Origin of the sequence: Vulcanococcus limneticus LL (assembly GCF_943369875.1) — a bacterium.
GTDB classification, from domain to species: domain Bacteria; phylum Cyanobacteriota; class Cyanobacteriia; order PCC-6307; family Cyanobiaceae; genus Vulcanococcus; species Vulcanococcus limneticus_A.
In genome coordinates this window covers 1-113377 of the sequence record NZ_CALROT020000009.1, presented here as the reverse complement: position 1 = coordinate 113377, position 113377 = coordinate 1, and the positions used below count along the sequence as shown (strand labels likewise).

The 113377-nt window shown below is 70.1% G+C and carries 99 protein-coding genes, 2 tRNA genes and 1 riboswitch; of the genes, 60 read left to right on the top strand and 41 right to left on the bottom strand.

Annotation, left to right across the window (positions count from 1 at the left end):
- Positions 1-38: 38 nt before the first annotated feature.
- Positions 39-1730, bottom strand: coding sequence for a hypothetical protein (locus tag ACLV7J_RS11355; protein ID WP_411869204.1), 1692 nt, complete (start codon positions 1728-1730; stop codon positions 39-41).
- A 580-nt stretch (positions 1731-2310) separates the two neighbouring features.
- Entirely contained in the window at positions 2311-2613 is a 303-nt protein-coding gene (locus ACLV7J_RS11350) for a hypothetical protein (protein WP_411869203.1), read from the bottom strand.
- 585 nt (positions 2614-3198) lie between these two features.
- On the opposite strand from ACLV7J_RS11350, the gene ACLV7J_RS11345 reads away from it, so the two are divergent.
- Both ACLV7J_RS11345 and ACLV7J_RS11340 read left to right on the top strand, forming a co-directional pair.
- On the top strand, positions 3199-3444 hold the full coding sequence (locus tag ACLV7J_RS11345) for a hypothetical protein (protein WP_411869202.1): 246 nt from the start codon (positions 3199-3201) through the stop codon (positions 3442-3444).
- Complete coding sequence (locus tag ACLV7J_RS11340; protein WP_411869201.1) at positions 3441-3707, top strand: hypothetical protein; 267 nt, start codon at positions 3441-3443, stop codon at positions 3705-3707. The genes ACLV7J_RS11345 and ACLV7J_RS11340 overlap by 4 nt, the downstream gene beginning before the upstream one ends.
- 495 nt (positions 3708-4202) lie before the next feature.
- Here ACLV7J_RS11340 and ACLV7J_RS11335 read toward each other — a convergent pair whose 3' ends face one another.
- Positions 4203-4703 carry an N-acetyltransferase family protein gene (locus ACLV7J_RS11335; RefSeq protein ID WP_411869264.1) on the bottom strand — a complete coding sequence of 167 codons (501 nt, stop codon included), beginning with the start codon at positions 4701-4703 and terminating at the stop codon, positions 4203-4205.
- Positions 4704-5130: 427 nt separating this feature from the next.
- On the opposite strand from ACLV7J_RS11335, the gene ACLV7J_RS11330 reads away from it, so the two are divergent.
- On the top strand, positions 5131-6432 hold the full coding sequence (locus ACLV7J_RS11330; protein WP_411869200.1) for a hypothetical protein: 1302 nt from the start codon (positions 5131-5133) through the stop codon (positions 6430-6432).
- Between the two features lie 36 nt (positions 6433-6468).
- Here the strand turns inward: ACLV7J_RS11330 and speD are convergent, their stop codons facing one another.
- From speD to kdpA, 11 genes are all read right to left on the bottom strand, one after another.
- Positions 6469-6933 (bottom strand): adenosylmethionine decarboxylase, encoded by a 465-nt coding sequence (gene speD / locus ACLV7J_RS11325; RefSeq protein WP_411869199.1) that lies wholly within the window; start codon positions 6931-6933, stop codon positions 6469-6471.
- 27 nt (positions 6934-6960) lie between these two features.
- A complete protein-coding gene (locus ACLV7J_RS11320; RefSeq protein ID WP_411869198.1) occupies positions 6961-8235 on the bottom strand; it encodes a PP2C family protein-serine/threonine phosphatase in 1275 nt (424 codons plus the stop codon).
- Positions 8217-8669, bottom strand: a complete 453-nt coding sequence (locus ACLV7J_RS11315) for an ATP-binding protein (protein ID WP_411869197.1) — start codon at positions 8667-8669, stop codon at positions 8217-8219. Before ACLV7J_RS11315 ends, ACLV7J_RS11320 begins: the two co-directional genes overlap by 19 nt.
- Before the next feature lie 4 nt (positions 8670-8673).
- Positions 8674-9036 (bottom strand): STAS domain-containing protein, encoded by a 363-nt coding sequence (locus ACLV7J_RS11310; RefSeq protein WP_411869196.1) that lies wholly within the window; start codon positions 9034-9036, stop codon positions 8674-8676.
- A 274-nt stretch (positions 9037-9310) separates the two neighbouring features.
- A complete protein-coding gene (locus tag ACLV7J_RS11305) occupies positions 9311-9982 on the bottom strand; it encodes a response regulator (protein WP_411869195.1) in 672 nt (223 codons plus the stop codon).
- Positions 9983-9984: 2 nt separating this feature from the next.
- The gene (locus ACLV7J_RS11300) at positions 9985-10992 is read right to left on the bottom strand and encodes a sensor histidine kinase (protein ID WP_411869194.1); all 1008 of its coding nucleotides are present in this window, start codon (positions 10990-10992) and stop codon (positions 9985-9987) included.
- On the bottom strand, positions 10989-12092 hold the full coding sequence (locus tag ACLV7J_RS11295) for a universal stress protein (RefSeq protein WP_411869193.1): 1104 nt from the start codon (positions 12090-12092) through the stop codon (positions 10989-10991). Before ACLV7J_RS11295 ends, ACLV7J_RS11300 begins: the two co-directional genes overlap by 4 nt.
- Positions 12089-12628 carry a potassium-transporting ATPase subunit C gene (locus tag ACLV7J_RS11290; protein ID WP_411869192.1) on the bottom strand — a complete coding sequence of 180 codons (540 nt, stop codon included), beginning with the start codon at positions 12626-12628 and terminating at the stop codon, positions 12089-12091. The genes ACLV7J_RS11295 and ACLV7J_RS11290 overlap by 4 nt, the downstream gene beginning before the upstream one ends.
- Positions 12628-12816 carry a potassium-transporting ATPase subunit F gene (locus tag ACLV7J_RS11285; RefSeq protein ID WP_094592021.1) on the bottom strand — a complete coding sequence of 63 codons (189 nt, stop codon included), beginning with the start codon at positions 12814-12816 and terminating at the stop codon, positions 12628-12630. Before ACLV7J_RS11285 ends, ACLV7J_RS11290 begins: the two co-directional genes overlap by 1 nt.
- Positions 12817-12841: 25 nt before the next feature.
- Entirely contained in the window at positions 12842-14938 is a 2097-nt protein-coding gene (kdpB, locus tag ACLV7J_RS11280; RefSeq protein WP_411869191.1) for a potassium-transporting ATPase subunit KdpB, read from the bottom strand.
- Between the two features lies 1 nt (position 14939).
- Positions 14940-16610 carry a potassium-transporting ATPase subunit KdpA gene (gene kdpA, locus ACLV7J_RS11275; RefSeq protein WP_411869190.1) on the bottom strand — a complete coding sequence of 557 codons (1671 nt, stop codon included), beginning with the start codon at positions 16608-16610 and terminating at the stop codon, positions 14940-14942.
- Between the two features lie 249 nt (positions 16611-16859).
- Here kdpA and ACLV7J_RS11270 point away from each other — a divergent pair, with 249 nt between their 5' ends.
- The 3 genes from ACLV7J_RS11270 (at position 16860) to ACLV7J_RS11260 (ending at position 23228) form a co-directional block, all read left to right on the top strand.
- Entirely contained in the window at positions 16860-17054 is a 195-nt protein-coding gene (locus ACLV7J_RS11270) for a hypothetical protein (protein ID WP_411869189.1), read from the top strand.
- A 61-nt stretch (positions 17055-17115) separates the two neighbouring features.
- Entirely contained in the window at positions 17116-18432 is a 1317-nt protein-coding gene (locus tag ACLV7J_RS11265; protein ID WP_411869188.1) for a chloride channel protein, read from the top strand.
- A 215-nt stretch (positions 18433-18647) separates the two neighbouring features.
- A complete protein-coding gene (locus tag ACLV7J_RS11260; protein ID WP_411869187.1) occupies positions 18648-23228 on the top strand; it encodes a diguanylate cyclase domain-containing protein in 4581 nt (1526 codons plus the stop codon).
- Here ACLV7J_RS11260 and ACLV7J_RS11255 read toward each other — a convergent pair.
- Positions 23215-26814, bottom strand: coding sequence for a diguanylate cyclase domain-containing protein (locus ACLV7J_RS11255; RefSeq protein ID WP_411869186.1), 3600 nt, complete (start codon positions 26812-26814; stop codon positions 23215-23217). The two genes, ACLV7J_RS11260 and ACLV7J_RS11255, sit on opposite strands and share 14 nt — an antisense overlap.
- 369 nt (positions 26815-27183) lie before the next feature.
- A riboswitch (cobalamin riboswitch) is annotated at positions 27184-27349 on the top strand.
- A 22-nt stretch (positions 27350-27371) separates the two neighbouring features.
- Here ACLV7J_RS11255 and ACLV7J_RS11250 point away from each other — a divergent pair.
- Entirely contained in the window at positions 27372-27980 is a 609-nt protein-coding gene (locus tag ACLV7J_RS11250; protein ID WP_411869185.1) for a HupE/UreJ family protein, read from the top strand.
- A gap of 60 nt (positions 27981-28040) precedes the next feature.
- Here the strand turns inward: ACLV7J_RS11250 and ACLV7J_RS11245 are convergent, their stop codons facing one another.
- From ACLV7J_RS11245 to ACLV7J_RS11225, 5 genes are all read right to left on the bottom strand, one after another.
- Positions 28041-28343 (bottom strand): hypothetical protein, encoded by a 303-nt coding sequence (locus ACLV7J_RS11245; RefSeq protein WP_411869184.1) that lies wholly within the window; start codon positions 28341-28343, stop codon positions 28041-28043.
- A gap of 90 nt (positions 28344-28433) precedes the next feature.
- Complete coding sequence (locus ACLV7J_RS11240; protein ID WP_411869183.1) at positions 28434-28658, bottom strand: indolepyruvate ferredoxin oxidoreductase subunit alpha; 225 nt, start codon at positions 28656-28658, stop codon at positions 28434-28436.
- 31 nt (positions 28659-28689) lie between these two features.
- Positions 28690-29913: an ATP phosphoribosyltransferase regulatory subunit gene (locus ACLV7J_RS11235; RefSeq protein ID WP_411869182.1), complete on the bottom strand. Its 1224-nt coding sequence runs from the start codon at positions 29911-29913 to the stop codon at positions 28690-28692.
- A gap of 78 nt (positions 29914-29991) precedes the next feature.
- Positions 29992-30906: an inositol monophosphatase family protein gene (locus ACLV7J_RS11230; RefSeq protein ID WP_411869181.1), complete on the bottom strand. Its 915-nt coding sequence runs from the start codon at positions 30904-30906 to the stop codon at positions 29992-29994.
- A complete protein-coding gene (locus ACLV7J_RS11225; protein WP_411869180.1) occupies positions 30903-31298 on the bottom strand; it encodes a 2Fe-2S iron-sulfur cluster-binding protein in 396 nt (131 codons plus the stop codon). The genes ACLV7J_RS11230 and ACLV7J_RS11225 overlap by 4 nt, the downstream gene beginning before the upstream one ends.
- 100 nt (positions 31299-31398) lie before the next feature.
- On the opposite strand from ACLV7J_RS11225, the gene ACLV7J_RS11220 reads away from it, so the two are divergent.
- The 5 genes from ACLV7J_RS11220 to murQ all read left to right on the top strand — a co-directional run bounded on the left by ACLV7J_RS11220 (position 31399) and on the right by murQ (position 36634).
- A tRNA-Ser gene (locus ACLV7J_RS11220) sits at positions 31399-31485 on the top strand.
- Positions 31486-31723: 238 nt separating this feature from the next.
- Positions 31724-34123, top strand: coding sequence for a molecular chaperone DnaK (dnaK, locus tag ACLV7J_RS11215; RefSeq protein ID WP_411869179.1), 2400 nt, complete (start codon positions 31724-31726; stop codon positions 34121-34123).
- On the top strand, positions 34123-35136 hold the full coding sequence (locus ACLV7J_RS11210) for a DnaJ domain-containing protein (protein ID WP_411869178.1): 1014 nt from the start codon (positions 34123-34125) through the stop codon (positions 35134-35136). Before dnaK ends, ACLV7J_RS11210 begins: the two co-directional genes overlap by 1 nt.
- 119 nt (positions 35137-35255) lie before the next feature.
- The gene (locus ACLV7J_RS11205) at positions 35256-35708 is read left to right on the top strand and encodes a DUF3110 domain-containing protein (RefSeq protein WP_411869177.1); all 453 of its coding nucleotides are present in this window, start codon (positions 35256-35258) and stop codon (positions 35706-35708) included.
- Positions 35705-36634 carry an N-acetylmuramic acid 6-phosphate etherase gene (gene murQ / locus ACLV7J_RS11200; protein ID WP_411869176.1) on the top strand — a complete coding sequence of 310 codons (930 nt, stop codon included), beginning with the start codon at positions 35705-35707 and terminating at the stop codon, positions 36632-36634. Before ACLV7J_RS11205 ends, murQ begins: the two co-directional genes overlap by 4 nt.
- 65 nt (positions 36635-36699) lie before the next feature.
- Here murQ and ACLV7J_RS11195 read toward each other — a convergent pair whose 3' ends face one another.
- Positions 36700-37608 (bottom strand): S-methyl-5'-thioadenosine phosphorylase, encoded by a 909-nt coding sequence (locus tag ACLV7J_RS11195; RefSeq protein WP_411869175.1) that lies wholly within the window; start codon positions 37606-37608, stop codon positions 36700-36702.
- Positions 37609-37771: 163 nt separating this feature from the next.
- Here ACLV7J_RS11195 and ACLV7J_RS11190 point away from each other — a divergent pair, with 163 nt between their 5' ends.
- Positions 37772-38212, top strand: a complete 441-nt coding sequence (locus ACLV7J_RS11190) for a peptidylprolyl isomerase (protein WP_411869174.1) — start codon at positions 37772-37774, stop codon at positions 38210-38212.
- Positions 38213-38385: 173 nt separating this feature from the next.
- Here the strand turns inward: ACLV7J_RS11190 and ribBA are convergent, their stop codons facing one another.
- Positions 38386-39990: a bifunctional 3,4-dihydroxy-2-butanone-4-phosphate synthase/GTP cyclohydrolase II gene (gene ribBA, locus ACLV7J_RS11185; protein WP_411869263.1), complete on the bottom strand. Its 1605-nt coding sequence runs from the start codon at positions 39988-39990 to the stop codon at positions 38386-38388.
- 220 nt (positions 39991-40210) lie between these two features.
- On the opposite strand from ribBA, the gene argC reads away from it, so the two are divergent.
- Positions 40211-41275, top strand: coding sequence for an N-acetyl-gamma-glutamyl-phosphate reductase (gene argC / locus ACLV7J_RS11180; RefSeq protein WP_411869173.1), 1065 nt, complete (start codon positions 40211-40213; stop codon positions 41273-41275).
- On the opposite strand, the gene purN is transcribed toward argC, so the two are convergent.
- Positions 41266-41982: a phosphoribosylglycinamide formyltransferase gene (purN, locus tag ACLV7J_RS11175; RefSeq protein ID WP_411869172.1), complete on the bottom strand. Its 717-nt coding sequence runs from the start codon at positions 41980-41982 to the stop codon at positions 41266-41268. The two genes, argC and purN, sit on opposite strands and share 10 nt — an antisense overlap.
- Before the next feature lie 7 nt (positions 41983-41989).
- Here purN and ACLV7J_RS11170 point away from each other — a divergent pair, with 7 nt between their 5' ends.
- Genes ACLV7J_RS11170 through ACLV7J_RS11160 form a run of 3 tightly spaced genes read left to right on the top strand, consistent with a single transcriptional unit; the run spans position 41990 to position 44960 of the window.
- Complete coding sequence (locus ACLV7J_RS11170) at positions 41990-42334, top strand: DUF1257 domain-containing protein (protein WP_411869171.1); 345 nt, start codon at positions 41990-41992, stop codon at positions 42332-42334.
- 11 nt (positions 42335-42345) lie between these two features.
- Complete coding sequence (locus tag ACLV7J_RS11165; RefSeq protein ID WP_411869170.1) at positions 42346-44067, top strand: M61 family metallopeptidase; 1722 nt, start codon at positions 42346-42348, stop codon at positions 44065-44067.
- The gene (locus ACLV7J_RS11160) at positions 44061-44960 is read left to right on the top strand and encodes an N-acetylmuramoyl-L-alanine amidase (RefSeq protein WP_411869169.1); all 900 of its coding nucleotides are present in this window, start codon (positions 44061-44063) and stop codon (positions 44958-44960) included. Before ACLV7J_RS11165 ends, ACLV7J_RS11160 begins: the two co-directional genes overlap by 7 nt.
- 11 nt (positions 44961-44971) lie before the next feature.
- Here ACLV7J_RS11160 and ACLV7J_RS11155 read toward each other — a convergent pair whose 3' ends face one another.
- Complete coding sequence (locus ACLV7J_RS11155; protein ID WP_411869262.1) at positions 44972-45667, bottom strand: helicase DnaB; 696 nt, start codon at positions 45665-45667, stop codon at positions 44972-44974.
- A 365-nt stretch (positions 45668-46032) separates the two neighbouring features.
- On the opposite strand from ACLV7J_RS11155, the gene ACLV7J_RS11150 reads away from it, so the two are divergent.
- Positions 46033-47634 carry a glucose-6-phosphate isomerase gene (locus tag ACLV7J_RS11150; RefSeq protein ID WP_411869168.1) on the top strand — a complete coding sequence of 534 codons (1602 nt, stop codon included), beginning with the start codon at positions 46033-46035 and terminating at the stop codon, positions 47632-47634.
- A 46-nt stretch (positions 47635-47680) separates the two neighbouring features.
- Here ACLV7J_RS11150 and leuS read toward each other — a convergent pair whose 3' ends face one another.
- Entirely contained in the window at positions 47681-50326 is a 2646-nt protein-coding gene (leuS, locus tag ACLV7J_RS11145) for a leucine--tRNA ligase (protein WP_411869167.1), read from the bottom strand.
- 76 nt (positions 50327-50402) lie between these two features.
- A complete protein-coding gene (locus ACLV7J_RS11140) occupies positions 50403-50645 on the bottom strand; it encodes an Hfq-related RNA-binding protein (RefSeq protein ID WP_411869166.1) in 243 nt (80 codons plus the stop codon).
- Positions 50646-50677: 32 nt separating this feature from the next.
- On the opposite strand from ACLV7J_RS11140, the gene dapF reads away from it, so the two are divergent.
- From dapF to ACLV7J_RS11115, 5 genes are all read left to right on the top strand, one after another.
- Positions 50678-51886 carry a diaminopimelate epimerase gene (gene dapF, locus ACLV7J_RS11135; protein ID WP_411869165.1) on the top strand — a complete coding sequence of 403 codons (1209 nt, stop codon included), beginning with the start codon at positions 50678-50680 and terminating at the stop codon, positions 51884-51886.
- Between the two features lie 4 nt (positions 51887-51890).
- Positions 51891-53102 (top strand): cysteine desulfurase family protein, encoded by a 1212-nt coding sequence (locus ACLV7J_RS11130; protein WP_411869164.1) that lies wholly within the window; start codon positions 51891-51893, stop codon positions 53100-53102.
- A 60-nt stretch (positions 53103-53162) separates the two neighbouring features.
- Positions 53163-53849, top strand: a complete 687-nt coding sequence (locus ACLV7J_RS11125; RefSeq protein WP_411869163.1) for a DUF1995 family protein — start codon at positions 53163-53165, stop codon at positions 53847-53849.
- Positions 53850-53925: 76 nt separating this feature from the next.
- Complete coding sequence (locus ACLV7J_RS11120; RefSeq protein WP_411869162.1) at positions 53926-54453, top strand: DUF4330 domain-containing protein; 528 nt, start codon at positions 53926-53928, stop codon at positions 54451-54453.
- A 73-nt stretch (positions 54454-54526) separates the two neighbouring features.
- Positions 54527-55822, top strand: a complete 1296-nt coding sequence (locus ACLV7J_RS11115; RefSeq protein WP_411869161.1) for a D-alanyl-D-alanine carboxypeptidase/D-alanyl-D-alanine-endopeptidase — start codon at positions 54527-54529, stop codon at positions 55820-55822.
- A 40-nt stretch (positions 55823-55862) separates the two neighbouring features.
- Here the strand turns inward: ACLV7J_RS11115 and ACLV7J_RS11110 are convergent, their stop codons facing one another.
- Both ACLV7J_RS11110 and coaD read right to left on the bottom strand, forming a co-directional pair.
- Complete coding sequence (locus ACLV7J_RS11110; protein ID WP_411869160.1) at positions 55863-56807, bottom strand: hypothetical protein; 945 nt, start codon at positions 56805-56807, stop codon at positions 55863-55865.
- Positions 56807-57301, bottom strand: a complete 495-nt coding sequence (gene coaD, locus ACLV7J_RS11105) for a pantetheine-phosphate adenylyltransferase (protein WP_411869159.1) — start codon at positions 57299-57301, stop codon at positions 56807-56809. The genes ACLV7J_RS11110 and coaD overlap by 1 nt, the downstream gene beginning before the upstream one ends.
- Before the next feature lie 62 nt (positions 57302-57363).
- Here coaD and ACLV7J_RS11100 point away from each other — a divergent pair, with 62 nt between their 5' ends.
- The 8 genes from ACLV7J_RS11100 (at position 57364) to ACLV7J_RS11065 (ending at position 64073) form a co-directional block, all read left to right on the top strand.
- Positions 57364-57849 carry a flavin reductase family protein gene (locus ACLV7J_RS11100; RefSeq protein WP_411869158.1) on the top strand — a complete coding sequence of 162 codons (486 nt, stop codon included), beginning with the start codon at positions 57364-57366 and terminating at the stop codon, positions 57847-57849.
- Positions 57850-57865: 16 nt separating this feature from the next.
- On the top strand, positions 57866-59977 hold the full coding sequence (gene uvrC / locus ACLV7J_RS11095; protein ID WP_411869157.1) for an excinuclease ABC subunit UvrC: 2112 nt from the start codon (positions 57866-57868) through the stop codon (positions 59975-59977).
- 83 nt (positions 59978-60060) lie between these two features.
- Entirely contained in the window at positions 60061-60351 is a 291-nt protein-coding gene (locus ACLV7J_RS11090; protein ID WP_411869261.1) for a hypothetical protein, read from the top strand.
- A gap of 49 nt (positions 60352-60400) precedes the next feature.
- Positions 60401-61951 (top strand): cryptochrome/photolyase family protein, encoded by a 1551-nt coding sequence (locus tag ACLV7J_RS11085; RefSeq protein WP_411869156.1) that lies wholly within the window; start codon positions 60401-60403, stop codon positions 61949-61951.
- Positions 61952-62004: 53 nt separating this feature from the next.
- Positions 62005-62238: a DUF2811 domain-containing protein gene (locus ACLV7J_RS11080; protein WP_411869155.1), complete on the top strand. Its 234-nt coding sequence runs from the start codon at positions 62005-62007 to the stop codon at positions 62236-62238.
- Positions 62238-62828 (top strand): protoporphyrinogen oxidase HemJ, encoded by a 591-nt coding sequence (hemJ, locus tag ACLV7J_RS11075; protein ID WP_411869154.1) that lies wholly within the window; start codon positions 62238-62240, stop codon positions 62826-62828. The genes ACLV7J_RS11080 and hemJ overlap by 1 nt, the downstream gene beginning before the upstream one ends.
- A gap of 7 nt (positions 62829-62835) precedes the next feature.
- A complete protein-coding gene (locus ACLV7J_RS11070; protein WP_411869153.1) occupies positions 62836-63513 on the top strand; it encodes a PHP domain-containing protein in 678 nt (225 codons plus the stop codon).
- Positions 63514-63542: 29 nt separating this feature from the next.
- Complete coding sequence (locus ACLV7J_RS11065; protein WP_411869152.1) at positions 63543-64073, top strand: hypothetical protein; 531 nt, start codon at positions 63543-63545, stop codon at positions 64071-64073.
- 3 nt (positions 64074-64076) lie between these two features.
- Here the strand turns inward: ACLV7J_RS11065 and cobN are convergent, their stop codons facing one another.
- On the bottom strand, positions 64077-67829 hold the full coding sequence (cobN, locus tag ACLV7J_RS11060) for a cobaltochelatase subunit CobN (RefSeq protein WP_411869151.1): 3753 nt from the start codon (positions 67827-67829) through the stop codon (positions 64077-64079).
- A 109-nt stretch (positions 67830-67938) separates the two neighbouring features.
- On the opposite strand from cobN, the gene ACLV7J_RS11055 reads away from it, so the two are divergent.
- The 3 genes from ACLV7J_RS11055 to ACLV7J_RS11045 all read left to right on the top strand — a co-directional run bounded on the left by ACLV7J_RS11055 (position 67939) and on the right by ACLV7J_RS11045 (position 72962).
- Positions 67939-68856: a branched-chain amino acid transaminase gene (locus tag ACLV7J_RS11055; protein WP_411869150.1), complete on the top strand. Its 918-nt coding sequence runs from the start codon at positions 67939-67941 to the stop codon at positions 68854-68856.
- A 113-nt stretch (positions 68857-68969) separates the two neighbouring features.
- The gene (metH, locus tag ACLV7J_RS11050; protein WP_411869260.1) at positions 68970-72623 is read left to right on the top strand and encodes a methionine synthase; all 3654 of its coding nucleotides are present in this window, start codon (positions 68970-68972) and stop codon (positions 72621-72623) included.
- 66 nt (positions 72624-72689) lie between these two features.
- Positions 72690-72962, top strand: coding sequence for a DUF4090 family protein (locus tag ACLV7J_RS11045; RefSeq protein ID WP_255125832.1), 273 nt, complete (start codon positions 72690-72692; stop codon positions 72960-72962).
- 103 nt (positions 72963-73065) lie between these two features.
- Here the strand turns inward: ACLV7J_RS11045 and ACLV7J_RS11040 are convergent, their stop codons facing one another.
- Entirely contained in the window at positions 73066-73293 is a 228-nt protein-coding gene (locus tag ACLV7J_RS11040) for a hypothetical protein (RefSeq protein WP_411869149.1), read from the bottom strand.
- 136 nt (positions 73294-73429) lie between these two features.
- Between ACLV7J_RS11040 and ACLV7J_RS11035 the strand changes: the two genes are divergently transcribed.
- The 6 genes from ACLV7J_RS11035 to ACLV7J_RS11010 all read left to right on the top strand — a co-directional run bounded on the left by ACLV7J_RS11035 (position 73430) and on the right by ACLV7J_RS11010 (position 78614).
- Positions 73430-73816, top strand: coding sequence for a DUF2237 family protein (locus ACLV7J_RS11035; RefSeq protein ID WP_411869148.1), 387 nt, complete (start codon positions 73430-73432; stop codon positions 73814-73816).
- A gap of 39 nt (positions 73817-73855) precedes the next feature.
- Entirely contained in the window at positions 73856-74872 is a 1017-nt protein-coding gene (locus tag ACLV7J_RS11030; protein ID WP_411869147.1) for an NAD(P)H-dependent glycerol-3-phosphate dehydrogenase, read from the top strand.
- Positions 74873-74925: 53 nt separating this feature from the next.
- Positions 74926-75867 (top strand): PhzF family phenazine biosynthesis protein, encoded by a 942-nt coding sequence (locus ACLV7J_RS11025; RefSeq protein ID WP_411869146.1) that lies wholly within the window; start codon positions 74926-74928, stop codon positions 75865-75867.
- Positions 75852-76874 carry a SpoIID/LytB domain-containing protein gene (locus tag ACLV7J_RS11020; RefSeq protein ID WP_411869145.1) on the top strand — a complete coding sequence of 341 codons (1023 nt, stop codon included), beginning with the start codon at positions 75852-75854 and terminating at the stop codon, positions 76872-76874. The genes ACLV7J_RS11025 and ACLV7J_RS11020 overlap by 16 nt, the downstream gene beginning before the upstream one ends.
- A 6-nt stretch (positions 76875-76880) precedes the next feature.
- Positions 76881-77744 (top strand): ATP adenylyltransferase, encoded by an 864-nt coding sequence (locus ACLV7J_RS11015; protein ID WP_411869144.1) that lies wholly within the window; start codon positions 76881-76883, stop codon positions 77742-77744.
- 114 nt (positions 77745-77858) lie between these two features.
- Positions 77859-78614, top strand: coding sequence for a sigma-70 family RNA polymerase sigma factor (locus ACLV7J_RS11010; protein WP_411869143.1), 756 nt, complete (start codon positions 77859-77861; stop codon positions 78612-78614).
- Here the strand turns inward: ACLV7J_RS11010 and ACLV7J_RS11005 are convergent.
- Positions 78571-78753 carry a sigma factor SigF gene (locus ACLV7J_RS11005; RefSeq protein ID WP_255125827.1) on the bottom strand — a complete coding sequence of 61 codons (183 nt, stop codon included), beginning with the start codon at positions 78751-78753 and terminating at the stop codon, positions 78571-78573. The genes ACLV7J_RS11010 and ACLV7J_RS11005 overlap by 44 nt on opposite strands.
- A gap of 295 nt (positions 78754-79048) precedes the next feature.
- Between ACLV7J_RS11005 and ACLV7J_RS11000 the strand changes: the two genes are divergently transcribed.
- Both ACLV7J_RS11000 and ACLV7J_RS10995 read left to right on the top strand, forming a co-directional pair.
- Positions 79049-80743: a DUF3370 family protein gene (locus ACLV7J_RS11000; RefSeq protein WP_411869259.1), complete on the top strand. Its 1695-nt coding sequence runs from the start codon at positions 79049-79051 to the stop codon at positions 80741-80743.
- Positions 80744-80765: 22 nt separating this feature from the next.
- On the top strand, positions 80766-81878 hold the full coding sequence (locus tag ACLV7J_RS10995) for a J domain-containing protein (protein ID WP_411869142.1): 1113 nt from the start codon (positions 80766-80768) through the stop codon (positions 81876-81878).
- A 1603-nt stretch (positions 81879-83481) separates the two neighbouring features.
- Here ACLV7J_RS10995 and ACLV7J_RS10990 read toward each other — a convergent pair.
- Complete coding sequence (locus ACLV7J_RS10990) at positions 83482-83976, bottom strand: allophycocyanin (protein WP_411869141.1); 495 nt, start codon at positions 83974-83976, stop codon at positions 83482-83484.
- Between the two features lie 113 nt (positions 83977-84089).
- Here ACLV7J_RS10990 and rlmD point away from each other — a divergent pair, with 113 nt between their 5' ends.
- Positions 84090-85451: a 23S rRNA (uracil(1939)-C(5))-methyltransferase RlmD gene (gene rlmD / locus ACLV7J_RS10985; protein WP_411869140.1), complete on the top strand. Its 1362-nt coding sequence runs from the start codon at positions 84090-84092 to the stop codon at positions 85449-85451.
- Positions 85452-85487: 36 nt separating this feature from the next.
- Here the strand turns inward: rlmD and pheT are convergent, their stop codons facing one another.
- Positions 85488-87956 carry a phenylalanine--tRNA ligase subunit beta gene (pheT, locus tag ACLV7J_RS10980; protein WP_411869139.1) on the bottom strand — a complete coding sequence of 823 codons (2469 nt, stop codon included), beginning with the start codon at positions 87954-87956 and terminating at the stop codon, positions 85488-85490.
- A gap of 120 nt (positions 87957-88076) precedes the next feature.
- On the opposite strand from pheT, the gene rpmG reads away from it, so the two are divergent.
- From rpmG to ACLV7J_RS10965, 3 genes are all read left to right on the top strand, one after another.
- Positions 88077-88271, top strand: a complete 195-nt coding sequence (gene rpmG, locus ACLV7J_RS10975; protein ID WP_094591577.1) for a 50S ribosomal protein L33 — start codon at positions 88077-88079, stop codon at positions 88269-88271.
- 64 nt (positions 88272-88335) lie between these two features.
- Positions 88336-88557, top strand: coding sequence for a 30S ribosomal protein S18 (gene rpsR / locus ACLV7J_RS10970; protein WP_006041316.1), 222 nt, complete (start codon positions 88336-88338; stop codon positions 88555-88557).
- Between the two features lie 16 nt (positions 88558-88573).
- On the top strand, positions 88574-90619 hold the full coding sequence (locus ACLV7J_RS10965) for a ribonuclease catalytic domain-containing protein (protein WP_411869138.1): 2046 nt from the start codon (positions 88574-88576) through the stop codon (positions 90617-90619).
- Here ACLV7J_RS10965 and ACLV7J_RS10960 read toward each other — a convergent pair.
- Positions 90602-92395, bottom strand: a complete 1794-nt coding sequence (locus ACLV7J_RS10960) for an FAD-dependent oxidoreductase (RefSeq protein WP_411869137.1) — start codon at positions 92393-92395, stop codon at positions 90602-90604. The genes ACLV7J_RS10965 and ACLV7J_RS10960 overlap by 18 nt on opposite strands.
- Positions 92396-92497: 102 nt before the next feature.
- Between ACLV7J_RS10960 and metG the strand changes: the two genes are divergently transcribed.
- The gene (gene metG, locus ACLV7J_RS10955; RefSeq protein ID WP_411869136.1) at positions 92498-94096 is read left to right on the top strand and encodes a methionine--tRNA ligase; all 1599 of its coding nucleotides are present in this window, start codon (positions 92498-92500) and stop codon (positions 94094-94096) included.
- Between the two features lie 56 nt (positions 94097-94152).
- A complete protein-coding gene (gene lptC, locus ACLV7J_RS10950) occupies positions 94153-95325 on the top strand; it encodes an LPS export ABC transporter periplasmic protein LptC (protein WP_411869135.1) in 1173 nt (390 codons plus the stop codon).
- Here lptC and ACLV7J_RS10945 read toward each other — a convergent pair.
- Complete coding sequence (locus ACLV7J_RS10945; RefSeq protein ID WP_411869134.1) at positions 95258-95920, bottom strand: cofactor assembly of complex C subunit B; 663 nt, start codon at positions 95918-95920, stop codon at positions 95258-95260. The two genes, lptC and ACLV7J_RS10945, sit on opposite strands and share 68 nt — an antisense overlap.
- A gap of 101 nt (positions 95921-96021) precedes the next feature.
- Between ACLV7J_RS10945 and ACLV7J_RS10940 the strand changes: the two genes are divergently transcribed.
- From ACLV7J_RS10940 to ACLV7J_RS10910, 7 genes are all read left to right on the top strand, one after another.
- Positions 96022-96495, top strand: a complete 474-nt coding sequence (locus tag ACLV7J_RS10940) for a tellurite resistance TerB family protein (RefSeq protein WP_411869133.1) — start codon at positions 96022-96024, stop codon at positions 96493-96495.
- Positions 96496-96598: 103 nt separating this feature from the next.
- Positions 96599-97315: a photosystem II repair protein Psb32 gene (gene psb32, locus ACLV7J_RS10935; RefSeq protein ID WP_411869132.1), complete on the top strand. Its 717-nt coding sequence runs from the start codon at positions 96599-96601 to the stop codon at positions 97313-97315.
- 7 nt (positions 97316-97322) lie between these two features.
- Positions 97323-98468 (top strand): proton extrusion protein PcxA, encoded by a 1146-nt coding sequence (gene pxcA, locus ACLV7J_RS10930; RefSeq protein WP_411869131.1) that lies wholly within the window; start codon positions 97323-97325, stop codon positions 98466-98468.
- Positions 98458-99054: a bifunctional adenosylcobinamide kinase/adenosylcobinamide-phosphate guanylyltransferase gene (gene cobU, locus ACLV7J_RS10925; RefSeq protein ID WP_411869130.1), complete on the top strand. Its 597-nt coding sequence runs from the start codon at positions 98458-98460 to the stop codon at positions 99052-99054. Before pxcA ends, cobU begins: the two co-directional genes overlap by 11 nt.
- Before the next feature lie 26 nt (positions 99055-99080).
- A complete protein-coding gene (locus ACLV7J_RS10920) occupies positions 99081-99581 on the top strand; it encodes a tRNA (cytidine(34)-2'-O)-methyltransferase (protein WP_411869129.1) in 501 nt (166 codons plus the stop codon).
- A gap of 240 nt (positions 99582-99821) precedes the next feature.
- Complete coding sequence (locus ACLV7J_RS10915; protein ID WP_411869128.1) at positions 99822-100913, top strand: peptidoglycan DD-metalloendopeptidase family protein; 1092 nt, start codon at positions 99822-99824, stop codon at positions 100911-100913.
- A 52-nt stretch (positions 100914-100965) separates the two neighbouring features.
- Positions 100966-101039: transfer RNA gene (locus ACLV7J_RS10910), tRNA-Met, on the top strand.
- Between the two features lie 794 nt (positions 101040-101833).
- Here the strand turns inward: ACLV7J_RS10910 and rppB are convergent.
- Entirely contained in the window at positions 101834-103162 is a 1329-nt protein-coding gene (gene rppB, locus ACLV7J_RS10905) for a two-component system sensor histidine kinase RppB (protein ID WP_411869127.1), read from the bottom strand.
- 29 nt (positions 103163-103191) lie between these two features.
- Positions 103192-103902 carry a two-component system response regulator RppA gene (gene rppA / locus ACLV7J_RS10900; protein WP_411869126.1) on the bottom strand — a complete coding sequence of 237 codons (711 nt, stop codon included), beginning with the start codon at positions 103900-103902 and terminating at the stop codon, positions 103192-103194.
- 103 nt (positions 103903-104005) lie between these two features.
- Here rppA and ACLV7J_RS10895 point away from each other — a divergent pair, with 103 nt between their 5' ends.
- The 4 genes from ACLV7J_RS10895 (at position 104006) to ACLV7J_RS10880 (ending at position 110292) form a co-directional block, all read left to right on the top strand.
- Positions 104006-104584: a hypothetical protein gene (locus tag ACLV7J_RS10895; protein WP_411869125.1), complete on the top strand. Its 579-nt coding sequence runs from the start codon at positions 104006-104008 to the stop codon at positions 104582-104584.
- Positions 104581-107712 (top strand): efflux RND transporter permease subunit, encoded by a 3132-nt coding sequence (locus ACLV7J_RS10890; protein ID WP_411869124.1) that lies wholly within the window; start codon positions 104581-104583, stop codon positions 107710-107712. Before ACLV7J_RS10895 ends, ACLV7J_RS10890 begins: the two co-directional genes overlap by 4 nt.
- 80 nt (positions 107713-107792) lie before the next feature.
- Entirely contained in the window at positions 107793-108866 is a 1074-nt protein-coding gene (locus tag ACLV7J_RS10885; protein ID WP_411869123.1) for an efflux RND transporter periplasmic adaptor subunit, read from the top strand.
- Between the two features lie 340 nt (positions 108867-109206).
- Positions 109207-110292 carry a DMT family transporter gene (locus ACLV7J_RS10880; RefSeq protein ID WP_411869122.1) on the top strand — a complete coding sequence of 362 codons (1086 nt, stop codon included), beginning with the start codon at positions 109207-109209 and terminating at the stop codon, positions 110290-110292.
- A 551-nt stretch (positions 110293-110843) separates the two neighbouring features.
- Here ACLV7J_RS10880 and ACLV7J_RS10875 read toward each other — a convergent pair.
- From ACLV7J_RS10875 to ACLV7J_RS10865, 3 genes are read right to left on the bottom strand one after another with little or no spacing between them, the layout of a single operon-like run.
- Positions 110844-111083: a hypothetical protein gene (locus ACLV7J_RS10875; RefSeq protein ID WP_411869121.1), complete on the bottom strand. Its 240-nt coding sequence runs from the start codon at positions 111081-111083 to the stop codon at positions 110844-110846.
- The gene (locus ACLV7J_RS10870; RefSeq protein ID WP_411869120.1) at positions 111074-111427 is read right to left on the bottom strand and encodes a DUF1651 domain-containing protein; all 354 of its coding nucleotides are present in this window, start codon (positions 111425-111427) and stop codon (positions 111074-111076) included. The genes ACLV7J_RS10875 and ACLV7J_RS10870 overlap by 10 nt, the downstream gene beginning before the upstream one ends.
- The gene (locus ACLV7J_RS10865) at positions 111424-111714 is read right to left on the bottom strand and encodes a galactose oxidase (RefSeq protein ID WP_411869119.1); all 291 of its coding nucleotides are present in this window, start codon (positions 111712-111714) and stop codon (positions 111424-111426) included. Before ACLV7J_RS10865 ends, ACLV7J_RS10870 begins: the two co-directional genes overlap by 4 nt.
- 533 nt (positions 111715-112247) lie before the next feature.
- On the opposite strand from ACLV7J_RS10865, the gene ACLV7J_RS10860 reads away from it, so the two are divergent.
- Positions 112248-112781: a M15 family metallopeptidase gene (locus tag ACLV7J_RS10860; RefSeq protein WP_411869118.1), complete on the top strand. Its 534-nt coding sequence runs from the start codon at positions 112248-112250 to the stop codon at positions 112779-112781.
- Between the two features lie 265 nt (positions 112782-113046).
- Here ACLV7J_RS10860 and ACLV7J_RS10855 read toward each other — a convergent pair.
- A partial coding sequence (locus ACLV7J_RS10855; RefSeq protein WP_411869117.1) for an integrase core domain-containing protein occupies positions 113047-113377 on the bottom strand: 331 nt, incomplete at its 5' end.

Genomic DNA, 113377 nt, shown 5'->3' with positions numbered 1-113377 from the left:
ATGGTCAGAAACCGACTTGCGTGAAGTCTATCATATGGTTAAGCTGGTTGATACGTCTTTTCAAGTTGGTTTGACATCCATTCATTTAGCTCGTCAATCTTCTCCTCGCCGATTGCCTTGACAACAAGCCTATACCTGAAATGAGGGTCATTTATCTCCTCTGAATACTGGCACTCGGCGCCATCAAGATAACGGAGAGCCTCATATGCCCGGTTAAACTGTGTAATGCTGATTTCGTAGCGCTCACAGGTCTCTTTGTATCCCATTAGCTCTTGATACGCAAAACTTGAAGCAAAGCCGGCAAGAAGTACAGGTACGACTGATCCGAGCCAATCGGCTTTAACTGGTAGTAGCTGCAGCGATGCTGTCATCAACGCAGCTACTGCCATGGTAAAGCCAACTCTTCTCCATCGAATCACGAGTTGTCGATAAAGCTTAATTCTCCGGCCCAGAAAGTCAATCTGGCCCTTTAGCCAGATTCGCGCTTTCGTCAGAGCATTCTCGAAATCTTGAGGGTGGCAACACTTATCTATACTGAGCTGAAATCCAACACTACGGAGGATTATTCGGATCCGATCCAGCTCTTCTTGACCTTGCGAAAGAAGTAAGTCTGCAACATCAATGTCGATGCCAACCGCTGACCAAATGTATTGAATAGTCAAGCTCTCGGCGAGGCACCTGTTTGTGAGAAACGGTTTTTGAAGCTTTTTCTGAATTCTTGGGAATAATGCGAATGCGACAAATACAAGACCCCAGCCCAGTGCCGACACTTGCCCAGATAGTTCTGCAGTTGCTACAAGTAAAAAACCTATCACGACAAGGACTACAGCCATACGTTCGTATCTCTGCTTGTTAACACCGGCAGCCTTGTCCACATAGCTCCAAAGCCTGGTAAAGTCGCCCTCAATGTCACTATATCTTGTCGGCGTGAATGACTGTGCTGCGATTGCACTATTAATCGATTCTAGAAACTTGCATGTCGCAGTGAGCGCTTCAGGAAGACTGCTCTTCTCGTCGTAGATCTGACTCGGCTTTGTCAATCCTTTTGAGGAAAGCCGCGGCGTCTTAATCGTGAAGGCAATGCCAGGCTCTCGGCTATTGAGAATCTCCTCGGTGGAGTGAAATAGAGGATGGATCTCTCCCTTGTGAATCGCAAGTGTTTGTGATGTACCGCCGAGCAGTCCTGTGTCCGTGCCATCGGAGAAGGCGACTAGAACATATGAGTACTTAGAGATAAAGCCGCCCTGCAATGCATAGCATTCGGGTTCGTTGGAGATGCTCCTGGAATCTGTTCTCAAATCAGGTGTGGTCTCAGGGCTAATCACCGAGTCAGCACGCTTGAGTAGCGTCTCAAACTTTGAGCGTGACTCGGTGCTTTCAAAGTCATTCGAGTATTCACGCTGAGTCTTCGGCAATACTGCGCAGAGCCTGTCGACGGGACTGCTTGCTGTCGGTGAGTCGCTATTCCTGGATTGCCTGGCTATGTCTAAGAAGACCTCGGCAGCGACAGTGTCCATTCCCGTTGCAAGTCCATTTAGCATCCAAATGGGTGTGTTCGGGCAGATGTTAATGATTGATGTAAGTAGCGACTTGAATCTTCTTGATATTGACGGAATGGCTTCCGGGCTTGGGTCACGATGTCCGACTATGCCCAATATTAGCGGTACGACACCAGGATCGGATTGGAGGCCTAGTGCTAGACCGCTCTCAATGCTGTTTGACTCCGACATGCGCAGTGAGTTGAGGTAAAGGTTGTCGGTCAGTGCTTTTAGGGCTGTGACTTAATTGTCCGGTTGAGCTCGTGGTTGACGCAATCGCTGAACGTCTCCCACATCTCGTCGAAAAACAACTCGTGTCCGCCCTCGCCAGTTCTTTGTTCGCAGGCTGCGACAGTCTTCTCTGGAACTCTTCCGAGGCCATCAATGTTAATCATGCGCGGGGTTTTCGCTACGACTATCGACGGACAGGTGGTGCACGCCGTTATGAGAGAGCAAATAGCCACCTGTGCTTGCCACTTGTATTGACGTCTCATTTGAGTGCTAATATATTCGTTGATTGTATGACCCCTGAAGCCGCTCTATAGATGTTCTGTCTCGGAGTTTGTTCGGCTGAGGCTGTAGGGCTTGAGGTGCGACCCATCATCCTAGACCTCGCTGTCCCATGCATAGCCATCCCAGTGCCCTTCTGACGTAGATGGGCCGTCTCCGCCTCGTGACCCAGAACCTGGAGCACGGCCGCAGCTTTACCGACCTCCCCGCAGAGAACGGCATCAGTCTCCGCTGCGCCTAGCGCAGGCTGGCCCGGTATCGATCAGGGGGGCCAACCTCTCTGGCTGATCGACGCAGCGTGCGCCGTACCCAGCAGCGGACGCTCGATCCGCAGCAGTTGCAGCAGGCCGTGGATCTTCGTCATCAGCGGCTGCACCTCCGGCATATTGCCCGGCTCCTGCGGGCTCCCTTCTCCACCGTCGCCAGGCCCCTCAGCCGTCTGGGTCTGGGTTGACTGAGGAACCTGGAGCCCAAGCCGCCAGTGCAGCGGTACGAGTTGGAGCCGCCTGGTGACCTGATTCACATCGACGTGATAACCCTGGCCCGCTTCCGCAAGGTGGGTCACCGGATCACAGGTAACCGGCAGCAGGGGAGCTCTACAGGCATCGGTACGACATGGTCCATGTCGCCGGCACCGGCCCGAAGAACGCCGCAGGCAGGCTGAGCTCAACCGCGAACGCCGGCGCCGCGGCATCGCTGGCAAGGGTGGCCCGGACATCAGCCACACGTCCTCGGGGGGCACCACCCTGGAGGACGCCTCCACCAACCGGGCCCGCAATGGCCACGGCGGCAAGCCCCGCCTCCGCCCTGCATGAAGGTGGCCCCCATTCCCCCCGAGGACGGCTGGATCAGGCTCCACTTCTGGCGCCTCAGTGGAGCTTCACATGTGGATGTCTCAATCTACCAGTCAAGTGACTAACTACATTTGCCTGCATCCTCAACTGCAGTCGAATGGCAAAGTAAGCGCTTGCAGGTCATTCGTGATGCGGATGGTCGCCGCATGGCGGCTGCATTACGGCACAGCTTATTGTTGCGATTTCGGGCCCCAAGGCTTTTCCATGTCTCTATGGAAGGCCGCAGCCTCTAAATCTGTCGACACTTCTCATTCCACGAGAGATTGAGACAGGGGATACCTTCTGCAATAGACTCCATGACCATCCCCTCCTGGCTGCCCGGCTGGATCCGCAAGGGCCTCATCCTTTCGGACTTCGATCCTGACTACAGGGACCTCCCCGCCACCGTTGCAGTTAGCGACCCTGAGACCATCCGCCAGTTCCGGGCGAACCGCGCCAGGGTGATGGCTGAGCGGGCCGCCAAGGCCGAGCAGCGCAAGGCCGAGCGCCGTGCCGCCCGGGCCGCAGCATCCGCTCCCCCCGAGGACGCCCCGACCCCGTGAACCTCCTGGAGCGCTACAACCAGCGCCTCCGCTCCCTCGAGGACGACGCCATCACCCGCCTGCACGGGGTGATGGACGCCAGCTTCAACCGCCTGGTGCGCCGGGCCCGCATCCTCACGCGAGCCCCCTACCGCGACCCCGCGGAGCGAGAGCTCGCCCTGCTCCAGGAGTTCCAGCAGCTGGTCCCCGCCTTCCGCCCGGACCAAGTGTTCCACGGCATGTATCCCAGGGTCATCCGTGTTCGGCTTGCCCGTTGCTGTTGATCTGAAGGCGGATGCCTGGCGTTGGCTTTGAAGCTTTGACAGGCATCCGATCTCAACGTGGTCAAGAAACGGTCAAGCGGCTTCGCGCCACATCGAGGAACCCAGTCCCAGTAAGGCTTCCTACGGTCTACTCCGTGGTCTTGAAAACCGGCGAAGGGAAACCTTCCGTGGGTTCGAATCCCACCCCCTCCGTTCCCAGCCCGAACCAGCCTCACTGGGCTGATCCCAGCGGGTCCCCGATCCCTGCTGATCCACCGCAGGGCAATGGGTTTCAGGCCTCGGTTGTCCTGGTGGATCTCGCTGACCCCAGGCAGGCAGCGGGAGGCTGAGGGACATGCTGGCTGTGAGGGGCTGGTGGACGGCGCAGAGGTGATTCCCGCGCGGCGGCGTCCCTTCCGCTGGATGGTCACCGACCGCGCCAGCGGCATCGGAAGCCCGTCGTCGCCAGCCATCGCTCCAGACCCTGCCTGAGATCCCATCGCACCAGCCGGGGCGTCACGGGGCCAGGGGCCCCTCCACCAGGCTCTGCACCATCACCAGGGCATCGACGTAGCCCAGCTGCCGGTGCCGGAACGCCCCGGGCAGGGTGCCGACGATCTGAAAGCCGTTCTGCCGCCAGCAGCGGATGCCGGCGGTGTTGGTGCTCACCACCAGGTTGAACTGCATCAGGCGGAAGCCCAGTTGGCGGGCCTCCTGCAGGGAGTGTTGGCAGAGGCGGCTGCCGATCCCCTGGCGGCGGGCCTGTTCGGCCACCACGTAGCCGGCATTGGCCACATGGGCACCAAGCGCCAGGGTATTGGGCTTCAGGTAATAGGTGCCCACCACGACGGCATCGGCGTCCACGGCCACCATCACCGCCTGGGTCTGCTCAATCCACAGCAGGCGGGCCTGGGCCTCCGTGATCGCCGGGTCGTGGGGAAACGTCTCACCGGCGCGGAACACCGGCTCCAACAGGACCCATACCGCCGGCCAGTCGGCGGGCTCGAAGGGGCGGATCAGCAGGGGCGGTGTCGGTGCGGTCAGGGCTGGGACGGGGGATCCAGGGGATGCTGATCCTGCTCCCCGATCGGGCGATTGCAGGCCGGGCCGTGGCCGACCTGGGGCCGAGGCGGTTCATCGCCGCGACATCAGAATGGCAATCCCGTCAGGCAGCCCAGCAGCAGCAGGACGGCCGCCCCGTGGACGCAGCGCACTGACGGCAGGGCTCCGCCTCCTGCCAGGGCGGACCGGAGGGGGACGACTGGATCGACATGGGGCCAGGCCGGCTGGTTATCTCCATCCTGGCCATGGCCAGCCCCAGGGGAGGGCAAGCGTTTTGCCCGGTGCGGCTGGCACGGGAAGGCAAGACCAGGGGAGGATGGGTCTGACGGCCTGAACCACGATGGCGATGTCCAGGGCATGGGAGGCAGCCGATCCCCTCACCGTGGCCTTCTTCGGGCTCGGTGCCGTGGGCTCGTCGATGTTGATCTGCCTGGCGGAGCTGGCCGAGCGCGACGGTGTCCCCATCCGCTTCGTGGTGGTTGTGCTGGAGCCGGAACTGGCCCGTGAGGCCCTGTTCCATGCGGAGTGGTTGTTTGACCGCATCGCGTTCGTTCAGGCTTCCGACTTCGAGGCCCTGTTGGCAGGATCGGAGGGCCAGCTGGCCCATCTGCAGGGTGCCGATGTTCTGGTCAATGCGGCCCATCCACGCTTCAACCAACCGCTGTTGAAGCTGGGGCTGCATCTCGGTGCCAACGTGCTGGATCTGGCCTCGGATATGTACGACGCTGAGACGGAGCGCACCCATACCTTTTCCCAATACGGCTTTGATCAGGCCTACCGCGAGCGTGGTTGTGCGGCCCTGATCAACTTCGGCATCTCTCCGGGAGTCACGAACTTCCTGATCGGTCTGCGGCTGCATCAGCTGCGCGCGGCGCGGCGCCGTGATCTCAAGATCGAGAGTGTTGACCTCTTCCTGCTGGAGGATATCGACGCCGATGAGATTGTGTTCTCCTGGTCTCCCCTGGTGGCCCTGGAGGAGCTGGCCGCACGCCCCAGGCTGTTGCGCGAAGGGCGCCTGCAGATCCTGGAGCCGTTCAGCGCGGCCCGTGATCACACCTTTCCGGGTGAGGTGTCGACAACGCGCCAGTATCCCCTCTACCAGGAAGAACTGCTGTCCCTGCACCGGTCGTTCCCGGAAATTGAATCGATCGGGGTGTATACGGGTGGCTCTGAAGTGGAGTTGGTCAAGGCGCTCTTCAAGCTGAATCTGCTCTCCAAGCGCACCCTGCCGCAGCAGAGCGAGCTGACCGTGGAGGCGATGGTGCGGGCGATTCTGCCGGGCATGAACAAGCCACGCCGCATTGAAGAATACCTCCGCAATGGCGTGATCCGCCGGGCCCACTTTGCGGCCGCCGCCGAAATCCGCTACACGGAGCAGGTCAGAAGCGACCGCCAGAAAACCATCGAGACCATCGGCTTCAGCTACCTGCGCTACAAGGGGCTGCTGCACAGCCCCTATGCCGGCGCCACCTACATCTCCTACCCCACCGCTGTGGGAGCCGCCATCCTGGCCTGGCATGCCATGGCGTTTGTGCACGAGGATGGCGGCCAATTGCACGGTGTTATCACCGGCGAAGACCTGGCCCGCCTGCTTCCCAGTGCCCGCGTCGAGGCGATCCGCCGCGACCTGGTGGCCTGGGATATCGACCTGTTTGAGAGTGTGCGGGATGCGACATCGGTGTGAGCCTCTGCCGCAGAGCCCTTATCTCTCCCGTTTGGCCTACGTCAGTCCGCAGGGTTCGCGCTCCGTTTCGGCAATCTGGCTGGGGGTTTCCCTGCGGAAGCTCTTGAGCAGATGGCTGTGGGCCTTCAATTCCTCCACCAGCACCTGGCAGGCGCTCTCCGGCATGGTGTGGTCACCACAGGTGAAGACATCCACGGCCGCATAGCCAGACTCCGGCCATGTGTGGATCGAGATATGGGATTCAGCCAGTAAAGCCAGCCCCGTCACCCCCTGCGGTTCAAACCTGTGGGTGATCAGATTGAGAAGGGTCGCGCCAGCACGCAGCGCAGCGTTCGTGATGGCGGATCGGAGAAAGTCTTCGTCGTTGAGCCTGGCATGGTCACAGCCGTAGAGCTCAAGGATGCAGTGTTTGCCGACGGTATCGGTGATGGCGACTTGCGGTTGGTTGGCTTGGGCGGTCCATCCAGGGTTGGGGTGGAAGCGCGCAAAGGCTTCACTCATCAAGGGTGCTGCGGGGAGCCCCTCCACCTAAGCACGACCGGGACTGCTCCCGCCATCGCCAGGCGCAACGGCGGGCCGCCGCAACAGCAGCAGGGTGCAGTCGTCCTCGAGGGTGCCACTGCCGCTGTAGGTGGTGAGCGCCTCGCGCACGCCATCCAGGATCTCCGGCAGCGGCGCCTCCCTCCTCTGGATGAGCAGGTTGTGGCACGGCTCGATGCCGAAGGGCTCGCCCTCGGCATTTTCCGCCTCGCTGAGGCCATCGGTGTAGGCGAACAGCAGATCGCCGGGGTTCAGCTGCACGGTCTGCGCCCGGTAGGTGGCGCGGGGGGCGACGCCGGCCAGCAGACCGCGGGGCAGGGGGAGCTCCGTGCAGCGACCGTCCTGGATCAGCAGGGGAGGCAGATGGCCGGCATTGGAGTAGGTGAAGGTTCCACTGCTCGGTTCCAGGTAGCCGCAGAACAGGGTGGCGAACAGACAGGTGTCATTGCCCTCGCAGAGGAAGCCGTTCAGCTGCTCCAGCACGGCCTCCGGGGCGGTGGCGACCATCGCCAGGCTGCGCATCAGCCCGATCGTGCGCGCCATCAGCAGGGCCGCGCCGATTCCATGGCCCGACACATCGCCGATGCAGACGAACAGCCGGCCATCGGCGGTGAGGAAGCTGTCAAAGAAGTCGCCACCCACGCTCGTCGCCGGTTCCACCCGTGCGCACACATCCAGGTCGGGGCGGTGGGGGAAGAGGGGATGGCGCAGGGGCAACATGCTGGCCTGGAGCTGCCGGGCCAGGTCGAGCTCCTTGCGCAGATGCTCCAGTTCGAGCCGCTCGCGCAGGTTGCTGAGCGCCAGCTGGTTGGTGGTGCGGGCCCGTTCCGTGAGCCCCCGCATCATGTTGCGGGCCACCCCCGGCAGGGGCACCAGCCGCTTCCAGAAGAACGGACCGCTCAGGTGCAGCACCTCCGCTTCCCCTTCGCAGCGCACCAGGGCCGACACCGGCAGTCGATCGATGGCGGAATACTCGCCGATGCAGTGTCCCGGCTGGATCGCAATGCCTTCGCCCAGCCTGATTTCGGCTGAGAGATACACCATCAGCTCGCCCTTGAGCAGGATATAGAGGCTGTCGTTGGGTTGCCCTGGCCGCAGCAGATCGGTGCCGGCGCTGAGCCGCCGCACCTCGCAGCGGCTGAGCAGCCGCACCAGCAACGCCTCATCCACCTCCCGGAAGAGGGGGATCCAGCCATAGCCCTGGGGATGTCTTGGGCTGGCCTGGGTGACCGCAGCGTCGGCGCTCAGGATCCTGGGGTCCAATGCATCGCGATTCTGAGCTCGTTGCGGTCCTCCAGGCAGCGGTAGGCCATGGCATCGCTGAAAGCCTTCACCAGGCGCAGGCCAAGGCCGCCGGGGGAGGCTTCATCCAGGCTGCCTGGGATGGGCTTGACGCTGGCCTGGCCGGAGTCGAAGGGCTCCCCCCGATCGGACACCACGAGCTGGGCGCCGCAGCCATCGGTCGGTTGGACGGCCTCCAGCTGCAGCTGGATCGGATGCTGGGCCGTCGCCGCTCCGCCGTGTTCCACGAGGTTGGCCAGGACCTCGTTGAGGCAGAGCTCGAGCCGGTCGATCTGGGCCTCTGGAACGGCCAGGGCCGCACCGCTCTGCCGCAGCCAGGAGGAGGCGCGACGGAACTCCTGGGGATCCGCCTGGATCTCCAGCGACAGGCTGCCGGGCGGGGAAGGCGCCGTCATTACCTCAGAGGGCTCCTGATCCCAGGGAGTCCAGAGCCGCCGCCTCATCGGAGAACACCGGGATGATGTCGGCAATGCCGACGGTCTCCAGCGTGCTCTGCACCAGCGCGTTGTCCCCCACCAGCAGGGCCATGCGGCCGCCCTTCATGTCCAGCGCCTTGGCGCTGTGGATGATGCAGCGCAGTCCGACGGAGGCCAGGAACGACACCCCGCTGAGATCGACCAGCACGGCCACCGGCTTGCTCGCCGCCAGGGTGGTGAAGCGCAGGTCGATCTCGCCGACCCCCACCATGTCCAGTCGGCCACCCAGCCGGATCCGGCGCAGATCGTCCGTCAGATCCTCATGGTCAAGGGAAACGCTGCTCATGGCGATCGACGGGCGGCCCAACGGTGGCCCGCTGACCGTAGACAGCGTCTGGAGGTGTGCCAAGAGCGGCGGGCGAGCTGGTAGTCCACAACACATCGGTGGGATCGGAGCGGCTGTCGGTCCAGGGCACTGAACGCTCCTGGGTGAACCGTGGCGGCTGTGATCGCCGCGGCGCACCCTCCCGCCCAGCCGACCGGTGAGGGCCTGCAGCACGGCAACCCACTGGCCTGGCCATCGGCACACCAATCCCTGAGGGATGCCTGCAGCTCCTGCGTCACGACGGTTCTGTCGGGATCTGGCTCGGGTGGGTCTTCAGCGGGACCTGCCCCAGCCAGAACAGGGCGGCCTGGGTGCGGTTGGTCACCTGCAGTTTCTGGAGCAGCACATGCACGTGGCTGCGAACGGTGCCTTCCCCGATGCCCAGCCGTTGGCCAATGGTTCGGTTGTCATCGCCATCGGCGATGCAGGCCAGCACATCCCGCTCCCGCTGGGTGAGCCGATGGAGGGCTTCGTCTCTCCAGGCAGGCGCGGTGCCGCGCTCGGGGCTGACCTGGGACAGCACAGCCGTGGCCGTCTGATCCCACCAGCTGGCGCCAGCCTCCAGGGACGCCAGGGCCAGCTCCACCTGCGCGAAGGCCCGCTCCTTGTGCAGGTAGCCCCGGGCGCCCGCCTGCCAGATCTCTTGCACCCACTGGGGATCGTCCTGGCTGGTGAGGATCAGCACCGGGGTGGCCCCACTGGAGGTGATCTGGCGGCACGTGGGCAGTCCACCCATCCCCGGCAACACCAGATCCAGGAGCACCAGATCCACCCGCTGCTGCAACAGGGCGAGGCCTTCTTCGCCATCGCTGGCCACGCTCACCTGATCCACCGCCGGCAGCTGGCGCAGATGGCCGGCCATGGCCAGCTGATAGGCCTGGTCGTCCTCGATCAGCAGCAGGTGCACGCTCAGGCCTCCAGCTCCGGCAGCTGCACCACAACCCTGGCACCGCCGCCGGGGCAATTGCTGGCACGGATGCTGCCGCCGTGGGCCTCACTGATCAGTCGGCAGAGGTACAGCCCCAGGCCGGTGCCGCGGGACCCGGTGCCGGTCTGCCCGAAGCGCTGGAAGAGCCTGGGCAGATCCTCGGGCGGGAAGCCGGCCCCACCGTCGCGCACCTCCACCTGCCAGCCATCCGGCTCACCGCTCAGCTGCAGCCACACCCGCTGACCCCGCAGGCTGTGATGCACGGCATTGAGCAGCAGGTTCTCGATCAGGCGGAGCAGCAGGGAGGGATCGCCGGTCAGCGTCATCCGGCCGGAGCCCGTCTGGGGCTGACGCAGCACCAGGGCGATCTGCCGTTGGGCCGCGATCGGCTCCACGGTGCCCATCGCCTCCTGGGCGATGGCGAGCAGGTCGCAGGGTTGCCGTTGCGGCTGCAGCCCCTCCTGTTCAGCCCGGAACACCTCCAGCAGGTCGTTGATCAGGCGCAGACAGCGCTGCTGGCTGCTGCGGATGGCGTCCACCACCACCCCGTTCTCCAGCATCGCGAGGGAGGCCAGGGTGCCAAGCACGGGGGTCTTGAGGTCGTGGGCGAGGGTGGCGATCACCTCGCCCCGCAGCTGTGCCTGGGCGAGGTCGACCTCCAGGGCGACGCGCTGCCGCTGGAGGGTCTGGTTGTTGAGCATCAGGACGGTGGTGACCAGGAGGGCCAGGCACACCAGCAGGCGATCCACCAGCACCGGCACGATGTTGTGCTGGACCGGCAGCGGCACCAGCACATTCGCCAGGGTAGCCGCGCAGCTGACGAGCAGAAAGCGCCAGGCCTGGGCCTTCGAGCGCTGGGACGCCCCCAGCAGGAGCGGCACCACGTAGAGGATGCCCAGCACAACACTCGGGGGTGTCGCCAGCTCCAGCAGCAGAATCAGCAACCAGAGCCCCCAGACCAGGGCGATCGGTGGGGGCGTTCCCCTCACGGCGCTGAGTCGATGGACGGCTGGGCCGGCAGGCCCTCCGAGATCAGGTGCAGGTCGATGCTGAGGCCGCGCAACTGGTGCTGCAGGCGCTCGGAGAGGGGCCGACGCAGCAGGGCCTTGAAGCGGGAGCGCATGGTCTGGCCCAGCACGATCTGGGTGATGCGCCTCTCCTGCGCCACCCGGGCGATGGTGGGCAGGATCTCCGCGCTTTCCTCCCGCAGGAAGGTGCCGCCCACGTCGTCGCAGAGCTGGCGGCATTCCTCCTGAATCAGCGACTCCTCACGGCTGAGGAAGCGGTTGGGATCCTGCACCGTGAGGGCCAGCAGCGGCGCGTCCATGGCGGCGGCGAGGCGGGCGGCCCGTCGCAGCAGACGCTTGCTGGTGTGGTAATTCGCCAGGCACACCATCACCCGCTCCCGCAGCGGCGTGAGCGAGGGAAGAATGTCGTTTTCCACCCGATCCGCCACTTCCCGCAGCGACAGCTCGCGCAGGGCCACGAGATGGCGGCGTTGAAAGAAGTTGGTGAGGGCCTGGCCCACCTTTTCAGGGGCATAGACCTTCCCCTCCTTGAGGCGTTCCTGCAGGGTTTCCGGCGTCACATCGACGAGCACCACCTCATCGGCGAGTTCGAGCACGCGGTTGGGGATGCGTTCACGCACCACCACGCCGGTGAGTTCCGCCACCAGGTCGTTGAGACTTTCCAGGTGCTGGATGTTCAGCGTGGAGTACACATCCAGGCCGGAGAGCAGCAGCATCTCCACATCCTGCCAGCGCTTCTCCCGTTCGCTGCCCGGCACGTTGGTGTGGGCGAGTTCATCCACCAGCACCAGCTGGGGCCGGCGGGCCAGCACCGCCCCCACATCCATCTCCTCCAGGTTCACATCCTGGTAGCGCACCTGTTTGCGCGGGATCTGCTCCAGTCCCTCGGCCTGCCTGGCGGTCTCCAGGCGGCCATGGGTTTCCAGCAGGCCCACCACCACATCGGTGCCTTCCCGCAGCATCTCCTTGCCCTCCTGGAGCATGCGGCAGGTCTTGCCCACCCCGGGGGCCATGCCGATGAACACCTTGTGGCGGCCGCGCCGGTGGGTGGAGCGGATCACGGGGCTCGCCGTGCATCGAGGGCCAGATTGAAGCTGAGCACGTTCACCACCGGCTCCACCGCCTGCAGCCGCAGGGGCCCTTCCTGGTGCTGTCGCAGCAGGCGCTCCAGCTCCTGGACGGGTAGCTGACGTTCGCGGGCCAGGCGCGGCAGCTGCTGCCGCGCGGCCTCCAGGCTGATGTGGGGATCCACGCCGGAGGCGGAATCCAGCAGCAGATCGGCGGCAGGCTGCAGCACCCCAGCCCTCTGCCACCGGCTGGCGGCATCGCCCACCCGGGCCGCCAGGGCTGGATTGGAGGCGGCCAGGTTGGGCGCACCAGCTGGCCGGCCCTGCAGGTAGCGGTTGGAGCGGAAGCTCTGGCCGATCAGGCGCGCGCCCACCACCTGATCGCCCCTGCGGAGCAGGCTGCCGCTGGCGGCATCCGGGGCCACCAGCCGCGCCAGGGCGAGCATCGGCAGCGTGACCACCACCACGGTGAGCAGCCAGAGCAGCAGGGTGACGCGCAGCCCCCGCAGCAGTTGGGCAGTGAAGGACATCAGAACTTCTCCGGTTGGGCGATCACGGCGAACAGGTAGGCCGAGAGGGCGGCGGTGCCGCAGAGCAGCAGGGCCAGGGCGTGGCTCTGCAGGGGGGGCTGGCTGCTGCGGAACAGGGGCGCGAGCAGGAGGGTGCCGGCCACGAGCAGCAGCGGCAGCCAGAAGCGGATGTGCAGGAAACGGGCCATGGGGGTCAGTGCGGTGGCGAAGGGTTCAGATCAGACGCAGGGCCCCGATGGCCAGATCGATCAGCTTGATCCCCACAAAGGGCGCCACAACCCCACCGGCGCCGTACACCAGCAGATTGCGTCGCAACAGCTGTTCGGCGCTTAGGGGCCGGAACTTCACGCCCTTCAGGGCCAGGGGAACCAGGGTCGGAATGATCAGCGCGTTGAACACCATCGCCGAGAGAATCGCCGACTGGGGTGAGGCCAGCCGCATCACATTCAGGGCCTCCAGGCCCACCCCGGCGAACAGGGCCGGCAGGATCGCGAAGTACTTGGCGATGTCGTTGGCGATCGAAAAGGTGGTGAGGGCACCGCGGGTGATCAGCAGTTGTTTGCCGATCGTCACGATGTCGATCAGCTTGGTGGGATCGCTGTCGAGGTCCACCATGTTGGCCGCCTCCTTGGCCGCCTGGGTGCCCGAATTCATGGCCACCCCCACGTTGGCCTGGGCCAGGGCCGGGGCGTCGTTGGAGCCGTCACCGGTCATCGCCACCAGCTTGCCGAGCTTCTGCTCCTGCTGAATCACGGCGATCTTGTCTTCCGGTGTGGCCTCGGCGATGAAGTCATCCACCCCGGCTTCGCGGGCGATCACGCCGGCGGTGATCGGGTTGTCGCCGGTGAGCATCACGGTACGGATCCCCATGCGCCGCAGCTGCTCGAAACGCTCGCGAATGCCGGGTTTGATGATGTCCTTGAGGTAAATCACCCCGAACACCTCCGCCCCGCGGCACACCGCCAGGGGGGTGCCCCCCAGCCGCGACACCTGCTCGAAGCACTGGTCGAGCTGATCGGGCACCTGGCCGCCGCGGGAGCGCACAAACCCCTTGATCGCGTCCACGGCCCCCTTGCGGAACTCGATGCCCTCCGCGGTGTCGGAGCCGCTCATGCGGGTGCGGGCCGAGAAGTCGATGCCGCTGGCGGTGTCTGGCTCCAGGGGCAGGACGGCGCCGAGTTTCTGGGCCAGCCGCACGATCGAGCGCCCCTCCGGCGTCTGGTCGAAGCAACTGGCCCCCAGGGCGGCCTCGGCCAGCTCCGCCACGCTGTGGCCGCCCACGGGCAGAAGCTCCTCGGCGAGCCGGTTGCCCAGGGTGATCGTGCCGGTCTTGTCGAGCACCAGGGTGTTCACATCGCCGCAGGCTTCCACGGCCCGCCCCGAGGTGGCGATCACGTTGAACTGGGCCACCCGGTCCATGCCGGCGATGCCGATGGCACTCAGCAGGCCACCGATCGTGGTGGGAATCAAGGCCACCAGCAGGGCCACCAGGGTCACCACCGAGGGGGCCACCTGGAGGATGTCCGCCACCGGCGACAGGGTGGCGACGGCGATCAGGAAGACCTGGGTGAGCACCGCCAGCAGCACGGTGAGTGCGATCTCGTTGGGCGTCTTGCTGCGCTCCGCCCCCTCCACCAGGGCGATCATGCGATCGATGAAGCCCTTGCCCGGATCGGCGCTGATGCGCAGGGTGAGCTGGTCGGAGAGGATGCGGGTGCCGCCGGTCACCGAGCCGGCCACATCCGAGCCGGCCTCCTTGAGCACCGGAGCCGATTCGCCGGTGATCGCCGACTCATCCACCGACGCCACCCCGGCGATCACCTCGCCGTCGGCGGGAATCACATCGCCGCCCTGCACCAGCACCAGATCGCCCCGGCGCAGATCCGAGGAATCCACCAGTTCGATGGAGCCATCGGCCGCCTGACGCCGGGCCTGGGTGCGCGCCTGGGTGCGGCGCAGGGCATCGGCCTGGGCCTTGCCCCGACCTTCGGCCAGCGCCTCGGCGAAGTTGGCGAACAGCAGGGTGGCCAGCAGGGTGAGGCTGATCAGGGCGTTGAAGCCCCGCTCGCGGTCTCCGGCCTGGGCATCGAGGAGCCGGGGCTCCAGGGTGAGGGCCAGGCACAGGGCGGTGCCGCACCACACCACGAACATCACCGGATTGCCCACCGCCTGGCGGGGGTCGAGCTTGCGGAACGCCTCCACCACCGCGCGCTGCACCAGGCCCTGCTGGCGGGGGCGTTCCAGATAGCGCCGCTCCTGGCGGGGTCCCCGGGGCATGCGGGGAAACAGCACACGCGTTGAAGTGGGCATGTCAGGACGCCAGGGTGAGGGCTTCGGCGATGGGCCCGAGGGCCAGCACCGGGAAGAAGGTGAGGGCCCCGAGGATCACCAGCACCACCGCGGTGACGCCGGTGAACAGGCCGGTGTCGGTGCGCAGGCTGCCGGGGCTGGGTTCGAGGGCCGGCTTGCGGCGGAAGCCATCGGCCAGGGCCAGCAGGGCCGCGATCGGCAGGTAGCGGCCGCCGAGCAGGCTGAGGCTGGTGGTGAGGTTCCACCACGGCGTGCCATCCGTCAGGCCCTCCAGGCCGCTGCCGTTGTTGGCGGCCGCCGAGGCGTACTCGTAGACCACCTGGCTGATGCCGTGGGAGTCGGGGGTGGTGAGGCCCGCCAGGGCTGTTCCCCCCGCCAGGGTGAGGGCCGCGGGAAGCAGCACGAACAGCGGGTGGATCAACAGCACGAGGCTGGCCCACACCACCTGGGGCTTCTCCACCTTGCGGCCCAGGAATTCCGGCGTGCGGCCCACCATCAGGCCGGTGAGGAACACCGCCAGCAGGGCGAACACCAGCAGGTAGGCCATGCCGGTGCCTTGGCCGCCGAACACCACCTGCAGGAACAGGTTGAACAGGGCCGTGAGGATCGTCAGCGGCATCGCCGCGTCGATGGCGCCATTGGCCGCCCCGGTCATCGTGCCGGTGCTCACCACCGTCCAGAAGCCGGTGAGGGCGGGTCCGAACCGCAGTTCCTTGCCCTGCAGGTTGCCGCCGCTGATCCAGGTGGAGAGCAGCGGGTTGCCGGCCTGCTCGGCCGCCATGGCCACCCCGGCGCCGATCACCATCAGGCTCACGACTAGAACCAGCAGCAGGTTGCTCTGGCGCCGGTTGCCCACAAAGCGCCCGAAGGCATCCAGCGTGGCCGCCGGGATGAGCAACATCGCCCAGGTGCTCACCAGGTTGGTGAGCAGGGTGGGGTTTTCATAGGGGTGGGCGGAGTTGGCGCTGAGGAAGCCGCCCCCGTTCTCGCCGAGCTGCTTGATGGCCTCGAACAGGGCGATCGGGCCGCGGGGCAGCCACTGCCGACCCCCCTCCAGGGTGGTGATCTCCAGCGGTGGGGCCAGGGTCATCGGCACGCCGCTCACCAGCAGGAACAGGGCCAGCAGCAGGGAGCCGGGGATCAGCACCCGGGTGAGGGAGCGCAGCAGGTCGCGGTAGAAGTTGCCCAGTGGCCGGCCACTGAAGCCGCGGATCACGGCGAAACCCACCGCCAACCCCGTGGCCGCCGACACGAACATCAGGAACTGCATGGCCCCCAGCTGGGCCAGGTTCCCCAGGCTCTGCTCCGGGATCAGGTGCTGCTGATCGGTGTTGGTGAGAAAGGAGATCGTGGTGTGCAGGGCCAGATCCCAGGGCAGACCTGTGAATCCGAGCGGGTTGAGCCAGCCCGGTTGCAGCAGCAGCAGCGTGAGGGCCAGGAGCCCGAACAGGCCATTGCTGATCAGCAGCGGTTGCAGATAGGAGCGGGTGCTTTCCGCGCTGCGGCCGGCTTCACCGATCCAGCGCAGCAGTGCCGATTCCACCGGGTTCAGCCAGCGGTCCCAGGCGGGCTGGGGCTGGTCGTCGAACACCTCGAACAGGTGACGCCCCAGGGCGGGAGCCGTGAGCACGACGGCCGCCAGGGTGACGGCGGCCAGGAGCCAGGGGAGCATGCAGGCGTGCGGGATGGGCAACCGGATCAGCCTCCGTGCGAAGTCGCTGCGGGCGCAACTGCCAAAAGGCAGAGGCCCCGGTGGGTGCCAGTAGCCGCCCACGCCACTGGGGCTGACCAGCCATGGAGTCGCTTGGGGCCAGCTGAGGCGCGGTCGAAGCGGTGGCAGACAGTGCCCCAGATCACCCGCCGCTGTCGCCGCTGCAGCCCTGGCAGCGGCTGGCTACGGTGCCGCCAGAGGGGAGGGTCGATGCTGCAGGACCTGGTGCTGGCGATCGGCCTTCCCGTGCTGGTGCTGCTGCTGGCGGTGCTGGCCCTGCAGCACTGGCGCGAGCAGCTGCCGCCCTGGCTGCAGCGCCTTGCCGAGCGGCCGTCCTGGCTGTGGAACGCCGGCATCGGCCTGATCATCGGCCTGTCGCTGCTGCGCTGGCTGCTGCAGCGCTGACGCGCTGCCGGGTCGAGCCAGCCCGTTCAGCATGGAGCCACTGGTTCCCTGCGCCTTCGCCTTGACGCAACCCCGTTCCGCCATGGCGGCGCTGAGCAGCTGGCTGCTGCTGGGCTTGGTGTTTGGCGTTCTGCTGTGGCCCTACCAGGCCCTCTCGGAACTCGGTTTCCGCCTGCAACGGGGCCTGTGGCTGGCGCCCCAGCCCCAGCCGCTGCTCGGATGTCTGCTGGTGTTTGCGGCCACCAGCCTGCTGATCCTGCTGGCCTGGGGCCCGCTGGCCGGCGGCCGGGGCGGTGGCACGGCCTCGCTGCTCGCCCTCGATCGCGCCCCCGACGCCGAGCGGCCCGGGCACGAGGAGCTCTGGCTGCAGCAGCTCAGCCTGGCTACCCAGCTGCGGCGGCTGCCCCTGATGCTGCTCACCCACCTGGGGGGACTGGCGGTGGGCGTGGAGTCACCGTCGGTGGCGCTCGGGGCCAGCCTGCTGCTGGCGATCCGGCGCCGCTGGCCGGGGTTTCAGCTGCTGGCCTCCCTCTCGCCGTCGCTGGTGGCCGTGATCGGTGGCGCGGCCGGCCTCGGCGCGGCGTTTCGCTCCCCCCTGCTGGCCGTCGCCTACGGACTGGAAGAGCTGGGCCAGCGCAGTGGCCTGCCGCTGGTGTTGCCGGCGCTGCTGCTGGCGGGCAGCGGCACGCTGGTGGCCACCACCATGGGCCAGCCGGCGCGCCTGCCGGGCCTGGCCCTCGGGCCGCTGCCACCGCAGGTGTGGGGCTGGGCCGCTGCCCTCACCCTGGTGGGCGCGGCCGCCGGCGCCCTGCTGGTGCGGCTGCTGCTGCCGGCGGCGGCGGCGGTGAAACGCCTGCTGGGGCAGCGCCGGCTGCTGGGCACGCTGCTGCTGGCGGGTGCACTCACCGCGTTGGCGCTGGCCAGCGGCGGCCTCAGCCTCAACGACGGCTCTCTCTCGCTGGCGGCGGCCCTCGCCGGCGACAGCGTGGGCCCGCCGCTGCTCTGGCTCTGGCGCCTGCTCTCGAGTGTGCTCAGCCTGGCGCTGGGGGCCCCCGGCGGCCTGATGCACGACAGCATGAGCCTCGGTGCCCTGCTGATCAGCCCCTTGCAGGGACTGCCGGGGCTGGACAGCCAGGCGCTCGCCCAGCTGGCGGCGGTGGGCGCCACCGCCCTGTTTGCCGCTGCCCATGGCTGCCCGCTGTTCTGTGCCGCCTTCGTGTTCACCCTCCAGGGCGATCCGGGCCTCCTGCCGCTGCTGTTCTTGGTGAGCGCCGTGGCCGCTGCCCTCGGCGAGCGCTGGCGCGGCGAGGGCTGGAATGAGCATCAGGTGCAGGGTCTGCTGGATCAGAAGCCCAGCGCCATCCCATCGAGCCGGTGATCCACCGCGGCTCGAGGGGTGGCGCTGGCCATCGCCGGCAGGACCGAAGAGCGCGGGGCCTCCTGGGCCGCCGCGTCCCGTCCAGCTTCCTTTTGCGGTAGCGACCTACCTGTGGTTAATTACCCAACAAAAGTTGCAACAGGGCAGAGGTGGGGCTGACGGCTGGTGATGCGGCCCCTTCCCGTTTCGGCGGCCTGAACTCAGGGCCTGGTGCTGTGCCCCTCACGGCGGCCGGCCGGGAGGCGCTGTTCGAGCAGGTGATGCGCCATGCGGCCGTGGGCATGGCGCTGGTCACGCCGGAGGGTCGCCTGTTGGCGGTGAACCCCGCCCTCTGCCGCCTGCTGGGGCGCGACGAGCAGACCCTGGGCCAGATGCTGCTGCGGGATGTCACCCATCCCGATGATCTCCACGAGAGCCTGGGCCTGGTGGAGGAGGTGCTGGCGGGCCAGCGCGACAGCTTCCAGCTCGAGAAGCGCTACATCCATGCCGACGGGCATGTGATCTGGGGTCAGGTCTCGGTCTCCTGTCTGCGTCAGCAGGAGCAGCTGGAGCCGCTGTTCATCGTTCAGATCCTCGATCTCTCCAGCGCCAAGCAGGCCCTGCAGACCGATCCGCTCACGGGCCTGGCCAACCGCGGCGTGATGGTGGCGCGGCTGGAGGCGGCCCTGGCCGAGCGCGGCGACAGCGAGGGGCTGCTGGCGATCCTGAGCATCGGCATCGATCGGCTCACCCAGATCAACGACGCCCTGACCCACCGGGCCGGCGACCTGCTGATCGCCACCCTGGCCGCGCGGCTGGCCGAGGCCGTCCCCCAGGCGCCGCTGCTGACCCGTGGCACCGCCGACACCTTTCTATTGCTGCTGCCGGACCTGGGCTCGGTGGCCGAAGCCGCCACGCTGGCCGAGCAGCTGCGCCTCGCCTGCAAGGGGAGCCTGACCTACGGCGATCACCGCATCGAGCCCTCGGTGAGCATCGGCATCGCCATCGCCGAAGCCGGCCAGGACGCCGACGAACTGCTGCGCGATGCCAGCCTGGCCATGCGCCAGGCCGCCGCCGAGGGGCGGGACCGGGTGGCCTTTGGCGACCAGGCCTTCAGCGAGGCGGCGCGGGGCGAGCTGGCGCTGCAGGCCCGGATCCGCTTGGCCCTGGAGGGCGATGCTTTCCAGGCCTGGTTCATGCCGCAGGTGGACCTCGACACCGGCGCCCTGTGCGGCTACGAGGCGCTGGTGCGCTGGCCGCAGCCCGACGGCAGCGTGGCGATGCCCGACTCCTTTCTGCCTGCCGCCCGCCGCGCCAACCTCGCCACCGGGATCGATCTGCGGGTGCTGCGCCAGAGCCTCACCGCCCTGGCGGGCCTGCCGCCCCATCAGTGCGTGGCGGCGAATGTGACCCCCTCCACCCTCAGCCATCCGGGTCTGGCCGACACGGTGCGCCAGTGGCTGGAGCAGGACGGCCTGCCGGCGACGCGGCTTCATCTGGAGATCACCGAGTCCGACCTGCTGACGCTGACTCCCGCGGTGAAGGCCACGATCGAGGAACTGGCGGCCCTGGGGGTGCGCTGGCTGATCGACGACTTCGGCACGGGGTTCTCCTCGATCAGCCATCTGCGCGATCTGCCGATCCACGCCATCAAGCTGGATCGCTCCTTCACCGCGGCGATCGCCACGGGCGATCAGAAGAGTGTGAGGCTGGCCCAGGCCCTGGCTGGTCTGGCCGAGGGCCTGGGCCTGGACACGGTGGCCGAGGGGGTGGAGTCGGCGGCGGAGGCGGCCTTCCTGCTGGATCTGGGCTGGAACCACGGCCAGGGCTGGCTCTACGGCAAGGCGGCTCCCATCGACCCCGACCCCAGCGTCGCCTGCTCCCTGAGCCACGACCCCGCCGGCGGCCCGGCGCCGCTCTCCTGGCAACCTGTGCTGCCCATCGGCGTAGCGGGACCGAAGGTGGTGCGCAGCCGCAGCAGCTGGGCCCTGGCCGTCACCGACAGCGTGCCGGTGGGGCTCTACGCGCTGCGGATCACAGCGGCGGGTGAGAAGGAGTTCCTGTTCGTCAGTCGCCGCCTGCTGGAGATGCTGCAGCTCACCCGGGAGGAGGTGCTCGCGCAGGAGTCCCTGGTTCGCGATCGCCTCCATCCGCAGGATCGCGACAGCTTTGAGCAGCAGATGCTCGAGAGCATCGACACCGGCGCGCCGTTGCACTGGGAGGGCCGCCTGCGGATCGACGGAGCCGTGACCTGGGCGCGGATCGAATCCATGCCCCAGCCCCAGTCCGATGGCAGCTGCGTGTGGCAGGGGGTGATGAGTGACATCACGGCCCTGAAACAGAAGGAGCTGGATCTGCAGCGCCTGCTCGACAACGCGCCGATTGCGATTGCGGTCAACTCCCTCACGGACGCCGACCCTGCGATCACCTATCTGAATCGCCAGTTTGTTCGCACCCTGGGCTACGACCGCGACACCATCCCCAGGCTGTCGGACTGGTCGCGGCTCGCCTATCCCGACCCCGCCTACCGCGCCGAGATCATGGGCCGCTGGGCCGTGGCCCTGGAGCGGGCACGCCAGGAAGCGGGCACGGTGGAGACGATCGAAGCCGAGGTGACGGCCGCCGATGGCCGCCGCCGCGACGTGGTGTTCAGCGCCGTGGTGCTCCAGGAGCAGCTCGTGATCTCGATGCTCGACATCACCGAACGGCGTCAGGCGGAACGGCAACTGCAGCAGGCCCGCCTGGAGCTGGCCGAGACCGCCCTGGCGATCACCGAGGCCATCCCCGTGGGCACCTACACGATGCTGCAGCCTCCGGATGGCGGCCTGGCGTCGTTTGTGTTCATGAGCGAGCGCTTCCTGGAGATCTGCGGGCTGGAGCGCGAGGCCGCCACCGCCGATCCCCTCAACGCCTTCGCCTGCGTCCACCCGGACGACTACGACGCCTGGCTGGCCCGCAATGCCGCGGTGTTCGCCACCAAGTCGCCCTTCTATGGCGAGACCCGGATCGTGGTGGAGGGCAAGGTGCGCTGGATCAGCGCCGAGTCGATTCCGCGCCAGCTCCCCGATGGCAGCACCGTGTGGGAGGGGGTGCTGATCGACATCACCGAGCGGATCGTCACCCAGCAGCGCCTGCAGGACAACGAGGCCAGGCTGCGACGCATCCTCGACTATCTGCCCATCCCGATCATCACCTCCAGCGCCATCGACGCGCCCGAGCTTCCCTTTCTGAACCGCCTGTTCACCAGCACCTTCGGCTATGCGCCCGAGCAGGTGGCCTCCCAGGACGACTGGTTCCGGCGGGCTTTCCCCGATCCCGACCAGCGCCGGGCCAACCGGCTGCAGTGGCAGGAGGACCTGGCCCAGGCCAGCCGGAACGGCGGTCTGGTGGTCCCCAGGGAGTATGCGGTCACCTGCCACGACGGCCGCGTCAAGGACGTGCTGATCAGCGCCCTGCTGCTGGAGGACCAGGTGGTGGTGGCGCTGGTGGACATCAGCGAGCGCAACCGGGCCGAGCAGCAGTTGCGCCAGGAGAGGGCCCAGCTGGCGTTGACCCTCGAGTCGCTGCTGGATCCCCACATCACCCTGGAGCCGCAGCGCGACGCCGCCGGTCGCCCGCTGGAGTTCCTCTGCCGCGATGCCAACCTGGCCGCCGGCTCCGACCTGCAGCAGACCCAGGATCAGCTGCTCGGCCGCCCCCTGGCGGAGCTGCTGCCCGCCGATCCCGCCATCGACCTGTTCGGCCGCTGCGCCGTGGTGCTGGAGAGCGGTGAACCCCTGGCGCTCAATGAGGTGCCCTTCCAGCGCGGGGCGACGGGCCGGCAGGGCTGGTGGGACCTGCGGGTGGTCCGGGTCGGCGACGACCTCAGCTGCACCTGGCGCGATGTGAGCGATCGGGTGGAGGCGGCCCGTCGCCTGGCGGCGTCGGAGCAGCAATTCCGCCTGCTGGCCGACAACTCCTCCGATGTGGTGCTGCAGCTGGCGGAGGACGGCACGATCCGCTGGGTGTCGCCGTCGCTGACGGCGATGCTGGGCTGGGAGCCGGCGGAGTGGATCGGCCGGCTCGGCACCGAGTTTCTGGAGCACCAGGGCCAGGCCGACGACTATCGCGCCAACCTGGAGGTCCTGCGCGCGGGCGGCACGGTCGTGGCCCGCGACCGGGTGCGGGCCAAGGATGGCCGCTGGCACTGGGCCGAAACCCACGCCTGCGCCTTCCGTCTGGCCAGCGGCGCCATTGATGGCGTGGTGGCCTCCTTCCGCACCATCGATGCGGAGGTGCAGGCCGAGCAGGAGCTGGCCCGCATGGCCCGCACCGATGAGCTCACCGGCCTGCTCAACCGCCGCGAGGTGCTGGCCCGCATCGACTCCTGCACCGGCCACATCCCCCGCAGCGGCCAGCACACGGCCGCCCTGTTCTGCGACCTGGACGCCTTCAAGTCGATCAACGACCGCCACGGCCACGCCGCCGGTGACGAGCTGCTGCGCGTGCTGGCCGAGCGGATCCGGGGCTGCCTGCGCAGCCAGGATCTGGCGGCCCGGCTGGGGGGCGATGAGCTGCTGGTGGTGCTGCAGGGGGTGCGCGACCTGGACAGCGCCGTGGCCATCGCCGAGACGATCCGCCTGGCGGCCCTGGCGCCGGTGGCCACGGCCGCCGGCGAGCTGCAGATCAGCCTGAGCATCGGCGTCACCCTGGCCCAGCCGGGCGAGGACAGCGATGCCCTGATCGCCCGGGCCGATGCGGCGATGTACGAGGCCAAGCGCGTGGGGCGCAACCGCGTGATTCCGATCCCCGCGCCAGAGGCGATTACAGGGCCATGACGGTGTTGCGGCCCTGGTCCTTGGCGGCATACATGGCGCGGTCCGCGCGCCGGAGCAGCAGGTCCGAATCCTCCCCCTTGGCGTGCAGGGCCACCCCGATCGAGAGGGTCGGGGTGAGGCGCACCGGGCCGAGTTCGATCGGCTCGGCGGCCAGCCGCCGCAGCTTCTCCGCCACCTGCAGGCTGTCGGCGGTGCTGCGCACCCCATCGAGCACCACCAGGAACTCATCGCCGCCGATGCGACCCGCCAGATCCTGATCGCGGATGCCGCAGGCCAGACGCTTGGCCACACCGCGCAGCACCGCATCGCCAACGCCGTGGCCATAGGTGTCGTTGATGGCCTTGAAGTTGTCGAAATCGCAGAAGAGCAGGGCGATCGGCTGGATCTGCTGGGGATCGTGATCAATCCGCTGCTGGAGCCAGCCAAAGATGTTGCTGCGGTTGCGCAGGCCCGTGAGTTCATCGGTGTTGGCCTGCTGATGCAACCGCCGTTCCTGCATCACCTGCTCATCGGCGGTCTGCAGGGTGAGCACATAGCCCTGCTCAAGGGCATCGGCCGGCAGGCCGGCCAGATTGGCCTGGTCGCTGGCCCGCAGGCTGTGGCCCTGCAGGCGCCGCAGGTTGAGCTCCACCCAGCACCAGCCGCCGCGGGGATCCGCCATGCGCAGGCGACCCTGCCGCACATGGCCGTGGCCCGCCAGCCACTGCTCCAGCCGCACGGGCTCCGGCGTGCCGCTGGCCGAAACGAACAGGTCGGAAAACGACTGGCCCAGCCACTGCTCCGGTGCCCAGTTCGTCATCCCCTGCAGCGACGGTGACACCCAGCGCACCCGCTGATCGATGCCCAGCAGCACGATCACCTCCACCAGGTTCTCGGCCAGCAGTTGATACAGGGCCGCCGCATCGGCCAGGCTGCGCACCGATTGGCTGCGGCTGGTCACATCGCGCCAGGTGAGCGTGAGCAGATTGCCGCTGGCATAGCCCCGCAGGTCATAGACCCGCACCGCCTCCGCGGCCCCATGCTGCCCGTAGGCAAAGTCGTTGAGCTCCAGGGCGGCTCCGCTGCGCAGGCACTCGATGCACTGATCCAGCAGGCCACTGCCCTGCAGATTCGGCAACAGCGTGGAGATGCGCTGGCCGATCACCGTTTCGCGTTCCTGCTGCAGGTAGTGGCAGGCGGCCTGGTTGGCCTCCAGCACCACAAAGTCGAGGATGGCGCCCATGGCGCCGTAGCTGGCCTGCAGCAGGAAGTAGGCATCCGGGGAGACATCGAGCGAATGGCGCAGCACCTCCAGCTGCTCGAAGCTGGAGGCCCCGGAGCGCAGCGGCATGGCGGCGGGCTCGAGCTGCCGCTCCAGCTCCAGGCTGGTGCCGGCCCCCAGCACGGCGGGGCCGCAGGCGCTGGCTGGGGCCGGGGTCTGCAGCAGCGCGCCGAAGGCCTCCAGACCCATGGGTTTGCCGCAGAGGTAGCCCTGATACAGCTCGCAGCCGAAGCCCTCCAGGGTGGCCCGCTGCTCCTCGGTTTCCACCCCTTCGGCGATGCACTGCATCCCGAGTCCGAGCGCCAGGGTGATGGTGGCCTGCACGATGGCCTGATCTTCCGGGGCCGCCGTGATCATCTGGGTGAAGGCTCGGTCGATCTTCAGCTTGTGCACGGGCAGGGTGCGCAGCAGATCGAGCGACGAGTAGCCGGTGCCGAAGTCGTCGATGGCGATGCGGAAGCCCTGATCCGCGAGTTCGCGCAGCTGTTCGCGGGTCTGCAGGGGATTGGCGATCAGGGCCGTTTCGGTGATCTCCAGCTCCAGATGCTGCGGGGAGAGTGCGTGTGCCTCCAGGGCATCGAGCAGCTGGTGCACCAGCTGGCGATCACCGCCGTCAAACAGGCGGGTGGAGATGTTGATCGCCAGGGCCGGCACCGTGAGGCCCAGCCGATGCCAGCTGGCGATCTGCTCCAGGGTCTGATCCAGCACCCAGCGGCTGATCGGAAAGATCATGCCGCTCTGTTCGGCCACGGGGATGAACTGGGAGGGGGGCACCTGAATGCCCCGCTGATTGGTCCAACGCAGCAGCACCTCACCACCCACGAGCTGACCGTTCCTGTGGGTCTGGGGCTGCACCAAGAGCCGCAGCTGATCACTGTCCAGGGCGCGGTTCAGCTCGGTGTCGAGCTGCATGCGGTCGCGGATCTGGTGGCTGAGGGCCGTGGAATAGGCCCGCAGCTGGCCATGGCCCTGGTGCTTGGCCTCCATCAGGGCCGTGTTCGCCGACTGGATCAGTTGCTGTGCCGTGTCGCCATGCTCCGGAAACGTGCTGATCCCCACGCACACGCTGGGGTTGATCGGCAGTTCAGGGATGAGGGGCGGCCCAGCCTGCAGCTGGCTCTGCAGGTGGCGACCCGCCTTGATCGCCTCCCCCAGCGAGATCACACCGCGACTGCGGATCACCAGGAATTCATCGCTGCTCAGCCGCGCCAGCCAGTCGTCGGCCTGTGCGATCTGGCGCAGGCGCTCGGCCATGGCCACCAGTAGCCGATCGCCGACTTCGGGTCCAAAGTTGTCGTTGAGTTCCTGAAAGCGATCGATGTCGATGCTCAACAGGGCCAGCGTGGCGTTGTAGGCGCGCCCCCGCAGGATCTGTTCCAGATGTTGCAGGGATGCCAGCTTGTTGGGCAGGGTCGTGAGCGGATCGTTGCTGCGCATCTGCTCGATCGAGTGCTGCAGCTCCACCTGGTGGGTGATGTCTTCCAGGGTTCCCACCACCACGCTGGGATTGCCGCGGCTGTCGTACTCGGCCTTGCCTCGGGCGCGCACCATCTTCTGATGGCCCTGGTCGAGAAGCAGACGATGGCAGCTCTCAAACACGCTGCCCCGATCCACCGCCATGAAGAAGTCGCGCCGCCACTGGGCCCGATCATCCGGGTGCACCAGGCTGGCGTAGGCCTCCATGCTGGGTTTCGCCCTGGCGGGATCCAGTTCGCAGATGCGATAGGTCTGGGCTGACCAGCGTGTGCGTTCACCGCTGAAGTGGTACGACCAGGAGCCGATGCCACTGAGCCGTTCACTGTCATCGAACAGCCGGGTGGTGGCCTTCAGTTCGCGGCTGATCCGTTCGGTCTGGGTGCGATCCGTCACCACCGACACCAGCACCTGGTGGCCGTTGAGCTCACAGACGCTTTGGGACACCGTCACATCCAGCACCGTGCCGTCCTTGCAGCGGTGACGCGTGTTGAAGGCGCCGCCTCCCTCCCGCAGGATCGCGGCCACCTTCTCGGCCACCCAGGCGCCGTCGTGGTCGGGATCGGCCTGGAGCTGCTCGGGACGCAGGGCCAGGAAGTCGTCGCGGCTGTAGCCCAGTCGCTGGTGGGCGCTGGCATTGCAGTCGATGAAGCGACCACTCGGCAGCTCGGCGATCACCAGATCGGCGTTGCTCAGCTCAGCCAGGATGTGGAACCCCTCCAGCAGCCGGTCCGCGCCACCGTTGGCTGCGCCACCATGGACCGTGCCGCCGTTGGCCGTGTCGCCATCAACCCTCTCGCCGTCGACCGTGTCGCCGCTGAGTGTGCTTGGTTGGGCGACCTTGCCTGCCATGGGGGCGACCAGCTCAGGCCAACCGTAGGCCTCGGAGTCTGGGCAGCCAATGTCACTCTGAGGGGCTGTAAAAAACGTCCACTCAGTTGCACGACGGACGTGGTCAAAGCACCGGCACGGCACTACTTAACCCTAGCGGTCCTGGGTCGGCCGCACAAGCGTGGCTGGCCTCTGGCGCCCGTGAACACCTGAGGTCTGATTGCGCCTGGATGCACTCCGTGTTGAGGGTCTTCGCGTCTCCTGGCTACCTCTTCTGGAGGTCTGTGTGGTGGGGCGGTGTGTGGCTCTGGCTTGATTTCTGCCCCTGACGGTGCAGGGTTGCCCCAGGCCGTGTCGCGACCCCCGGCAACGGCGGCTCCACGGCAGCCAGGGCAGAATGGATTGAGCGGTTCCAGTGGGTCACGCCCTGGAGGTAACGAGGAAAGTCCGGTGGGCCGCAGGCCTGGTCTGCGGCGAGTCCGGCGCTGTCCCGCAGCTGTGATGGAGGCCCACCGCTTCCTCAGTCAGAACGCTCACCGCCTGCTGTCTTTCCTCTCCGGCGCGGACCGGCTCCCTCGATGACCCCGACCCTGTCCCCCAGGTCCCTGACCCTGCTTGGCGGTACGTCCGCCCTGGCGCTGCTGCTGCTGGGTCAACCGGCCCAGGCGCACCAGCTGGCCGGCGGCGGCCTCGCCTCCGGATTCCTGCATCCGATCTCCGGGGCCGACCATCTCCTGCTGCTGATCGCGGTGGGGGCGGCGGCCTCCCAGCTCTCCAGCCAGCTGCTGCTCTGGGCCCTGGCGGGCGCGGTGGCGGGCGGCGTGGCCGGGGCCCTGGGCGCCAGTGTTCCCGGTCTGGAGCTGCTGGCGGCCCTGGCGATCGCGGCTGTGGCCCTGCTGGTGCTGCGCGGCGTCCGCTCCCATGGGGCCACGCCTCAGGCCGTTGGCGGAGGTCTGGTGGCCGCCGCCGTGGCCAGCCACGCCATGCTCCACGGCCTTGAAGCTCCAGCCGCGGGCGCTGCCCTGGGCTGGTGGGTCGGCGCCCTGGGCGCTTCGGTGTTGGTGAGCGGCGGCAGCTTCCTGGCCCTGGGCCGGATGCCCCAGGCCTGGACCCGTGCCCTGGCCCTGCTTCTTGCCCTCAGCGGCGGCGTGGCCTCCCTGGGAGCCCTCGGCCTGCTGGCGCGCTGACGCCGGCTCCGCCGGCCCCCACGCGCTCCAGGGCTGACCGGCCGGCGGCGACCTCCTGGGCTACTCCCCGAACAGGTCGCCGCCCAGCCCCGGGGAGCCCATCGGGCCCAGGGGAGGCAGCAGCTCGTCCTGCTGTGGCGATCCGGCGCTGTCGAACAGCTGCAGCTCGGGCATCGCCTCGTCGTCCAGCTGCTGGGTGGGAGTGCCGCGCGGCCGCAGGGCACTGGCCGCACCGCCCGCGTCGAAGCTGGCGGCGCTGGCCGGGTCGCTGATCAGCAGCAGCAGGACACAGCAGAGCCCCAGCAGGAGCTGAACCAACCCACGGTGCTGGCCATGGCGGCGGTGCAGCGTGCAGGTCGCCACCGGTTCGACCAACGGCTGGCGGAGCGGGCGGGGCAGGGGATCGCGCATCGGCCGTCTCCAGGACTGGGGGCTGGGCGGCAGCGGCGGTGGTCAGCCGGCCCGCTGCAGCTCGGGTTTCTCCTCCGGCACGATCGCTCCGGCCACCGGGCACACCTGCAGGCAGATGCCGCAGTCGATGCAGGTGTCGAAGTCGATCCAGTAGAAGCCGGTGCCCTTCACGTTGGCACCCTGGCCGGGATGGATGCAGGCCACCGGGCAGGCATCCACGCAATCCGCCACGCCCTCGCAGACGTCGGTGAGGATCGTGTGGGCCATGGGCGTCTCGGGCGATGGGCTGGGCCGGATCCTAGGCAGCGCCGGGCTCCACCCAGACGCTGCCGGCGCAGCCGCGCCCGCTGGCGATGGCCTCGGCGCTGGCCCGCGTCGGGCAGGGTTCCGCCAGCAGCTCGGCCCGCTGGCCGGCCCCATGCAGCTGCTCGAGCCGATCCAGGGCGGCGGGCAGCGCCAGGGCATTGGCGTAGGCCACCAGCACCGGCGGCTGCGGTGCAGGGTCGGCGACCTCCCCATCGAGCAGCTCCCGCAGCGCCTCCACGGCGAAGCCGAAGCCCATGCCGGAGGCGCTGGAGCGGTCCTGCTCGCTGCTGAAGCGCCCCACCAGGGCGTCGTAGCGGCCGCCGCTGGCCAGCTCCACCGGCGCGTCGGCCCCCTGGCAGACGAGCTTGAGCACCAGCCCGTCGTAGAGGTCGAAGTGGGGCTGGAAGCTCGGATCGAGCTGCAGGGTCACCCCCTGGGCCGCCGCCACCGGCGCGATGGCCTTGAGGGTGGCATCCAGGTCGTCGAGCAGGGCGCAGGGGCCCAGCTGCTGCTCAAGCTGATAGAGCACGGCGACCGGTTCGCCCCGCAGCCGCATCAGGGCCTGCAGCCCCTGGCGCTGGCGCTGGGGCAGCTCCAGCGCCGCCAGCGCCAGCGGATCGAAGCCGGTGAGGGCTTTCCGCGCCGCGGTGCGCTGCTCCGCGGGCACCTGATCGAGCAGGGCCGAGAGCACGCCATGGTGGCCGAGCAGCAGGCGGGGCTGGTGGGCGGCCGTGATGCCCACCCGCCGCAGGCAGGCGAGCAGCAGCCGCAGGAGTTCCGCATCGGCCACACCGGCCACAACGCCGTTGGGGTCGCCGTTGCTGGCGCCGCTGCCGAGCAGCTCCACGCCGCTCTGGAGCTGCTCCTCGATCCGCTGGCCGCCGGCATCGCCCACGCCACTGCGGAACACCACGCCGCTGCTCCACAGCCGCAGGGGCCGGGGCCGGGCCGCCAGCCGCGTGCAGGCGGCCCGGGCGATCGAGGCGGTCATCTCCGGCCGCAGCCCCAGGGGTTCATCGGCGGCCAGGCGCACCAGCTCCCGGCTGGCGATGCCGCCACCGGCCTCCAGGGTCTCCAGGCGCTCGACCGTCGGGGGTGCCACCTCCTGGTAACCCCACAGGCGGTAGACCTCCGCCAGCTGGTCGCAGAGACGCCGGTTGCCCTCCACCTGGCGCGGATTGAGGTCCCTGGCGCCGGCGGCGGGTTGCAGGGCCATGGGGAGGGGCGGCGACGGAGATCGGGCACGATCCTATGGATCGGCCCCCGGGGTGCCCTGCGCCAGCTCAGCGCCGGCTCAGCCCGGCCCCGGGTCGGCGCCATCCAGTTCGGGCGCGCCGAAGCTGACGCCGCTGAGGGGACGGCAGGCCGCCAGGCCGTCGATCAGGCTCTGGCGCAGGCCGGGGGTGCAGGCGATCAGGCGGCCGGCGGCCAGGGTCGCCGGGCCACCGTCGTAGGCGCACACCACCCCGCCCGCCTGCTCCACCAGGGCCACGCCGGCGGCCAGATCCCAGGGGGAGAGCCCCCGCTCCCAGTAGCCATCGAGCCGGCCCGCCGCCACGAAGGCCAGATCCACCGCCGCCGCCCCGCCGCGCCGTACCCCACGGGTGCGGTGGGTGAAGTGGGCGAACTCGGCGTAGTTGTTGTCGAGGCGGGTGTGGCGGTCGTAGGCGAAGCCGGTCACCAGCAGCGACTCCGCCAGCGCCCTGCAGCCGCTCACCTGGATCGGGGCGTCGTTGCACCAGGCCCCCAGGCCCGGCGCCGCCCAGTAGAGCTGCTCCAGGGCCGGCACCGCCAGGGCCCCCAGCAGCGGCTGACCGCGCCAGGTGAGCCCGATCGAGGTGCCGAAGAAGGGATAGCGGTGGGCGTAATTGGTGGTGCCATCGAGCGGATCGACGCACCACTCCAGCTCCGAGGCGCCGGCCCGACGGCCGCTCTCCTCCGCCAGCACGCCCAGGTCCGGCGTCTCGGCCTCCAGCACCGCCAGCACGGCCCGCTCGGCGGCCACGTCCGCTTCGGTGACCAGATCGCCGGCCCGGCCCTTCTCGCGGATCTGCTCCAGCTGGCCGAAATGGCGCCGCAGCTCCGCCGCGCCGGCCTCCGCCGCCCTCCGGGCGACGCCGGCCAGCCGCTCCAGCTCGGCATCGGGCAGGCCCGAGCCCTCGCGGGCCGCGTCGCTGAGGCGCGGGGGCAGGCTGGCGCTCAGGCTCATTCGTCGTCGAGGGGCAGGCCGGGACGCACCTTGCCACGGCCGAAGTGGCGTCCGAACTGCAGCTCGTACACCTCGTCCTCGTCCTGGGTCTCCACCTCCAGGGGGCCGAGGGCCCGGGCCACGCACAGCAGGCCAAAGCCCTTGCGGCGCACCTCCCGCGACAGGCCCAGGGATTCCCGCTGGTCGATCTCCCCGGCAATCACCCGCACGGCGCAGGCGGTGCAGCAGCCGTTGCGGCAGCTGAAGGGCAGCGGCTCCCCCTGCTGCTCGAAGCTGCGCAGGATGTACTCGCCCTCGGGCACCTCCAGGCGGATCGTGCGCCCTTCCTGGCGCCAGTGCACCGTGATCGGATGGCTGCGGCTGGCGCTCGAGGGGGTGCTGCTGAACGGCATGGCCGGCGGGCGGAGCGGGAGGGGGCGACTGCTACATTCTCACCGTTGCCCCACTCCAGACATCAACGGAACTTCTGTTGGTCTGTGACATGCCCCTCGCGGAGAGGTGGCCGAGTGGTCGAAGGCGCAGCACTGGAAATGCTGTATAGGGGCAACTCTATCGAGGGTTCGAATCCCTCCCTCTCCGTTTCAAAGAGCCGCCCTCGGGCGGCTTTTTTGTTGTGTGGTCGGCACAGGAACCTGCAGGCCCTGGATGGTGCCAGCAGGGCCAATGGGGCCCGCACGGCATAACGGCACCGTGGCGTTTGCGGGGCTGCTGATGGAGCCCCAGCGCTGCGGATCGCCAGCGCCTGTGGCTCCCCGGGGACCGCTGGCCTGGAGTTCGGCGGTGGGACCGTTAGTTTGGGGCTTCCATTCAGGGATCCATGGGGCGGATCGTCGGCATCGACCTGGGCACCACCAACTCCGTGGTGGCGGTCCTGGAGGGCGGCCGTCCCCAGGTGATCGCCAGCGCCGAGGGCGGACGCACCACCCCCTCGGTGGTGGGCTTCAGCAAGGACCAGGAGCTGCTGGTGGGGCAGTTGGCCCGGCGCCAGCTGGTGCTCAATCCGCGCAACACCTTCGCCAACCTCAAGCGCTTCGTGGGGCGCCAGTGGGAGGAGCTCGACGACGGCAGCCTGGCGGTGCCCTACACGGTGCGGGCCAACGACACCGGCAACGTGCGGGTCGTGTGTCCGGCCACCGAGCGCGAATACGCGCCGGAGGAGCTGGTGGCCAGCATCCTGCGCAAGCTCGTGGACGACGCCGCCACCTACCTCGGCGAACCGGTGGAGGCGGCGGTGATCACCGTGCCCGCCTACTTCAACGACGCCCAGCGCCAGGCCACCCGCGATGCCGGCCGCCTGGCGGGGATCGCCGTGGAGCGGATCCTCAACGAGCCCACGGCGGCGGCCCTGGCCTACGGCTTCGACCGCAGCACGGTGAAGCGGGTGCTGGTGTTCGACCTGGGCGGCGGCACCTTTGACGTGTCTGTGCTGCGCATCGCCCAGGGCGTGTTCGACGTGAAGGCCACCAGCGGCGACACGCAGCTGGGCGGCAACGACTGGGACCGCCGCATCGTCGACTGGCTGGCCGATGGCTTCCAGGCCGAGCACGGCCTCGACCTGCGCCGCGACCGCCAGGCCCTGCAGCGGCTCACCGAGGCGGCCGAGAAGGCCAAGATCGAGCTCTCGGGCGTCAGCAGCACGCCGATCTCCCTGCCCTTCATCGCCACCGGCGACGCCGGCCCGCTGCACATCGAGACCACCCTGGAGCGCTCCCGCTTCGAGAGCCTCTGCCCCGACCTGCTGGATCGGCTGCTGCGCCCCGTGCAGCGGGCCCTGCGCGATTCGGGCCTGGCCGCGGAGGACATCGACGACGTGGTGCTGGTGGGCGGCTCCACCCGCATGCCGATGGTGCAGCAGATGGTGCGCACCCTGATCCCGCTGGAGCCCTGCCAGTCGGTGAACCCCGATGAGGTGGTGGCGATCGGCGCGGCCGTGCAGGCCGGCATCCTCACCGGCGAGCTGCGCGACCTGATGCTCAACGACGTCACGCCGCTGTCGCTGGGTCTGGAGACGATCGGCGGCGTGATGAAGGTGTTGATCCCGCGCAACACGCCGATCCCGGTGCGCAAGAGCGACGTGTTCAGCACCTCCGAGGCCAACCAGAGCTCCGTGGAGATCCACGTGCTCCAGGGCGAGCGCCAGATGGCCGAGGGCAACAAGAGCCTGGGCCGCTTCCGGCTCTCCGGCATCCCTCCGGCGCCCCGCGGCGTGCCCCAGGTGCAGGTGTCCTTCGACATCGACGCCAACGGGCTGCTGCAGGTGTCGGCCACCGACCGCACCACGGGCCGCCAGCAGAGCGTGAGCATCCAGGGGGGCTCCAACCTCAGTGAGGACGAGATCCAGACCCTGATCACCGAGGCCGAGCAGAAGGCCACGGAGGATCGGCGCAAACGGGCCGAGATCGACCGCCGCAACCGGGCCCAGACCCTGGTGGCCCAGGCGGAACGCCGCCTGCGCGATGCCGCCCTGGAGCTGGGGCCTTACGGCGCCGAGCGCCAGCAGCGGGCGGTGGAGATCGCCGTGCGCGACGTGCAGGATCTGATCGCCGCCGATGCCCGTGACGGCGGCGACCTGGGCGCACTGGATCTGGCGGTGAGCCAGCTGCAGGAGTCGCTCTATGGGTTGAACCGCCGCCTGGCCAGCGAGCGCAAGGTGGAGAGCAACCCGCTGCAGGGCCTCAAGAACACCCTCGGCTCCCTCAAGGACGAGCTGTTCGCCGACGACGACTGGGACGACTGGGACCGGGGCGGCACTGGCGGCCGCTACCGGGACCCCTGGGCCGAGCCCTCCTGGTCGGCGGCCCGTAGCGAGCGCGAGCGCGGCGGCTCCGGCTGGGACCGTCAGGCCTGGGACCGCCCGGACTTGCAGGGCCAGGAGCGGCAGCGCCCGAACTGGGATGGGTCCGCTGCGGAGCGCGGTCGGGGCAACGGCAGCTGGGAGCGCGGCTCCGAGTGGGACCGCCCGTCCACCGCGTCCACCTGGGGACGCGAACGGCCGGAACCCGAGTCCGATCGCTGGTCCGAGCAGGAGCGCTGGGAGCGTGATCCGGATCCCCGCCAGGGGAGCGGTTCCCGCCGGACGGCCCCGGTGGCCGACGACGACGAGGACTCCTTCGCCGGCGAGGGCCACGAGAGCCGCTCCTACGAGGAGCGCCGCTACGTGCCGGAGCCGGCGCGGCCAGGCGGCGGCCCCCACGACGACCCCTGGGCTGAGGTCTGATGCCCATGCGGGCCGGTACGTCGTTCAGCGAGGCCACGGACCTCTGGGCCGTGCTCGGCCTGGAGCCCGGCGCCGATGCCGGCAGCCTCAAGCGGGCCTTCCGCCAGCAGGCGCGCCGCTGGCACCCCGACCTCAACGGCAACGACCCGGTGGCGGAGGAGCGCTTCAAGGCCGTGAATGCGGCCTATGCGGTGCTCAGCGATCCGGCGCGCCGGGCGGCCTGGGAGCAGGGGCTCGCCGGGTCCGAGGCCGCCGCCGCCGGTCTCGATCCCTTTGCCTCGGGCTTCCCCGCCTTCGAGGACTACCTCGATGAGCTGTTCGGCCGTCGCCGCCGGGCCCCGCGGTCAGCCGATGGCGGTTGGGGGGGCCCGGAGGCATCCGAGGCGGACGAGCCCGAGGGCGCCTGGCAGGGCGATGGGGAGCCGGGAGCTGCCCAGGCCCGGACCCGGCCAGCCGCGGAGTCGCCGGCTGGCGGTTCCGTCACCGCCGCGGCCCCCGCGCCGCCGCCGGTGGTGGCCGCCACGGATCAGGAGACCCTGGTGGACCTCAGCCCCGAGCAGGCCCTGGCCGGCGAGCGGGTCGAGCTGGAGTTGGCGGATGGCACCGCGCTGGAGGTCTGGACCCCGCCCCTGGCCGGCGATGGCTGGCGGCTGCGGCTGGCGGGCGTGGCCCCCGGTGGCGCCGACCACTTCCTGCAGCTGCGGGTGCGCACGGCGGAGGGGCTGCGCATCGATGGCCTGCGGGTCCTCTACCAGCTGGAGCTGGCGCCGGCCGATGGCGCCCTGGGCTGCGTGGCGGTGGTGCCCACCCTGCAGGGGCCCGTGCAGCTGCGGGTGCCGCCCGGCTCCTCCAGCGGCCGCCTGCTGCGGCTGCGGGGCCGGGGCCTGGAGCGCGGCAGTGAGCGGGGCGATCAGCTGGTGGAGATCCGCCTGGTGGTGCCCACCGAACTCAGCGAGGCGGAGGAGGCCCTCTACGGGCGGCTGCAGCAGCTGGCGGCCGAAGAGCAGGCCTGACCGCCGGCACCCCGACTGCCGCCACCCCGTTCACTCCCACACCTTTGCAGGCCAACCGACCCCCGCCACGGGATCGGCGATCGGTGAGACACTGGCGGAGCCCTCCATCGCCCTCCGCCATGCCGGTGCATGTCCTGCTCTTTGATGCCGGGAGCGACAACGAGGGAATCCACTCGCTCGAACTGAACGGCACCACGGTGGTGCTGCTGTTCGAGGATCGGGACGACGCCGAGCGCTATGCCGGTCTGCTGGAGGCCCAGGACTTCCCGCTGCCCACGGTGGAGGCCCTCGACCGGGCCGAGATGGAGCAGTTCTGCGCCCAGGCGGGCTACCAGGCACGCTTCGTGCCGGCCGGCTTCCTGCCCCAGTCGCCGGAGGAGCGGCTGCTAATCGCGCCGCCGGAGAAGAACATGGACGTCACCAGCTGGCAGGAACGGGAGGACGGCGAGCCCCAGGCCGGCGGCGCCACCCTGGTGAGCGGATCCGCCGCCGCCGCGCCCCAGGACGGTCCGATCAGCAGCGGCGATGCCGAGCTGGAGGACTTCCGCCGCCGGCTTGAGGGCCTGCTGTGAGCGGAACCCCGTTCTCCGCCGCCAGCGGCAGCTCCAGCCGCGGCCACCTGCTCACCGAACAGCCCAACCCCCGCAGCAGCGAGCTCGATCGCCTCGAGACCGCCCAGCTCGTGCAGCTGTTCATCGACGAGGACCGTCGCCCCCAGGAGGCCCTGGCCGGTGCCGCCGAGGGCCTCACCGCCGCCATCGACGCGATCGCCGATCGGCTGCGCCAGGGTGGCCGGCTCTTCTACCTGGGGGCCGGCACCTCCGGGCGCCTGGGGGTGCTCGATGCGGCCGAGTGCCCGCCCACCTTCTGCACCCCACCGGAGCTGGTCCAGGGGGTGCTGGCCGGCGGGGCTTCCGCCCTGCTGCGCAGCTCCGAGGGTCTGGAGGATCTGGCCGACGGCGGCCGCTCCGACCTGGAGGCCCGCGGCTTCAGCGGCGCCGATGCGCTGGTGGGGATCGCCGCCGGCGGCACCACCCCCTACGTCCACGGCGGCCTGGCCTACGCCCGCTCCCTCGGGGCGCTCACGGTGGCGATGGCCTGCGTCAGCGCCGAGCAGGTGCCCATGGCCAGCGATATCGAGATCCGCCTGCTCACGGGCCCCGAGCTGCTGGCCGGCTCCACGCGGCTCAAGGCGGGCACCGTCACCAAGATGGCCCTCAACATCCTCTCCACCGGCGTGATGGTGCGCCTCGGAAAGGTCTACGCCAACCGCATGGTCGACGTGGCGGTGACCAACAGCAAGCTCGAGGACCGCGCCCTGCGCATCCTCGCCGACCTGGCTGGGGTGGAGCGCGCGGAGGGTGCGGCCCTGCTGGAGCGCAGCGGCGGCTCGGTGAAGCTGGCGCTGCTGCTGGCCCTCACCGGCCTGGAGCCCGAGGAGGGGCGCCGGCGCCTGGAGGCGTCGGGTGGGCTGCTGCGGCGGGCGCTCGAGGCCTGAACTGAGCGGCCGCGAGCACACCGCGCCCGGTCGACCCGGCGTCTTGTCCTCGGCTCAGCCTGCCCTCAGGTCAGCTCGCCCCAGTAGGGGGCCGTGAACAGGTCGAGCTTGCGGCGGGTGTCCATCGGCACCTGGTCCTTGGGCGTCATCAGGGCATCGCGCAGGGCTGAGTGGGCGCTGCTGGCCGGCCGCTGGGCGGCGATCCGCTCGGCGGTGGTGCGCACGATCTGCTGGGCCAGCTCGGCGTTGCTGCGCAGGTTGCCGATCACCATCTCCACGCTGACGCTGTCGTGGTCGGTGTGCCAGCAGTCGTAGTCGGTGGCCATGGCGAGGGTGGCGTAGGCGATCTCCGCCTCCCGCGCCAGCCGCGCCTCGGTGTGGTTGGTCATGCCGATCACCGCGCAGCCCCAGCTGCGGTAGACGTTCGATTCGGCCCGGGTCGAGAAGGCCGGACCCTCCATGCACAGGTAGGTGCCGCCGCGGTGCAGGTGGCGGCCCTCGGGCATCAGGCTGTCGGCCACATCCGCCAGCAGGCGGCTGAGGGTGGGGCAGAAGGGATCGGCCAGGGCAACGTGGGCCACGGCGCCCTCGCCGAAGAAGGTGAGGGGCCGCTGGTGGGTGCGATCGATGAACTGATCGGGCACCACCATGTCGAGCGGCCGCACCTCCGGCTGCAGCGAGCCCACCGCCGAGGGGGACAAGATCCAGCGCACGCCGAGGGAGCGCAGGGCCCAGATGTTGGCCCGGTAGGGCACCTCGGAGGGGGTGAAGCTGTGGTGGCGGCCATGGCGCGCCAGGAACACCACCTCAATCCCGCCCAGGCGTCCGAGCCGCAGGCTGTCGGAGGGCTGGCCGAAGGGGGTGTCGACGGCGATCTCCTGGATGTCCTCCAGGCCCTCCATGGCGTACAGCCCGCTGCCGCCGAGCACCCCGAGGCGGGCCTGGGTGAGGTCGAGACCGGGGCTGAAGCTCATCGGCGTTGGGGCGGGGCGATCCCCACGGGCAGTGAATCCGTTCTACCGGACGGCGTTCGCCGCTGATGGGGCCCGGCTGTGCTGCCGACGACCTCCCTCTAGGCAGCGGCCCCGGCCCCTGCGGGGCGACACGCATACTTGGGGTCGTTTGCAGGATGCAGCCGTGACCAAGGCCGTGATGGACACCGATGCCGGTCGCATCGAACTGGAGCTGTTCGACGCCGACGCGCCCAACACCGTGGCCAACTTCGTGAAGCTCGCCAAGGACGGCTTCTACGACGGGCTGGCCTTCCACCGCGTGATCCCCGGCTTCATGGCCCAGGGCGGCTGCCCCAACAGCCGCGAAGGCGCCCGCGGCGTGGCCGGCACCGGCGGCCCCGGCTACCAGATCGACTGCGAGATCAACGCCCAGAAGCACCAGGCCGGCACCCTGGCCATGGCCCACGCCGGCAAGAACACCGGTGGCTCGCAGTTCTACATCTGCCATGAGGCCCAGCCCCACCTCGATGGTGTGCACACCGTGTTCGGCCTCACCGGCAACCTGGATGTGGTGATGGCGCTGAAGAACGGCACCCGCATCAACAAGGTCACCATCGAGGGCTGATCGGCGAGATTGCTCCGCCGACACACGTTGCCAAGACACCCCGCCGACACAGCTCCGGCGAGGTTCCTCGACAAGGGCTGATCTGCCCAGACTGATCAGCCCAGACGGATCAGCCCAGACTGATCAACACAGACGGATCAGCCCAATCCCGCTCCGCTCAGCACCAGCGGATCTCAGCACCAACGGATCAGCGTGCCCGGTGCCATTCGCAGCGCCGGCTTCTCGGCGGCGAGTTCCACCAGGGGCCGCCGCTGGGCTTCCAGCGTGTTGCTGGGGTGGGTGGTGCGCTGGCTGTCGGGGGCCAGCAGCAGGCTCACGCTGGCGGTGGTGGGCCAGGCGGCCATGCGGTGCAGGGCCTCCGCCAGCCCGGGCTCTGAGCTGCCCGTCAACAGCACCGACAGGCTGGGCTGATCCAGCAGCGCCAGCACCCGTGGGTGCTCCTCCAGCTCGAGGTCCAGGCCCTGATCTGCGGCCCAGCCGCGCAGGTCCTGCCAGTGGTCGGTGAGCTCGGCGGGGTCCAGCTCCCCCTCCCCGGCCCACTGCCAGGCCAGCACCGCCGCCGGACCCAGACGGCAGCTGGGGGCAGGTGCTTCCGGGGAGGCGCCGGGTCCGTTGCGGCCCGGGGTCTCCATCAGGTGGCCGAGCTTGGCCTGCTTGGTCTGCAGGTAGTCGGCGTTGTGCAGGCCGGCATCCATCACCAGGGGCACCCGGTCTTCCACCTGCAGGCCGTAGCCACCCAGACCGGCGATCTTGCGCGGGTTGTTGGTGATCAGCCGCAGCCGGTGCACGCCCAGGTCGCTGAGGATCTGGGCCCCCACGCCGTAGCTGCGCAGATCGGCGGGGAAGCCGAGCCGTTCGTTGGCCTCCACCGTGTCGAGGCCGCCGTCCTGGAGCGAATAGGCCCGCAGCTTGTTGATCAGGCCGATGCCGCGTCCCTCCTGGCGCAGATACACCACCACCCCTTCGCCGGCGGCCTCGACCATGCGCAGGGCGGCCTCCAGCTGGGGCCGGCAGTCGCAGCGCAGGGAGCCGAAGGCATCGCCGGTGAGGCATTCGCTGTGCACCCGCACCAGCACCGCTCCCGTGGCGGCTTCGGGATGGCCCTTGACGATGGCGACGTGCTCACTGCCGTCGAGCTCGTTGCGGTAGCCGATGGCCCGGAACTGGCCGAAGGCGCTGGGCAGGGCCGCCTCCGCCTGGCGCCGCACGAAGCGCTCGGTCTCGAGCCGGTAGCGGATCAGATCGGCGATGTTGATCAGCCGCAGCCCATGGCGGCGGGCGTAGGCCACCAGCTGGGGCAGCCGCGCCATCGAGCCGTCGACGTTCTGGATCTCGCAGATCACCCCGGCCGGATAGAGGCCGGCCAGGCGCGAGAGATCCACGGCCGCCTCGGTGTGGCCCGCGCGCTTGAGCACCCCGCCGGGCCGGGCCCGCAGCGGAAAGATGTGGCCGGGGCGGCGCAGGTCCGCCGGCTGGGTGGCCGGATGGATCGCCACCTGGATCGTGCGGGCCCGGTCCTCGGCGGAGATGCCGGTGGACACGCCGTTCTCCGGGCCGGCGTCGACGCTGACGGTGAAGGCGGTCTGGTTCTCGTCGGTGTTGCGGGCCACCATCAGCGGCAGCTCCAGGGCGTCGAGCCGCTCGCCCTCCATCGCCAGGCAGATCAGGCCCCGGGCCTCGGTGGCCATGAAGTTGATCTGCTCGGGGGTGGCGAACTGGGCGGCGCAGATCAGGTCGCCCTCGTTCTCGCGGTTCTCGTCGTCCACGACGACCACCATCTCGCCGTTGCGGATCGCGGCCAGCCCGTCGGCGATCGAGTCGAAGGCGATCGCACTGCCGCCGCTGGCGGCTGGGAGGGCGTCCGCGGCGCTGGGGGTGCTGGAGGGGCTGGCGCTCAAGGGCGGGCTCGGCAGGGGGGCGGACCAACGCCACCCGGGAATGGGTGGGGCTCTCACTTTTATAAAGCCCGGTACAGTCGGCCGTTCCCGAGCCTTCGGCATGGCCAGCCAGCGCGTCGCCGTGATCGGAGCCACCGGCTACGGCGGCCTCCAGACCCTGCGCCTCCTGCAGGGCCACCCCAGCCTCACCGTGACCTACCTGGGGGGTGAGCGCAGCAGCGGCAAGCGCTGGAGTGAGCTCACCCCCTTCCTGCCCCTGCCCGGCGATCCGGTGGTGCGCAGCCCGGAGGTGGACGCCATCGCCGAGGCGGCCGACCTGGCGGTGCTGAGCCTGCCCAACGGCCTGGCCTCCACGTTGGTGCCTGGTCTGCTGGAGCGCGGCGTCAAGGTCGTCGATCTCTCGGCCGACTACCGCTACAGCTCCCTGGCCCAGTGGCAGGAGGTGTATGCCTCCGAGGCCCGCCAGTTCCCCCGCAGCGACGCGGACCTCTGCGCCGAGGCCGTCTACGGCCTGGTGGAGTGGGAGGAGGAGCGGATCCGCACGGCCCGGCTGGTGGCGGCCCCCGGCTGTTTCCCCACCGCCAGCCTGCTGGCCCTCACCCCCTTTCTCAAGCAGGGGCTGATCGAGACCGGCGGCATCGTGGTCGACGCCAAGACCGGCACCAGCGGCGGCGGCCGCGCCGCCAAGGAGCACCTGCTGCTGGCTGAGGCCTCCGAGGGGGTGGCCCCCTACGGCGTGGTGGGCCATCGCCACACCAGCGAGATCGAACAGCTCTGCGGCCGCGCCGCCGGGCAGCCGGTGCAGCTGCAGTTCACCCCCCACCTGATTCCGATGGTGCGGGGCCTGCTGGCCACGGTCTACGGCCGCCTCAAGGATCCGGGCCTCAGCGCCGACGACTGCACCACCCTGCTGGAGGCGGCCTACCGCAAGGCCCCCTGCGTGCGCGTGCTGCCGGTGGGCACCTATCCCTCCACCAAGTGGGTGCGCCAGACCAACCGGGCCCTGCTCTCGGTGCAGGTGGATCCGCGCACGGGCCAGCTCATCGTGATGAGCGCCATCGACAACATGATCAAGGGCCAGGCCGGCCAGGGGGTGCAGTGCCTCAACCTGCTGGCGGGCCTGCCGGCCGAGACGGGCCTGCCGCTGCTGCCCTTCTACCCCTGAGCGGGGGGCGGCTGGAGCAGCCCCAGCCGCTCCCCCGCCAGCCGCACCGCCAGGGGCAGGATGCGGTGCTCCTGCCCCTGGATGCGGCGGGCCAGGGCGGCGCGATCCTCCCCGGACACCACCGGCACGGCGGCCTGCACCAGGATCGGCCCTCCATCCACCTCCAGCCGCACCAGGTGGGCCGTGCAGCCACTGAGGGTGACGCCCGCCGCCAGGGCCTGCCCCACGGCATCCACGCCCCGGAAGCTGGGCAGCAGCGAGGGGTGGATGTTCACCAGCCGATCGGGAAAGGCATCGATCAGGCGCTGGGTGACGATGCGCATCCAGCCCGCCATCACCACCAGATCGGCATCGACGGCCCGGAAGCTGGCGGCCAGGGCGTTGTCGAGGGCCTCGCGGCTGGCGGCCTGGCGGTGGTCGTGCAGCTGGATGGGGATGCCGAGCCGCTCGGCCCGCGCCACGGCCCCGCAGCCTGGGTTGTTGACGGCGAGCAGCACCACCTCGGCCGCCAGCTCCCCGCGGCGGCAGGCCCCCACCAGGGCCTCGAAGTTACTGCCGTTGCCCGAGGCCATCACCCCCAGCCGCAGTCTCCGGCCGCTGCTCCCCTCTCCGGGCACCGGTCCATCCCCCGGATGGATCGGCCCCTGCTGTGGCAACGGCCACTGGACGGCCAGGCCCGGATCGCTAGGGTCTACCAAAGCGGGCATCGCCTCCATGTCCCATCTCTCCATCCTGCCCACCGTCCTCCGCGACGCCGACCTCCTGGCGGAGGCTCTGCAGGATCTGGGACTCGACCCCCAGCGGGGCGGCAGCCTGCGGGGCTTCGCCGATGACCGGGTCAGCGTGAGCCTCTGGGTGAGCCTCGGCGAGGGCGAACGGCTCGGCTGGCGGCCCCAGGGCGACGGCAGCCTGGCCCTGGTGGGGGATCTGCAGCGCCTGGGGCGCTCCCGCCCCCTGCAGCAGCTGATCGGCCGCATCACCCGCGCCTATGCCACTCGCCTGGCCCTGCGCGAAGCCGCCCGGGAGTTGTCCCAGGCCCAGGTTGAGCTGGTGGCCTGAGCGCACTGCCCGTGGTCGACCTGCTCCTGAATCTTCAGGCCCCCCACCGGCACCTGGTGGAGGTGAGCCTGCGCCTGGTGCCCCGCACGCCGGTGCTGCGACTGCGGCTGCCCGCCTGGACCCCCGGCTCCTACCTGATCCGCGACTACGTGCGCCAGCTGGAGGGCCTGGAGGCCCACCAGGGCGAGCGGCGTCTGGCGCTGCGGCGGCTGGACCCCTCCTGCTGGGAGCTGGCGTGTGATCCCAGCGCCGGCGAGCTGGAGATCCGCTACCGGGTGATGGCCAACGAGCTCACCGTGCGCACCTGCCACCTGGACAGTGAGCACGGCTTTCTGGCCCTGGCGGCGGTGGTGCTGGAGCTGGAGGGGGAGCGCTGGTCGCCGCATCGGCTGCGGCTGCAGCTGCCCGAGGGCTGGCGGCCCTTCCTCACCCTGCCGGAGCAGGCCGACGGCAGCTGGCTGGCCCCCGACTTCGATGCCCTGGTGGACAGCCCCCTGGAGGTGGGTCCCCACCGGGAGCACCGGTTTGTGGTGCGGGGGGTGCCGCACCGCTGGGTCACCTGGGGGGGCACGCCGGAGCAGGGCGACTGGCTGCTCGAGCGCTTCCCCGCCCTGTTCGACGCCGTGGCGGCCGTGGCCGAGAGCTGTTGCCGCCTGATGGGCTCCGGCCCGCCGCCCTGCCGCGAGTACCTGGTGGTGCTGCACCTCACCGATGACGGCTACGGCGGCCTGGAGCACGACCACGGCACCGTGCTCGTCTACGGACGGCGGGCCCTGGAGACGCCGAACGGCCTGCGCAAGCTGCTGCAGCTGTTCGGCCACGAATACCTGCACCAGTGGAACGTGCGGCGGCTGCGGCCCGCCGAGCTCACGCCGATCGACTACCAGCGGCCGCCGATCGTGCCGACGCTGTGGTTCGCCGAGGGGATCACCAGCTACCTCGACCAGTTTCTGCCGCTGCTGGCGGGGCGCTCCAGCGCGGCGGACCTCCTGGATGACCTGGGGGAGGACCTCAGCCGCTACCGGCTCACCCCGGGCCGCAGCGTCCAGAGCCTGCGTGACAGCAGCCAGGAGGCCTGGGTGAAGCTCTACCGCGCCGATGCCTACGCGGCCGACAGCCAGATCAGCTACTACCTCAAGGGCGCCGTGCTGGCCCTGGTGCTCGACCTGCACCTGCGCCGCCAGGGCTCCTGCCTGGCGGCGGTGCTGCGGGGGTTGTGGCAGGAGCTGGGCCAGTGGGGCCGGGGCTACCGCGAAGCGGATCTGCTGGCGGCCTTCGCCGCGGCGGCCCCCGATCTGGCCGCGCTGCTGCCCGCCTGGCTGGAGGGGCTGGAGGATCCCGACCTCGACGGCTACCTCTGGGATGTGGGGATGCAGCTCACCGCCGTGACGGCGCCCCACCCCTGGATCGGCCTGGTGGCCCGCCGCGAGGCCGGCCAGCTCACGGCCAGCCGGGTGCACCGCGATGGCCCCGCCGAGGCGGCCGGCGTGATGGTGGGTGACGAGCTGCTGGCCCTGGAGGGCCGGCGCCTGCGCAAGCCCGAGGAGCTGGGCCCTGGGCTGCTCCCTGGCCAGGCCCAGGAGCTGCTGATCTGCCGCCGCGGTCAGCTGCGGGCGCTGACCCTGCGCCCCGGGCCCGCCCGCACCGAGCGCTGGAGCCTGGAGGAGGACCCCCAGGCCACGCCCGAGGCCATGGAGCGGCGCCAGCGCTGGCTGGATCTGGTGCCATGCTGAGCCGCAACATCCGGGCCCTGCACGACCGGATCGAGCCCCATCGCCACTGGCTGCTGCCCCTGGCGGCCGGTCTGGCCCTGAGTGCCATCGGCCTGGGCTGGCTCGGCTGGGATCTGGGCGCTGGCAGCGGCGATCGCAGCCAGCGCCCGTCGCTGCTCGAGCAGCTGCGCCAGCTGGGCCGGCCGTCCGACTCGACCCCTGCGGTCCCGGCTCCGGCTCCGCCGCCCCAGGCCGCCTGGCGCAGCCCGCTGCGGCGCCAGTGCCAGGGGCTGGATCGCCGCCTGCAACAGCGGCTCCAGGCCCAGCTGGCCAGCCTGCCCAGCCGCCGCAACACCGTTCGCATCGATCCGAGCAACTACGGCGAGCGCTTCCGCCAGGACGCCTTCGGCAACCCCCTCGATCCCACCCCCAGGCTGGTGGTGCTGCACGAGACCGTCTACGGGCTGGGCTCGGCGATCAACACCTTCCGCACCCCCCATGCCAACGACGACGACCAGGTGAGCTATCACATCCTGATCGGCGAGGACGGCCGCATCGTGCAGGCCGTCGACCCCGGGCAGCGGGCCTTCGGGGCGGGGTTTTCGGCCTTCAACGGCGCCTGGGTGGTGAGCAACCGGGCCCTGGCCGGTTCGGTCAACAACTTCGCCCTGCACCTGAGCCTGGAAACGCCCCTCGACGGCGAAGATGAGGGCCCCAGCCACAGCGGCTACAGCCCGGCCCAGTACGACGCCCTGGCGGTGGTGCTGGCGGACTGGATGGAGCGCTTTCCGATCTCGGCCACGGCAATCACGACGCACCGGCACGTCGACCTGGGGGGGGCGCGGGCGGATCCCCGCAGCTTCGACTGGACAGCTCTGCAGCGGCGCCTGGCCGCCCTCGGCAAGCTCTGCTGATCTGTCCCCGATCAGATCAGGGGCGAGAGCGGTTCGCGGCGCTGGCCGTAGATCACGCCGTGCAGTTCGGGGTCCTGCATGTACCGCAGGATGCGGGTCGGGTAATCGAGCTTGCCGTTGTGCAGGTAGGCCAGGGTGGCGACCGTCTTGGCGTGGCGGGGCAGCCGGCTCGCGTCGTGGGTGCGGGCCGGGCTCTGGTCAAGTTCCCGCAGGATGCGCTGCAGCTTGCCGGCCAGCAGGGTCACGTTGCGCTCCGGATCCAGCAGTTGCTCCCGGGCCGCCTGAAGTTCCTCAGGACCGGCATCGGGCCGCAGCAGGCCCTGCTTGACCATCTCGCTCAGTCCGAGCTGGGCTGGACCGTGGGTGCTGAACAGGCCGGAGTGGGCCGCGATCGGCAGGTCCTCGCCGGGCTTGGCGTGCTGCATCTCATCGAACAGGATCGCCGCCAGCAGCATCGGGTTGATGCCGGTGCGACGGCCCTCCCGCCGCACGAACGGCTGCAGATCCTCCAGTCGGCTGATGGTGTGGCTGCGCAGGGGCGTCAGCTGGTCCATGCCACTGGTGAACAGCTGGGCCAGGCGCGGCTGGGGGCCATGCACCCCGAAGCGGCGCTGCAGCTCCTGCAGTTCCCCCGGGCTGAAGCTGGCCGGGTTGGGCCGCTGCCCCTCATTGACCAGGCCGCCGGTGGCGTCAGCGGCGGAGCCCACCGAGAGGCTGGGGCCGCTGATCAGGGTTCCCGCACCAACGTGCGGCGCCTGGGTGGAGCCCAGCAGCGCGCTGGACGACACCAGCAGTCCGATCAGCAGGCGACGCCGCAGGCTGGCCAGGCTCGCAGAGGCTTTCCAGCGCTGGGTCGCGGCGGGGCGTCGCGGCACGGAAAGCGGTCTCACGAAGGAATGATTCAAGTTTACGGAGTTTTTTCATCGTCACCATTCACACCGGACGGTTGTGTGGCGGTCCACACAGTCCCAGGCCAGACCCGGTTTTTTGGCCGGAATGCAGCCTTCGCCGCTTTGCCCTGTGACCGATCACCGATAGCGTCGCCCTGCTTCGACTGCCACTGCCCGGGCCCATGACCTTTCTCACCGCCTCCGCCGGCGCCGGCCCCGAGGCCCTCTGGCGGCGGTTCTGCGGCCTGCTGTGGCACGATCCCGCCCTCGGCTTCTGGCTCGATCTCAGCCGCATGGTCCTCGATGCGGAGCGCCTGGAGGCCCTGCGCCCCCGCTTCGCCCGGGCCTTCGAGGCCATGGCGGCCCTGGAGGCCGGCGCGATCGCCAACCCGGATGAGGGGCGCCAGGTGGGCCACTACTGGCTGCGCAGCCCCGAGCTGGCGCCGGATGCCGCCGCCGGGGATCACATCCGCGCCGAGGTGGACCGGATCGAGGCCTTCGGCCGGGATGTGCAGGCGGGGGTGATCGCGCCGGGTCCCGGCAAGCGCTTCACCGACGTGCTGTGGATCGGCATCGGTGGATCGGGCCTGGGCCCGGTGCTGATGGTGCGGGCCCTGCAGGATCCGGGTTCCGGCCTGCCCTTCCACTTCTTCGACAACGTCGATCCCGACGGCATGCGCCGCACCCTGGCGGCCCTGGGCCAGCGGCTGCAGACCACCCTGGTGGTGGTGGTGAGCAAGTCGGGCGGCACGCCCGAGCCCCACATCGGCATGCTCCAGGCCAAGCGGGCCCTGGAGGCCCACGGCGGCAGCTGGGCCCGCCAGGCCGTGGCCGTGACCATGCTCGGCAGCCGCCTGGACCAGGAGGCCGAGGCCGGCGGCTGGCTGGCCCGTTTCGACATGTTCGACTGGGTGGGCGGCCGCACCAGCGTCACCAGCGCCGTGGGCCTGCTGCCCGGTGTGCTGATCGACGCCGACATGCGCGCCTTCCTGGCCGGGGCCGGTGCGATGGATGCCGCCACCCGCGTGGCGGAGCTGGAGGCCAATCCCGCGGCCCTGCTGGCGGCCGCCTGGTACGCCGCCGGTGAGGGCAAGGGCCGCCGCGACATGGTGGTGCTGCCCTACCGGGACCGGCTGGAGGTGTTCAGCCGCTACCTGCAGCAGCTGGTGATGGAGAGCCTGGGCAAGAAGCTTGACCGCGACGGCCAGGTGGTACACCAGGGTCTGGCGGTGTACGGCAACAAGGGCTCCACCGACCAGCACGCCTACGTGCAGCAGTTGCGCGATGGCGTCGACAACTTCTTCGTGACCTTCATCGAGGTGCTGGAAGATCCCGGTGACATCCCGCCGCTGGAGGGCGAGAACCCCGGCGATTTCCTCGACGGCTTCCTGCAGGGCACCCGCGCCGCCCTCACCGAGGAGGGCCGCCAGAACCTCACCATCACTCTGCAGCGCCTGGATGCCCACAGCCTGGGTGCCCTGATCGCCCTGTTCGAGCGGGCCGTGGGGCTCTACGGCGAGCTGGTGAACGTGAACGCCTACCACCAGCCCGGCGTGGAGGCCGGCAAGCTGGCCGCAGCGGCCCTGCTGGACCTGCAGGTGCGGCTTGAGGAACGGCTGGCGGACGACAGGGAGCACACCCTGGCGGGGCTGCAGGCGGACCTGGGGCTGGAGAGCCCCGAGCCCCTCTACTGGATCCTGCGCCACCTCTGCGCCAACCGTCGCCACATCAGCGCCCGCGGCGACTGGGGCAAGCCCGAGAGCCTGGTGTTCCTGCACGACTGAGGTCGTGGGGGACCCGATAGGGGTCCCCTCGCTCCAGGTGCTGCCTTCAGGGCACCAGGTTCACGAGCTTGCCGGGCACCACGATCACGCGGCTGGGGGCCTTGCCCTCCAGCCACTTGGCGGCGATGTCGCTCGCCAGGGCCAGCTGCTCCAGGGTGGCCTTGTCGGCGTCGGCGGGCACCTCCAGGCTGCCGCGCACCTTGCCCTTGATCTGGATCACCAGGGGCACGGTGCTGCGCACCAGGGCCGCCGCATCCGCCAGCGGCCAGGCCTGGCGGTGCACGCTGCTGCTGTCCAGCTGCTCCGTTTCACGGCGGCCGCCGAGCTTCAGCCACAGCTCCTCCGCCAGGTGGGGGGCAAACGGGGCCAGCAGGATCAGCAGGGTGCGCAGGGCCTCGCAGGCCAGGGCCGCCCGGCTGGCCTCCAGATGGGCCGCCATCGCATTGCTGAGTTTCATCAGCTCCGATACGGCGGTGTTGAACTGGTAGTCGCCGTCGAGGTCGTCGCTGATGGCACTGATGGCGGTGTGCACCGCCCGCCGCAGCTCCTGCTCCTCGCCCGAGGGGGCGCCGGATGCCAGGGCCTCGGCCACCGCCGCCGGCGTGCCGGCGCCATCCGCCAGGCTCAGGCCCCGCTCCGCGGCGCCATCCACCAGGCGCCAGATTCGCTGCAGGAAGCGGAACTGCCCCTCCACATCGGCGTCGTCCCACTCGAGATCCTTCTCGGGCGGCGCCTTGAACAGGATGAACATGCGGGCGGTGTCGGCGCCGTACTTGTCGATCACCACGGCTGGATCCACGCCGTTGTACTTCGACTTCGACATCTTCTCGTAGAACACCTCCAGCACCTCGCCCGTGACCGGATCCCGGGGGTCCGTGGGGTCGGCCACATCGGCGGGGGCGATGTATTTGCCGCTGTGGGGGTTCTTGTAGGTGATGCCCTGCACCATGCCCTGGGTGAGCAGCTTCTGGAAGGGCTCATCGAAGCCCAGCAGGCCGCGGTCGCGCAGCACCTTGGTGAAGAAGCGCGAGTAGAGCAGGTGCAGGATGGCGTGCTCGATGCCGCCCACGTACTGGTCCACCGGCAGCCAGGAATCCACCGCCTTGCGGCTGAAGGGCAGGGCCGTGTTGTGGGGGTCGCTGTAGCGCAGGTAGTACCAGCTGGAGCACATGAAGGTGTCCATGGTGTCGGTCTCGCGCCGCGCCGGCTGGCCGCAGCAGGGGCAGGCCACCTGCCACCAGCTCTCCAGCTGGGCCAGGGGGGAACCGCCCTTGCCGCTGAAGGCCACATCGCGGGGCAGCTCCACCGGCAGCTGCTCGTTCGGCACGGGCACCACGCCACAGCTGTCGCAGTGGATCACCGGAATCGGGCAGCCCCAGTAGCGCTGGCGGGAAATCAGCCAGTCGCGCAGGCGGAACTGCACCTTGGCGCGGCCCCAGCCCTGGCCCTCGGCGGCCTCGGCGATGGCGCGCTTGGCCTCGCCGCTGGCCAGGCCCGTGAAGGGGCCCGAGTGGATCAGCACGCCGGCCTCGGTCCAGGCGCCGCCCTCGAAGGCGTGCTCATCGCTGCCCTCCGGGATGATCACCTGCCGCACCGGCAGCTCGTACTGGCGGGCGAAGACAAAGTCGCGCTGGTCGTGGGCGGGCACGCCCATCACGGCGCCGGTGCCGTACTCGGCCAGCACGTAGTCGGCGATCCAGAGGGGAATCAGCTCGCCGTTGGCGGGGTTGCGCACCTGGGCGCCGATGGGCACGCCGCGCTTGGGCTTGTCGTCGGCCGTGCGCTCCTGCTCGCTCTGGCGGCTCACCAGATCGCAGAAGGCCTCCACGTGGATCGCCTGCTCAGGCGTGGTGAGCTTGGCCACCAGCGGGTGCTCGGGGGCCAGCACCACGTAGCTGGCGCCAAAGATGGTGTCGGGCCGGGTGGTGAACACCGTGATGGCTTCGGCCGTGTCGTTCCCCTCGGCATCGACCACCGGGAAGGTGAGCTCGGCGCCGGTGCTGCGGCCGATCCAGTTGGCCTGCATCGTGCGCACCCGCTCCGGCCAGCCCTCGAGCTTGGGCAGGTCGTCGAGCAGCTGGTCGGCGTAGGCGGTGATCTTCAGGAACCACTGGCGCAGCTTGCGCTTCTCCACCAGGGCGCCGGAGCGCCAGGAGCGGCCCTCGCTGTCCACCTGTTCATTGGCGAGCACCGTCTGGTCGATCGGGTCCCAGTTGACGGTGGCGTCCTTCTGGTAGGCCAGGCCCGCCTCCAGGAACTGCAGGAACAGCCACTGGGTCCAGCGGTAGTAGTCGGCGTGGCAGGTGGCCAGCTCCCGGTCCCAGTCGATCGAGAGGCCCAGCTGGTTGAGCTGCTCCCGCATCGAGGCGATGTTGCGGTCGGTCCAGGCGCCGGGGTCCACGCCCCGCTCGATGGCGGCGTTCTCCGCCGGCAGGCCGAAGGCATCCCAGCCCATCGGGTGCAGCACCCGCTTGCCCCGCAGCCGCGCCACCCGCGCCACCACATCGGTGATCACGTAGTTGCGCACATGGCCCATGTGCAGGTTCCCCGAGGGATAGGGGAACATCGAGAGGGCGTAGAAGGCGTCGTCGCCCGGCTGCAGCTCGGGGGTGGCGTGCAGGCCCTGCTCCTGCCACTGCTGCTGCCAGGCGGCCTCGATGGCCTGGGGTTGGTAGCGGCTGCTCTCGCTCACGACAGGCCCGGACACTGGCCTGTGATGGTGCCACAGCCGCCCGAATGGCCCCGGCTGGCGGCCGCTCTGGGCGCCGTCAGGCCAGCATCCGGATCACGGCCACGGCCGTGCGATTGATCAGGATCGGCTGCTTCTCGTAGTCGGGCTGCAGGGCCAGGAACTCCGCGTCGACCCAGCGCAGGATGCCGTCCAGCTTGGTGCCGTCGCTCAGCTGCACGTTGACGGGGTTCTTGCTGCGCACCCAGGCCTGCAGGGTGCGCACGCCGGGCTGGGAGGCATCAAAGGTGGCCCCGGTGCGGCTCTCGAAGAGGTTCCCCATAGGATCGATGATCGACCTTGCGGCCGCGTCGCGTGCTCCAGTTCAGCAAATATCAAGGATTAGGCAACGACTTTCTGCTGCTGGATGGTCGGGTGCTCGACGGCGGCGCCGTTCCGGAGCCGGACTTCGTGTTCGGGCTGACGCCCGAGTGGATCGCGCGGCTGTGTGATCGGCGCTTCGGCGTCGGCGGCGACGGGGTGATCCTGGCCCTGCCCCCCAACGCCGGCGGTGAGCTGCGCATGCGCATCTTCAACGCCGACGGCACCGAGCCGGAGATGTGCGGCAACGGCATCCGCTGCCTGGCCCGCTTCCTGGCCGACCGTGACGGCGACGGACCCGGCCGCACCTGGCAGATCGACACCCTGGCGGGCCGGATCGTGCCCGAGCTGCTACCGGATGGCACCATCCGCGTCGACATGGGCGCCCCCTTCCTGGAGCCGGCCCAGGTGCCCACCACCCTGGAGGTGGGGCCCGACGGCCTGCCCCAGGGCGAGCTGGTGGTGGATGGGGAGGCCTTCGCCGTGGCGGCCGCCGGCATGGGCAACCCCCACGTGGTGATCCCGGTGGATGCGGTCGACGAGATCGACCTGGAGCGCTTCGGCGCCGGCTTCGAGGTGCACCCGGCCTTCCCGGCCAAGACCAACGTCCACTTCGTGCAGGTGCTCGCCCCAGACCACCTGGTGATGCGGGTGTGGGAGCGGGGCGCCGGCCCCACCCTGGCCTGCGGCACGGGCGCCTGCGCCACCCTGGTGGCCTGCCACCGGCTGGGGCTGAGCGCGAACCGGGCCCGGCTCGATCTGCCGGGCGGCCCCCTGCAGATCCACTGGGATCCCGACAGCGGCAAGGTCTTTATGGATGGCCCGGCCGAGCACGTGTTCGACGGGGTGGTGCCTGATCCCGCCGTGGTGGCCGCCGCCCGGCGCGAGGCCGCCGAACGCCCGCGCCCGGGCACTGCCGCAGCCCCCTCGGCGGCCCCCAGCGCCGCGGCCCCCGTCGCCACCGGTTCCGCTGCTCCGGCCCCCAGCGCGCCCACCGCCAGCGCCGCCCCGGCGATCGACTGCGCCACGGTCTGCACCAACGGCTGCATCCGCCCCGACGACTGCCCCAGCGCCGAGGCCCGCGCCCGCGTGGAGGCCCTGCTCAGCGGCACCTCCCTCGACGACCTGGTGGCCCTCGCCGCCAACTCCCTCGAATCGCGCACCCGCGCCCGTTTCGAGCGGGAGGGGGGCCTGGGGGGCTGAACCGATGACCTACACCCCGCCGATCTACCTCGATTCCTGCGCCACCACCCCGCCGGCGCCGGAGGTGCTGGAGGCCATGGCCGCCGTGGACGCCGAGGCCTGGGCCAATCCCAGCAGCCTGCACGGCTTCGGCCTGGCGGCGGCGGAACGGCTGGAGCGCTCCCGCCAGCGCATCGCCGAGATCCTGGGCTGCGGCAGCAACCAGGTGATCATCACCTCGGGGGGCACCGAGTCGATCCACATGGCCCTGCTGGGGGCCGCCGCCGATGGCCCGCCGGGCCGGCTGCTGATCTCGGCCGTGGAACACCCCGCCACCGTGGCCGCCGCCGGCCAGCTGGCCCAGCGGGGCTGGCAGGTGGAGAAACTGCCGGTGGATCACCTGGGGGTGGTGGATCTCGACGCCCTCGATCGCTTGTTGGCGCCGCCCACGCGGCTGGTGTCGCTGATCTGGGGCCAGAGCGAGGTGGGCACCATCCAGCCGATCCAGGAGATAGGGCGGCGCTGCCGGGAGGCCGGCGTGTTGCTGCACGTGGATGCGGTGCAGGTGGTGGGCCACCTGCCGGTGGCCTTCGATGCCCTGCCGATCGACCTGCTCAGCTTCGCCTCCCACAAGCTGCAGGGCCCCCGCGGCGTCGGGGCCCTGCTGGTGCGCCCCGACCTGTCCCTCAAGCCCTTCATCGGCGGTGGCGGCCAGGAGGCGGGCCGGCGCGGCGGCACCGAGCCCGTGGCCCTGGTGGCTGGCCTGGCCCGGGCCCTCGATCTTTGCGATGCCCGGCTGCGGGCCCACGGCGGCCGCGATCCCATCGCCGATCTGCGCAACGACCTGCTGCAGCGGCTGCTGCAGCTGCCGGCCGTGCGGCTCAGCGGTCCCGATCCCTTCGATCCCCAGGGCCCCGAGCGGCTGCCCCACCACATCAGCCTGCTGATGGCCAGCCCCAGCGGCCGGCCCATCTCCGGCCGCCGCCTGGTGCAGACGATCTGGCAGCAGGGCTACGCGGTGAGCAGCGGCTCGGCCTGCAGCAGTGGCCGGGGCGCCAACCCCTGGGGCCTGGCCCCCAGCCCGATCCTGCAGGCCATGGGCTATTCCGACGGCGAGGCCGCCAGCGGCCTGCGCCTCAGCCTCGGCCCCTGGCTGACGGCCGCGGACCTGGAGGGGGTGCCTGGGGCGGTGGAGCGGGGCCGGCTGCGGGTGATCGCCGGCGAGCCGGTGGGCTGAGCCGGGGCTGGACCCGGCGCCGGCCCTCCTGGGTAGGGTCGCGCCAACTGTGCTGGTTCGATGCTCCCCGCTGATCTGCGCGCGGCCGAGGCCGAGGCCCTCGAGGCGCTGGCCGCCGCCCTGGTGGCCGAGCCCAAGGGCCTCTGGACCGCTGAATTCCGCTTCGAGGGGCTGCGGCTGATGCCCGTGGCCCTGCGCTTCGGCGCCGCGCTCTCGCCGCGCTTCCCCAACCTGCGGCTGCTGTTCCCCGATGCGGGGGCCACGGCCCTGGCCAAGCGCGATGCGCCGGAGCAGGCCAGCCAGCTGGCCAGCCTGCGGGACCTGATGCGCCTGCAGCAGGCCGACGGCGGCAGCGAGGGCGTCCTGATCCTGGTGGCCCCCTCCCCGGCGGACTACGAGGAGGTGGAGGCGGTCTGCTCCCAGCACCGCGGGCCGGTGGTGCTGCTCAACGGCAGCCTGGAGGACGCCGCCGTGGGCATCGGCAGCGTGGCCCGCGAGCGGCGCAAGGGCTTTCTCTCCGGCTGGCAGGCGGCCTATGCCCTGATCCCCACGGCCGAGGGGGCCCTGCGCCGGGCCTTCCCCGGCCCCTGGGAGCTCTACCGCCGCGACCCGGACGGCCATCGCTTCGCCGCCAGCTTCGAGGCCAGGCCCGATGCCGAGCAGCAGGCCGAGGCCCTGGGCGGCGCCGGCGGCGTCGGTCGCGGCCTGGCGGCGGTGGATCGCTTCATCGAGGGCCTGCGTAACTGAGCCGGGGCGCGGCCGGCCCGCCGGCCCTTGTGGGACCCGGCGGCCCTCCGTACAGTTCGGCATCTTCCGATGCGCCATGGCTGCTGCCGATTCCTCCCCCCGCCAACGCCGGATCGGCCTGGTGGATGCGGGAGCCGCCCTGGCGGTGCTGCTGGCCGCCGCCGGCGTGATCTGGAGCCCCAAGCTCACCGGCGCCATTGCCAAGGCCACCGGTGGCCTGCGCCCCGTGACGGTGCTGGTGGATGTGCGGGGGATCCCCGCGGCCGATCCGGCGGCGCTGATCGCCTCGGCCCGCCAGGACGGCAAGCTCAAGATCGTGATCCGCAACCAGCCCCACGGCAGTGTGGGCGTCAAGGAGGTGATCGCCCTGCCGCGGCGCATCTCCACCCTCACCCCCGACGGCAAGGTGGTGAGCGCCGCCGATCCCAACCAGGCCACCTTCAGCACCCTGGATGCCCGCTTCGTGCTCGAGGGCGAGGGACAGAAGACCGCCGAGGGGGTGGTGTTCGGCAACCAGGCCATCAAGGTGGGCGCTCCCATCGAGCTGGAGGGCAGCGCCTTCCGGGTCGGCGGCTCGGTCACCGGCCTGAAGCTGGAGTCCTGAGATGGCACACCGTGATGCGCCAAGCCCCGATGGGCCTTGCTCCAGCCGCCGGCTCCGGGTCCGGTCCGGGGTCTTGAACCGCTCGGCCCTCAGCCGTGGCACAGCCGCAGGCCTGGGCCTCGGCCTGGCGCTGACGGGCCTGACGGCTCCGCCGCTGCGGGCCCAGAGCCTCACCGCCACCACCTCCTTCCCGGCGGCGCCCCCACCGATCGGCCTGCCCCGGCTGCAGAGCCAGGTCAGCTGCCCGGCCCTGCAGCAGCGCCTGGCGGCCGTGGTGGGTGGCGAGGCGGCGGCCTGGAGCGTGTCGGTGGCCGACCCCAGCGGCCGGCTGCTGGCCGACATCAACGGCCGGCGTCCCCGCATCCCGGCCTCCAACCAGAAGCTGATCAGCACCGCCATCGCCCTGGACCGCTTGGGCCCCGACTACCGGCTGACCACGCGCCTGTGGCGCCTGGCGGACGGCAGCCTGCGCATCACCGGCGAGGGCGACCCCGACCTGGGCTTGACCCAGTTGCGCCGCTTCGCCAAGCTCGCCCTGGGCAGCGGTGGCGGGCCCGGAGAACCGGCGGCGGCTCCGGTGCGGATCCAGCTGGTGGAGGAGCCCAGCCAGCGCTGGTGGCCCAGCGACTGGCACTGGGGGGATCGGGCCGAGGCCTATGGCGCCCCGATCACCCGCCTGGCCCTCACCAGCAACGCCATCGACATGGCGGTGCCCAATCCCCCGGACCGGCTGCAGCGGCTGCTGGGACAGGAGATCCGGCGCCAGGGGGGCCAGGTGGCCTTCAGCGTGGTGCCCTCCAGTGCCCCCGGTGCGATCGACGGCAGCAACGCCACCCTCCTCTACGAGGAGCCCTCGGTGGGGATGCACGGGCTGCTGAGCCTGGCCAACACCGAGAGCCACAACTTCACCGCCGAGGTGCTGCTGCGGCAGGCCAGCACCAGCTGGGACCTGGCCCAGGCCCGCGGCGCTGCCATGCAGTGGCTGGCCGCCCAGGGGCTGCCGATGGAGGGGGTCGTGGTGGTCGACGGCAGTGGCCTCTCGCGCAGCAATCGCCTCACCAGCCGGCTGCTGGCGGCCCTGCTGCTGCGCATGGCGCAGCACCCCTATGCCGCCAACTACCAGGCCTCAATGGCCGTCGCCGGCCAGCGCGGCACCCTGCGCAACCTCTACCGGGGCACCAGCCTGGACGGCCGCTTCCGCGGCAAGACGGGCACCATCTCAGGGGTGCGCTCCATCAGTGGCGTGCTCGACACCCCGGAGGGACCCCGCTACGTGAGCGCCATCGCCAACGGTGGTTCGGCACCCAACACCACAATCGGTCGGATCCTCCGGGAGAGCCAGGTGCCGGGCCTCTGCCCGGCGATCTGAGTTTCGCTGGCTCTGAGGCCCTCCCCGTTGGGGAGGACCCTCAGTTGCGGCCGGCGGCCTGGCGCAGCCGCTCGGCGGCGCGGCGGGCCCGGCTGATGGGCACGGCTGCCGAGCTGGTCTCCGGCGCGGTGGCCTGGCCGGCCAGGCTGGTGGGATCCACGCTCTGGAGCTTCACCAGCTCGCGGCGGCCCGCCATCACCACCTTGCCCATGTCCTGCAGGCGGCCCTCCAGTTCGCCCAGCACCTGCTCGGCGTAGCGGTTGGCGCCCTCCTGGATCGAGGCCGATTCCTGGCGGCTGCGGCTGATCAGGGCCTCGCACTGCTGTTGGGTCTGCTGGCGGAACTGCAGGGCATCGGCGTGGACCCGCTCGGCCTCGGCCTGGCTGGTCTGCTGCAGGCGCACGGCCTCCTGACGGATCTGCTCCAGCTCGGCCAGGCTCTGCTGGCGGTTGCGCTCGTGCTGCTCCACCAGCTGACGCTTGAGCTCGGTGGCCTCGGCGTCGAGCTGCTGGCGGCGCTGCAGGGCCTCCTGCTCCAGCTGCTGGCGGCGCAGGCCGAACTGCTGCTCCATCTGGGCCAGGCGCGCCTGGTGTTCCTGCTCGGCCTGGGCCACCTGCTGGCGGGTCTGGAGCAGCAGCTGCTCGCACTGCTGGCGGGCCTGCTCCCGCAGCTCCGCCACCTGGCGCTCGGCCTCCTGCCGGATCGCCTGGGCGCTGATCAGCTGCTCGCGCTGCTGGCGGGCCTGGTTGACGATCTCCTCGGCCTTCTGGCGGGCCTGGCCGATGAACTCCTCCTTCTGGCGCAGCAGCTCCTCGGCCTGGGAGAGCTGGGGCGGCAGGGCCTCGCGCACGGCGTCCATCGCCTCGATGGCGTCCTGCTCGTTCACCAGGCGGCCGCCGCTGAAGGGAACCCGCGTACCGTCCAGGACGATTTCCTCCAGCTGGTCCAGCTGATCGAGCACGGAGCTGAGTTGCGCCTCGGACATCACCGCTGTTCGGGAGATGCCCGATTAAAGAACGCGGCCAGATCCTGCGCCACTCCTTGGGGCACCATGTGACCCACCGGACCGCCGAAGCGGGCCACCTCCTTCACCACCGAGCTGCTCAGGAAGCTGTGGGCCGTGGCCGTGGCCATGAACAGCGTTTCCAGACCTGGGGCCAGGCTCTTGTTGGTGTGGGCGATCTGCAGCTCGAATTCGAAGTCGCTCATGGCGCGCAGGCCCCGCAGGATCACGCCGGCGCCGCAGGCCTGGGCGAAGGCCACGGTGAGGCCGTCGAAGCTGGTCACCTCCACCTGGGGCAGGTGGGCCGTGGCCGTGCGGATCTGATCCAGGCGCCGCTCCACCGGGAAGGTGGGGTTCTTGCTGGGGTTCTGCAGCACCGCCACCACCAGGCCGTCGAACAGGCGGGCGGCCCGCTCGATCAGGTCCAGGTGGCCCAGGGTGAGGGGATCGAAGCTGCCGGGGTAGAGGGCCTTCATGGGCGGTGGGCGCAGGCCCCTTTCTAGAGTCAGGCCGGAAGCCCGATGCAGCGCGAGGACCCATGGCCAGCCTGAATGCCGACGCCAAGAAGACCCTGCTGCGCAAGATCCCCCACGGCGTGTTCATCTGCGGCGTGGCCGAGGGCGAGGAGGTGAACGGCTTCACCGCCAGCTGGGTGACCCAGGGCTCCTTTGAGCCACCCCTGGTGGTGATGGCGGTGCGGGCGGACTCCACCAGCAACGGCATCATCCAGCGCACCGGCAAGTTTTCCCTCAACGTGCTCGCCGCCGACCAGAAGGACCTGGCGGCCGTGTTCTTCAAGCCCCAGAAGGGCATCGGCGGCCGCTTCGACGCCGCCCCCTTCCAGCTGGGCGAGCTGGGCCTGCCCGTGCTCGACGACGCCCTCGGCGCGGTGGAGTGCGAGCTGGTGGGCCAGGTGGCCGCCGGCGACCACACGGTGTTCGTGGGCCAGGTCATGACCGCCGTGCTGCACCGCGACGGTGCCGCCCTGGAGCTCTCCGCCACCGGCTGGCAGTACGGCGGCTGAGGCCGGCCCCGCCGCCATGGCCGCCCCGGCCCCCACGCCCTTGAGCCTGCCCGAACCCGCCGGCGCCGCCGCCCGGCCCCTGCTGCAGCAACCCGAGCGCCTCAGGGCCCGGCTCCGGCAGGTGCCGCCGGAGCCGGGCTGCTACCTGATGCGCGACGCCGACGACCGCATCCTCTACATCGGCAAGGCCAAGGTGCTGCGCAACCGGGTGCGCAGCTACTTCCAGGGCGGCCCGAAGCACAGCCCGCGCATCACCCTGATGGTGCGGCAGGTGTGCGAGATCGAGTTCATCGTCACCGACAGCGAGGCCGAGGCCCTGGCGCTGGAGTCGAACCTGATCAAGCACCACCAGCCGCACTTCAACGTGCTGCTCAAGGACGACAAGAAATACCCCTACCTCTGCATCACCTGGAGCGAGGCCTACCCGCGCATCTTCATCACGCGCCAGCGCCGCTTCCGCTCGCCCCTGGATCGCTTCTACGGCCCCTACGTGGACGTGGGCCTGCTGCGGCGCACCCTGGCCCTAGTCAAGCGGGTGTTTCCACTGCGGCAGCGGCCCCAGCCCCTCCACAAGGACCGCACCTGCCTCAACTACGCCATCGGCCGCTGTCCGGGGGTGTGCCAGCAGAAGATCAGCTCGGACGACTACCACCGCACCCTGCGCCAGGTGGCGATGGTGTTCCAGGGCCGCAACGAAGAGCTGGTGGAGCTGCTGCAGCTCCAGATGGAGAAGTACGCCGAGCGGCTGGAATTCGAGGCGGCCGGCCGGGTGCGCGATCAGCTCCAGGGCCTGGACACCCTGACGGCGGACCAGAAGATGAGCGTGGGGGACAGCTCCGTGAGCCGCGATGTGCTGGCCCTCGCGGCCGACGGGCGGGTGGCGGCGGTGCAGCTGTTCCAGATGCGGGCCGGCAAGCTGGTGGGGCGGCTCGGCTACACGGCCGATGCGGCTGGCCTGCCCCCAGCGGAGCAGGGCGCCGGCGGCGATCTACCCCCCGACCCCGAGCGGCAGCGGGCCCTGGGCCTGATCCTGCAGCGCGTGGTGGAGGAGCACTACAGCCAGGTGGAGCCGGTGGAGATCCCGCCGGAGTTGCTGCTGCAGCACCCCCTGCCCCAGCAGGCCCTGATCGAGGAGTGGCTCACGGAGCGGCGGGGCCGCAGGGTGAAGCTGGCGGTGCCCCAGCGCCAGCAGAAGGCCGAGCTGATCGAGCTGGTGGAGCGCAACGCCGCCTACGAGCTGGAGCGGGCCCAGCGCACGGCCGAGCAGCACCAGCTGTCCACCGAAGATCTCGCCCAGCTGCTGGAGCTACCCAGCCCGCCGCGCCGCATCGAGGGCTACGACATCAGCCACATCCAGGGCAGCGACGCCGTGGCCTCCCAGGTGGTGTTCCTCGACGGGCTGCCGGCCAAGCAGCACTACCGCAAGTACAAGATCCAGAGCAGCTCGATCCAGGCTGGCCACTCCGACGACTTCATGGCCATGGCGGAGATCATGCGGCGGCGGTTCCGGCGCTGGAGCCAGGCCAAGGCGGAGGGGGCGGACCTGCGGGAGCTGCGGCGGGCGGCGGGCAGCGCCCTGCACACCGGCGGCCTCAACGACTGGCCCGACGTGGTGATGATCGACGGCGGCAAGGGTCAGCTCTCGGCCGTGATGGAGGCCCTGCGGGAGCTCAACCTCGACGAGGACCTGGTGGTTTGCTCCCTGGCCAAGCAGCGGGAGGAGGTGTTCCTGCCCGGCGCCAAGCAGCCCCTGGACACCGACCCCGACCAGCTGGGGGTGCAGCTGCTGCGGCGCCTGCGGGATGAGGCCCACCGCTTCGCCGTGAGCTTCCACCGCCAGCAGCGGGGTGAGCGGATGAAGCGCTCGCGGCTCTCCGAGATCCCCGGGCTGGGACCCAAGCGGATCAAGGAGCTGCTGGCCCATTTCCGCTCGATCGATGCCATCCAGCTGGCCAGCCCCGAGACCCTGGCGGCCGCGCCGGGTCTGGGGCCGGCCCTGGCCCGCCAGGTGTGGGAGTACTTCCACCCCGAGGGCTTCGGCGAACCCCAGGCCCCGGAGCCCCCTGGCGAGGCCCCCGCCGGTGAGGATGGGAGGGTGGCGGAACGCCCCCTGGAGATGGCCGGTTGAACGCGCACGTGCAAGACCGGTGGTTCCCAGGGCTGACACCCCGCCTTGAGGCGCACTGGAGCGCTCTCCTGCGTGGCCTGGCCCTGCCCCTGCTGCTGCTGGTGACGCTCCTGGCGCCCCTGGCCCTGCCGATGGCTGCCCAGGCGGCCCCCGGCATCTGCATGGGGCCGGTGTGTGGCGATGAGATCACCCGCAGCGCCAAGCACCACTTCCAGCTGCGCATGAAGGTGGGCGACCAGCAGGGCCACCGCGAGCGGCTCACGGTGGATTGCCGCGACGGGCACCTCAGCCCGGCGGCGGGTCCGGTGGAGCGGGGCTATGTGGCGGCCGTGGCCCGCCGGGCCTGCCGGCTGGCCGGGGAGGCCCCGGCGTGACAGGGCGATCCCGTCGCCGTCACCCTGAGCTTCTCCCGGTGAGCGGCCGATGACCCTCGGGATCTGGGTGCTGGGCGACCAGCTCCACGCCCACCAGGCGGCCCTGGCCAGCTCGGCCCCGGGCGAGGCGCGGGTGCTGCTGGTGGAGAGCGGCTCGGTGCTGGCGCGGCGGGCCTACCACCGCCAGAAGCTGGTGCTGGTTTGGAGCGCCATGCGCCACTTCGCCGGCGAGCTGCAGGCCGAAGGCTGGGCCGTCGATCACGCCGAAGCGGAGAGCTTCGCTGATGCGGTGCGCGCCTGGATCGCCGCCCATGGCATCACCGAACTGCGGCTGATGGAGCCCGCCGACCGGGAGTTCCGTCGGGCGATTGACGCCCTGGAGCTCCCCGTGCAGCTGGTGTGGCTGCCCTCGAACGCCTTCCTCTGGAGCCGGGAGGACTTCGCCGCCTGGGCCGGGCGCTACAAGCAACTACGGCTGGAGCTGTTCTACCGGGAGGGCCGGCGCCGCTTCGGGGTGTTGATGGAGGGGGAGGGCAAGGCGACCCAGCCCCTGGGGGGCCAGTGGAACTACGACGCCGAGAACCGCAAGGCGCCGCCCAAGGGGCTGCAGGGGCCCGAGCCGCTGCGCTTCGAGCCCGATGCCATCACCCGCTCCGTGATCGCCAAGGTGCGGCGCCTCGACGGCGAGCGCGCCGCCGCTGGCCTCGATCCGCTGCCCGGCGACCTGGAGCCCTTCGGCTGGGCGGTGACGCGCCCCCAGGCCCTGACGGTGCTGGAGCACTTCATCGTCACCCGCCTGGCGGGCTTCGGCCCCTACCAGGACGCGATGGTGAGCGGCCAGCCCACCCTCTGGCATGCCCTGCTCTCCCCCTACCTCAACCTGGGCCTGTTGCAGCCGCTGGAGGTGATCCGGCGCCTGGAGATAGCGGGGCTGGGGCAGGGCGTCCCCCTGGCCAGTCTGGAGGGGGTGATCCGCCAGATCCTGGGCTGGCGGGAATACACCCACGGCCTCTACCACTGGTTCGGGGCCGACTACCCCAGCCGCAACCACTTCGGCCACACCGCCCCGCTGCCGGCCTGGTTCGACCAGCTGGGGGGCAGCGGCATGGCCTGCCTCGACACCGTGCTCGGGGAGCTCAGGGTGAGCGGCTACGCCCACCACATCCAGCGGCTGATGGTGCTGGCCAACTACGGCCTGATCGCCGGCCTGGATCCGGCGGCCCTCACCGCCTGGTTCCACCGGATGTTCATCGACGGCTTCGACTGGGTGATGCAGACCAACGTGCTGGGCATGGGCGTGTTCGCCGATGGCGGCCTGCTGGCCAGCAAGCCCTACGCCGCCAGTGGGAACTACATCAACCGGATGGGCACCTACTGCAAGGGCTGCCGCTACGACCCCAAGCAGCGCCAGGGCGAGGCCGCCTGCCCGTTCAACGCCCTCTACTGGGATTTCCTGGCCCGCCAGCGGCCGCTGCTGGCGCCCAATCCGCGCATGGCCCTGGTGATTGCGCAGCTCGATCGGCTCGATCCGGCGCAGCTGCAGGCCATCCGTCAGACCGCCACACACCACCGCCAGGAGGGGGCCGCCGGCGTCGCTTGACACGGGAGCGGAAGTCCCGGATTGTGAGCCTCCTTCCACCAGATGTCGGCCTGATGCCCCTCGGTCACCCCACCCGTAGTGCCGATCCCGCCGCGACCACCGGCCTGGATGTGGAGCTGCCGCGGGAGCTGGCCGCTGCCGTGGACTCCTACCTGCAGGCTCGCCCCGGCCTGGATGCCAACCGCCTGCTGCAGAGCGCCCTGGCCCAGTTCCTGGTGCAGCAGGGCGGTGCCCGTCCCGAGGTGCGGGAGCTCTACCTTGATGGCCTGTTCGGCCCCACCCGTTGATGACCCTGGCGGCGCTCCCCCCCGAGGCCTACCTCTGGTTCAAGACGCTCCACATCGTGGGCGTGGTGGTGTGGTTCGCCGGGCTCTTCTACCTGGTGCGGCTGTTCATCTACCACCGGGAGGCCGAGGAGCTGGAGCCCGGCCTGCGGCAGGCCTTCCAGGCCCAGTACGCCCTGATGGAGCGGCGCCTGGCCAACATCATCACCACCCCGGGCCTGATCGTGACGGTGGCCATGGCCGCCGGGCTGCTGATCGCCCAGCCGTCCTGGCTGCAGCAGGGCTGGATGCACGCCAAGCTCGGCTTCGTGGCGGCCCTGCTGGCCTACCACGTCTTCTGTTACCGGCTGATGGGCCAGCTGCAGGCGGGCACCTGCGCCTGGAGCCCCAAGCAGCTGCGGGCCCTCAATGAGCTGCCCACCCTGCTGCTGGTGATCGTCGTGATGCTGGTGGTGTTCAAGGCCCAGTTCCCCACGGGCGCGGCCACCTGGTTCATCGTGGGGCTCGTGGTGTTCATGGCCGCCTCGATCCAGTTCTATGCCCGCTGGCGGCGGCTCCGCGCCGAACGGGAGGCCGCCGGCGGAGCGGCCTGAGGTGGGCGTGAGCGGGCCCGCCGTCCACCCGCATCCCCTGGCGGCGGTGCTGGCGGGGGTCCATGCGGGCAGCTGCCCCGGCGAGCTCAACTTCCACTGCCACACCCTCTGCAGCGACGGCAGCCTGGTCCCCGAGCGGCTGGGGGAGCAGGCCGTGGCCCTCGGCCTGCGCCACCTGGCCGTGACCGACCACCACAGCACGGCCGCCCTGGCGCCCCTGCGGCGCTGGCTGGCCGCCGAGGCCGAGCGGGGGGAGGCGGTGCCCACGCTCTGGAGCGGCATGGAGATCAGCTGCCTGCTGGAGGGCTGCCTGGTGCACGTGCTCGCCCTCGGCTTTGACGAGACCGGCAGCGAGGCCAGCGCTGCCCTGGCCCCCTACCGCCAGGGCAGCGCGCCGGTGGGGGAGGCCCTGCGGGCCGGGGAGGTGGTGCGGCGCATCCACGGCGCCGGTGGCCTGGCGCTGCTGGCCCACCCCGCCCGCTACCGCCTGCCCTTCGCCCGCCTGATCAACGCGGCGGCCGAGCTGGGCCTGGATGGCGGTGAGGCCTGGTACGACTACGCCATGCAGCCCCGCTGGCAGCCCACGCCGCTGGTGTGCGAGTCGATCGCCGCGCAGCTGGAGGGCCTTGGGCTTCTGCGAAGTTGCGGTACGGATACCCACGGTCTGGAGCTCCACGGCCGCTAGGGTTCCAGGAGCTTTTCCGCACCCCGCCGATGGGCCTGTTTGATCGCCTGCTGGGTTCCAAGAAGTCCATCACCAGCGGCAATGCCGCTCCCCAGCCCCCGAAGAAGGAGGAGTCCTTCTTCCTCGATCCCGACGCGGCCAAGAGCGTGGGCGATCTGGCCTTCATGCGCCGCTCCAACACCATCCGCCACACCTTCCCCGGCACCGCCAGCAGCCCCGGCATGAAGGAGCTGGTGGATGAGGTGGCCTCCATGGAGGCCCAGGCCAAGATGCGCAGCCCCGGTCTGCCCGGTGCCGAGACGGTCGAAGCCGAGATCAACCTCACCGGTGGCGTGCCCAAGCCCGTCAAGAAGACCTTCGCCGAACGACTCAGCAGCGCTGAACTGGGCGAGCGCATGAAGGGGTCGGCCGTGGCGGTGAACGCTCCCGGTGGTCCGGCCGCGATCAAGCAGGAGAAGGATCAGGCCAGCGCCCAGGCCCAGCCCCAGATCACCCAGCAGTCCGCCAAGCCCGGCTCCACCGACGCCTTCAAGGCCTGGGCCAAGGACATCACCAGCTGAGGGTCAGGGGCCTGCCGCCCCCTCCACCAACGCCTCGGCCTCCAGTACCCGCTCCCGCAGCCGCTCCAGTTGGGACGGCGTCGCGGAGGCCCAGAGGCCGCGGTTGTGGGCCTCCAGCAGGCGTTCGGCCATGTCCCGCAGGGCCCAGGGGTTGCAGCGCCGCAGGAACTCCAGTACGGCGGGATCCCCCAGCCACTGGTCGCTGAGGGCGCCGTAGCTCCAGTCCGGCACGCGGCCGCTGCTGGCGTCGTAGGCGAACAGGTAGTCGAGGCTGGCGGCCATCTCGAAGCCGCCCTTGTAGCCGTGGCGCTGCATCGCCCCGATCCAGCGGGGGTTGAGCAGGCGCGAGCGGATCACCTTGTCGAACTCCCGCTCGATCCGGTGCAGCCGGGGCCGCTGGGAGCGGGAGTGGTCGCCGAACCAGAGGGCCGGGGCCGTGCCCCGCACCGCCTCGGTGGCCGCGCTCAGCCCCCCCTGGAACTGGTAGTAGTCGTCGGAGTCGAGCAGGTCGTGCTCGCGGTTGTCCTGGTTGTGCAGCACCACCTGCACCTCCCGCAGCCGCTGCTCCAGGCCCGGGCGGTCGGCCACCCCCTCGCAGCGCTGGTCCGCCGTGGGGCTGTCGTAGCGCCAGCCGCTCCAGTTCAGGAAGGCCTCGCCCAGGTCGCGGCGCTGCTCCCACTGGCCGCTGTCGATCAGCCCCTGCAGGCCAGCCCCGTAGGCCCCGGGCGCCGAGCCATACACCCGGCCGGCGTGGCCGTCCCGGCGGGCGGCGGCGGCCAGGGGGTTGTCCGCCTCGGGTTCCGGCTGGGCGGCCACCAGGGCCGTGGCCCGGTTCACCCAGCTCACCAGCTGGGGGAAGGCATCGCGGAACAGGCCTGAGATGCGCAGGGTCACATCCACCCGCGGCCGGCCCAGGTCCGCCAGCGGGATCAGCTCCAGATCCACCAGGCGGCGCGTGGGGCCGTCCCACACCGGACGCACGCCCATCAGGGCCAGGGCCTGGGCGATGTCCTCGCCGCCGTTGCGCATGGTGGCCGTGCCCCACACCGAGAGGGCCAGGCGGCGCAGGGGCTCGCCCTCCTCCTGGAGGTGCAGCTCCAGCAGCAGCTCGGCGCTGCGGCGTCCCAGGTCCCAGGCGGCTTCGCTGGGCAGGCCCCGCAGGTCCACGCTGTAGAAGTTTCGGCCCGTGGGCAGCAGGTCCGGGCGGCCGCGGGTGGGGGCGCCGGAGGGGCCGGCGGCGATGCGGCCCCCGGCCACCGCCGTCAGGAAGGCCTGGCGCTCGGCCTCGCCGCAGCGCAGCAGATCCGGCACCAGCCGGCGCCGCAGGCGCTCGAGGACGGCGGCCGTCGCGGCGCCGGGGGGCTGGGCATCTGGCCAGGGACTCGCTCCAGGCTCCAGCAGCGCCACCATCAGCTCCAGGGCCCGCTCCTCCAGCCAGGCGATGCCGTCGCCCATATGGCGGGCCGCCCCACAGCCCAGCTCCGCCAGGCGCTGGCGATCGGTGGTGACCAGGGGGTTCTCCTCGGCCTCGGCCCAGGGGTCGAAGCCCAGGTCCAGGTCGGCCGCCAGGGCCTGGGTGAGGCCGGCCCCCTCCGCCAGAGGCGGACGGGCCAGGCAGAGCAGCAGCTCCGCCAGGGCGCCCGGTTCAGGGAGCTGGCCAAAGGTGTGCAGCCCGGTGCGGATCTGGGCCTCCTTGAGCTCACACAGATAGCCATCGGCCGCCTCCAGCCGCGCCTCGCCGTCCTGTCGAACTGTCGCCCCGGGCCCGGCGTCATCGCCCGTCTCTGGGCCGCCGCCGCCGCTCCCCATGGGCAGCTCCAGCTCCGCGAGGCGCGTCAGCACCTGCTCCCGCAGGATCCCGGCCCGCTCGCTGCCCAGCTGGGTCGCCTCCCAGTACTCGTCGATCAGGGCCTCCAGCTGACGCAGGTCGCCGTGCAGGCCGGCGCGGCCCAGGGGCGGCGTTAGGTGATCGAGGATCACCGCCTGGGCGCGGCGCTTGGCCTGGGAGCCCTCGCCCGGGTCGTTGACGATGAAGGGGTAGACGTGGGGCAGCGGGCCCAGGGCCCACTCCGGGTAGCAGTCGGCCGAGAGGCCCAGGCCCTTGCCCGGCAGCCATTCGAGGTTGCCGTGCTTGCCCACGTGGCACACCAGCTGCACCCCCGCCTCCCGCCGCAGCCACAGGTACTGGGCCAGGTAGGCGTGGGGCGGCGGCAGGTCGGGGCAGTGGTAGCTGAGGCTGGGGTCGCGGTCGTAGCCGCGCTCGGGCTGGATCAGCAGGCACACCCGCCCGAAGCGCAGGCCCTGGATCGGGAAGCCCGCTGCCGTCAGGCTGGGATCGGCCGCGGGCGGGCCCCAGCGGGCCTCCAGCCGCTCCCGGCCCGCCGCCGGCAGGGCGGCGTACCACTGGGTGTAGTCGGCCAGGCGCAGGTGGGCCAGGGGCGGCCGGTGGTGGCTCTCCGGGTCGTTGGTGCGGCCCGCCAGCAGGCGCTGGATCAGGGCATCGCCGGTGGCCGGCAGGGCCTCCCCGCCCAGGTCGTAGCCGGCCTCGGCCAGCCAGCCCAGCATTGCCGCGGCGCTGGCGGGGGTATCAAGGCCCACGCCGTTGGCCAGGCGGGCGTTGCGGGTGGGGTAGTTGGCCAGCACCAGGGCCAGGCGCCGCTCCGCCGCCGGGGTGCGGCGCAGGTCCGCCCAGCCCCCGGCCAGCTCGGCGATCCAGCCCAGCCGCTCCCGGTCGGGCTCGTAGCGGTGCAGGCCCGTGGCCAGCCGGCCGTCGGCGCCCACCAGCTCCTTGAAGGCCCCCACCCGGGTGGTGATCCGCCCGTCCAGCTCCGGCAGGGCCACCTGCAGGGTGAGATCGAGGGGCGCCAGGCCGATGGAGCTCTCCGCCCAGGCCCCGCGCCCCTGGGTGCTGCAGAGCACCTGCAGCACCGGCACCGCCAGGGCCTCCCACAGGGGCGCCCCCAGACCCGCCTCCTCGAACTGCACCGAGGCGAACGACGTGGTGCACAGCACCACCTGCACCCGCTCGCGGCCCAGCAGGTCGGCCACGCCCCGCTGCACGGCGCCGTCGCGCAGGCCGCTCACCCACAGGGCCCGCGGGCAGAGGCCCCGCTGCCGCAGGGCCGCCAGGATCGCCTCGGCCAGGGCCAGGTCCCCCGCCTGGCGCAGGGCCCGGTAGAGGATCACCCCCACCCGATCGCCGGGTTCGTCGCGCCAGTCGAACGGCAGGGGATCGGGGCTGGGCTGAACGGCCGGCGCTGCTGGCTGTTCACCGCCCGCCAGGAGCGCCAGGGCCGTGACCACGGCCAGCAGGTTGGCCTCGCCCCCCTCGCGCAGGCAGCGGCCCAGGGCGATCGCCAGCTCCGGCTCCACCGTGCCCAGCGCCGCCAGGGCCTGCTCCTCCTCGGCCGTGCCGGCCGTCACCACCAGATGGCGCCCGGCCGCCGCCGCCCAGCCCCGCAGCTGCTCCAGCCCGTAGCTCCAGTGGCCCCGGCCGCCGAGCAGGCGCACCAGCACCACCTGGGCCTGGCCCAGGCTGGTGCGCAGGTAGTGGTCGAGCACGGCCGGGTGCTCCAGGGCCGCCAGGTTGAGGCCCCGCAGCTCCGGCAGCTCAGGCCGCGCCGCCAGCAGGGCCGCCAGGCCGCTGAGGTCGGTGTCGGCGCTGCTGAGCACCACCAGCGGAGCCCCGGGCTGCTCCACGAAGCTGGGCCCCTCCAGGGGGCTGGTGCTGCCGGGAACCGCCGCGAGCCGATGCATCGCCCCATCCTGGGGGCTGGCGCGGGGGCGGCGGTGAGAAGATCGGTGCCATCCGTGGCCGCTCCGGCCGCCCGTTCCGCCCCAGCACCGCACTCCCCCCGCCCGCCCCATGCATCAGTTCCTGCCCTATGCCTGGTTTGACGGCAAGTGCGTGCTGTTTGAAGACGCCACCATCTCGGTGGCGACCCACGCCCTGCACTACGGCACCGGCGCCTTCGGGGGGATGCGGGCCCTGCCCAATCCGGCGGATCCCAACGAGATCCTGCTGTTCCGGGCCGATCGCCACGCCCGCCGCCTGAGCCAGAGCGCGCGGCTGCTGCTCACCGAGCTGAGCGAGGACACGATCCACAGCGCCATCGTGGCGTTCCTGCGGGCCAACAAGCCCACCTGTCCGGTGTATCTGCGCCCGTTCGTGTGGACCAGCGACCTGGGCATCGCCCCGCGGCTGCACAACATCGAGACCGACTTCCTGATCTACGGCCTGGAGCTGGGTGACTATCTCTCCCCCGAGGGCGTGAGCTGCCGCATCAGCTCCTGGACCCGCCAGGAGGACCGCTCCCTGCCCCTGCGCGGCAAGATCAGTGGCGCCTACATCACCAGCTCCCTGGCCAAGACCGAAGCGGTCAAGAGCGGCTTCGACGAGGCCATCCTGATGAACAGCCGCGGCAAGGTGAGTGAGGCCAGCGGCATGAACCTGTTCATCGTGCGCGACGGCGTGCTGATCACCCCCGGCGTCGACCAGGACATCCTCGAGGGGATCACCCGCGCCAGCGTGATCGAGCTGGCCAAGGCCATGGGCGTCGAGGTGGTCGAGCGGGCGGTGGACAAGAGCGAGCTGTTTGTGGCCGATGAGGTGTTCCTCAGCGGCACCGCCGCCAAGGTCACGCCCGTGCGCCGGGTGGAGAGCACCGACCTGCCCGCCCAGCGTCCGCTGATGGAAACGCTGCGCGAGCGGCTCACGGCGATCACGGAGGGCCGCGATCCCGCCTATGACCACTGGGTTACCCGCGTGCGTCTGGACGGCTGATGACCCGCACCCCCGCCGCCCCCAGGGGCCCCGTCGCCACTGGCGCGAACGCCACGGAGAAATCCTCCGGCGCACCGGCCGCCGCGCCAGCGGCCCGGGAGCGGCCGGCGCGGATGGGGTTCCTGGAGCGGCTGCACAGCCTGGAGCGGCCGGTGCTGGTGTTCGACGGCGCCACGGGCACCTCGCTGCAGCAGATGAATCTCACCGCCGAGGATTTCGGCGGCGCGGCCCTGGAGGGCTGCAACGAGCAGCTGGTGTTCACCCGCCCCGATGCGGTGCAGGCGGTGCACCGCCAGTTCCTGGAGGTGGGCGCCGACGTGATCGAGACCGACACCTTCGGGGCGGCCTCGATCGTGCTGGCGGAATACGACCTGCAGGACCAGGCCTTCGCCATCAACCAGCGGGCCGCCGAGCTGGCCCGGGAGATGGCGGATGCGTACAGCACCCCCGAGAAGCCCCGCTTCGTGGCGGGCTCCATGGGCCCCACCACCAAGCTGCCCACCCTGGGCCACGTGGGCTTCGATGAGCTGCGCGACTCCTTCGCCGAGCAGGCCGAGGGCCTGATCGCCGGCGATGTGGACCTGTTCATCGTCGAGACCTGCCAGGACGTGCTGCAGATCAAGGCGGCGCTGCAGGGCATCGAGCAGGCCTTCGCCAAAACCGGCCAGCGCCGGCCGCTGATGGTGAGCGTGACCATGGAGACCACCGGCACCATGCTGGTGGGCTCGGACATCGCCGCGGTGGTGGCGATCCTCGAGCCGTTCCCCATCGATGTGCTCGGCCTCAACTGCGCCACGGGCCCGGAGCAGATGAAGGAGCACGTGCGCTACCTGAGCGAGCACAGCCCGTTCGTGGTGAGCTGCATCCCCAACGCCGGCCTGCCGGAAAACATCGGTGGCGTGGCCCACTACCGGCTCACGCCCCTGGAGATGAAGCTGCAGCTGCTGCACTTCGTCGAGGACCTCGGCGTGCAGGTGATCGGCGGCTGCTGCGGCACCACCCCGGCCCACATCGGCGCCCTGGCGGAGCTGGCGGCGGAGCTCAAGCCCGCCCCACGCGCCGTGCGCACCCCCGAACTGCGCGAAAGCGCCAGCGATCCACGGCCGGCCCTGGCCTATGAGCCGGCCGCCGCCTCGATCTACGGCACCACGCCCTATCTGCAGGACAACTCCTTCCTGATCATCGGCGAGCGGTTGAATGCCAGCGGCTCCAAGAAGGTGCGCGAGCTGCTGGCCGAGGAGGACTGGGACGGCCTGGTGGCCGTGGCCCGCGGCCAGGTGAAGGAGAACGCCCACGTGCTCGACGTCAACGTCGACTACGTGGGGCGCGACGGCGAGCGCGACATGCGCGAGCTGGTGAGCCGGCTGGTCACCAACGTGAACCTGCCGCTGATGCTCGATTCCACCGAGTGGCAGAAGATGGAGGCCGGCCTGAAGGTGGCCGGCGGCAAGTGCATCCTCAACTCCACCAACTACGAAGACGGCGACGAGCGCTTCTTCAAGGTGCTGGAGCTGGCGAAGGCCTACGGCGCCGGCGTGGTGGTGGGCACCATCGATGAGGAGGGCATGGCCCGCACGGCGGAGCGCAAGTTCGCCATCGCCCAGCGGGCCTACCGCGATGCCCTGGAGTTCGGCATCCCGGCCCACGAGATCTTCTACGACCCCCTGGCCCTGCCGATCTCCACCGGCATCGAGGAAGACCGCGAAAACGCCCTGGCCACGGTGGAGGCCATCCGCCGCATCCGCACCGATCTACCGGGTGTGCACGTGGTGCTCGGCGTGAGCAATGTGAGCTTCGGCCTCTCGCCGGCGGCCCGCATTGTGCTCAATTCGGTGTTCCTGCACGACTGCTGCGAGGCCGGCATGGACGCGGCGATCGTGAGCCCGGCCAAGATCCTGCCGCTGGTCAAGATCAGCGAGGAGCACCAGCAGGTGTGCCGCGATCTGATCCACGACCGGCGCCGCTTCGAGAACGGTGTCTGCATCTACGACCCCCTCACCGAACTCACCAAGCTGTTTGAAGGGGTGAGCGCCAAGGAGGCCCGGGCCTCCGGCCCGCAGCTGGCCGATCTGCCGATCGAGGAGCGGCTCAAGCAGCACATCATCGACGGCGAGCGCATCGGCCTGGAAGACGCGCTGAAGCTGGCCCTGGAGACCTACCAGCCCCTGGAGATCATCAACACCTTCCTGCTCGATGGCATGAAGGTGGTGGGTGAGCTGTTCGGCAGCGGCCAGATGCAGTTGCCCTTCGTGCTGCAGAGCGCCGAAACGATGAAGACGGCCGTGGCCTTCCTGGAGCCGCTGATGGACAAGCTCGAGGGCGCCGAAGCCGGCCAGCGCAGTGCCAAGGCCAAGTTCCTGATCGCCACGGTGAAGGGCGATGTGCACGACATCGGCAAGAACCTGGTGGACATCATCCTCACCAACAACGGCTACGAGGTGATCAACCTGGGCATCAAACAGCCGGTGGAGGCGATCATCGAGGCGCAGCGCCAGCACAACGCCGACTGCATCGCCATGAGCGGCCTGCTGGTGAAATCCACGGCCTTCATGAAGGACAACCTGGAGGCCTTCAATGAGGCCGGCATCAGCGTGCCGGTGATCCTCGGCGGCGCCGCCCTCACGCCGCGATTCGTCAACAAGGACTGCCGCTCGGTGTACCGCGGCCAGGTAATCTACGGCCGCGATGCCTTCGCCGACCTGCGCTTCATGGACGCCTACGTGGCGGCCCGGGACGCGGGCAGCTGGGAGAACGGAGCGGGCTTCCTCGCCGGTGCCCCCGAGGGCCTGGGGCTCGACGCCGCAACGCCAGACGAGGCTGCCGGCGAGCCGGCCGGGGATGCCGCCGGAACAGCTCCCGGGGCCAGTTCCACTGCCGAGGCTGGAGCTCCTGCCGTCGCCGCGGGGGCCAACGACCACCGCTCCGAGGCGGTGCCCGAGGAGCCGGCCCTGGTGCCGCCCTTCTGGGGCAGCCAGGTGCTGGATGAATCCCAGATCCCGCTGGCGGAGGTGTTCGGCTACCTGGATCGCAACGCCCTGTTCGCCGGCCAGTGGCAGCTGCGCAAGGCCCAGGGCCAGTCGCGCGACGACTACGAGGCGATGCTGGCCGAGAAGGCCGAGCCGGTGCTGCAGCAGTGGATGGAGCGCTGCCTGGCGGAGCAGCTGCTCACGCCGCGGCTGGCCTACGGCTACTACCCCTGCGGCCGTGAGGGCAACGCGCTGGTGGTGTTCGATCCCAGCGGCTCCGCCGCCGAGCTGGGACGCTTCGCCCTGCCGCGCCAGCGCTCCGGCAATCGCTACTGCATCGCCGATTTCTACCGCGATGCCCGCAGCGACGGCGGGGGACGGCTCCAGCCCAGCGACGTGCTGCCGATGCAGGCGGTCACCATGGGCGACAAGGCCAGTGCCTTCGCCCGCGCGCTGTTTCAGGCCGACCAGTACACCGACTACCTCTACTTCCACGGCCTGGGGGTGCAGATGGCCGAGGCCCTGGCGGAGTGGGTGCACGCCCGCATCCGCCGCGAGCTGGGCTTCGCCGATCCGGACGGCATGGCCCTGCGGGACGTGCTGGCCCAGCGCTATCGCGGCAGCCGCTACTCCTTCGGCTATCCCGCCTGCCCCAACGTGGCCGATTCCCGCCAGCAGCTCGCCTGGCTCGGCGCCGAGCGCATCGGCCTCTCGATGGATGAGAGCGACCAGCTGGAGCCGGAGCAGAGCACCACGGCCCTGGTGGCCCTGCACAGCCAGGCGCGCTACTTCAGCGCCTGACGCTGCGCCGGGCGCCGCAGGGCCGCCGGGGGCCGTGGCAGCCTGGGGCCGCCCAGCTCCCCTCCCATGGCCATTGCCGGTCCCGGCGGCGTCGATGACGCCATTGCCGCAGGTCTCGACCTCGACGGCACCCCGATTCCCCCCGAGATGCTCGCCCTCTACAACGAGGTGATGGATCTGGAGAGCCAGCGGGCCCGCAGCGGCGTCAAGAAGTCGATGCGCAACCGCATCGTCAAGACCGGCTCCAAGCACCTCGACCAGGCCAGCCTCGATGCCCGCCTCAAGGCCGCCGGCTGGGAGGGGCTCAAGGAGAAGGAGATCGCCTTCTTCTACGGCTGACGTGATCGGCTGAGGCCCCCACGCGCCTGGGGGCTCTCCCGCTGCAACGCTGGGGTGGCGGGGGCCCTCGATCACCGCGCCTGCAGCGCGGCCACGCAGCCGTTCAGCTGCAGATGGCCTCCAGGGTCTCCAGCACCTCCTGCTGGAAGTCCTCGAGGTCGTCGGAGTCACTGAGGTCAAGGCCCTCACCGGCGGCGTTCTGGGTGAGTTCCTGGAAGTGGAAGGCACCCTCGCCGTTGGCCAGGAATTCGATGGCCGAGGTTTCACCGCTCTCCTTGAAGGCGTCGCACAGCGCCAGGAAGGCGGCGTCTTCGGTGAAGTCCCAGCTCATGTAGGGGGGTCGGCGGTGAATGACCTTTAACGCGCTCCCCCCCGATTCCGTCAACTCCCCGGCCGCATTTTGTGCCACTCCTTCGCCAGACTCGGGCCGTGGGCCTCTCCTGATCGCGCCCCTGAACCGGATCGCTGTGACCCCAACCCCGCCCGCCAGCCAGGCCCGCAACGTGCTCGGCGACCCGCTGCAGCTGTGCAGCTGTGAGCCCATGACCGGCTGGTTCCGCGATGGCAGCTGCCGCACCAACGGCGCCGACCTCGGCCGCCACACGGTCTGCTGCGTGGTGGACGAGCGCTTCCTGAACTACACCCGCGCCCAGGGCAACGACCTCTCCACCCCCGCGCCCGCCTACGGCTTTCCGGGCCTCAGGCCCGGCGACCACTGGTGCGTGTGTGCCCAGCGCTGGCTCGAGGCCTACGAGGACGGGGTGCCCCCCGCCGTCTGCCTTGAGGCCTGTGAGCAGAGCACCCTGGAGGTGATTCCCCTGGAGGTGCTCCAGGCCCATGCCGCCAAGGCGTGAGCTGCAGGGCCGGTCGGCGGCCCCGGGCCGGCTCGGCCCATGGCGCATGATGGCGCCATGGGCCTGAAGATCGGCGTGCTGGGACTGGGTGCCTGGGGCGAGACCCTGGCCCGGCTGTTCAGCGACCAGGGGCACAGCGTGCAGGGCTGGACCCGCAGCCGGGGCGGTGACCCGGCCGCCGTGCTCCAGGGCCAGGACCTGGTGCTGGTGGCGGTGGCGATGGCGGGCGTGCGGGACCTGGCCGCCCGGCTGGGCCCCGCCTGGCCCGCCGATCTGCCGCTGGTGAGCTGCAGCAAGGGCATTGACCTGGAGCAGCGCTGCACCCCGGCCCAGCTCTGGGCCCGCCGCAATCCCGCCATCCCGCTGCTGGTGCTGAGCGGCCCCAACCTGGCGGCGGAGCTGGCCCAGGGCCTGCCGGCCGCGAGTGTGCTCGCCTCCGAGCACGGCGCCCTGGCGCGCCGGCTGCAGCATGCCCTCAGCTCGGAGCGTCTGCGGCTCTACACCAACGGCGATCCCACCGGCACCGAGGTGGCCGGGGCCCTCAAGAACGTGATGGCGGTGGCGGCCGGCGTCTGCGATGGCCTGGGCCTGGGCGCCAATGCCAAGGCCTCGCTGCTCTGCCGCGCCCTGGTGGAGATGGGGCTGGTGATCGGCGAGCTGGGCGGCGACCCCGGCAGCCTCTACGGCCTGGCGGGCCTGGGCGACCTGCTGGCGACGGCCAACAGTTCCCTCAGCCGCAACTACCGCTACGGGCTGTTGCTGGCCGAGGGCGTGGCCAGCGAGGCGGCCATCGCCCGGATTGGCGCCACGGTGGAGGGTGCCTCCACGGCGGCGGCGGTGATGGCCCTGGCCGGGGAGCGGGGCTGGCATCTGCCGATCAGTGCGGAGGTCCTGGCCCTGATTCAGGGCACGGCCGAGCCCCGCCAGGCCGTGCGCCGCCTGATGGAACGCGACCTCAAGGAGGAGCGCCTGCCGGTGCTCCAGGGGGCTGCGGGCAGCACTCCGGCCGGAGGCTCGCCCGAGGCGGGGGCCGATGCCGCGGGCCGGTCGTCATGAGGGCGGAAGCCGCATCCGCCCCTGAACAGACCGCCGCCGGCTCTTCAGAGCCCGTGCAGGCCGTGCTGGTGGAGGCCTTCGCGGCGGGCCCGCTGCAGGGCAATGGCGCGGCGGTGGTGCGGCTGGAGCAGCCGGCTGCCGCTGGCTGGATGCAGGCCCTGGCCGCCAGCTTCAACCAGTCCGAGACGGCCTTTCTGCTGCCCCTGGCCGGGGGCGCCTGGGCCCTGCGCTGGTTCACCCCCAGCTGTGAGGTGCCCCTCTGCGGCCACGCCACCCTGGCGGCGACCCTGGCCCTGGGCCACTGGGGGCAGCTGCAGCCAGGCGCAGAGCTGCGGCTCCACAGCCGCAGCGGCGGCCTGCGGGTGCAGCTCCATCCCCGCGAGCCCCAGTCCAGCCAGCCCCTCGCCAGTCAGCCTCCGGGCGGCGGCCCCGTCGCCGTGAGCCTGGATCTGCCCAGCGGCGGCCTCACGGCGGAGCCGGCGCCCGCCTACCTGGCGGAGCTGCTGGGGGTGGAGCCCCTGGGCTACTGGGGCTCGGCCCTGGGCTATCGGGTGGCCCTGCTGCCCGATGGCTTCCCCCTGGCGGATCTGGCGGGGCTCCCGGAGCAGCTGCAGGGGCCGGATCGCCGGGGTCTGGTGCTCATGCAGGGCCTGGCGCACCTGGACCCGGCCCAGCGACCCGCCGTTCTCGGCTGCGGGGCCGACTATCAGCTGCGCTTCTTCGCGCCGGGTCTGGGGATTGCCGAGGATCCGGTGACGGGGTCGGCCCATGCCCTGGTGGCCCCCTGGTGGTGTGCGCGGCTGGGGCGCGGGCGGGTGGTCGGATGGCAGTGTTCCCAGCGCCGTGGTGGAATGTACTGCGAAGTGCCGGCCCCCGGGCTGGTGCGGCTCACCGGAACAGGCCACCTCCTATGGGATGGGCGCGTGGACGCTGGCAATGGCGTGGCAGGGGGCCCCTGGGGAGCCTGCGACTGGTCCGTGTGCCACGGCGGCTGAAGCGCCTGGCCCATCTCCATCCCCTGCGTCTCTGGCGCCGCCAGCACGTGCGCACCGTGCTGCTGGGGGCCCCGATGGGCATGGGCGCCCTGGTGATCGGCTTCGCCGCCCAGGGCCTGATGCCCCAGCGCAGCACCCTCAGCGGCCCGATGCTGGCGGCCCTGCTCGAGGCGCCACCGCCGCGGGCCGTCGCCGATGACGCCCGCGAGGACCTGCGCGGTGTCCAGTCCCAGCGGGCCCAGGTCGCCGGCCCGCAGGGCCCCGGCTCCCTCTCCCTGGCGGAACCGGCGGCGGGCACCCCCCTGAACCTGGAGATCCGCGTGGCCCTGCTGCGCCAGGGCAGCAACCCCAGCCTCGGGGCCACCGGCCCCTGGTGGCTGCGCAGCCGCGATGGGGCGGTGCTGCAGCAGGGCAGCGCCGGCCAGGGGCCCGACCTCGGCGCCGCCGGCGTGGATGGCGAGGCCTGGCTGGAGACCAGTGCGGGCCAGGCCCTGCTGATCAACGGCAAGGCCTATGCGGGCCGGTTGCGGCTGGTGAACGAGGGCGGCCGCCTTCAGCTGGTGAACCACCTCTCCCTGGAGGACTACATCGCCTCGGTGGTGGGCTCGGAGATGCCCAGTTCCTGGAACCTGGAGGCCCTCAAGGCCCAGGCGGTGGCCGCCCGCTCCTACGCCCTGGCCCACATGGCCCGGCCCGCCAGTGCCCACTGGCACCTGGGCGACACCACCCGCTGGCAGGCCTACAACGGGCTGGCCAGCAGCACCGAGCGCACCCGCCAGTCCGCCCGCCAGACCGCCGGCATCATCCTCAGCTACCAGGGCGGCATCGTCGAGAGCCTCTATGCGGCCAACAGCCAGATCAGCGCCGAGGCCCACGGCCACCTGGGCGCCAGCATGAGCCAGGAGGGCGCCCAGGCCCTGGCCAGCCAGGGGCAGCCCTACAACGCCATCCTGGGCCGCTACTACCAGGGGGCCTCCCTGGCCCGGCTCAAGGCCGGCCCGAGCTGAGCGGCCGTGGTGCCACGGCCCCAGACCTACTGGCAGGCGGCCCTCGCCCGCAGCGCCTCCGCCCTGGAGAGCGGGGCCCTGGTGCCCCTGGCCACGGAGCTGGTGAGCCCGGGTTCCTGGGAGCCGTTTGTGGTGCGCCGGCTCGTGTCCGCCACCCCCAAGCACCTGCGCAGCTCCGGCCCCCGCCCCAACCCCTTTCTGCCCTGGGACGAGCGCCTGGAGGTGAACCGCCTGGGCGATCGCCATCTGCTGCTGCTCAACAAGTTCCCCGTGCAGCAGGGCCATGTGCTGCTGATCACCCAGCAGTGGCAGCCCCAGGCGGGCTGGCTGGACCCCCACGACTGGGCCGCGGTGGAGCAGGTGAGCGGCGATACCGGCGGGCTGTGGTTCTTCAACAGCTGCGCCGCCGCCGGTGCCAGCCAACCCCACCGGCACCTGCAGCTGCTGCCGCGCCAGGCCGGTGAGGCCAGCTGTCCCCTGGCCGCTGGCCTCCTGGACCAGCTGGGAGGTTCCCAGGGCCGCTGGCCCTGGCACTACCGCCTCAGCCGGCGCCGCCCGGCCGGATCGGCAGCAGGGCCCGGAGGAGCGGTGCCGGCTGATCTGCTGCAGCTCTACCGCGAGCATGCCGCCGCCCTGGGCCTGGGCTGCCCCAGCCAGGATCCGGCGCCGCGCCACCCCTACAACCTCCTGTTCGACGACGACTGGTTCCTGACCATCCGCCGCCGCCAGGAGCACTGGGCGGGCTTCAGCGTCAACGCCCTGGGCTTTGCGGGCTGCCTGCTGCTCACCGAGCACTCCGACCTGGCCTGGCTGGAGCGCCACGGGCCCCTGGCGCTGCTGCAGGCGGTGGCCGAGCCGGAGCGGAGCTGAGGCCAGCGTCGGCAGCAACTCAGGTGATTCCACGCTGGCCGGGCCAGGGCCGTTCAGGGCTTTGTGGAACAGGACCCCCAAGGGCTCCGATTCCCTCGCACACCCTGTTCCGCCATGGTCTCGCACCGTCCCCATCCCCAGCCGGGCAGCCCCCAGGCCCGACCCAGCCGCCAACGGCGGAATGCCGCCGCCTCCAGCGCCCTGCACCGGCGCAACCAGCGGGTCGAGCGCTACATCGGCCTCGTGCAGCCGATCGCGATCCACTACGCCGGCGTCAGCCCCGAACCCCGCGACGACCTGAACCAGGTGGGCCTGCTGGGGCTGCTGCGGGCCGCGGAGCTGTATCGCAGCGGCCAGGGGGTGCCCTTCGAGGCCTTCGCCCGGCCCCACATCCGCGGGGCCATCCTTCACTACCTGCGCGACCACGCGCCGCTGGTGCGCATCTCCCGGCGCCGCCAGGAGCTGGAGCGGCGCCTCGCCAGCGCCTCCCAGGCGCTCTCGGCAGCCGGCGAAGCCCCACCGACGGCGGAGCGGCTGCGCCAGGTCCTGGGCCTCAGCGAGCAGCAGTGGCAGGGGCTTCAGCAGTGTCCGGCGCGGGTGCAGCTCGTGCCCCTGGACCGGATCAGCGAGCCCGAGGCCGCCGAGCCCGAGCCGATCGCGGAGGGGGCGGGCGAGGCCCTGGCGGTGCTGGATCAGCTGGTTGGACGGCCCCAGCAGGCGATCAGGGCCGTGGTGCTGCAGGGCGAGAGCCTGCGGCAGGTGGCGCGGCGCTGGCACACGAGCCCGAGCACTGTGCACCGTCAGCTGCGCCTGGGCCTGGAGTTGCTCAGGCGTCGCCTGGCTGCTCCATCTGGCGCTGCAGCGTGCTGATGGCGGCGTTGATGGCGGCCAGCTGGCGTTCGAGGCCATCACGCCAGAAGGTCAGGGCCTGAAGCTTGCGTTCCTGGTGGCGGCGGCGCTGCTGCAGAGCGCTTTCTCCATCGGCACAGCAGAAGAAGGGCGGAAGCATGGGAAAATCTTCAGGATTGAAACGTTCTAGCGGCCGGCCCCAGCCCGCCGCGATGGCCAACCCTTCCCTCCGCCTCCCCTCACCGGCCTCTCCGAGCGCCGCTTCCGGCGCGACCAACCAAGAGTCCCACCACGGGTCCCAGGATGGTTTCGGCCAGGGTCCCCGCCAAGGGCTTCACCATGAGTTCAACCCGTGCAGGATCCAGGGATGCAACCTGGAGCCGGAAGCCCACGCCGACAAGGCCCTATCCCAGGACGCCGTCATCATTTTGAGAGCAGCAGGCCCCCTCGCCCCCATCCGCTTCGTGGCGCTCGCCGTGGTGGCCGGAGCAACCCTGGCGGCCGAGCCGGCGCGCGCCTACGTCGCCCTGATGGCCGGCCAGACGGCCCGGCCCCTGCAGGGTCGCTTCAACAACGTGCCGGTGCTGCACTCCAACCAGCCCGAGGAGGTGCTCGGCCCGGGCATCCTCGTGAGCACCGCCCCTGGCAGCGCCCTGAGCGCCGAGACCAACCAGCCCCTGGCCAACGCCGCCTACACCTTCAACGGCGAGTTCGGGCTCCACGTCCACCACAAGTACAACCCCCAGGACGCCAGCCGCATGGGCTACGGCGGGGGGCGCCGCGGTGAACTGACCCTGGCCACGATCCTGATCAACCCCGGCGACTACCCGGTGACCCTGCGCTTCGAGCAGGGGGCCGTGCGCAACAGCTTCGAGGCGCCCTATCTGCCCAACTACCTGATGGGGGTGAAGCCCCTCGGCCCCAGGCCCTGGAACACGGGCCCGGGTGATGCCACGGCCATTCAGATGCTGCGGCGCCAGCTCGATCGCCGCCTCACGGACGCCGTGGTGATCCCACCCCGCAGCCGCATGGTGCTGTTCAGCACCCAGCTGCCCGCCAAGGGCATCGCCAACGGCCTGTTGCGCGGCCGCAGCGATGGTCCCTTCCAGATGGCCGTGGTGGCCGCCCAGGATCCCCGCAGCGACGCCGAGATCGTGGCGGTGCTCGACCAGGGGCGGCTGGCGCCGGGCCGGATCTACCTCGACCGTCTTGCCGAAATCCAGAACCGCACGGTGTTCTCGCGGGTGGCGGGGGTGTCGATCGGCGATGGCTACCAGGCCTCCCTCAGCCACGACATGGCCCAGGGCCCGCTGCACGTGCCCCTGACGAGCACCAATCGCCACAACTTCGGCACCGGCGAGATCCAGGTGAATCCCCTGGCCAGCCGCATGGTGGATTCCTCCCTCGACAACGTGGGCACCTACGGGGTGCGCTTCGATCTCGACTTCGCTCTGCAGGGGGCCGGCCCCCACGAGCTGGTGTTCAGCCATCCCACGGCCAACGGCCGCACCTTCACCGCCTTCCGGGGCTCGATCGGCATCGAGACCGATGAGGGCTACCGGGAGGTGCATGTGGGCATGCGCTCCGGCGAGAGCCTGCCCCTGACCAGCCTCAACCTCCAGCCGGGCCAGATCAACCGCCTCAAGGTCAGCATGGTGTACCCCGCGGATGCCACCCCGGGCCATCTGCTCAGCGTGGTGCCTTCGTCGCAGCTGGCCCAGCTGCAGCAGCGCCAGCGACAGCTCGAGGTGGCACGGGCTGAAGCCGCCGCCGCGCGGCGTGCCCGCCCTGCCGCTGCCCCACCGGCCATCGCCACCGGCCAGGAGGGCGGTGGCGCACCACGCCCAGCTCCTGCCCCGGCGCCGCGACGGGCAGAGGTCCGTCCGGCCAATGGCACCCCTGCAGCGCCGGCTGCTCCCGCCAGCAGGCCGGTGTCAAGGCCGCGTCCGCCCCAGCTGATGCCGGCCTGGATCCAGCCCCTGCCGCCGATGCCCCTGATCAACCGCTCCCCCGGCACTGCCGATGGGGTGCTGACGGGGGCGGCACCGGCCAACCTGGCTCCGGCGCGCATGAGCCAGTTACTGATGGAGCGCTACCAGCAGGCGGTGGATGCCCAGCAGGTGTTCATGAAAGGCCTGATGGGCCGATAGGCTCGGGCGCGGACTGGGCGGCATGGTGGGCGACGGTCAGGAGGAGGCGCGACGCCGCATCAGCCTGGAGCTGAGCGAATCCCTGCTGGAGCGGATCGACGCCTTCAAGGCGGAGTGGGGCCTGCGCAACCGCGGCCACATCGTGCAGCGGCTGCTGGAGCAGCTCTTCGACGGTGTGGAAGATGACGACGACGAGGACCAGGACGAGCCGGACCTGCTGACAGCCCTCAGCGAGGCCCCAGGAGTCGAAGCTGGCGATGGTGCGGAACAGCTCTCAGAAGCCCACACCACCGCTGCAACCCAGGACCGCCACGACTCGGACCTCAACGAGACCGGGGCCATCGTTCTCGTCCATTCCGCCCTGGACCATCTGCGGGACCAGTCTCAGGTCTTGGACGAGACCGTAGAGAGGAAGACGTCCGGCCGTGCTGCGGCTTCAGGCGCCGGGGGTGTAGGGATTGATCTGCCTGGATTCGTCAGGCGCCAGGGGAAGGAGATCCGACGCAGCCTCCACCCGCCACGGCCGGCCCCGGGCCGGGAGCCGGGCCTGGCGCTGATCAGCGCGGAGCATCTGGCGGCGGCGGCGCTGGCCTGCCAGAGCCATTGGCTGGAGATCTACGGCCAGCCCGCCAATGCCCAGGCCCTGGAGGCCGCCATGGTGTGGCTGGCCCGGGAGCTCTGGCCCCGTTCCGACCAGAGTGAGGGGCGACCCTTCACCTGGAGCCTGGCCCAGCAGATCCTCGCCTCGATGGCCCCGCAGTGGGAGGAGGGTCCTGCCAGCTTCGAGCGGGTGATCCTCGCGGCCGGCATCCTGGAGGATCCCTTCAGCGGCAGCACCCTGGCGCTGCGGGTGCCGACCCTGATCACGCGGTTCGTGCAGTGGGCCCGCAGTCGCCAGAAGCGCGGCACGTCGTTCCACGTTCTCGACAACACCCTCACCGTGCACGGCGCCCTGCGTCTGCTGGAGCTGCCCACCGATCCCAACGTGCCGATCAGCCTGGCGGAGATCCGCGAGTCGTACCGCGACCAGGCTCAGAGGCACCATCCCGACGCCGGCGGCTCGGCCGATGCCATGCGCCGCCTCAACGAGGCCTATCAGCTGCTTAAGGAGCTCTACCGGAAACCAGCGTCCTAGGAGACGCGGATGAGACCATTCATGAGTCTTGTGGCGGGTCCCAGCCTGGAAGCCTGATTGGACGATCTGGTCGTGCGTCGCAGTCATTGGCTTCCGGATTCAGGTCTCCACCTCTCCAGGCCTCCACCTCTCCGCGTTTCCAGGGCTCCACGTTTCCACCGCTTCACGGAGTCACTTCGTCACCTCGTCACGGCTTCAACGCGTCACGACTGCACGTTTCTACGGCTCCAGGATTTCAGAACTCATGGCTCACCCCAAGTTCTCGTGTGACCGAAGAAGACTCAGGCGACCCATTGTGAGCGATCATCGTCTCCCCACTGGCAGCCGGATGCCGAACGCATTCCGCCGATGGGAGTGAGTGGCTCCTGTGGTGGCCCGACTGAGAATGGACAGTGTCCGCTGGTGGTGAGATGCGCCACCTGGGTCTCAGCTGGCAGGACCGTGGCATCTCAAGAACGTATAGATGGGACTCCGTTGCGAACATCAGAACCATCAAGATCTGATTTCTTGGCGATTTCATTCGTCGTGCCCAACTCCTCTCCCTTCCCCATCGCAGCCATGGTTCGTCGAGATCCGCAGGATCGTTCTCTGTGATCCAAGGCTCAGGTCTTCATCGGGGCTGACGCGAAAGCTCGCCGCCCGTCGCTTCCCCAGGCGGCCAGTCCTCCACTGCTCTGTCCTGCCGCTGTCCAGGTAGCCTGAACACAATCAGAACCGCTGCGGCACATTGGTTTCCAGAGCCGCGTACCTGCTGTAGACACAGGTACGCAGGTCGAATGGTTTCGGTTTTGGCTGCTGGCCTGCCCCCGATCGCGGCCCAGGGCAACGGTTCCCTGCGCAGGTTTCGTGAGCAGGCGCCGGACGGCTTCCGCGCAGGGGGCACGCAATTGCTTCTGCTCGTCCCCGCCCCCGCCCCCGCGCCAGTCCAGGTGATTGCATCTAGGGACCGTCTTGAGACTAGGAAATGGTCCTATATGGGAAGGGCGCGTCGCATATGGGGCTAGGTCTGCCACTGGTCATTGGCTGCCGAGCTGCCAGGCTTTTTGTCGTGCACTGTCGGCCTTGGATTGGGCTCTGCGAGCTCCCGGCCTGTGGTTTTGTCTCGACGGCTGCAGCTCCGCCAGGCTCCAGTTCTGAACTGCCTCGCGCATCCAACTTTTGCGTGGCAATTGCCCCGCTCGGGAGACGCGCGCCACGCATCTCTTCCAGGTCGAATGAGACCCAATGCGGGGCTCGTTGCGGTCGCAAGCGAGACGAATTGGACACTGCCGCTGTATCTCGTCGACGCATTCCAGGGCTGAGCATCGAAATCTATCGCGATCATCTTATCTGAGATCCTGAAATAGACTCGTTAAGAGTCCCATGTGAGATATCCAGTGCGACTCAATCCCAGGTGCGACCCCGCCGCTCCTGAATCGTCCCAATCGCCTCGATGACGCGGCCTCCGCCCGCGACCCCGCACCAGTCCTCCGGCCAGGCGTCTACACCGATCGTCCGATCACGACCCCTCACCATCCATCCGGCCACCACCTCACTCCGATCATCCGCCCACAAAAAAGCCGCCCAACGGTGGCCCTTTGACATCCGATTGATGAGCCGCCGGTCAGGCCGGGGTCTGCATCCCCTGGATCAGAAAATCGAAGTAGGGCGAGGCAAGCGCGCTGTCGTCGGTGCTGAGCAGGGCCAGGGAAGCCTCCTTGAGGGCCCGCATCGACTCGACCATGCCGGGCATGGGGACGCCGAGACTGTTGTACATCTCGCGGGCACCCTCCAGGCCGATCTTCTGGATCAGCTCGGTGCTGCCGGCGAGCACGCCGTAGGTCACCAGGCGCAGGTACCAGCTGAAATCGCGCAGGCACTGGGCCCGCTGCTTCTGGCCGTAGGCATTGCCGCCCGGGGCGACGTATTCGGGCCTGCGGCTGAACAGCTGGCGGGCCGCCTCGTCAACGATCTTCTTCTCGTTGTCGGTCAGCACCCGCACCACGTTGAGGCGGCTGGGGCCATTGGAGAGGAACTCGACGATCGAGCGCAGTTCGCCGCCGGTGGGATAGCGAAGCTGATCGTCAGCCTGAAGGATCAGATCCCGAACGACGCTCATCGAAACCACCGTGCGCCCGGCCAGTGTATCCAGATCGTCGGGCTCGACTGGCCGCAGGGGGCGCAGGTGTTACGCACCGATAGGGTCGAGGTTCCGCTCGTTCGCTCCGGCCGATGCCCGCCCTCCCCTGCAAGCTCGGCGAGCGCCTGGAGCTCACCATCGACGGCCTCGGCCACGACGGCCAGGGCGTGGGCCGCTGGCAGGGCCTGGCGGTGTTCGTGCCGGGCACCCTGCCGGGCGAGGTGGTGGCCGTGCGGGTGCGGCGGCTGGCCAAGCGCCACCTGGAGGCCGACCTGATCGGCGTGGAACAGCCGGCTCCCGAACGCCGCCGGCCGGCCTGCATCCTCGCGGAGAAGTGCGGCGGCTGCAGCCTTCAGCACGCCAGTGATGCGGGCCAGGCCCGCTGGAAGCAGGAGCTGGTGGAGCAGACCCTGCGCCGCATCGGTGGCTTCGAGGCCCCGATCCGGCCCCTGCTGAGCTGCGAGCGCAGCCTGGGCTACCGCAACCGGGCCGTGATTCCGCTGGAGCGGACGGAGGACGGCCTGCTGCGGGCGGGCTACTACCGCCGGGGCAGCCACAAGATCGTGAACCTGAACCGCTGCCCGGTGCTCGATCCCCGCATCGATGGGCTGATCGAGCCGATCAAGGCCGATCTGGAGGAGACGGGCTGGCCGGTGGACGTGAACCTCAGCGGCGGCGGCGGCCTGCGCCACCTGGCCCTGCGGGTGGGGCACCACAGCGGCGAGGTGCTGATCACCCTGGTGAGCAGCCACGCCGAGCTGGAGGGCCTGCATCCCCTGGCCGAGCGCTGGCGTGCCCGCTGGCCCGAGGTGGTGGGCGTGTGCCTGAACCTGCAGTCGCGGGCCAGCAACGCCGTGATGGGCCCCCAGACCCTCACCCTCAGCGGCCGGGGCTGGCTGGCGGAGCGCTTCGCCGGCCAGGAGCTGCGCATCGGCGCCGACACCTTCTTCCAGGTGAACACGGAGCAGGCCGAGCGGGTGGTGCCCCTGCTGCTGGAGGCCTTCGGGGCTCTGGAGCGCCAGAACATCGTGGACGCCTACTGCGGTATCGGCACCTTCAGCCTCCCCCTGGCGGCCCACGGCGCCCATGTGATCGGGCTGGAATCCCATGCCGCCTCGGTGGAGCAGGCCCGGGCCAATGCGCAGCGCAACGGCCTGGAGCGGGCCACGTTCCACCAGACCGACGTGGAGGCGATGCTGGCGGAGCACCTCGTGCACGCCGACGGCCTGCTGGTGGATCCACCCCGCAAGGGCCTGAGCCCGGCCGCCCTGGCGGCGATTCAGGCCGCGCCGCCGAAGCGCGTCGTGTACATCAGCTGCAACCCCGCCACCCTGGCCCGGGACCTGGCCCTGCTCACGGCCGAAACGGCACTACAGCTGAAATGGATCCAGCCCGTGGACTTCTTCCCCCAGACCAGCCACGTGGAGGCCGTGGCCGTCCTGGAGCGGAGCTGACAAGCACCACCCCTGGCCGGGGCCAAGGCGGGAGCCTCAGGCCCGGAGCTGGGCGCCGAACTGCTTTTCCAGGGCGGCGCGGATCGTCTGGTGGGCCGTCTCCACCTCGGCGTCGGTGAGGGTGCGGCTGGGGGCGCGGTAGCGCAGCCGGAAGGCCAGGCTGCAGGACCCTGCCGCCACCTGCTCGCCCGCATAGCGGTCGATCAGCTCCGCCTGCTCCAGCAGCGGCTTGCCGGCCTTGCGGATCGCCGAGAGCAGTTGGGCGCTGGCGACGGCATCCGGCACCACCAGGGCCAGGTCGCGCTCGGAGGCCGGCACGGTGGCGAAGGGGGCGAAGGCCGGCTGCCAGCGGTTGCGGCGGGTCGCCGCCGTGAGCAGCGCCGGCAGCTCCAGTTGGAACACGTGGGTGAGGGCGGGCAGGTCGAGCGCTTCGGCCTGGTCGGGGTGGAGCTGGCCGAACCAGCCGGCCGGTCGGCCCTCCACCACCAGCTGGGCGGCCCGGCCGGGGTGCAGCAGCGGCTGGTCGCCCAGGCGGCGGTCCTCCGTGGGCAGCTTCAGGGCCTCCAGGGCCCGCTGCAGAACGCCACGGGCCTGGAAGTAGTCGGGGGCCTGGGGCTTGCCGCCGCTGCTCCACAGCTCGGCGCTGCGGCTGCCGCAGATCACGCCGGCCAGCTGCAGCCGCTGGCGCTCGCCCTTGCCGCTGGCCTGGAACACATGGCCGATCTCGAACGCCCAGAAGCCGGGCCGGCCGGCCTGGAGGTTGCGACGGGCCGCCAGCAGCAGCTCCTCCACCAGGTCGGAGCGCAGGTGGCCGTAGTCCGCCAGCAGCGGATTGGCCAGGGGGATGCGCGCCGCCGCCGCCGGATCCTGGCGCTGCAGGCTGGAGCTGGCGGCCGTGAGCGAGAGGCTGCAGGTCTCCTGCAGGCCCGCCTGCACCAGGGCCACCCGCAGCCGCCGCTCGGCCTGCTGCTCGGGGCTGAGGCCCCCGGGGGCGATGGGGTCCGGCAGGTGGCTGGCGAAGCGGTCGTAGCCCACCAGCCGGGCCACCTCCTCGATCAGGTCCACCGGCCGGGTCAGGTCCAGGGCCCGCGAGGGGGGCACCACCACGTCCCAGCCGTCGTCGTCGGCCGTGAGGCTGCAGCCGAGGGCGCTGAGGATCTGCTCGATCTCGGCGTCGGGCAGGTCGCCGTATTCGCCCTCGCCCAGGTCCACCGGACCGAGCAGCTGGTGCAGGGCATCGCGCTCCAGGCGCAGGGGCTGGCGGGGCTGCTCGGGGCGCTGGTGCAGCCAGCGGCCCTCCACGTTGGCGCCGGCCAGCTCCTGCAGCAGGGCCACGGCCCGGTCGGCGGCGGCCAGGGTCACCTCGCGGGGCAGGCCCTTCTCGAAGCGGCTGCTGGCATCGGTGCGCAGGCCCACGCTGCGGGCACTGCGGCGCACGGCCTGGGGCGCGAACAGGGCCGCCTCCAGCCAGATCGTGGTGGTGTCGTCCTGCACGCTGCTGTTGGCGCCGCCGATCACGCCGGCCAGGGCCACCGGCTGGTCGGCCACGGTCACCACCAGGGCATCGGGGCTGAGGCTGTGCTCCGAGCCATCCAGGGCGGTGAAGGCCTCGGCGGCGCGGGCCTGGCGCAGGCCGAGGGCCGCGGGCTGGAGCGGGGCGCCGGCCAGGGCCGCCAGCCGGTCGCGGTCGAAGGCATGCAGGGGCTGGCCGGTTTCCAGCATCACCAGGTTGGTGATGTCCACCACGGTGTTGATCGGCCGCAGGCCGGCCCGCTCCAGCCGGGTCTGGAGCCAGCGGGGCGAGGGGCCCACCCGCATGCCGCTCAGGGCGGTGACGCTGAACAGCCCGCCCACCTCGATCGTGGCCTGGGCGTCGCCTGTGGCCGGCAGGGGCTCGGCCACCACCACCGGGGCCGCCGCCGGCAGGGTGAGGGGCGAGGCCGTCAGGGCCGCCACCTCGCGGGCGATGCCCAGCATCGAGAGGCCATCGGGCCGGTTGGCGGTGATCGCCAGCTCCAGCACCTGGTCATCGAGGCCGAGGCTGGGTCCGACGGGGGTGCCCAGCGCCGGTACGGAGTCGAGAGCCTCGTCGAGGATGACGATGCCGTCGGAGTCGCTGGCCAGGCCCAGCTCGGCGAGCGAGCAGATCATGCCGCTGCTGGCCACGCCGCGCAGTTCGGCGGGCTTGATCGTCAGGTCCACGGCGGGGAGGTAGGCGCCCACCGTGGCCACGGCCACGTGGATGCCGGCGCGCACGTTCTGGGCGCCGCAGACGATCTGCAGGGGTTCGGCCGCGCCGATCGCCACCGTGCAGACGCTGAGCTTGTCGGCGTTGGGATGCTGCTCGCGGGCCTCCACGAAGCCCACCACCACGCCGGCGGCGCGGGCCGCCAGATCCTCGATCTCCTCCACCTCGAAGCCGGCCACCGACAGCCGCTCGGCCAGGTCGGCGGGGGGCAGATCACAGGCCACCAGCTCCCGGAGCCATTGGAGCGAGACCCGCATGGCCTGTTCAATCAGACAGCTGGTGACTCTAAAGAAAGGGCCTGCGGAGGAGGGGGAAGGCGGCGGGGTATGGTTGACCACTGTCAATCCCGCATCGCATCAGCGGCGCAACGTCCTTCCATGGCCAAGAACAAGGGCGTCCGGATCGTGATCACTCTCGAGTGCACGGAATGCCGGTCCAACCCCGCCAAGCGGTCTCCTGGGGTGTCTCGTTACACCACCGAGAAGAACCGCCGCAACACGACTGAACGGATCGAACTCAAGAAGTTCTGCCCCCACTGCAACAAGTCGACGGTCCACAAGGAGATCAAGTGATCGCAGCGGCGATCCCTGAGCCCCAGACCCCAGACCCACAGCACCCCCTTCCTTCCGTTCAGCCATGAGTAGTTCCTTCTTCAAGAAGCGCCTCTCGCCGATCAAGCCCGGCGACCCGATCGACTACAAAGACGTCGATCTGCTCAAGAAGTTCATCACCGAGCGCGGCAAGATCCTGCCCCGCCGTCTGACGGGCCTCACCGCCAAGCAGCAGCGCGACCTCACCAATGCCGTGAAGCGCGCCCGCATCGTGGCTCTGCTGCCCTTCGTGAACCCCGAGGGCTGACGCCCTCCTTCGGCCCTTGCATTGCGGTGATCTCGTCGGCGTCCATGCCCGTTCCGGGCCGCGCCTGGCGCTGGTCACCGCGATCCAGGGCTCCAAAGTTTCTGTAGCGATCGGCTTCGAGGCGAAGTCCGAGCGGTTGCCGCTCCGCGACCTCGAACCGATCCACCCCCTGCCCTCCGGCTGCAGCGAAGTCGGCTCCCTCGGGGCCTCGCCCTGGCGCCTTAGCCCCGAGGTCCTCGCCGCGGCGCAGCCGAGCCGACGGGACCTGGCCGCCGCCTGGCTGCTGCTCGAAGACCAGGACGACTGGATCGATCTCGCCGAGCTGGTGGGGCTGCTCAGTCCCCAGTCCGATCCCCTGCACTGCGCCGCCGGCTGGCTGGCTCTACAGGACCAGGACCTCTTCCGCTGCAAGCAGGCCCGCTTCCAGCGCCGCCCCCTGGCGGACCTGCGCCAGCTGCGCCGCGAGCGGCGCCATGGCGCCCTACAGCAGCAGCGCCATCGGGAGTGGGTCGCCCTGCTGCGAAGCCGCCAGCCCCTGGAGCGGGCCGGCCTGAGCGTGGAGCAGAACGCCCAGCTGCAGGCCCTGCTGGATCTGGCCGCCGAGCCCCATGGTTCCAGCGCTGGCGATCCGGGACTCGCCCCACCGCTGCGGCTGCTGCTGCAGGAGATTTCCTGCCCGCCGCAGCTGGCGGAGATCCGGCGCCTGCTGGCGGATCTGGGCCTGTGGGACCGCCATCAGCTGCGCTGCCTGGCGGGCACCGCCTGGTCGGCGGGATTCGATCCGGCCCTGGAGGCGGAGGCTGAAGCCCTGGCCGCCCGGGCCGAGGAGCCGTGGCCGGGCGACGAGGCGCGCCTGGATCTCACCGCCCAGCGCAGCGTCACCATCGACGACGCCGACACCCGCGAGGTGGACGACGCCCTGGCCCTGGAGCGCGACGGCGAGGGCCGACTGTGGATCTGGATCCACGTGGCCGATCCGGACCGGCTGGTGCCGGCCGGCTCGCCGCTGGACCTGGAGGCCCGCCGCCGGGCCAGCAGCCTCTACCTGGCGGCCGGCTCGGTGCCGATGTTCCCGGTGGCCCTGGCGGAGGGGCCGATGAGCCTGAGCCAGGGCCGCCGCTGTGCCGCCTGGAGCGTGGCGGTGCGCCTGGACGCCGATGGCGCCATCGCCGAGCGGCAACTGCAGCGAAGCTGGATCCGCCCGATCTACCGGCTCAGCTACGGCGATGCCGACGAGCTGATCGAGTACGCCCCGCCCCAGGACGACGACCTGGAACGGCTCCACGGCCTGCTGCAGAGCCGCCGTCGCTGGCGCGAAGCCCGCGGCGCCCTGATGATGGACCAGCCGGAGGGCCGCTTCCGCCGCGCCGGCGACCGGGCCGAGCTGGAGGTGGTGGAACCCTCGGCCTCACGGCTGATGGTGGCCGAGGCGATGATCCTGGCCGGCGCCGTGGTGGCCGAGCTGGGCCGTGAGCAGGGCCTGGCCCTGCCCTTCCGCAGCCAGCCGACCTGCGAGCTGCCCCCCGCCGCCGAGCTCGACGCCCTGCCGCCGGGGCCGGTGCGCCATGCCGCCCTGCGCAAGGGCCTGAGCCGGGGCCTCACCAGCCCCCAGGTGGCACCCCACTTCTCCCTGGGGCTGGAGGCCTACGTGCAGGCCACCTCACCGATCCGCCGCTACGGCGACCTGATCACCCAGCGCCAGCTTCTGGCCCTGCGCAGCGGCACCCCCCCCCTCAGCGCCGAGCAGCTGGGGCAGGAGCTGGAGGCCCTGGAGCCCGCCCTGCGCCAAGGGATCCAGATCAGCCGCGAAGACCAGCGCCACTGGCAGCAGGTGTGGTTCGCCGAGCACCGCCGCGAGCGCTGGGACGGGCTACTGCTGCGCTGGCTGCGGCCCCAGGACGGCCTGGCCCTGGTGCGGCTGGAGGCCCTGGCCATGGACCTGGCGGTGGTGGTGCGCGAGTCGTGTGGGCCGGGGGATGGGGTGCAGGTGTCGGTGCAGGAGGCCGATCCCGATGGCGACGTGCTGCGCCTGGTGGGCCACCGCTCAGCGCGCCAGCCGTGAGGCCCGCAGCCAGGGCCCCCAGGGGTTGAGGCTGCCCACCAGCTCCACGTTGCGGGCTCCATCGAGCTGCTGCAGCCAGCGGTGCAGGGCCGGCTCCAGGGTGATCAGGGGCCAGCTGCCGCCGCCGTTGGAGAAGCGGTAGCCGCCCTCGCCATCGCCGCTCACCTGCCCCTGCCACAGCGATTCCCCGGGCTCCGCCGGCCCGCGCTGGGGGTTCACGCCGGCGCTGCGGCCGCTGAGGCTGCCATCGGCCGCCAGCAGGGTGGGCTCATCCAGCACGGCCCGCTGGCGCTCCGCCCAGTGGGGATGGTGCCAGGGCGTGTCCCAGAGGGGCACGGGCCCGGCGGGGGCCTGGGCATCGCTAATCAGCGCCTCCTGCAGCTGGCGCACCGGCAGCTCGGCCGGGCTGACGCCCAGGCGCAGGCTCAGGGCGGCGGCGGCCCCGGCCGCCTGGCCGAGGTTGAACACCAGGGGCTGCAACCGGGTGGCGCCATTGGCCATGTGGCTGACGCTGCAGCACTTGTCGGCGGCCAGCAGGTTGTCGAGGCCGGCGCTGAGCAGGGCGCCGTAGGGGATGGCGAAGGGGGTGCCGCTCCAGCGGCCGCCCCAGCGGCAGCTCTTGGGGGCCAGGGGCCAGTCGTCGCCGGGGTAGTGGTGGTCGTTGGCGTAGTTGCCCACGGCGATGGCGGTGGTGTGGCCGGCGGCATCGAGGGGCAGGGCGGCGATGGATTCGCCGGGGCCCTGGGGCAGCAGCTGCTGCTCGATCACCAGTTCTCGGCCCACGAGCCGCCGCCCTTCGCGCCAGTAGGGCATCAGCGCCAGGGCCTCCGGCCCCTCCAGGGCGCCGTCGCCGAAGCCGGGAAAACAGCGACCCGGGCTCAGCCAGCCGCCGGAGGCTTCCTGCAGGGCGGCGGCAAAGGCGAGGCTGTGCTCGCGCATGTCCCGGTAGAGGGAGGCGCGCCGGGCCGGATCGGCGTGGAACAGGCGGTCGAGCTGGCCGTGCCAGTCGTTGCCGTGCAGGGGCCAGTTGAGCATCACCAGACCGCCGGGCAGGCGGCCGTAGGTGATGGTGCGCTCCAGACCGAAGGCCTCGGCGGCGGCCGCGAACGGGGCAGGCAGCCCCCCAGCGGCCCCCGGCATCGGCCCCTCGGCCAGCTGGCCCATCACCACCCAGGTGGGCGACTGCAGCGGCTGTTCGTCAAAGAAGGGATCGAGGTCGAGGGCGGCCTGGCCCGGTGCGCTCGGTTCGTCCCAGAGCTCCCGCGCCTCCCAGCCCAGCCGGTAGGGCGCATCGGCCAGGGGGAACAGGTCGCCGCGGTCGCTGCCATCGATCAGCAGCTCCAGGTCCACGGCCAGGGGCTGGCCCCCGCGCTCCAGCTCCAGGCTGTGCACGCGGTTGCCGCGGCGATGCACCGCCTCCAGGCGCACCCCTGGCCACCAGCGCAGTCGCGGCTCGGCCTGGCACCAGCGCCGCAGGATCGCCTCGGCCGTGGCGGGCCGGTAGCCGAAGCAGCTCACCCAGTTCTGGTCCAGCCCCTCGGGCTCGCAGCGCTGCAGCTCCCGCAGGAAGGCGCCCCAGAGCCCCGTCTGCCACGGGCTGATCTCGTTGCCATCCGGGGCGCAGACGCCGGCGGCGCTCACCATCCCCCCCAGCCAGGCACCGGGGGTCAGCAGCAGGGTGTCGGCGCCGCCGCGGGCCGCCTGCAGGGCCGCCGCCACGCCGCCGGTGCCGCCGCCCCACACCACGACCTGGGCCTGCTCACGGGGGGTCGGCATCGGGAGGGGGGCCGGGCTCAGGCGCCAGGCTGACAGGGAACAGGCTGGGTAGGATCCGGCCCCCGGCTAGGGGCTGAACCGCCCGGCCAGCCTGACAGCCGCATGACCTTCACCCTCACCACGCCGCTTTACTACGTCAACGACAAGCCACACCTGGGCAGCGCCTACACAACCCTGGCCTGTGATGCGGTGGCCCGCTACCAGCGGCTGAAAGGTGAGCCCGTGATCTTCATCACCGGCTGCGATGAACACGGCCAGAAGATCCAGCGCACCGCCGAGGCGGCCGGCCTCAGCCCCCAGGCCCACTGCGACGCCGTCAGCGCCCAGTACCGGGAGCTCTGGGAGCGCTGGCAGATCAGCAACGACCGGCTGATCCGCACCACCGACCCGCGCCATCGCCGCATCGTGGAGCAGTTCTTCGCGCGGGTGGAGGCCAGCGGCGACATCGTGGAGGGCCGCCAGCAGGGCTGGTACTGCGTGGCCTGTGAGGAGTTCAAGGACGATCCCCACGAGGCCCAGGATCCGGAGTGCCCCACCCACAAGCGGCCGCTGGAATGGCGCGATGAGGTGAACCTCTTCTTCCGCCTCTCGCGCTATCAGCAGGCGATCGAGGCGCTGATCGCCCGCGAGGGCTTCATCCAGCCGGCCAGCCGCCGCCGGGAGGTGGAGAACTTCGTGAAGCAGGGTCTGCGCGACTTCTCGATCTCGCGGGTGAACCTGCCCTGGGGCATCCCGGTGCCCGGCCACGAGGGCCACACCTTCTATGTGTGGTTCGACGCGCTGCTGGGCTATCTCACGGCGTTGCTCGAACCCGGTGAGGAGCCGGATCTGGAGGCGGCGATCGCCCGCGGCTGGCCCGCCTCGGTGCACGTGATCGGCAAGGACATCCTGCGCTTCCACGCCGTGTACTGGCCGGCGATGCTGCTGTCGGCGGGGCTGGAGCTGCCGGGGAAGGTGTTCGGCCACGGCTTCCTCACCCGCGAGGGCCAGAAGATGGGCAAATCGCTGGGGAATGTGCTCGATCCGGCGGAGCTGCTGGAGCGCTGCGGCCGCGATGCGGTGCGCTGGTATCTATTGCGCGACATCCCCTTCGGCGACGACGGCGACTTCCAGCAGCAGCGCTTCACCGACCTGGTGAACAACGATCTGGCCAACACGATCGGCAACCTGCTCAACCGCACCAGCGCCATGGCCCGCCGCTGGTTCGAGGAGAGCGTGCCCCCCGCCGGCGGCGGCCTGGAGCCCACCCACCCCCTGGCCCAGGCGGCCGCCACCGCCCGCAGCCAGGCCCTGGCCGGCCTGGAGGCCCTGGAGTTCCGCAGCGCCGCCGAGGCCGCCCTGCAGCTGGCCATCGCCGCCAACGGCTACCTCAACGAGCAGGCCCCCTGGAGCCGCATGAAGCAGGAGGGCAGCCGCGATCAGGTGGCCGCCGACCTCTATGCCGTGCTGGAGGCCGCCCGCCACGTGGGCCTGCTGCTGGCGCCGCTGCTGCCGGAGCTCTCGGCGCGGATGCTCGCGCAGCTCGGCCAGACGCCGCTGGAGTCGGGGATCGGCACCCGCTGGGGAGCGACGTCCGAGGGCGGCACCCCTGGCGGCAGGCCCTGGCTGGAGCAGCTGGCCTGGGGCGGCCTGGTGCCCAGTGCCCCCCTGCCGGAGCCCTCGCCGGTGATGGCCCGGCTCGAACTGGACGCCCCCCTGTGATGGGGCGACGTCTCCGCGCGCTGGCTCCGCTGGCCCTTGTTTCCCTGGCTAGCTGCGTGCAGCCACCGCCCAAGAAGCAGGCCCCCGAGCCGTTCGTGTTCCGCTCCCTCAACCTGCGCCAGCAGAACGCCAAGGGCGAGCCGGCCTGGGAGCTCACCAGCCCCGAGGCCCGCTACGACATCGAGCGCCGCCTGGCCCAGGCCCGCAACCTCCAGGGGGTGACCTACCTGCGCGGCAAACCCCACTACCGCGTGTCGGCCCGTGTGGGCACGGTGCTCAACGACGGCGAGCTGATCCAGCTGGAGGGGGATGTGCGCATCACCCTGCTGGGCAAGGACCCTGTGCTGATCCGCTCCCAGCAGGTGCGCTGGCTGCCCCGCCAGGAGCTGATGGTGATGGATGCCAAGGCGGTGGCGACGGACCGCCTCTCCCGGCTCACGGCCAACAAGGCCCGCTTCCTGCTGCAGCAGGATCGCCTGGAACTGCGCGGCCAGCCCCAGCTGGAGCGCTGGGACCCCAGCCGCACCAAGGCAGCCAGCGATAGGGGCACCGCAGCAGCGGCGACTACAGCGGCCACCGCATCGCCCACCACCGAACCGGCGCCCCGCCCGGCCGCCCAGGAGATCCTCACGGTCCGGAGGGCCGACTGGTCGCCGGGCAGTGGCCTGCTCCAGGCCGCCGGGCCGGTGCGGGGCCGCCGCAGCGACGGCCAGGTGATCACGGCCAGTGCCCTGGAGGGGAATCTGCGCCAGGGCTTCGTGGACCTGCTGGCGCCCGTGCGGGTGAGCGATCCGGGCCGCAAGGGCTGGCTGGAGGCCGAGCGCAGCCGCTGGGATCTCGCCGGCCAGACCCTGCGCACCGCCACCCCCTTCCGCGGTCAGCTCGACAAGCTGGCTCTCCAGGGCAACGCCCTGGACATCGACCTCCAGCGGGAGCTGGTGGTGGTGCCCGCTGGCTGCGACCTGCAGCAGCCGGGCGAGAGCCTGCGGGCCCAGACCTGCCGCTGGAACTGGAGCACGGGCCGCTTCGAGGCGGTGGGGGATGTGGTGCTGAACCGCTCCGCTTACAAGCAGGTGACCCGCGCCGCGCGCCTCGACGGTGCGATCGGCAAGCAGGGCCAGGCGGTGTTCACGACGCCGGGGGGTCGGGTGAATTCGCAGCTCACCCTGCCGCCGCCGGGGGCGGGGGGGACGAAGGCGCGCAAGCCAGCTGCTCCAGTGGCGTTCTGAGCTTGCGAGCCCAGCCCTCCAGCCAGGTCTCATCGCTGCGACTGAAGCAGCGCGGCGACCAGCCCGCCAGCAGCAGGATCCCCTCGCCGCCGATCGGCTGGACGATCACCGCCGGGATCCCCTCCGGCAGTCCGGCGAATTCCCCGCGGCCGGGGTAGAGGGCCAGGTTCACCAGCGAGACGGGCCGGCCCGTGGCCAGGGCCCTCTGGCAGATGGCCCCCGGTGCAAATGGCCGGGGGTCCAGCAGGCCGCGCCGCAGCAGGGTGCGGCCGCGCCAGTGCAGCAGCAGCGAGGCGCCGGGGGTGGCGGTGAGCAGCAGCTGGCTGCCCCAGCCCAGCTCCTGGCGAAGCGCTTCGGGCAGGTCCGGGGCAAGCTCCAGGCCCTGCTCGCCCGGCAGGGCCACCCGCTCCGGCGCCGCGGGCATGGCCCGGGTCCAGAGGATCGCCACGAGCATCAGCCCCACCGCCAGCACACTGGCCAGCACGCCGGCCCGCTCGAGGGCGGGCGTGAGGCCCGGGGCGGTGAACTGGTTGAGCAGGCAGAGGGCCAGCCCCAGCACCCCCGCCGCCAGGCTCAGCCGCGCCCCCAACCCCATCGCTGATCCGCCGCCGCGTTGGTGGCCACGTTCTCACAGCCACACCGGCCGCTGCGCTGCCCGGACGGCCCTGCTGGAATACAGGCAGCGACCACGACGGCATGGGCGAGACCTCAGCATCAGCGGCCGGATCCGCCACCACGGATCCCGGGGCCCAGGGCGCCATCCGCACCGCCCCCGAGGCCTTCGCGGCGGTGGCCCTGGCCGCCGTGGCCTGCGACGGAACCCTGGGGCGCCAGGAGGCGCGGGCCCTGCGCCAGGCCCTGGAGTACCGCACCCCCTACCGCGGCCTCTCGGAGCAGGCCATGGGCGAGCTGTTCGACGTGTTGCTGGAGCAGCTGCACGCCGGTGGCTGGGGCCATCTGGTCAATGCCGCTATCCCCCTCCTCGATGTCGGCCAGCGGGAGACGTCCCTGGCCCTGGCGGCCCAGCTGGTGTGGGCGGACCGGAGCGTGTCGCCGAACGAGCAGCAGTTCCTGCAGGAGCTCGGCCAGCGGCTGGCCCTGGCCGACGGCCGGGCCGAGCAGATCCTCGAGGTGGTGGCCCTGCTGCACCGCGACAGCCTGGCCAGCTGAGCCGCGACGGCTTCTGCGCCTGACGCGCGACAGCCGTGCCGCCTGACGGCAGACTTAGCGGATGCTGTGTTTCTCCCCCCTGGCCCCTTCCTCCCCGGACCCCATGGGACTCCCTCGCCTGTCGACGCCAGCCCTGCCGCAGCGGGCCTGGCGCGGTTTCCAGGGCCTGCTGCTGGCCCTCGCCCTGCTGCTGGGCCTGGCCCAGGCCCCGGCTGCCCTCGCCACGGGCCCCCAGGATTTCCCCGAGACGCCGCCCGCGGCCCACGTGCTCGACACGGCGGATCTGCTCAGCCGCGCCGCCGCCTCGGATCTGGAGAAACGCCTGGCGGAGCTGGATCAACAGCAGGTGCAGGCCCGGCTGGTGACCCTGCGCCGGCTCGACTACGGCCTGTCCCTGGAGGACCTCGGCCAGCAGCTGCTGGAGCGCTGGAAGGCCCAGGACCCCGAGGGGAGCACAGGCCAGCTGCTGCTGCTGATCGAATCCCAGAACAACAGCGGCGCCGTGGTGGCGTCCCCCGACCTGGCGGACACCCTGCCCCGGAGCCTGCTCGCCAGCACCGGCACGAGCACCATGGGCCTGCCCCTGCGTGAGGGGGCCCGTTACCGCCAGGCCTCGATCGATGCCCTCGGCCGCCTGCAGACCGTGCTCCAGGGCGAGGCGGATCCCGGCCCGCCCCAGCTGATCGAGCGTCTGCCGGTGGAGACCAACATCCCCACCGCCGAGGAGACCGCCAGCAGCAACGCCTTCCTGTGGGTGGTGGTGCTGCTGGTGGTGGGAACCCTGGTGCCGATGATCACCTGGTGGATCTTCTCCCGCTGATCCATCCATGGGCCTGACCGACTGGACGGCCCGCTTCGAGCGGGCCAGCAACACCGACATCAGCAGCGATCTGGAGAAGGCCTACGAGGCGGCGCTGCTGATCCAGGGCCTGGAGCTCGAGTACTACAACGACCGGCCGGTGCGTCCCGAGCTGGAGCTGAGCATTCCGCGCCAGACCCAGGCCCAGATGCTGCGCCGCTTCCGCACGGCCCTGCAGATCTGCCGCGACACGCTTGAGGGCCTGGAACAGCACCGGGCCGAACTCGATGCCCAGGAGCAGCGCCAGCTGCACCTGATCGAGGTGGTCACCGCCCGCTACGGCCGCAACCCCTCCAGCCTGCCGGCCATGTCGCGGGCCCCGGAGATGCTCCCCCGCAGCCTGCTGGGGGTGTTCGACGGCATGCGCCGCCAGCTCGACCCGGAGGCCGAGGCCACGGTGGTGGCCGGCTTCCGGCGCCGCCGCGACTCAACGCTGGTGTCGCTGCGGATCCTGTTGCTGCTGGTGCTGGTGCCCCTGCTCGTGCAGCAGCTCAGCCGTTCTGTGGTGATCTCACCGCTGGTGGATCGCTTCGCGCCCGATGTGCCGTTCCTGAGCTTCACCAAGCCCCAGCTCGAGGAGAAGGCCGTCGAGCGGCTGCGCGTCTTCAAGGCGGAGCTGGAATTCGATGCGCTGCTGAAGGGCCGCGAGCCCTACACCAACGAGGAGATGCATGAGCGCCTCACCGACCGGGCCAAGGAGCTCAAGGAGGAGGCCGACGGGGAGAGCACCGAGGCGATCAAGAACATCCTGGGCGATGGCGCCGCGCTGCTGGGCTTTGCCCTGGTGTGCCTGCTGGGGCGGCGCGAGATTCAGGTGCTGCGCGGCTTCATCGATGAGGCCGTCTACGGCCTGAGCGACAGCGCCAAGGCCTTCGCCATCATCCTGTTCACCGACATCTTCGTGGGCTTCCACAGCCCGGAGGGCTGGTCGGTGCTGCTGGAGGGGGTGGAGGAGCACCTGGGCCTGCCCCACCAGGAGCACTTCATCATGTTGTTCATCGCCACCTTCCCGGTGGTGTTGGCCACGATTTTCAAGTACTGGATCTTCCGCTACCTCAACCGCGTCTCGCCGTCCTCGGTGGCGACCCTGCGCAACATGAACGGTGGCGGCTGACGCTCCGGCGCCAGCCCTGCCCGCGGCGGGGCTGGTGGTGGTCACCGGGCCGAGCCGCAGCGGCAAGAGCCGCTGGGCCGAGCACCTGGCCGCCGCGAGTGGCCATCCGGTGCTCTACGTGGCCACCGGGCCCGAGCGGGCGGGCGATGCCAGCTGGCAGCAGCGACTCGAGCGCCATCGCCGCCGCCGTCCGGGCAGCTGGCAGACCCTGGAGGCGGGCGGTGAGCTGGCCGCTGCGCTGCGGCAGCTGGCGGAGCAGCCCCGCCAGGGGGAGCCGCCCGTGCTGCTGATCGACGCCCTCGGCACCTGGCTCGCCCACCACCTCGAGCTGGAGAGCGAAGCCTGGCGCCAGTGCGAGGGCGAGCTGGTGGAGGCGCTGCAGGCTCTGGATCTGCCCGTGCTGCTGGTGTGTGAGGAGACCGGCTGGGGCGTGGTGCCGCCCACGGCCATCGGCGGACTGTTCCGCGATCGCCTGGGGCGGCTGGAGCGGCGCCTGGTGGCCGTGAGCCGGCAGGCGTGGCTGGTGGTGCAGGGTCGCGCCTTGGATCTGCTGGCCCTGGGCCTGCCCGTGCCCGACGACGCCTGAGGATCGGCCCCAGTCGACCCCGGTCCATGCCCCGCGTCGTGCTGTTCCAGCCCGAGATCCCGCCCAACACGGGCAACGTCGCCCGCAGCTGCGCCGCCACCGCCAGCGAACTGCACCTGATCGAACCCCTCGGCTTCGAGATCAGCGACCGCACGCTCAAGCGCGCCGGCCTCGATTACTGGCCCTGGGTGCCGCTGCATCGCCACACCGACTGGGAGGCGTTTCAGCGGCACCGCAGCGAGCGCGGCGGCCGGCTGCTGGCCCTGAGCCGCCACGCCAGCCAGCCCTATCACCGTACGGTTTACCGAACCGACGACTGGCTGTTGTTCGGCCGTGAGAGCGATGGCCTGCCGCCCGAACTGCTGGCCGAGGCCGACGCCAGGCTGACGATCCCAATGCGGGGCTCACTTGAGAACGGCGGAGGCGTGCGCAGCCTGAACCTCTCGGTGGCGGTGGGGGTGGTGCTGTTCGAGGCCCTGCGCCAGCTGGACTGGGAAGCGGATCCCCTGGGACCGGTGGAAGCCTGAGGAGCCTGTCTCACCGGCCGGCGTGGGTGGTGCCGCGCGGGGCCGGGATCGTGGTCAGGGCACTACCGGCAGGGGTGCCACCCGGCCTACCACCTAGGGTTGGCGGCTGTGGTGATTTTCCAACCAGCCGACAAAAACAGTGACCATGGCAACTTGCTGGCGCAGGTTCCAGCGGTTACATTCTGCGCGGCTCGGGGATGTCGGCTTCTCCACCGGGTCTTGTCCGATGGGTGAACCTGCATGAAGCCTTCCAAACTGCTCACGATCACGCTGGCGGGCACATCACTGCTCGGTGTCGCCGGCGCCGTGGCCATTCCCGGCCTCGCTGATTCCCGTTCCTCCCTTCCCCTCCCCGACTTCGCCCAGGAGCCCAGCACTCCCGTCTCCGCTCTGGAGCCCGCAGCGCCCGCCGAGCTGATCGCCGCGCTGCCCAGCACCGACCGTCTCTGGGTCAAGGTCCGCTCCGAAGTGGCCATCGAACAGCTCGCCAGCCAGCTGGCCCTCGATGAGACCCGCCTGGCCCGCCTGAACGACGTCAACGAGGACCACGCCTTCAAGCCCGGCGACTGGCTGGTGCTCCCCAGCCAGTCCAGCCGCCAGGTCAAGCAGCTCGCCGCCATCGACACCAGCGAGCTGCGCCGCACGCCGCCCCTGCAGGCGCCCCCCAGCCCGGTGGCGGAAGAGAGCACCCGGGTGCGCAGCCGCGAGAGCCTGGTGGACCTCGCCAACCGCACCAACCGCACCATCGCCGAGCTGCTGCGCCTGAACCCCGGCCTGGAGGCCGCCCGCCTGGTGGTGGGCACCCAGATCCGCCTGGCCCAGTCGTCCCCCGGCCGCAGCCGCATGGTGCTCGGCCTCAGCCCCACCACCAGCGGCGGCCTCAGCTGGCCCGAGCTGCCCAACTTCGGCGGCGACCCCCAGCCCAACACCGATCCGAACCGTCCCTTCAGCAGCGGCTGGATCTGGCCCACCCAGGGGGTGTTCTCCTCGGGCTACGGCTGGCGCTGGGGTCGCATGCACAAGGGCATCGACGTCGCCAACAACGTCGGAACGCCGATCGTCGCCGCCCAGAGCGGCCAGGTGGTGTCCTCCGGTTGGCATGACGGTGGCTACGGCTACCTGGTGGAGATCCGCCACCCCGACGGCACCCTCACCCGCTACGCCCACAACAGCCGCCTGGCCGTGCGTTCCGGAGAGGTCGTCGCCCAGGGCCAGGTGATCAGCTACATGGGCAGCACCGGCCGCAGCACCGGTCCCCACCTCCACTTCGAGATCCACCCCCCTGGCCAGGGGGCCGTGAATCCGCTTCAGTTCCTTCCCGGTCGCGCCTGAAGCCCGTCGCGTCCAGGCCCCAACAGGCCATCGTCTAAACTCCAACCACCGGGGCTCGGTAGCTCAGCTGGTTAGAGCGTGGGATTCATAACCCCAAGGTCGGGAGTTCAAGTCTCCCCCGAGCCATCCTCGATTGCCCCGCTTCGGCGGGGCTTTCTTGTGTCTGGGCCTTGGTTCTGGCGGTTTCCACAGGTCCAACGGGTCGGTGCGGGTCGTAGCTGCTTGGAGCCGCTTGGAGCCAAAACGTGCGGAGTAGTCCGCACGTTGGATCGGCACAGCGGGAACAATCTGCAGAGCTCGCCCCAGCCGCTGCGTCATGCCCCTCTCCCGGTCTCATCGCCTGAACTTCTTGGACCAATGCGTTCAGGAACTGCGTGCCCGCCGATCCCGTTTCCGCTTGCGCAGGGATCCCAGCAGTCCATTCGACTACATCCGTGAGGTCCACGGCGGAGCGAAGGTCCGGCAGCTCTCGCTGCGCCCTCTCCTGTGCAGTCACAACCCGGACGTGGAGGAGGCCCAAGACCTCTGCCGGGAGGGTCACCGCAGGGGACGTTGGCCAATCCATCCCTCGCCGCAGTAGGCGGTTGTGCAGCACAGCTGGGCGTCACTGGTGGAGGCCTGCGTGGTGGACATGGCTGTGGCCGTGATGGTGATCATCGACAGGTCCGTGGCTGTGATCGCGAGGCTCTGCTCCGTGCCCGTGCTGGCTGCCCATGGCTCAGCTCTCCTACTGGGCGGCCAGGTAGAGGGCGATCATCTCCTCCATGCCCTTCTGAGTGCGGCCATGGGGCCGCAGGCCCTTGGCGGCCATCGACACTCCTGTCGTCCAGACAAAAATGTATACGTGTAGGCAACCGATGCCCTAGCCACCCTGCCCCGCAGTCTCTGGCTGATCGGGCTGATCAACTGGTGTGACTCGCTCAGTGGCCAGCGGGTAGGCGGAGCATGAACGCTGCCCCCTGCCCTGCTTCGGACTGAACTGTGATCCCGCCACCATGGCGACGGGCGATCGCCTGGGCGATCGCTAACCCCAGACCCGTGCCCCCTTGCTGCCGGGAGCGGGCCGGATCAAGCCGGGTAAAGCGATCGAAGATCCTCGCCTGCTGATCGGCGGGGATTCCGGGCCCGCTGTCGCTGATGGCCAGCACGATCTCACGGCTCTGCTGCTCCAGGGTCACGTGGACGACACCACCGACCGGGGTGTACTGGATGGCATTGCTGAGCAGGTTGATCGCCAGCCTGCTGAGTTCCGATTCCACGCCCAGAACCCTGACACCGGGGGTGAGATGCCCCGCCCTAAGGCTGACCTCGGCAGCAGCGGCCGCTTCACTGAACTCCTCCACCACATCCATCACGATCTCGGTGAGATCACACGGCACCCTGAGACTCTGAGGGGAGGATCGCTCCAGGCTGGCGAGCAGGAGCAGATCGGCAATCAGTTGCTGCAGCCTCCGGCCCTGCGCCAGGACCCGATCCAGACTGGCCACCTGCCTGTGGCTGGTGGAAGGCTCGGCTGTGCTGCGCTCAGCCTCCACGACGGCCAACAGGTTGGCCAGTGGTGTTCGCAGTTCATGGGCGACATCGGCGCTGAACTGTTCCTGGCGCCGGTACGCCTCCAGCAGGGGTGCCATGGCCAGCCCAGCAAGCCACCAGCTGGCCAGGGCCACACCAGCCATCGCCAGGGCAAAGACTCCATGGCCCATCCACCACAGGCGATTCGCCTCTGCATCGAGGTGCGCCAGGCTGCTGGAGATCTGCAGGTAGCCCCAGACGGGTTGGCCGGGGCCATTGGCGCGATGCAGGTGAATCGCATAGGTGCCCCAGCGTTCTCCGGCCCCCTCACCGGTCAAGGCCCAGCCCAGCAGCCCAGGTTTACCCCCCACCGGTAAGGCGCCAGGGGAGCTGGCGATCAGGTTCCCGTGGTGATCGAAGACCCGCAGCTTGTAGCGGTCGGGATCGCTGGCACTGATCGCGTGCCGATGGATCAGATCCTTTGGGGGCATGCAGGGCTTGCCTACCAAACAGAGGCCCGGCAGGACTGAAGCCAGGGCGCCGGATGGCCGGGCCTCCTGCGGCAAGGCGGGTTTGAGACTGTCGTGAAGCGTGCCTGCCAGGCTCTGCAATTCACGCCTGATCGCCGTTTCCTGGGTCTGCAGCAGTAACCGGCCCATGGCAAAGCCGGCGGCATAGAGCAGCGTGCCCATCGCCAGCAATGACAGAGCGGCAAAGCGCAGGCGGGCTCGCCACAACAATCCTGGCGCTGGGACACAGTGATCGATCAAGTCTCATTGCCCCCGAGTGGAGCGAAGCGATACCCCTTGCTGGGCACGGTTTCGATCGGTGAGGGCAGACCATAGGCCGCCAGCTTGCGCCGCAGCAGCCGGACCTGGGCTGCCACCACATTGCTCACCGGGTCTTGATGCAGATCCCAGAGTTCGTTCCGCAGCCGGGAGCCGGGAATGGTCTGGCCAGGGTGCTCGAGGAAGTAGGCCATCAACTGCTGCTCCTTACCCGACAGATCCACACTCACCTCGCCGGTGCTGGTGGAGACCAGCAGCGTGCCTGCCCTGGGATCCAATCGGTAGCCTCCGGCCGACAACAAGGGCTCCCGGTAGCCGGGGTGGCGCCGCTGCAGGGCCCTGATCCGTGCCAGCAGCTCCTCCATCGCAAAGGGTTTGCTCAGGTAGTCATCAGCACCCGCATCGAGTCCCACCACCCGATCAGCCGTCTCGGCGCGGGCCGTGAGCAACAGCACCTGCAGGCCCATCCCAGCGGCCCGAGCCCGCCGGCACAGGTCAACACCACTCAGATCCGGCAGCATCCAATCGAGGATGGCGAGGTCGTAGCGGGCGAGCTCACCGCTCAGCAGGGTCCAGCCTTCCAGACCACTGGAGCAGCGATCCACCACATGTCCCTCACGCTGAAGCACGGCCTGGGTGGCAACGGCCAGATCCTCCTCGTCTTCCACCAGCAGGATCCGCAGCGGCATCAGGGGTGGGCTCCAGCGGGCAGATGCTAGTGAGCACAGGCCATTTCACCTGTTTTTCATCCCGGTTGCGCGATCCTGCGCCCAGTCCTTGCCTCCCTGGGTCTTGCGCAACCGGATCCTGCGGCTCGCCGCCAGCACCAGCCTCACGACCGCGGCTCTTGTCGCCATCCCCCTGATGGCTCCTGTGGCCATGGCCCACGTTGGCCATGGTGATGAGTTCCAGCAGCAGGGCGATGTGCGCCAGGTGAAACGCAATGCCGACAGCGATGGGCTACTGGGTGTGGCCACGGTCAAACCGGAGCAAGGCCCCGATGGCCTCACCGTGCCCGCCACGGCACTGGTCGATGCCGATGGCAAGTCCCTGCTGTTCGTGCAGACCGGGAAGACCTACGACCCAGTGTTCGTGCAGACCGGGGCCAGCCAGGGAGACCGCGTGGTCGTGACGGAGGGGATCGATCCCACCGATGACGTGGTGACGTCGGGTGCGCTTTCGCTGTACGCCGAATCGAAGAAAACCCAGCAGGCGGAAGCTCCTGCGGCTGAGGCCGGTGCAGTGGCCAATCCAGAGGCCGATTCCACCTCTAGGGGCAACCTGCCGTTGATCGCAGGAGCGGCCGGCGTTGCTGTGGTGGTCGCCGCAGGGGCGGTGCTGATCCAGCGCCGCGGCAAGCAGGGCGAATGATCGAGAAGCTGCTCAACACCACGCTGCGGTTCTCGATTGCCCGCCGCTGGCTGATCGTGGTGGCTGCGGTTGTGATCACTGTGTGGGGTCTGGTGCTGGTGCCCCAGATGCCGCTGGACGTCTTCCCACCGTTTGCCCCACCCCAGGTGGACGTCCAGACCACCGCCGATGGTCTCTCACCTGAGGAGGTGGAGATGCGCATCACGTTGCCGATCGAGTCGGCAGTGAACGGTATTGCCGGCGTGGAGACCGTTCGCTCCTCTTCCAAGGCCGGCCTGTCGATGGTGCAGGTGGTGTTCAACCAGAACGCCGACATCTTCCGGGCCCGTCAGTCGGTGTCGGAACGGATCCAGCAGGTGGAGTCGCAGCTTCCGGCGAATGCGGGTGTACCGGAGATCTCTCCGTTGGTGTCCCCCCTGGGGACGGTGCTCCAGTACGCCTTCACGCTCAAGGGTGATGGCGCCACCTCCATGCTGGATCTGCATCAACTGGTGATGCGCTCGTACCGGAACCCGATCCTGGCGGTTCCTGGTGTTGCGCAAGTCACCGTGTACGGCGGCGAGGAACCGCAGCACCAGGTGCTGCTGGATCCCCATGAGCTGCAGGTGCATGGCGTCACGCTCAAGTCGGTCATGCAAGGTGTTACCGAAGCCATGGCCACCAGTCCGGGCGGCTTCCTGATTGGTGGTGGCCAGGAACGGCTGATCCGGCCGATGGGCCAGATCACCCAGGTGAGTGATCTGGCCGATGTGGCCGTGCGTGATCAGCAAGGCCAGCCGGTGTTGCTCTCCACCCTGGCCGAGGTGAAGCGCGGTGCGGCGCTCAAGCGGGGTGACGCCAGTTTCAACGGCCAGCCGGCGGTTGTGCTCATGGTCAACAAGCAGCCCGATGTCGACACTCCCACGGTGACCCGTGCGGTGGAGGAGAGGATTGGCGCCCTCAACCGAACCCTGCCTTCGGATGTGCAGATTCACGGCACCTTCCGCCAGAGCGGCTTCATCGATCGAGCCATCAAGAACGTCAGCTCGGCGATGGTCGAGGGTGTGATCATCGTGTCACTGGTGATCGTGCTGTTCCTGATGAACTGGCGCGGAGTGGTGATCAGCCTCAGTGCCATCCCCCTGTCGTTGCTGATCGGCCTGATGCTGATGAAGGCCCTCGGCATCGGCATCAACACCATGACCCTGGGCGGCCTGGTGGTCGCCATCGGTTCGGTGGTTGACGATGCGATCGTGGATATGGAGAACTGCTATCGCGGCCTACGCAGCAATCAGGCTGCGGGCAACCCCAAGTCGCCCCTGCAGGTGGTGTTCGAAACCTCGGTGGAAGTGCGCCAGCCGGTTCTCTTCTCCAGCCTGATCATCATCATCGTGTTCGCGCCGATCTTTTCGCTCACCGGAGTGGAAGGGCGCATCTTCGCGCCGATGGGCCTGGCCTATCTGTTCTCGATCGCCGCCTCTTCGCTGGTGGCTCTCACCCTGATCCCGGCGCTCTGCGCCATCCTTCTGGCACCGGTATCCCTGCCGCCGGAGAGCACCTGGCTCGCTGCCCGCTGCGAGCGGCTGTATCGGCCCTGGCTCGCCATGGCCATGACTCGGCCGCAGCGGCTTCTCGCGGTCGCCCTGGCGCTGGTGGTGGCCACCACCGCAATCCTCCCGGCTTTAGGTCGGGTCTTCCTGCCGGAGTTCCGCGAGAAATCTCTGGTCAACTCGATGATGCTCTATCCCGGGGTGTCGCTGGAGATGACCAACCGCGCCGGGCTGGCCCTCACCCGCTCGTTGCAGAACAACCCCCTGTTCGACTGGGTGCAGGTGCGGACCGGCAGAGCGCCCGGAGACGCTGATGGCGCCGGCGTGAATCTGGCCCACGTGGATGTGGAGCTCAGCGACCAGGCGATGGCCAACCGCCCGGCTGCCATTGCTGAGCTACGCAAGGCGTTCCTGCGGTTGCCGGGCGTGGCACCCAACATCGGCGGCTTCATTTCCCACCGCATGGACGAGGTGCTCTCCGGTGTGCGCAGCGCCATCGCCATCAAGATCTACTGCACCGACCTGGGTGAGCTGCGGCGCATCGGCGAAGAGGTGGTGAAGGTGGTGGAGCCGATTGCGGGGGTGGTGGACCTGCAGCTGGAGCCTCAGCTCCCCATCCCCCAGATCCAGATCCACTACGACAGGCCCCTGGCGGCGGCGCTTGGGCTGACGATTGATGAGCTCGCCCAGGCGGTGGAGATCGCGCTCAATGGAAAGGTGGTCGGCCACGTCGCAGAAGACGCGGTGCGCAGCGATGTGTTGGTTCAGCTCGACGCGGCCAGCCGCTCCAGCCTTGACGCCATCCGCTCCCTGCCGGTGGCGTTCTCCAACGGCATGACGGTGCCGCTCGGCAGCGTGGCCTGGGTGGAAGAAGGGCTTGGAGCCAACGTCGTCAACCGGGAAGACGTCTCGCGCTTGATCGTGGTGTCGGCCAATGTCAGTGGCCGCGCCCTGGGCAGCGTGGTGGATGACATCCAGCGCCGCGTCGCCCGCGAGGTGCGCCTGCCGCAGGGCTACACGATCCGCTACGGCGGGCAGTTCGAATCCGAACAGCGGGCGACCAGCAGCCTGGTGCTCTACAGCCTGGTGGCCGCTGTGCTGATCACCCTGCTGATGGTGGCGGCCGTGAAATCTCTGCCGGCCACCGCCGCGATCATGCTCAACCTGCCCCTGGCCCTGGTGGGTGGGGTGATCGCGGTGCTGCTCACCGGTGGGGTGCTCTCGGTGGCGTCACTGATCGGTTTCATCACCCTCTTTGGCGTGGCTGTGCGCAACGGCCTGCTGCTGGTCGACAACTACAACCGCCGCCATGCCGAAGGCCAACCGCTGCAGGCGGTGATCGAAGGCGGAAGCCTGGAGCGCCTCAACGCGATCCTGATGACCGCCCTCTCTTCGGCTCTGGGCACTCTTCCATTGGCCCTGGCCTTCGGGGCAGGCAATGAGATCCTGCAGCCCCTGGCCATCGTGGTGCTCGGGGGATTGATCACCTCCACCGCCCTCACCTTGCTGGTGATTCCGGCGCTCTATTCCCGCTTTGGCGCCTGGCTGTTGCCCACCAGCGGCGTGCCGTCATCCCCTCTTGCCGCGCTTCAACCATGAGATCGAGCCTTCAAGCCGCCAGCGCTGGCCTGCGTCAGCCTCGGGTTCTTTGGCCTCTGGCCATTGCCGCATCCCTGCTGATGGGGATCGGAGTGGGCCGCTACAGCGGCGGCCGTGCTGACACGACCAGCAAGGCGGCAACAGAGAGCAGCGAACGCAACAGCACTCTGGTGTTCAGTGGTGAGCAACTACGCCGCTCGGGCCTCACCACCATCCGCCCGGAAGTGAGTCGGGGCACGGCGCGACCCATCTCCGGATTCGTGGAAGCGGCCGTGGGCTCGCGCTCCATTGTGGGCATGCCCGTGGCCGGTCGCGTTGTGAGGTTGCTGGTGGCACCAGGCCAGACGGTGCGTGCCGGTGATGGGATCGCCGAAGTGCACAGTGCGGACGCTGCGGTGGTGCAAGCGGACGCTGAGGCTGCCCGGGCAACGGCCCAATCGCTGGCATATCAGTACCGCCTGGCCGTTCCCATGGCCCGGCAGGGAGCCCTGTCGGCGCAGGAACTGGAGAGCCGCCGGCTTGCGATGGCGACGGCCGCCACCTCAGCCCGGGCGGCAACGGCCAAGGCCATGGCGATCGGGCGGCCTGATGGCCTGGGACGCCTGCTGGTCAGGAGCCCCATTCGGGGGCTGATCGCCGCCGTGAAAGCCACACCCGGTGCGGTCCTTCAGGTCGGTGAGGAAATAGCCCTGATCAGCGATGCCCGGGGCAGCGAGCTGCGCTTCCTCGTCTCGCCGGTGCTGGCCTCCAGCCTGGGGGCGGGAGAGCTGTTGCGGGTGAAAGCTGGTCCACGGGACCTGCGGGCCCGCGTGATCGCGGTAGCCCCCGATAGCGGCAGCGGCAATCGGGTCACTGTTGTGCGGGCCCAGACGATCGATGCGGCGATGCCACCTGCAGGCACAGCGGTGACAGCGTTTGTGCAGGTGCCTGCCTCCGCGCAACGCTTCACGGTTCCGGCTGACGCCGTGCAGATTGTCAATGGTTCGCCGGTGGTGTTCCGTTACCAGCGCGGTGTCGCCGAGCCCGTTGAGGTGGTGATCGGTGAGCAGTCAGCAGAGCGGGTTGTGATCCTGCAGGGCCTGCGTGGTGGCGAACTGCTGCTCAGTGGCAACACCGCGATCTTGCGCAACCCCCTGGCCGGCCGTCGTCCCTAGAGCTGAGACAGCCCAGCCAGGTGCCATTCCGAACAGTTCTACCTCCGCCAGAAAGCCGGAAGCACCGGCCTGGCCAACGCTGCTGTAGAGGGCGGCGATCAGGGTCAGGCAGACGCTGAGGCCCAGCAGGGTGGTCGGATCGATGGTCGGTAGCCCTTACTGGGAGTAGCGCAGGGCCCATAGTCCCGCGCGCCTATCAGTGCAGCAGCATTGCCATGGCAAGGGCCCGAGTGCTCGAGATCACCATGGCGTTGCTGGGCCGTGGTTTCAGGAGTCGCGAGCTGATGCCCCGCTTCTCTGACTTCCCCGATCATGGGGATAAAAGGGGTTCTGCAGATCGATGGCCAGGCCAGCTGAGCAGCAGCGTCGCGGTCAGCTGGCGGGCCTGGCGGCCGCCGTCCTCTTCGGCATCAGTGCACCACTGATCAGCACCCTCACCGGGGCTGGCTCGGCCCTGAGCATCGCCGGGCTGCTCTATGGGGGCGCCACCCTGGCCCTCCTGGTGGTGCGCCTGCTCCGAGGCACCGAGGCCGAAACCCCTGTGGGGCGGCAGGACTGGCCGGCGCTGGCGGCCCTCACCCTGCTCGGCGGCGTGGTGGGGCCGCTGGCCCTGGTGCTGGGCCTGGCGCGCCTGCCCGCAGCCTCAAGCTCGTTGCTGCTCAACCTGGAAGCGGTGTTCACCATGGCGATCGCCGTATTGCTCGGGCGCGAGCACCTCGGCCGTTGCGGTCTGCTTTCTGCTGGTCTCACGATCGCCGGGGCCGTGGTGATCTCCGAGGGCTCCCTCAGCGGAGCCAGCGGAGCAGGCAGTGCCTTGATTGCCCTGGCGACGCTGGCCTGGGGCATCGACAACAACCTCAGCCAACGCCTGAGCCTGCGCAATCCGGTCCAGATCGCCACCGTCAAGGCGGCCGGGGCGTCGCTGCCGATGCTCACCCTGGCGCTGCTGCTCGGCCACCGCTTTCCCAGTGCCCCGGTCTGCCTGGGGCTGCTGGGAATCGGGGCCCTGGGGTACGGCCTCTCGATCTGGCTCGACCTGTTGGCCCTGCGGGATCTCGGCGCCGCCCGCGAGGCGGTGCTGTTCTCGACCGCCCCCTTTGTCGGTGCGCTGTTCTCCCTGGCCTTCTTTCGGGAGCCCTTCACGCCGCAGCTTCTGGTGGCCGCTGCCCTGATGGCCGGCGGGGTGGTGTTGCTGCTACGGGAGCAGCACAGCCACTGGCATCGCCATGGGGAGCTACGCCATGCTCATCGGCACCGCCACGATCCCCGTGGAGGCGATCCCCATCACGACCACACGCATGCGCCGGAGGATCTGGCGGACATCCCCTGCGAGAGTCCGTTCTGGCATGCCCATGAGCATCGCCATGCGCCGCTGGAGCATGCCCACCCCCACGTCAGTGATGCCCATCACCGGCATCCGCATTGAACAACCCTGAACCGATCAGATCACGCTCAGAGGTCGTCGCCGTCTACTTCACCACCCCAGATACCAGCGCCGGCAGCTCCGACCACAACTGAAGACACCCTGATCTGTCGATCACGGCTGTTGCCCAGCAAACCAATCGCGCAGCTGCACCCGACCCCCTTGGGACGGCACCACGGCTGAGCAGACAAACGCCCGGGGCCGACACTCCGGGCTTTGTTGTGCTCAAGCCCGGTCGATTGGTGCTGAACTGGGTGCTCCAGATCGACTCCGCCAGCAAGTCCTCTCTACTGACCAGCGCCATGTCCTGGCATTCCAGGAGTTGCAGCTACTCCGTCGGCACCGCGCCCATCAGGTTCCTCGCACTGCACTGAGCGACGTAGAACCGATCACCATCGAAGCATCCGAACCCAAAGCCACCAAAGCAGCGCCACGGGCAGCATTGCCAGGAGGAGAACCTCCAGGCTCTGAATCTGTTCAGGGTTCATTGTTCGCGGAAATCGATTCAGTTGTCAGCTCCCCTGCTCCGGGGCCTCCCATGACCTGGATCGACATCAGGCCGTTGCAGGCCGGCGATGTTGCGTGGCGACAAGCGCGGCTCCACCGGCCAGCACCAGAGTGCCGCTGACGGCCAGAAACACCAGCACCTGGAGCAGCAGCAGAGAAATCCCCAGGGCTGAGCCAGCCACGATCTGCACCCTGGCCTTGATCAAGAGCGTCAGCAGCAGCAAGACGGTGGCCTTGAGGGCCAGCACCTTGGCCGTGGTGAGCGGGCAGAAGGGGTTCAGAAGCACGGCGACCTGGCAGATCTCCCCATGCTGGTGACCAGATGTCCATCCCGCGGCTGCCGCTCCACACGCAGCGCCCGCTGCGGCGGACAGACCTGCCAACTCTCCCCGCGTTTCTCAGTCCAGAGCCTGAGCGCCTCCTCGCGGCTCAGCTCCCTGCGGTTCTTGAGCAGCGGCACCGGCTGATCCGGCAGCAGCTCGCCGCTGGTCACCTCCAGCCGCTGACTCCAGCGGTCCCAGTGGGTCGGGCGGAAGTGGAGCACGCGGCGGCCGTCGCTGAGCCAGCCCTCCTTCGGGGAGAGGGGCGGGTGCTTGCTGGCCCCAGCGGCCTGCCCCCTGGTGCTGGTCATGCCCCTTCCGGCGCCCAGCCCTTCCGCCGCACCATGTCGTCGGTCCAGCCCTGGCAGCGGCGGGTGAGGTGCTCGCCGTGGGTGATCAGGCCGTGGTGCAGGCGGCAGGTGAGCAGCGGGATGCAGCTGGCTGCAGCATGGTGCCTGAACCAGTGGCAGGTGAGGCAGACCTGGCGGCTGCGGCTGGGCTGCAGCACGGCCTGATCGAGGTAGGGCCAGGCCTCCGGGCAGGGCTCGGCGGAGAGGGGGAGTGGGGCGACTATCCCAGCAGCGGCATCCGTACGCATGCACTGGCAGGAAATGGCCTCCTTGCCGCCCGGGCCGGTTGCTCGGGCTGTCCACGGTTTTTGCGCCTTCTTTGGCAAGAGCCACGCCCATGGGCTGAGGATCCTTGGTCTGATCCCCGTCTGGCGCCGCTGCCCAGCCCGCCTCGACCACGGCCAGTAGTTGCTGCACCACCTAACGGAGTGAGATGGGTGCCTTTGATTGGACAGCTGCAGAATTTGCTGAGCCAGCCTTGCTTCGGGGAGAAGGGAGGTCGCTTGCTGACCCTGGCGGCCGGACTCTTCGAGCCGATCAACCTTCTTCTCGTTCCCAGCCCCACTGGCGCATCAGGTAAGCAGCCGAGGGCCGACCCGGGGCCCGTGCCGCTTTCGTCCGCACTGCATAGCCTGCAATCCGATGGCCGTGTGTGGGTGCGATGGCGTGGGCCTTGGCTGCAGCGGTGACCCTGCTGACCGTCACCACGGCCGGCAGGGCAGCACCAGTCTCTGCGTCGGTCGCCGCTGCAGGTGGATGGCGCTGCAGCGGTATCGCTCTGGTGCCCTTGCTGGCGCTGGAGCCCAGACCACTGTTGGAGCTGCGTTATGCCAGCCCCTACAACTTCCTCGGCACCAGCCTCTACCCCGCCCCTGATGCCCGGTTGCGCTGTCCCGTGGCCCTGGCCCTGCAGCAGGTGCAGCGGGATCTGGCGGCCGAGGGCCTGGGTCTCAAGGTCTGGGATGCCTACCGCCCCCTGGCGGTGCAGCAGCGGATGTGGGACACGATCCGCGATCCCCGCTACGTCTCCGATCCTGCCGTCAACGCCGGGCGCCACACGCGTGGCACGGCGGTGGATGTGACCCTGGTGGATCGGCGTGGCAAGGAGTTGCCGATGCCGACGGACTTCGATGACTTCAGCGAGGCTGCCCATGGGGACGCGGCCGGCATCCCGATGGAACGTGCGACCAACGCGCGCCGCCTGCGGGAGGCGATGGAGCGTCGCGGCTTCCGTTCGTTCGCCACCGAGTGGTGGCATTTTGACTGGAAGGACTGGCAGTCGCTGCCGGTGGTGAGTGGCCGCTCCCCGAGCTAGGCGGATTGGCCCGAAACGATGAATCATCATCACCAACAGCAGTGTGGTCTTCCGCCAGCATGGAAACCTTGAGAGCAGGCCATGTCCCAGGGTTCCAACTAAACTATCAAGGCTAAGAGCAGCTACTGCAATACCGATGCAAGCAGGACTGTGACTGAACTGGTCATGCAGTGAGATCAGGTCGGTCGACAACCAGTCGACTCACCATTTCAACCTTGGGCACGGCTGGCCCATAGGTGCTAGATGTTGTGTCTCACCAGGTTCGTCAGCAGAGCAGCTCACAGAGCCGCTGCTGAGGCGAGCGCCAGCCCAGGGCTGAGTGCTTCCTGAGGCGGTTATAGATCGCCAGGTAGCGGGGCAACCAGCTGGTTCGCTCCTGCGAGTTCTGGAACGGCATCCCGTAGGCCCACTCGCGGCAGAGGGTCTGGATGAACCGTTCGGCCTTGCTGTTGGTCCTGGGTGTGTAGGGCCTGGTGCGAATGTGCCGGAGCCCCAGGGTGCGGCAGGCCTTGGCGAACGCCTTGGAGACGTAGGCGGGGCCGTTATCGCTCATCACCCGCTGGCACTCGATTCCCTGGGCGTTGAACCAGGCGAGT

Excerpts from the sequence above, each read along its gene's own strand:
- ACLV7J_RS11355 (WP_411869204.1), bottom strand. The coding sequence starts at position 1,730 with ATGTCGGAGTCAAACAGCATTGAGAGCGGTCTAGCACTAGGCCTCCAA.
- ACLV7J_RS11345 (WP_411869202.1), top strand. The coding sequence starts at position 3,199 with ATGACCATCCCCTCCTGGCTGCCCGGCTGGATCCGCAAGGGCCTCATC.
- speD (WP_411869199.1), bottom strand. The coding sequence starts at position 6,933 with ATGAGTGAAGCCTTTGCGCGCTTCCACCCCAACCCTGGATGGACCGCC.
- ACLV7J_RS11315 (WP_411869197.1), bottom strand. The coding sequence starts at position 8,669 with ATGACGGCGCCTTCCCCGCCCGGCAGCCTGTCGCTGGAGATCCAGGCG.
- ACLV7J_RS11310 (WP_411869196.1), bottom strand. The coding sequence starts at position 9,036 with ATGAGCAGCGTTTCCCTTGACCATGAGGATCTGACGGACGATCTGCGC.
- ACLV7J_RS11290 (WP_411869192.1), bottom strand. The coding sequence starts at position 12,628 with ATGTCCTTCACTGCCCAACTGCTGCGGGGGCTGCGCGTCACCCTGCTG.
- ACLV7J_RS11285 (WP_094592021.1), bottom strand. The coding sequence starts at position 12,816 with ATGGCCCGTTTCCTGCACATCCGCTTCTGGCTGCCGCTGCTGCTCGTG.
- kdpB (WP_411869191.1), bottom strand. The coding sequence starts at position 14,938 with ATGCCCACTTCAACGCGTGTGCTGTTTCCCCGCATGCCCCGGGGACCC.
- kdpA (WP_411869190.1), bottom strand. The coding sequence starts at position 16,610 with ATGCTCCCCTGGCTCCTGGCCGCCGTCACCCTGGCGGCCGTCGTGCTC.
- ACLV7J_RS11270 (WP_411869189.1), top strand. The coding sequence starts at position 16,860 with ATGCTGCAGGACCTGGTGCTGGCGATCGGCCTTCCCGTGCTGGTGCTG.
- ACLV7J_RS11255 (WP_411869186.1), bottom strand. The coding sequence starts at position 26,814 with ATGGCAGGCAAGGTCGCCCAACCAAGCACACTCAGCGGCGACACGGTC.
- ACLV7J_RS11250 (WP_411869185.1), top strand. The coding sequence starts at position 27,372 with ATGACCCCGACCCTGTCCCCCAGGTCCCTGACCCTGCTTGGCGGTACG.
- ACLV7J_RS11240 (WP_411869183.1), bottom strand. The coding sequence starts at position 28,658 with ATGGCCCACACGATCCTCACCGACGTCTGCGAGGGCGTGGCGGATTGC.
- ACLV7J_RS11235 (WP_411869182.1), bottom strand. The coding sequence starts at position 29,913 with ATGGCCCTGCAACCCGCCGCCGGCGCCAGGGACCTCAATCCGCGCCAG.
- ACLV7J_RS11230 (WP_411869181.1), bottom strand. The coding sequence starts at position 30,906 with ATGAGCCTGAGCGCCAGCCTGCCCCCGCGCCTCAGCGACGCGGCCCGC.
- ACLV7J_RS11225 (WP_411869180.1), bottom strand. The coding sequence starts at position 31,298 with ATGCCGTTCAGCAGCACCCCCTCGAGCGCCAGCCGCAGCCATCCGATC.
- dnaK (WP_411869179.1), top strand. The coding sequence starts at position 31,724 with ATGGGGCGGATCGTCGGCATCGACCTGGGCACCACCAACTCCGTGGTG.
- ACLV7J_RS11210 (WP_411869178.1), top strand. The coding sequence starts at position 34,123 with ATGCCCATGCGGGCCGGTACGTCGTTCAGCGAGGCCACGGACCTCTGG.
- ACLV7J_RS11205 (WP_411869177.1), top strand. The coding sequence starts at position 35,256 with ATGCCGGTGCATGTCCTGCTCTTTGATGCCGGGAGCGACAACGAGGGA.
- ACLV7J_RS11195 (WP_411869175.1), bottom strand. The coding sequence starts at position 37,608 with ATGAGCTTCAGCCCCGGTCTCGACCTCACCCAGGCCCGCCTCGGGGTG.
- ribBA (WP_411869263.1), bottom strand. The coding sequence starts at position 39,990 with ATGGTGGTCGTCGTGGACGACGAGAACCGCGAGAACGAGGGCGACCTG.
- argC (WP_411869173.1), top strand. The coding sequence starts at position 40,211 with ATGGCCAGCCAGCGCGTCGCCGTGATCGGAGCCACCGGCTACGGCGGC.
- purN (WP_411869172.1), bottom strand. The coding sequence starts at position 41,982 with ATGCCCGCTTTGGTAGACCCTAGCGATCCGGGCCTGGCCGTCCAGTGG.
- ACLV7J_RS11170 (WP_411869171.1), top strand. The coding sequence starts at position 41,990 with ATGTCCCATCTCTCCATCCTGCCCACCGTCCTCCGCGACGCCGACCTC.
- ACLV7J_RS11160 (WP_411869169.1), top strand. The coding sequence starts at position 44,061 with ATGCTGAGCCGCAACATCCGGGCCCTGCACGACCGGATCGAGCCCCAT.
- ACLV7J_RS11150 (WP_411869168.1), top strand. The coding sequence starts at position 46,033 with ATGACCTTTCTCACCGCCTCCGCCGGCGCCGGCCCCGAGGCCCTCTGG.
- ACLV7J_RS11140 (WP_411869166.1), bottom strand. The coding sequence starts at position 50,645 with ATGGGGAACCTCTTCGAGAGCCGCACCGGGGCCACCTTTGATGCCTCC.
- ACLV7J_RS11130 (WP_411869164.1), top strand. The coding sequence starts at position 51,891 with ATGACCTACACCCCGCCGATCTACCTCGATTCCTGCGCCACCACCCCG.
- ACLV7J_RS11125 (WP_411869163.1), top strand. The coding sequence starts at position 53,163 with ATGCTCCCCGCTGATCTGCGCGCGGCCGAGGCCGAGGCCCTCGAGGCG.
- ACLV7J_RS11120 (WP_411869162.1), top strand. The coding sequence starts at position 53,926 with ATGGCTGCTGCCGATTCCTCCCCCCGCCAACGCCGGATCGGCCTGGTG.
- ACLV7J_RS11110 (WP_411869160.1), bottom strand. The coding sequence starts at position 56,807 with ATGTCCGAGGCGCAACTCAGCTCCGTGCTCGATCAGCTGGACCAGCTG.
- coaD (WP_411869159.1), bottom strand. The coding sequence starts at position 57,301 with ATGAAGGCCCTCTACCCCGGCAGCTTCGATCCCCTCACCCTGGGCCAC.
- ACLV7J_RS11100 (WP_411869158.1), top strand. The coding sequence starts at position 57,364 with ATGGCCAGCCTGAATGCCGACGCCAAGAAGACCCTGCTGCGCAAGATC.
- uvrC (WP_411869157.1), top strand. The coding sequence starts at position 57,866 with ATGGCCGCCCCGGCCCCCACGCCCTTGAGCCTGCCCGAACCCGCCGGC.
- ACLV7J_RS11085 (WP_411869156.1), top strand. The coding sequence starts at position 60,401 with ATGACCCTCGGGATCTGGGTGCTGGGCGACCAGCTCCACGCCCACCAG.
- ACLV7J_RS11080 (WP_411869155.1), top strand. The coding sequence starts at position 62,005 with ATGCCCCTCGGTCACCCCACCCGTAGTGCCGATCCCGCCGCGACCACC.
- hemJ (WP_411869154.1), top strand. The coding sequence starts at position 62,238 with ATGACCCTGGCGGCGCTCCCCCCCGAGGCCTACCTCTGGTTCAAGACG.
- ACLV7J_RS11065 (WP_411869152.1), top strand. The coding sequence starts at position 63,543 with ATGGGCCTGTTTGATCGCCTGCTGGGTTCCAAGAAGTCCATCACCAGC.
- cobN (WP_411869151.1), bottom strand. The coding sequence starts at position 67,829 with ATGCATCGGCTCGCGGCGGTTCCCGGCAGCACCAGCCCCCTGGAGGGG.
- ACLV7J_RS11055 (WP_411869150.1), top strand. The coding sequence starts at position 67,939 with ATGCATCAGTTCCTGCCCTATGCCTGGTTTGACGGCAAGTGCGTGCTG.
- metH (WP_411869260.1), top strand. The coding sequence starts at position 68,970 with ATGGGGTTCCTGGAGCGGCTGCACAGCCTGGAGCGGCCGGTGCTGGTG.
- ACLV7J_RS11045 (WP_255125832.1), top strand. The coding sequence starts at position 72,690 with ATGGCCATTGCCGGTCCCGGCGGCGTCGATGACGCCATTGCCGCAGGT.
- ACLV7J_RS11040 (WP_411869149.1), bottom strand. The coding sequence starts at position 73,293 with ATGAGCTGGGACTTCACCGAAGACGCCGCCTTCCTGGCGCTGTGCGAC.
- ACLV7J_RS11030 (WP_411869147.1), top strand. The coding sequence starts at position 73,856 with ATGGCGCATGATGGCGCCATGGGCCTGAAGATCGGCGTGCTGGGACTG.
- ACLV7J_RS11010 (WP_411869143.1), top strand. The coding sequence starts at position 77,859 with ATGGTCTCGCACCGTCCCCATCCCCAGCCGGGCAGCCCCCAGGCCCGA.
- ACLV7J_RS11005 (WP_255125827.1), bottom strand. The coding sequence starts at position 78,753 with ATGCTTCCGCCCTTCTTCTGCTGTGCCGATGGAGAAAGCGCTCTGCAG.
- ACLV7J_RS10995 (WP_411869142.1), top strand. The coding sequence starts at position 80,766 with ATGGTGGGCGACGGTCAGGAGGAGGCGCGACGCCGCATCAGCCTGGAG.
- ACLV7J_RS10990 (WP_411869141.1), bottom strand. The coding sequence starts at position 83,976 with ATGAGCGTCGTTCGGGATCTGATCCTTCAGGCTGACGATCAGCTTCGC.
- rlmD (WP_411869140.1), top strand. The coding sequence starts at position 84,090 with ATGCCCGCCCTCCCCTGCAAGCTCGGCGAGCGCCTGGAGCTCACCATC.
- pheT (WP_411869139.1), bottom strand. The coding sequence starts at position 87,956 with ATGCGGGTCTCGCTCCAATGGCTCCGGGAGCTGGTGGCCTGTGATCTG.
- rpmG (WP_094591577.1), top strand. The coding sequence starts at position 88,077 with ATGGCCAAGAACAAGGGCGTCCGGATCGTGATCACTCTCGAGTGCACG.
- rpsR (WP_006041316.1), top strand. The coding sequence starts at position 88,336 with ATGAGTAGTTCCTTCTTCAAGAAGCGCCTCTCGCCGATCAAGCCCGGC.
- ACLV7J_RS10960 (WP_411869137.1), bottom strand. The coding sequence starts at position 92,395 with ATGCCGACCCCCCGTGAGCAGGCCCAGGTCGTGGTGTGGGGCGGCGGC.
- metG (WP_411869136.1), top strand. The coding sequence starts at position 92,498 with ATGACCTTCACCCTCACCACGCCGCTTTACTACGTCAACGACAAGCCA.
- ACLV7J_RS10945 (WP_411869134.1), bottom strand. The coding sequence starts at position 95,920 with ATGGGGTTGGGGGCGCGGCTGAGCCTGGCGGCGGGGGTGCTGGGGCTG.
- ACLV7J_RS10940 (WP_411869133.1), top strand. The coding sequence starts at position 96,022 with ATGGGCGAGACCTCAGCATCAGCGGCCGGATCCGCCACCACGGATCCC.
- psb32 (WP_411869132.1), top strand. The coding sequence starts at position 96,599 with ATGGGACTCCCTCGCCTGTCGACGCCAGCCCTGCCGCAGCGGGCCTGG.
- pxcA (WP_411869131.1), top strand. The coding sequence starts at position 97,323 with ATGGGCCTGACCGACTGGACGGCCCGCTTCGAGCGGGCCAGCAACACC.
- ACLV7J_RS10920 (WP_411869129.1), top strand. The coding sequence starts at position 99,081 with ATGCCCCGCGTCGTGCTGTTCCAGCCCGAGATCCCGCCCAACACGGGC.
- ACLV7J_RS10915 (WP_411869128.1), top strand. The coding sequence starts at position 99,822 with ATGAAGCCTTCCAAACTGCTCACGATCACGCTGGCGGGCACATCACTG.
- rppA (WP_411869126.1), bottom strand. The coding sequence starts at position 103,902 with ATGCCGCTGCGGATCCTGCTGGTGGAAGACGAGGAGGATCTGGCCGTT.
- ACLV7J_RS10890 (WP_411869124.1), top strand. The coding sequence starts at position 104,581 with ATGATCGAGAAGCTGCTCAACACCACGCTGCGGTTCTCGATTGCCCGC.
- ACLV7J_RS10885 (WP_411869123.1), top strand. The coding sequence starts at position 107,793 with ATGGGGATCGGAGTGGGCCGCTACAGCGGCGGCCGTGCTGACACGACC.
- ACLV7J_RS10880 (WP_411869122.1), top strand. The coding sequence starts at position 109,207 with ATGGCCAGGCCAGCTGAGCAGCAGCGTCGCGGTCAGCTGGCGGGCCTG.
- ACLV7J_RS10870 (WP_411869120.1), bottom strand. The coding sequence starts at position 111,427 with ATGACCAGCACCAGGGGGCAGGCCGCTGGGGCCAGCAAGCACCCGCCC.
- ACLV7J_RS10865 (WP_411869119.1), bottom strand. The coding sequence starts at position 111,714 with ATGCGTACGGATGCCGCTGCTGGGATAGTCGCCCCACTCCCCCTCTCC.